This window comes from Sphingomonas floccifaciens (assembly GCF_042681125.1).
Lineage (GTDB): Bacteria > Pseudomonadota > Alphaproteobacteria > Sphingomonadales > Sphingomonadaceae > Sphingomonas > Sphingomonas floccifaciens.
This window is the reverse complement of sequence record NZ_JBHUFC010000003.1, coordinates 1187555-1300241: the sequence shown is the minus strand read 5'-3', so window position 1 is coordinate 1300241 and position 112687 is coordinate 1187555. Positions and strand designations below refer to the sequence as shown.

The following is a 112687-nucleotide window of genomic DNA, read 5'->3' as shown; positions in this document are numbered from 1 at the left end:
CAGGTAAGAATCAATTTAATGACGAGCTTTGAGTTGGAAGCCAACCGGATTTCGCACGTTCACAGTGACCAAAAACGGTCATTCCGGACGCAATTCTTCGTCCGTCAGCCGCTCGGCGACTAGCCCCGTAACGACCGTCTGGAGAATGTGTACTGCCCAGCGTTCGCTCGCCTTGCGCGCGCCCGCCGCTGTTTCGCCTTCGGTGATTCCGAGTATGGGCGCGATCCCGCCGATGTTCACCGCGTAAAGCGCAGTACCATAGGCCGCTGCGAGCAGCGGTACCGGCACGTCGGGAGCCAGACGCCGCAGTTGCGGCCACGCCGCCGCGAACGCCGCCGACGCACCGAGATGGTTGACGAACTCAACCGCCGTCGTACCTGCCTCGCCGATCACTGCCCGGCTGCCGGTCGTGTCGTCGATCCAGTCGACCGCATCGCGGTCCAGCGTCCTGCCGAGCACGCCACTCTTGCGCCCCGCCGTCATGACCAACGTAGTGACCACCCCGGCCACCAGTCCGCCTACGATCGCTGCCTTGTACGGTTTCATGCTTCTTCTCCGTTCCGGTCAGTGGCAAGCTCGGGCAGCAACCGGTTGATGACCGAGTAGTTGATCGCGCTCCACCATTCCGATCCCTCGCTGGCCAGCACGTTCTCGGACGCCTCGATCGCGGCATGGTCGGCGCTGACGAGATAGTCCTCGACGTCGTTCATCGATGCGAAGGCGAGGATCGAGACGGCATCGATCTTCGATCCCTCCGGATCTTCCTGTGTGGACCCGATATTGTGGAGCTGTGCATAGCGGCGCACGAATTCATGGGTCGCCGGAGCCTTCATCACCACTTCGGCATGCTCGTTCAGTAGACGGCGCTGGAGCACCTCCCGCGAGAGTTCGGGGCGGCGCATATGGATCTTGACCAGGCTGATCGGATCGCGGTGGCGCGCGGACGGAATAAGGATGAACTCACGCGTTATCTCGCGGGTTACCATGCGGAACGCGGTCTGCTCGTCGGCGATGATGCGCTCGGCGAACTTCTCTTGGCCCAGCACCCGCTCGATATCGGCTTCCTCGGCGTAGGTGATATAGGCGAGACCGTCCCAGCGCGGGCGGCGAAAGACGGGGACGCGGCGTTCGGGATCTTCCGGCAACCGACCGCTCTCGTCCACCATCGCGCGATAGGGCGGGCTAAAGAAGCAGGATGGCCCCGATGCGAGACGGTGCACCTGATCATAGCGTAGCACCCGTTCGGAGGAACTACCCGGCTCGTCCCACGCGAATTTTGGGCCATGGACCTTGCGCCAATATTCGTCCCAGTGCTCGAAGGCCAAGTTGGGATCAAGTTCGATTGCCAGTTCGTGCGGGTGGCGATCGGGGCTCGTCACCTCATCGCCCTGCCGGTCCTTCGACGACCCTTCGTCCTGCGGGCGTACGCCGCGCGACGTACCGTCAACCCGACTGACGAAGGTAGGCGTGACGATCAGCGGCTTCGTAGTCGCAGTGAACTCGCGACGGACGGGCGCACGGTGCGCATTGTCAGCGCGGGTGAAATCGGTGGACATGTGTCCCTTTCCGGTCAGCGGCTTGGCGCGCTAACGCACCAGCTGTGGTAGAGGGTGCAATGCACCGGCCCATCGGTAACGTGACCTGTAGCCGCTCGTATGTTCGTGCTTTTAACGACACCGCAATCCGTTGCACAGTAGACCCAATCCCGGACATTCAGGTGTCATCTTCGGAGCTCCAACTTCGGACCCCCATTAATGTCCGAAGCGGGGACTGCGTCATAGGCGCTCTCCCCGCCGAACCGCACGGCATCTTGCCGAGGAAAAATTTAGAGAAGCAGCGCCAATGGCAGCACTGTCGGCGCGGCGGCTGGACTTGCGATCGCCCCTGCGCCGACGGTGGCCACAACCCCGACCTCGCTCACCGACACCCGGAGGCCTCATCGCGATTAACCTGCGGTATGAGCTCGATCCTACGGCTGGCTCTGATGTGGGGCTGGCTCAGCCGCGATCCGGATTTCCGCGCATCGTCGGCCAGTCGGAATAGCCGACCGACCCGCCGCCATACCAATATTCTTTTGGCGCCTCTGCAAGCGGCGCACCTGTGCGCAGGCGATCAACGAGATCGGGGTTGGCAATGAAGGGCCGCCCCATGCTGAATAAATCGGCATCGCCACGCTCAAGAACCTCCTCGGCCAGCTTGAGCGTGTACTGGTTGTTCGCGATATAAGCCCCTTTGAAGCGCTTGCGCAGCGCACCAAAGTCGACGCCATCTGCGTCACGTGTCTGCTGCGTCACGCCCTCGATGTCGTGGACATAGAGCAGGCCGCGCTGAGACAGCGCATCAACATAGGTGCCGAAGGTTTCCATCACGGTGCTGTCGAGCGGCGTCTCGCCGGGCATTGTCGTTGCTGGCGACAACCGAATGCCGACACGCCCTGCGCCCCAAACGTCGACGACCGCGTCAACGACCTCGAGGGGGAAGCGCAGACGGTTTTCAATCGACCCGCCATAGCGGTCGGTTCGCCGGTTGGTGCTGTCGCGGACGAACTGCTCGAGCAGATAGTTGTTCGCCGAATGGACTTCGACCCCATCGAACCCTGCCGCCTTGGCGTTGGTGGCGGCGCGGCGATAATCCTCGACGATGCCAGGAATCTCGTCGGTTTCGAGTGCACGTGGCGTGACGTGGTCCTTCATCCCTTCCTTGGTGAACGCCTGTCCGACCGGCTTGATCGCAGATGGCGCGACCGGCGGCTTTCCGCCCTGTAGGTCCGGATGCGAGATGCGCCCAGTATGCCACAACTGAAGAAACATGACGCCGCCACGATCATGGACGGCCTGCACGATCGGGCGCCACGCCTCGATTTGCTGGTCGTTCCAGATGCCCGGTGTCAACGCATAGCCGACCGCCTGGGGAGATACGTTGGTTGCTTCGCTTATGATGATCCCGGCGTCAGCGCGCTGTGCGTAATAGTCTGCGGCGAAAGCGGGCGGGATCCCGTCTTCGTTCGAACGGCTGCGCGTCAATGGCGCCATGACGATGCGGTTGCGCAGCGACAGGTCACCGATCTGGACGGGCTGCAATATGGGCGATGTGGAATGGTCGGGCATGGTCGGCGATATCCATCAAGCAGTGCAAGATTAGGAACGCTGAACGGACAAGCTGCCGTTACGGTCCGGCGTTCGGCCAGATTCATCGGGACGAGCCGTGCTACGCTTCGCTGTTAACAGTCGCGGGCGCGATAACGACCTTCCCGCAATGACGCGCCGTCACGCGCTTCCCTGGCTCTTCAATCAAGTCGTCCGCGTCCGTGAGTTCGTCAATCACCTGGTCCTCGCCGCGATCGGCTTAACTGGGCAGTACCAGAGCTGGCTGCATCATTGCGCGGACCTCCGCTTTCCTGCCTGTTGCCGGGTTGATGGCGCCGCGAGTTGAACCATCGGTCTACTCGAGCGGCCTCAGGTCCAAAGCCAGTGCGCTCAGTTCGGCGATCTTAGTGTCGCTGCCTCTCGCCAGATGATTGACCAGATCCTCCTGGTTCGGCTGGCCGAGCGCGAGGCGATAAAGCAAACGCTGACGCTGGAGGTAGTCGAACCGTGCGATGTCACGGCTCCTCGACAATGCGAGCACGTGGCGATCGATGTCGGCATGCTTGAACGTCCACCAAGCGGGTTGTGCTCAGCTTGGGTGGCCGCAGGAGCTCAAGAAAGGCCTGGCCGGGGAAGTCCTTCGGCGCCCTTCTCATGCGCCGACGAGGTCCTGCAGCAGCATCTGCACCCGGTCTCAGCGGTAATGAAGCGGCGCACCCAGCGGATGGTGATCATTGTCCCAGTCCGCACGCTGATCGACGCCGAACTGGCTGCGTGAGAGCCGCGCTCGTCGCCCCTTTCGCGCCTCTTCGGCGTCACGGTACACGCGCTCCAACCGCATCGGATCGGTGTGTCCGGCGCGTATCCATGCGAGCGTGTCCTGAAGCGCAACAGAGACGACGGGAGCTAACTCGGTCCGGTCCGTCATATCGTCGAGAAAAGCTGGCCAGTCCAGGCGAGCAGCCTGGGCCTTCCAGCGCTGGACGATGCCGGTCAGTGCCGCGCGTTGCGTATCGGAGCGCTTGCTACGGTCCAGCTCCTCGCACAGCGTCTCCACTTGGGCGGCGTAAACGCCGCGGCCGATCGCGGCGAGAGCAGCGGCGTGGCCGGCCCGCTCAAGCGCTGGCCGTTCGGTTTCCGCAAGGTCCCGGACTTGTGGACCCCAAGCAGTACGGCTCGACGACACGTCGTGCCCGACCAACAGCGAGAAGATCGATCTCGCCCCGGGATTTCTGGGCGACGTCAGGCTTCGCAGTCGTTTGGCGAGGAACTTCCGCTCGCTACGAGTGAGATCGAAGCTCAGCGTTCCTTTGCCCTCGCTGTACCAATCGTCGGCCGGCTCCGGAACGACGAACGGCCAGGGTCCTCCTCCGAGCGACGTTCCTTCGTCGTCCTTCAGCAGCGCCCCCGGCTTGCCCGCGATCATCCGTTCGACCTGATAGCGGCTAAGCGGACCGCTGCCTTCCTGCTCGCGCACCAGGCCCCAGCGTTGCAGCGCACCCCAATAGACCTGGCTGGGACGCTGCTCGACCGGAGAGGGATAATTGCGGCTGCCGATCACGCCGCCCGGTTCGTTGATTAGGCGCCCGGTGAGCAGGTACTCGCGCCGCTTGACGCTTTCCTGTGCGCGCTGCCCCTTGGCTGGCTTGAGATGCTCATCGCGGTAGAGCCAGGGCACGAAGAGTACATAGCGCAAGCGGGTATGCAGGACCGACGTGCCGGGAAAGAACCGATCGGCGTAACGCTGGTGGACGATCAGGAACCCGATCTCGTCCCGAACCCCTTTCTGGTCCGAGTTCATGAATTTGCGCGCCTCGCGCATCGCGTCGGGCGACAGATAGGTCATTCCAAAAGACGCCAAACGCCACCCCCAAACTCTATAGCCGCCCACAAGGAGAGCCGCTGACAGACCGACGCGGTTAGGCTGTTTCCAGCACCCGCACTGCGCCGATCCCCTCATGTCGCGGCCGGACTCGAATCTTGACATCGTGGCCGAGTTTCCGGAGGCCATCGGCGATGTAAGCTTCGCTGATGCCGTCGAAACGGCCGCGGAGGATCTTGGAAAGCTTGGGCTGTGGCATGCCCATGCGAGCAGAGGCAGCGGTCTGCGTCAGCCCCAGTTCGCCAATCCTTCGCTGAAGAGCGGCGGCGAGCTTGGACTTCACCAAACGACCTTCCGGATCCGAAAGGCCGAGATCCGCAAAGACGTTGCCACTGGAGGTCACATGCTCGATTGCCATGTCGGGGTCCTTTATAAGGCTTGTTTGCGTTGCGCTCTCTTCTCGGCAGCCAATCTTTGAGCCGCTTTCAGTCGAGCTTCGATCGTTTCCTTCTGGTGCTTCGGAACGGCGATGCCGCTCGTCGATTTTTTCTGGAAGGCGTGGAGAACGTAGATATCGTCGTCGATCTTGACGTTGTAGACGCAGCGATAGGTGTCCCCGTCGTACCGTTCGATCAGTTCGATACTCGAGCCGTACGGCTTGGCGTTGACGTGTCTCATTCCAAGCTGGGCTAGGTAGAGGCCGTGTCCGAACTCGCTTCGGACATCCGGCGGGCGCTGCCTTGCAGTGGTCGGGTGGCGGATCGAGGATGTCCTTACAGCCGCACGTAAAGACGTCCGTACCGACTATGGCGCAGATGACGATAATGGCGGGGCCGGAGTGTCGGCGTCGGTGGAGCGATGAGCAGCGCGAGCGCATCCTGGTGGAGGCGTTTCGGTCCGGTGCGAGGGTTTGGGATGTGGCGCGGCGCCACGACGTTGCCCGCGGCCTGATCTACCATTGGCGTCGTGCGGCGCTCCGCCGGGCAGAGCCGGTGCTCGTGCCGGTGGTTGTGAACGAGCCGGCCGGGCAAGCGTCTGACCCTGGCGTACGGCCGATGACCTGTTGACCGCGTCGCTACGCATGCGCCCCGACCGTATCATCCTGGGCGAACTGCGGGGCTCTGAAGCCTTCAGCTTTCTCCGCGCGGTCAACACCGGCCACCCGGGATCGATGACGACGATCCATGCCGACAGCCCGTCAGGCACTGTTGAGCAACTCGCGCTTTTGGTCCTGCAATCTGGGGCGCGCCTGACTCATGGCGACGTCGTCCGCTACGTTCGCAACACCATCGATGTGTTCGTCCAGCTTGGTCGGACAGCCGGACGTCGTTTCGTGTCCGACGTCGTGCTGAAACAATCGGCCGGCTGAGAAATCAGCGGTTCCGCGGCACCGAGGCACCCGCATAGGGATCCGACAATGCCGGAACCGGTGGCGGTGGTTGCGTAGCGACAGGTGCCGCGACCGTGGCCGGCGGGGCGATTACCGCTGTCGCCGGCATCTCGTCTTGTGCCACCGATCGCAAGGCGGACGCGATGGTCGAGGCACCGAAAAGGATAAAACACCCAACGACGACGCTCGCCCCGCGGCGCAAGTCAATTCGCCCGGTCAGCATCAGAAATCCGATGGCCGCGACTGCCAGGATCGCGACAGCAGTTGCAAAGCTGCCAAGTAGAGCGCCCTCAAACCAACGCGCCGATGAGACAATCGCAGCGTCTTGTCCTGTGAGTTGCCCTCCGCTCAACATTCGTCGATCGTAAGCCATCTGGTCGCCGAAGTCACGGCGATCTAGCTTCGACAACTGCCTGCGGAGGGCTTTAACCCGCAGGCAGTTGTCGAATAAACGTCCTACACGGCGGGCAGCGTTGCCAGCGCCTGACGCACACGTTGCCAGTCTGCCGAGAAGGCTCGGTGCATCTCAGCAGGCGTGTCTGCGAACATTGAATGGACAGTACTGTAGCCGGACAAGTGATGGGTCAAAACAGGAGTCACCACGTGAAGGTGCGGCGCGCGATTCGATCGAATGTCCGAAGGCATGTGCTGCACGATCAGGCTGCTGAGCGCCTTCGGCTGCAGGCATAGCGCTACGTACATGTAGGCGGCGTGCATCATAGCATGACGGGGCAACGACGGCGGAAAGCGCAACGTCTGCATCACGGCCAATAGGTTCTGACCAGGCAATACCGCTGCGTCATAGCTTTCGAAGAACACCCGAGCGCCGCCAACATCAGCCACTCCATCGGCCAGAAGCAGCCGATGGTCAGCGGCGGTGACCGCCCACTCTGGTCCCGCAGCCTTGATTTCAGCTGCGGAGGGCTTCCGGGGCTGTAACTTTGCGCGGGCGAGGTCGGCAGTGCGATGACTGCCGCCCTTGCCATCACCCGACCAAAGCAGCGCGAAGCCAAAATCGGGGTCCGGGCCGATCCGTGCCGGGTCGTCGAATACCATGCTCATCGCGTTCGCTGGGCTGATCCAATCCATCGCTCAGCCCTCCAGAGCCTGATCGATCAGATCGCGCGCAGCGATCAGGCCACGACGGTGATCAATCTGATTGGTGAAAGGCGCTGAGCGCAGATCAAGCGCGTCGTCGCCGAGGCGAAACGAAGGCTGAGCATCAACGGGTGCGCGGTGATCGGGCACCACCCACACGGCGCCGTCAGCTGCCAGCCACGGCAAATGCGGCCCATGCCAATGGGTGCCGAGCATCGACCATTGGCAGATCGACACTGACATCTGCCGAATACCGTCGACGCCTTGGCCGAGCGACACGACCAGCGCGTCGCTACGCGCCGCGCAGACGCCGGCAGCGACCGATCCGCGCATCGTCCGTGGGTCTTCGATGGCCGGCACGAGCAGCAACGAAGCCTCCGGCACGTACAGATAATTCCAGAAGTCGAGAGGTAGCGCGGTCGTGGCATCTTTCTCTACCGTCCATCCGGCGGCTCTGACGAGCGCGAGGATCGCGCCGATGGCGTGCGCTTCTGCGACGCGGCGCGTGCGATTGTCGTTGGTCACTTGAGGGTCTTCTCGTTCGGCGCTGCCGCCGGCTGCGAGCGTGCGAGGCGCACAGGGAAATTTCACCTTACGGTACAGCCGCAGGCTCCTTTACGATCCTCCCCACGCCACCGATTGATCGATGGCGCCTTACCTTTGTGAGTGCCCGCGGCCCTGGTCGATTGATGCTGGCGTGGCGGCAGCCACGCCTGTCTGATCGATCACCGCCCACGCCTTCCCGGTCTGCGGTTCGGCCGGCATGGATTTCGCAGCATTGACCAGAAGCCAGTAACCGCAATCGGACACCGCCAAGACGCGAAGCCGATCGATAATCTCGTCATGCCGGCCTGCCGCCAGCAGCTTGCCGTTCTCGATCCTGAGCGAACTATGCCCGTCCACCAGATCGGTCATTGGGCCGACGAGCGCGGCTTCGAAGACTTCGCGCTCTGCCTTCGGAAGGCGCTGATAGAGTGTATGCTCTCTGAAGTCGCGGACAACTTGTCGGGCAAGCTCTAGCCGTTCGGCCTTGTGATCTGGAACGGACGGCGACGTGGTGGTCGGTGACGAAATCGTGGCGGCAGAGGACATCGGCGCACGCTGTCTTGCAAGACGGCGGGCTTGCTCCATCAGCGTCGGTCGAGAAGAAACTTCGTCGCTTTCTGGCGATAATTGCGGACGACTTCTCGGCGACGTCGTTGCCGTCGTACGCTTGGGAGCGATTTCAGCGGCGGCAGGAGCGCCGAGAGCTCTTCGCTCGGTAGCAACAGGGTTGTCCAGCGTTGCTGCCGCTGCGACAGGTTTGTGTTCCTTGTCCGCGGCGTCGGAAGGCGAGGAGAGCGGCGTCGGCACGGCTTCGCTCGTTAACGATGCCATCTGTGCTTGACGCTCACCGGGCATCTTCAGTGACGGCCGAGCAATCGTTTCAGCCCCGTCGCTTTGGGCTGTCTGCGGGCCAGCTGGCGATTGAGAACTGGCCTTGGTCGGCAATGACGAGGCATCTTCACGGCTCGGTTCAGCTTCGTCATCGCTCGCTTCCGGCAGCAGCGCATCCCGACCGGCCGGAAGGGGCATCGAGCCCCCTCCTCGATCCGGCTTGTCACCGCTTATGTCAGCATCGGCGGGTATCTGCGGTGGGATGTGCGCCGCCGACTGAATGGTAGTATTCATCGCGGCCTGCGATGCCGACGCGACGCAGCCATCCCGGGCATTTGCCTCGCTGAGATTTCGGGACGTCTTCGTCGAAACAACGGCCTTGATCACCACCGTGGTCACGGTAGCGGACAACTCAATCGGCCTCTCTTCCAAGACCGAGTCCGCAACAGCGGCAGGTTCAGCGGACAGCACGGCGGCGGGCTGCCCCGCCGCGGGTGGCGCATTTACCAAGGACCGCTGCGAAGCATCGAATCTGGCCTGTGCGCCAGGCAGCAGATCGCCGAACCTTGGGTGATGTCGGTATAGCCTATAGTGCCGGCGAACGGTCCGATGTGGCGCGCCGGAGTCCGAGCCGAGCAGCGACGCCTCACCGTGCGCCGCGATGTAGTCGATGACGCGCCCGATCTCCTTGTCCTGCAGCTTGCCGGCCTCTTGCAGCACGGCATCGAACCGCCGCTTGTAGGGCTGTTGCGCAACCAGCGTACGGTCAGCCGGACGTAGTCCAATAGCGGCATATTGTTTGCTGTCGCTATCCGATCGAACGATGAACACGAAGCGGTTTGCCGGGGTCGACCACTCGGCCGACCGCTGCCGCGTCAGATGCTCTAAAAGCGCATCGAAATGCGCTTCGCCATCAAGCGGCATTGGATAACGATCCGGCATCAGCACGGTGTCATCGGCCCACCGCCGAGTGGTCCGATCACGACTCTCGCAAACGCTCTGCCGCTCGATTGCCGCATCGATCTTCCGATCGAGCTGGGCGAGGTTTTGGCGGAGGTTCGCGACCTCGCGTCGCGCCGCGCGCACCGTATCGCCATGCGGCTCAATTGCTTCGTTCACGGCGTCTAGATGTGCACACGCGATATCGCTGCGGGCACGATAGGTCGCGACCGCCCGCGCCTCCGCTGCACTGGCCGAACCGTCCGCAATCGCAGCCAGGACGTCGGAGGTTTTCGCCGCTAAGCGTTCGGCTGCGGACCGGGCCATCTCGGTCGAAAGATCCCAATCTGCTACGGCGCGTAGGGTCTTGGCCAGACGGTCGCGAGCGTCCTCATAGGCCAGGCGCAGTCTGGCCAGTTCGTCCTCGTCGCCGGCCGGTGCGGCAGCATCAAGCTTGTGCAGAACGACGTCGTGCTGATCGAGCTCGGCGGCGATCTCCCGCTCTGCCTGCCGCTGTCGTGCAGACCAGGCTTTGACCGCATTCCGACGGTCGATCTCGACCGCAAAGCCGGCGTCGACCAACGCCGCTGCGGCGCTGCCCAGGTGCTCTCCGGGCGCCTGATCAATCCCCATTTCTACATAGGTCCGCGGATCGTAGCGACGACGGACACCGCAGGCGATCAGCCGGTCATTGACGATCTTTGCAAAGGCATGTCGAAGCGCCGCGACGTCGGCAGCGGATCGCTGCTTGAAACTCAAACGGAGGAGCTCTTCCCGGGTCGCCTCGCCCAATCGGGCGGCGAGATCGCCAGGCTGCAATTTGCCGCCGCGAAACTCCCACTGACCATCATACCCCTGTCGGCATGCGCCGGGATAGATCAGGATGTGCGGATGACGATTTCGTGGGTCGTTGCGGTGCGTCGACTCATGTGCAGCTATCGTGTACTTCAGTCCCAACTTATCGAGTAACGATCCGAAGGCATCGGCGATGGCACGATTGTCGTGGTCGCCGAGTTCATCCGGGAACTCGGCCTCGATTTGCCATTGCAGGACCCCGCCGCGCGGATGGACGAAGTGGATCAACCGCTCATCGCGCCGCGATCCATACCGGCTGATGTCCAGCGCCTCTGCCCAAGGAAGAGCGTGGTTGTCGAGTTCGATACGATGGACACGACGACACGTCGTTTTGTTCCCAGCGTTCGACGCATCGACGACTTCCCGTAGCGCTTCTCTAACAGACCGTGGCGTGGCCGCGTCTTCGGTCAGGCGGATCAGCTCCGACAGGTCGCCGCATGCCGGTCGGATCTTCAAGACTGGCGGCGATGGTGTCGAGGCGGCGGCACTCACCGCCGTCCAGAACCGCTCGCGCTCCGCCGCACCGCGCGAGATGTTGCTGACCACGAAGGCTGTTCGCGACTTACCTTCTACACCCTCGTCTCTATCGACGACGTAACGTTCGTTGACCGTCGCCCGGTCCTGTTCCGCTGTGATGTAACGCTCGAACGCCAGGGCACCATTCGGTGCCTTCCTGCCCGCCGGCCTGACGTTGCTCACGGAAGATAGCGAGAAGTGAAAGCTCGTCGCACCGGCCGTTGTCATCGGTCGCCAGCGTGGCGGCGCCGGAAAACTCAGGTCGATATTCCGGCGTGACAATCCCCCGCCCTGGCGATGCCGTTCCAGTCCCTTCTCAGCCTTGACCCGCCGCCCGGGCTTCGCTCCGCCGAGCTCCTCCAGCGCCTGCCGCGAGATCATCGCGCGGACGGCGGCACTGGCACGGAACAGGCGATCGGACAGGTTCACGGTGGCTCTCGAAGCTCAGGTCATGGCAATAGGATGACTCCGACACGCCGCGGCGGCCAGCCCACCTCAGAAATAAACCTTCTCGCCTTCCGGAGCGACAGCGGCGGACCCACGCGATGCCTGCCGGACCGCGGCCTCAACGACCGGCCGTTTTTCGGGGGATCGTTCGCCCACTGGGCCTGAGCAACATCCTGCTCCCCCCATCCATCGGTAGTCGTCGACGACTACCTTATTGCGCAAATACCTACCCCTTTCCTCCCTCACTCGCATGCGGGCGGCGCATGCGCGCGTACGTGGCACGCACGTGTGTATGCGCCACGCGCGCTTCCCGCGCGCATCGCGCGCGTTCCATATTCTGCAGGTCGGGTTACCCGGAAGCCCTTGCAAATCACAGGCAAAGCGGTCGGGCTTGGCACTCCGCCAAGTGAAGTTCGGAGGTTGGAGATGGACGGACTGAACACCAGCAAAGTGTCCGCCGAGGTAGCAAATGCCCTCAGCAGGTTGATGGCGGAACTCATCCTGACCGCGAAGGAAAATCCGCTCGCGATCGAGCGTATCGCCAAACTTGCGGATGCTCCCGCGCGCGACACTCGGTTGCTGTGCGGGATGCTTGAAATCCTGCCTGACGAGATCGACGCAGGGCAGTGGTTGGACTGGATTGAAGGTGGCGCGGCACCCGTCGCCGGTAAGCCCATGGTTGACCCGTCGCGCGGTCAGAAGAAGTCGGCCCGGGGGGCATGGCAGTCCGCCGTTCGACTGCGTGCCACCGCGGCACAGGACGTCGCGACCGCGCGCGAAAACCTCGCTATCGCCGAGGCGAGGCACGCGCTTTGCGAGCAGGCCGTGAAGGAAGCCGACGCTCATTTGCGAGCGGCGGTCTGTTACCGGCTTCTGATTGATGAGAGCAGGATCATGGCCGGCATGTTTGCCATGGGGCCGGCGTTCACGCTGCTGCGCGCGATCAGTGCGTATCAGCGGCGTGATCCGGTGTTCGAGGCGACGCTCGACGAGCACGGTCGCGCGTGGATCGAGGAGCAAATTGCCAAGCGCGAGGACACCGCGCGGACGATCATGGAACAGCTCGATTTCTTCGCCGGCGACGTGAAGGTTGAGATGAAGCTGCACCGGGCGATCCAGAAGGTCCTGGCGGAGGCGTATGCCGACGTCGAGGCCGAACGGGCCGAGGCGAGGGCGGTAGGCAAGCCGCTGAGCCCGCTTGGAAAGCGAACGTTCCGTAATCACGAACAGCGTCGCACCAGCGTACGCCGCACAGGTTTGCGAAACGACTATTCAGCCGTGCTCGGTGGCTTCCGAACCGGAGCGTCGAGTGAATCAAACGATGAGCCGTCCGACACTGACGAATGATCAAAATGAGCGGCTCAATGAAATAAGCCCGAGCATCCTGGAAGGGCGCTCGGGCTCCACGTGTTAAGATGTGACGCGTCCGTCAGGCAGCCTGCAATTCTGCCTCTCGTACGAAGCGTCGGGATACCTTCAATTTGAAGTCGGTATAGCCTTCACGCCGCGACCTTCCTGACGTGATCGCTGCACCGCCAACGACTGTGTCATCGCCCAGAAGCTGATGCGCCGGGTTGCCGACGACGCGCGCCAGAGCTTCGGCATTCAACGCTCTGTCGATACGCAGTTCGGAGCCGTGAATCAGTCCTGTCGGCGCGGTCTTACCAAGCCGAGCCGACAGAAAAATCCGCCCCTCCCACAGCACAACCGATACGGTGTTGCGGTCTCCCGGCAGGTCCTCGCTGATCAGATCGAGTTGCCGCCAACCGGTTCGCAATTGCGCGATGACTTGGCTGCAATCTCGGCCATGCGCGGCAATCGCCGCATCGGCAAGCGCATCGATCTCGAGCACGGCATGGTTGGCGTCGAGGCGCGCCTTCATACGGCGGCGGCGCCGCTGCGACCGAGCCATCATGGCAATGTCTCCGGCGAACGCACGCGGAGTCGTGCCGCCGATGACCATCGTCTCGTTTTGGAGCATCGGATTCAGCGTCTCGATCGCGGCATCGAATTGTACGCGACGCCAATTGAACGCCGCCCAGAACGGTAGCGGCTCCATCGCGAAGCTGATCAGTCGCATGCCCGCCTTGGCACGTTCGATCGAGCTTTCGACGCGGTTGCGAATGCGCGAAAGATGGTCGGCAAAGCGATCTCGCTGCGTCCTCATTTCAGCGATGCGGCTGCGCAGCGCGTCGACAATAAATGCGTCGTTTTGGCCTCTGCTGGATCCTTCATCGACCAGCAGGATCAAATCGACGCCATCAATCGCGAAGCTGACACGCACGCCGTCGTTGTCAACGCCGAGAATGTCTGCCGAAGCCGGCGTCACGGTAGCGACAGCGTCAGTCTCGGTGGCAATACGTGATGCAATTTCTCGCACCCGGCTCGTCAGACCCGTAGGCTCTTGGACATCATGTTCTGAGGTGTCGATGGTCACTATATCGATCCTTAAATTTCGTTCGAACGACATCGTTCGCTCACATAATCCTGATCAAACCTTGCCTAAATCTTAGGCCCGGACAGGACCGGGCTAAGCTGCCACAATGGGATCAAATACATCGGGCCGCATTGCGCTTCCGTCAGCGGAGTCGTTAGTCGGTTGACGACCCAGCTTTACCCGCGCCAGCGAAGTTCTAGACGGCAAGAGACAGCAAGAGTTTTGGTCGTTTTGGCAACGACGCCGATGCAGCTGTCTTTATGGTCACGATCGCGTCAAAATCGGTGACGAGAAGTATCAGTTCAACTCGACTACGGCCGCTTCGCAACTGAGCGTCACGCGATCAGTCTCGACCATCGGATCAGACAGCCGTGCGCTGGCCCATGCCCGCAATACGCTTCGCGCTCTCGCAGTAGTTGCCCGCGTCACGAACACGAAAGCGCTGGGCCGCTCGTCGCACGGCGGCACGCCAGCGCCGCGGTTGCGGCAGCGGAAGCCGATCATACCAGCACCGACGATGCGCCCATCGCGTGTCTGGACCACAGCAGCCTTGTCCTCGCAGTTATGCGGGCGACAGGTCGCGACGAAGTGGTCGCCACCGGGCAATCTCCGCTTATCCTCAATACCCCCGCTGATGCCCAGCGCGAACTGCCTCGCCAGCGTGTCGTCGAAGTAGATCGGCTGGCGGCGCTCGCCGAAGAAAGCCCGGATGGACTGTTTGGACGGCGGACGAGTCGACATAATTGTAGTACGGGCCATCGGCGGCGTGGTTGCCAACATGCCGCCTGCACAGCACGCGAACAAAACCTTGCGCCCGACCTTCATCATGAAGCCTCCATCGCGGCGTTTCGGGCGTCCCGCTCAATCCACCACCCCAGCGCGAAGCTGGTCGCCATCGCAGCGATGAGCAACGCCAACATTCGTTCATCCTGCGCCAGCGGCGACAGCGCGAACCCCGCCTCGAACAGCTTGAAGACCAGTCGCCCGGCGCACACGATCGCAACGATCCGGCTCCAGGCGAAGATGCCATCGAGCAGGGTCAATTTTATCCGGGACGCGGTCGGGCGGACGAGCGCCCAGACGAGCACGACGACCGGGACTGCAACCGTGGCAATTGTCCCCGCCGACTGGGATATGTTCGCGTCCGCCAGACGGCCGGCGATCAGTGGGATGGCGATCCAGATGGCCATGACAATCACCAATCGGGAAAGCATCACCCTGCCCGCAGCGTTGCCGATGAAATAGCCCGTCAACAGCGACATCGTGCCGGTCTCCGCCGATCAGAAAGCCGAGCGTCGGGCGGGTGGCATCTTCGCATCGACAGCCACCTTGACCGCCTGTCGCCGCTGTCGATCGGTGCCTTCACCGTATCGCAACCAGAGCGACTGCGTCGGAAAGGACACGGACAGGTTCGGCAACGATGGGGACGACATTATCGAGCAGTCGGCATCGCCGGCGGTACACCATCTCGGCTCATAGCCGCCCGGCTGAAGCGTGGCCTTGCCGTATCGCGCGGCGACCTGGGCGCGAAACGCTTCGCTCGGCTGACGATCCTGCGGCACACTAAGATAGACGACCGCTGCCAGCGAACCCGCCGGCCATTGCGCGAAGTCTATCGTCAGATACTCGCGGCCGGGGCCATGAGCCACAATCTTCGACACACCCCGGGACTTGCCTCGCAGGAGCCCGACGCCCTTCAGGCGGACGTTGACCTCTGATGCCACCTCCTGCTCGAAATCCTGTGTCTCGTCGGCGCGTTCGACCACATACCCAGCACGAGCCAATGCCGACCGCGCCTCTGCAGCGGACATACCCAACTTCACCCCGGCGACGTCCATCGTCGCTGGGCCCGTCCGTGGCAGATCTGGTCGCTCCATCGCGGCCGACGCCTGCACCGGACTTGTCGCCGCCGCGGTCAGCGCCATCAAAACGTGCATCACCATCGGATCCTGCCCCCTCTCGCGGGCGCCGCACCGGCGGCGTCGCCATCGTGATCGAGGCGACGCCGGCCCTGGTGGAACCGGGTGTTCGAAACCCGCAGCGCAGGCGCGGACGCCTTTGGGCCGGGTGGCCTTGGACATACGCGTCCGCCACCCGGTCGCCAGAGAGCAACCGGCCGGTCTTTCGACCGGGAATTCGCTGCGAGGTTTCGACGCCTCGGCCCGCCTGAATGGCGGGCGGCTGCACGGTAGAACTCGTGCCGAAAGATGCCAAGAAGTATTCCAGCGACACCTGCGGCCGGGGGGAAGCCAAAGTTTTAACCTCCGGCGGATAGGGTCAGCGGCGCACATCTGCCGATGGGCCGGGGCGTCGAAACCCTGCAGTCGAAGCGAAGCGCGGCTCAGTCGCGTGTCGTAATGCGTGCGGAGCGTCGCGCTCCACGCACGCGCTCGTCTGCGGTCCGTCGACAAGGGTTCGACCCACCCCGAAACGGGAAGGGGCACGAGCATGACGAAGACTATCATCACGCTGAGGACGACCACCGCTTTCCTTGGGGCCACCATGCTTGCCGCGTGCGGTGGCGGTGGCGGCGTCGCGTCGAACGGTTCGACGGCTCCCCCGGTTGCAGCGCCCGCCCCCACTCCGAGTCCCTCTCCCGCACCGGCCCCGGTACCATCGACCGGCTACACGCCGACCGCCGAGTACCTGTCGTCGAAGCCGCTCGTCGGTATGAAGGCGCAAACGGCCTACGGTAAAGGGCTGACCGGCAAGGGCGTAACCATCGCCGTGATCGACAGCGGCATCGATCTGCCCAACCCCGAATTCGCGGGCCGCATCTCTGCCGACAGCAAGTCGTTCGACGCTACCTATGCCCGCTGTGGCACGTGTGCGCCCGAGACGATCTCCTTCGGGCTGCAGGACGTCCAGGGCCATGGCACGGGAACGGCATCGGTGGCCGCGGCCGCCGCAAACAGCTCCGGTATTCAGGGCGTCGCGCCAGGCGCGACCATCCTCGCGCTCAAGGTCGCGGCTCCGAACCTCGACGCGGTCACAGCGACATCGACACTCACCGAGGGCGGTTTGAACGGGAGCGCCATCCCAGCCGCCCTGAACCATGCGGTCGACAAGGGGGCGTTCGTCATCACCATGTCGATCAACGGCAGCTTCGCCCCCGGAGCGGCAACTGAAGCTCGCGCCGCGATGGATCGCGTACGCTCCAGCAACATGCTGGTCATCGAGTCCGTCCGCAACTTCGCGGGCGACAGCCATAGAAGCCAGATCAGCGAGAGCCTCGTCGGCACGGACCTCGCCAACAAGGACTGGTTTCTCTTCGGCATCCGCGTCAATTCAAGCTTTCAGGCGCATCCCGACAACGGCAGCCCCGGCGCTCTCGCAGACCGCACCCTCGCCGTCGTCGCGGACGGCATCGAGGTGACCAGGATTGGCGGCGGTACAGAATTAGTGACCGGCAACAGCCTCGCCGCGCCGGCCATCGCGGGCGCCGCCGCAATCCTGAAGGAATACTGGCCGCAGCTGGGCGGCAAGGAAATCAGCCGCATCCTGCTCGATACCGCCAAGGATCTGGGTGCCCCCGGCGTGGATCAGATATACGGCGTCGGCCTGCTCGATCTGGAAAACGCCCTGAAGCCGAAGACCGCCTTGGTCCCAGATGCCACGTATGCCGCCGCCTCGACCGCTGCCCGCTCCCTGGTGTTCTCCGGTGCTTTCGGGTCGAGCGATGGCGCGGCCCGCTGGGCCGGGTTCGCGGGGCAGACCGTGGCGATCGACCAGTACGGACGCGACTTTGCCGTCGATATCGGCGCCGCGGGCCATGCTACTCCGGCACAATCCTTCTCGCTCTACGGCACATTGGCCGCTCCAACACCGGCATGGACGCCCATCCCGCTCAATCAAGCGGGCGCAATGAACTGGACCAATCGCAACGTCGGTCCACACGCCGCGACCGTTACCGGGCCGCGAGCTTTCGGCTTCAGGGCATCGGAGCATGTGGTCGTCAGCGGTCAGGTCGGCGGCGCCATTGAGACGAGCGGATTGGTTTCGGGATCGCTGCTGCGACCGCTCGGCATCGCTACGTACGGATCGACCTTTACGGTCCAATCAAGTCGTTGGACGCTGGCTACCTCCCACGCAACACAACAACGCCGCGGTGCAAGTTCTCGTACACAACGCACGGTGCTCACGACTCCCATCGGCGTGGCGCTGGGCGTCACGACCACCCGCGAGATCGGGTCGGCGCTTGGGCTGACCGGACTAGGTGACTACGCTATCCGTGGAGCGGACAGCACTTTCGCGTCGGTGGGCTGGAACGGCAAGCTCGCCGGGTTCCGGCTAACTGCAGAAGCGATTGCCGGGCGCACGATCGTGGACGCCCGCATTGCTCGGCTCTCATTCGAGCCGATCATTTCCACCGGCTTCCGGTTTCAAGCCGATCACCGGCTGCTGGGTGGATTTACCTCGTTAGGCCTCACGGCGCCTTTGCGTGTCGATCGTGCTCCCGTGTCATTCGCCGCCCCAAGTGGCTTCGACCTGTCGGCACGCGCAATCACCGACGTCATTCGCCGGTTCGACCTCGCCCCGAACGCGCGCGAGCTCGACCTGGAGTTGGGCTGGACCAAGGTCATGCACCAAACACGGGTAGCGGTAGGCGCTGCCTACGGCGCGAACGCCGGCAACCAGCGTGGAGCTACAAACGCGGCGGCGTGGATGCGGCTATCCACCGCATTCTAATGCTTCTGCATATCAGCCGTGGCTTCAACGGCCTTCCGCCTTAGCATTGAGGAACGCATTTTCTTCTGCAACAAGGGTATCGATCACGTCAAAGCGACAAGCAACTATTCAGCCGTGCACATCGACCTTCGCTACGCGAAGGTCGACAGTATCTTTCGTCCTCGGCTTAGACGTTGAAGATGCGCCGGCGCTGGCGGAGCGTACCGACGTCTGAGCAGACCCATTTGCCGACACTCGCTGGCGCTTTTCGACTTCCGAACTCCGGTCATTGGTTCATGCTGCGGGAGCGCTGGTCGAATGGCTCGATATGGGACAAAGCCGTCATTCCCAAGTTCTGGCCTGAATGTCAGGTCTTGCCGCGAGCAGACATTCGGCGTTTGCTAGACCTCCCTCGCGCGGCGGCCGCGACTGGGCCGATAGCGCACTGGCAGCCTATAAGTTTTGGATCGCTAAAGTCGACACACTTCCATCTAGCTAATGAACGGAGCAGACACGCGCGCGTGTCATTTGTCGAATGGAATGTTTTCCATCGATATGGCGACCGGAGTTGTTTCTCGTCTAGCCGGTCAGCGCGCTTAAACCAACGCTCGCGTCCGATCAACGAAAGAAAACGCGGAAGATAGGTTTGCGAGGTCCTCTGGTGCGGTGGGCCGCAGCAATTGCATTATTTAACCCCACCGCCGGCTTCATTTGAGTTTGAAACCGAGTCCGCCGCATTTGAAGGGATTGCGCCACTCGAATTGACGCGCGGGTCGACGCTTGCATTATCCGCTTGATCCGGCCCGGTTGACGAGGCGGCCAGAAGTTGCTGCAAGCCACCTTCGCGCACCCAATTTGTCACCATGGCACCGACGAATAGCATCAGAATTAGCGCGATGACCCTATAATAGGTTTGTTCGCGTTCGACTGCGTGGATGCGGCTGGTGAGGTCTTTATCAACATCCTTAATTTTCTTGTTGATCCCGGCAATTGATTGCAGTTCGCCGGAAATGCTAGGTATTAATTCTGCCGGGAATGAGAGTTGTGCCGCATTCTTTCGGCCCAATTTTGTCGGGCGATCAAGGCTCGAAAGCCAAAGTAGGAACATCGGCTGCCCCTGCCGAAGGTGGACCGGCACCGGCCCCGCATTGTAGACAGAGAAGATCAGACGCCCCTTGAAGCCAGGATCCACATGAAACCCCGAAACATTGATGAGGCCGCGCCACTTGATTTTCGCTTTGATCGATATGAAGCCCAGCGCATCATCGGGCACTTCTACGATTTCTTCGGTCAGTAGAAATGCAAACTGGCCCGGCGGAATCGTGAACGCATCACCATCAGCCAGCTTGCGGATCGTAACGCTTTCTGGATCTTCAGATTGATCGCTTGGAGAAACATAAACCTCGCGACCCATGCTCAAGGTATATGCTGAACAATCTATTCGGTCTTTGTCGAATGGCGCGATGAGCGCTGGCAAACGTGTAGATAGCGTTTCTCCGCTCCAGAACCCCGTCGCCACCATCATGCTCCTCCCGTTCGTCAAAATTCGCGACACCAGTCTGACAAGCCGTCTGAGAGATTTGTCAGAAATATGAACGAGCTGACAATATGATCATCGCGCACGGCATCGATTTGGTCGACATCGCCCACACCGCCCGTTTGCTCGCTGATCCGACCGATCAGCTTCTGACCAGATGCTTCACGCTACACGAACAGGAATCTGCCGGGACCGGCGCGGATCGCGTCGCGCGTCTGTCCGGGCGACTTGCCGTCAAGGAGGCCGTCATGAAAGCGCTCGGCACGGGCTTCTCGGGCGGGGTCGGTTTCCTCGGCATCGAGGTCATAACGCTGCCTTCCGGCGCTCCGACAATCGCCTTGCATGGCGAGGCACAGGCACGCGCCGAGGCGCTTGGCATCGTGTCTTGGCTGGTCAGCACCAGCCATGAAGGTGACATGGCCTTGGCGAGCGTGATCGCTCTGGGAACTCAGAGCGCGCCGAGGTAGCTGATCGTGCGGGCGTCGAGATCGACCGAAATCTCACCGCCGTTGTTGGTGAGGACCTGCCGCCAGACCGCAAAGCCTTCCAAGATCGCGCGCTCCCAATCGGCTGCGCTGGCGCCGCCGACCTCCAGATGCGACGTCATGCTCTGGATCGTGCGCAGCAGCCCGTAGTCGATCTCGCTGACGCCATCGAGGAAGCTATGCACGCGCGCATAGTCGAAGGCCAAGGCGGACACGCCTTCTTCGATGATCCGAGCCCGGCCGCCGTCCTCCACCTCGTCGAGCAGCGGGCGGCTCTTGCGCTTACGCTTGAGGAACGCCCGCAGGTTCGGCGACCAGCCCAGAACCGCCGCATAGGCCAGGTGGAAAACATCATGAAATCGGTAGCCGTCGGGATCATAGGCATTGTCGCCCAGCAGCGACCCGATACCCTCGCCATTGATCGTCATCCGCACTTTCGGCCTCGGCCCCGTCTCGTGCTCTTCGGCCAGGCGCACGATCATCTGGCGCGGCAAGCGCTCGAGGTCGGGAAATTCGGAATCGCGCTGGGGCGCCTGCGCACTGGAGGGCGCAAAACGCGCGCGAACCTTGTCTAGATTCTTCTCGGCGATCTGATCGAGGTCGAGGCCGAACTTGCTCGCGACATTGGCGATGTACCATAAGAGATCGCCAAGCTCTTCGCCGACCCGGTCCTTGAAGAGACGGTGCGCCGCGCCGTCCCGCAAATGCTTCTTGTATTCGCTCAGCAGCTGTCCAGTCTCGCCGGCCAGGCCCAGCATCGGCACGATTAACGCCGTCGCGGCTTCGTCTTCACTGGTTCTCGGCACCTTGTCGGTAAGCAGCGCCTGCGCTTGATAGGCTTTTAGATCCACCGCAATGCTCCCGACCTAGACGCTTTCATCTTGCGTATTTGCAGCGCCCGGCCGAGTTGCCTCAAACGCTTCGTTCGGCACCGCACCGGCGGCAATACGATCATTGATACCCCATTTAGGTGGATACCAGAATTCGATGGGCTGGGCCTGTGCGGCGAACTTCTGTTTGATTCGCGTGCGGCCAGTGAGACCTGCCGCTTCAGGATGCGCCACGCGGGCATATTTATCGACTTCGCAAAACAGGTTCTGGCAATCGATGAGCTGTAGTGGCCGCCCCCAGAGCGAGGGAAATTCCAGGCCCAGCCGCGCACATTCCTGCTCCTGCCGGTCGGCCATCAAGCGGATCAGTTCAGCATCGCTCAGGCCGCCCGTGTCGGCGAAACATTTGCGCAGGCCGTCGCGGGCGCCCGGTCCCGGGATCACGAAATCCATTTCGGAAAAGTTCGTCACCTCGCTGTAATTGACGTCGGTGACAAATTGATAGGCGAGAAAATCGCCGATCGTCGGATAGGCGCGCAGCAACTCGAAGCCGCGTTGCATCGTGTGCGCCGATGCAAGCTTCTGCGGGAGGGACTGCGCCATCATCATCTCAAGAAGCTTGAGGTGATTCTGGTGCTTGGCCTTGTGGCCGAACGCCGAGCTGCCCGGCGGCATGATGTAAGCGGCCGAGTAGATACGGTGCCCTTCGGCCATTGCCCGCGTCAGGACGGCGTCGTAATGCTCGAAGCGATAATCGGCGAAAGTGACCGATCCGAGCGCGCCTTCGAGCTTCTCCCAAGTCTCGATCTTGTTGAACAATTTGAACAGCAGGATGCGGAACACCACTTCGTCGATCGAAGTGGGAAGGTCCTCCCGGTAGATCACATGGCGGATCAGATACTGGCTCACGCGATCGGACGCCCGGTAGGCGTTGGTGAATTTGAAGACGCCCATCACCGGATTATCGGTCCACGGCCATGGGCTGCCGAGGGCGCGGCGATAGAATATCCGCTGCCGCTCAGCCGCGAAGCGCCAGTAGCTGTCGTAGACGGCTGTCGTCTTGGCTGGCGCCAGATGGCTCGAAATGATCATCGGCGCCGCCGGCGCCGCCGCGGCGGAATAGTCGAACTCAAAAGTCCGCGACGTCGCTGCGGGAATCTTGGCAGGGCGGCCGCGCTTGCGACCGCACGGGGTACCAGTCTTGGTCACAGCGCGTCAGGCCGGCTGCGCGGCGAGCTGGAGGGACGCAGACGGCCGCGGAGCCGGCGCCACGCAGGCGCGGGCTGCCTCGATCAGCGGCTTCATCGCGCTGTCCGTTTTGGTGATTCGCTCCAGCTTGGCCACCCCGATCGTCACGTTGAGACGCGCGAGCGGAATGCCCATTTCATGCGCCATGAAAGCGGCGAGCTGGGCGAGCCCGAGATAGTTGCCATAAGCTTTATCGAACAGCTGCTGGGTGGCGTAGAAGGCATTGGTGACCAGACCAGCCTTCGTGGGCACAAAGCTCACATGCTGAAGGCAGGGAAAACCAAGCTGGGCGGTCGCGCTATGGTCGCGGTCGGGGTCGAAAGTCGTTGCCTGCCACATCGACCGGCGCACGCCAGGGCGGCTATCATACTGACTCAAAATCCACTCCAACTGGTTTCCGTCGCAAGGGCCGCGGCCGTACATCATCAGCCGCTCGAAATAGAGGCCCTTGCCATTAGCTTTGGGATTCTGGGCGCGATAGAAGGGGAACGCCATTTTGTAGAATTCGAACAGCTTGGCGCGGTCGCCCTGTGCCATGGTCCAGAGCCGCTGCGGGAAGATCGTGTAGGCGACGTCTTCGACGTCCCGCTTCTTTTTCTTGCTCAAAAGGGCATCCAGTGCGGCGCGAACCTGGGTATTTTCCGGGATTTCATACCCGTCGCCGAACCCATCCATGGTAAGAACAAGCGGGGCAATCTCATTTCCCTGATGCTCAAGAACGTGGAGCAAGGTTCGGGCATAGGCCTCGGACACGCTCTTCGCCGCGATCATCAACGGCTCCGGATTCTCCGGTCGGGATGCCTTACTCATCTGCATCATCCTCCAAATGGCGGAATTCGGCACGCCCGACATAGGCCGTACGCGCAATACGCCCGAAGGCGGCCCAATCGGTTCCCGGGCGATCGATACGGACCAGGCCCGGGCGCTTCGCCTCGAACAGGCGTCCGCTCTCCAGATCAGCGACCGGCACCACGGCGTCGCCGTGCGCGACCGTGCCGGTCGGAAGCAGCAGGAGGTGCCCGACCTCAGCGTCGATCGCATGGCCGCCCCATGCCTCGTCGGCGACGATGAGCGGGTTCGGGGTGAGCGAACCGAGGATGTGGGCGCGTAGCGTGCGGGGCGTGAACTTGTGCAGCGCGTCCGCCCGAGCGCGGCTGATCATCGCCTCGCCCCACAGCAGGTGCGTGACGAGCGTCGAGTACCCCACGCCGAACAGGCAGGCGATGCGATAGATATCGATCGGGGTCGCGGTTTCCGGTTTCAGGCCGCGAACGGCGAAGGCATTGCGCAGCCCCAAGGTCGGCACGAGGGCATAGGCGGCGAAGGTGTCGGCGCTGTATTCCTCGGGCACATCCCACGGGCGGACCAGCTGGTTCTCGCGCAGCTCGTCGATTGACGATCCATGCCCGAGCAGATGGTGGCCCAGTTCGTGCGCGCAATTATAGGCGCGGCGCGGCAACGGGCGCTTGCTGGAGAGATGGATGCGCGGCGGCGAGCCGCGCTGGTACATCCCTTCCATGTTGATGTCGTTGAAGGTCACGCGAACCCCGTGCGCTTCTGCAATCGAATAGATGCAGACCGGGCTGACCAGATCCTTGCCGGCTTTCAGCCGCGCCGTAATCGCTGCCTTCATGGCCTTGTTTGCCAAGGCGCGGCGGTTGTGCATCATCGTCTTGGCAAGCGCTTTCATGGGTTAGGCTCCTTTCTCGTCATCGTCGGACTTCATGGCGGCGATGAGCTTCAGGAGGAGGTCGAGGTCATCGGGCTTGAGTTTGCTAAGCTCGCGAGCAGCGAGCTGCAGCTTGGGATCGTCGGTCGCGGCACGTTCGGGCGCGTCGCCCAGCAGCCACGACAATTTGGTGTCGTAGAGGTCGGCGAGCTTCGCGAGTTCGTCGGCGGTGATCCGGCGATTGCCGGCTTCCATTTCAGAAATTGTAGGGCGGTGCATGTTCATCAGCTTGGCGACCTGACCTTGCGAGAGGCCGGCAGCCTCACGCGCGGCACGAAGGCGCGTCGGAAGTGTCGCAGTCTTATCCGAGGGTGCGTCGGTCATCCCGCCACGGCCTCTTCGGCTTCCTTGGCGTCCTGCGCTTCAAAGATCATGAGAACGAGCGCGACGGTCTGGTCGATCGCGAGCGGCACTTTCGTGTCGTCATCGACAAAGATGTTCGCTTCGCACGGGATGGACTTGCCCAGCGCGATGCTGAGCATGCCGGCAGCGACCGGCCAAACCTTGCTGGTGAACTTCGGCAAGGCTTCGGCGGGCTTCGTCCCCCCGTCGATCGTGGGGCAGTCTTCGCCGCTCAGCGTCTGCACGGTCTGCAGCACTTCGATTAGCTTGGCCTTGATAATGTTAGCGTCCATCGCGACTCTCCGTCTCTTACGGTTGGTAAGATATGCTTACCACTCGTAATGTCAACGGTGCGGCGTTTCAGTTTGGGCATGGCAGCATCACGCGGTCGCGGTCACGTACGCCGCCATCGCCATTCCAATCTCAATATTCGCTACGATAATCGGAGGTGAAACGGCAGCTCTTTGCACAAGCTGTCGTTAATCGCTCAACCGGCGAACGTCGCGATCTGGTCCGTATCCGACTGGCAGCTCCGCGGCCGAGCCGCCGCTGCGCTAGGGTCAGGACCCATTGATGTGGGAGGCGCGATCTGATTCAGGCTCCGTGAGGAGAGAGTGGATGAGCGACCTGTACTGGCTGACGGATGAGCAGATGGCGCGTCTGCAACCGTTCTTTCCCAAGAGCCATGGCAAGCCTCGGGTCGATGATCGGCGGGTGCTCAGCGGCATCATTTTCGTCAATCGCAACGGGCTACGCTGGTGTGATGCACCGAAGGACTATGGGCCGCACAAGACGCTCTACAATCGCTGGAAGCGGTGGAGCGAGAGGGGTATTTTCCTGCGAATGATGGAAGGTCTCGCGGCAGCGGAGGCCGTGCCGAAGACCGTCATGATCGACGCGACCTACCTGAAGGCACACCGCACGGCATCGAGTCTGCGGGTAAAAAAGGGGATCTCGGCCGTCTGATCGGCCGCACGAAAGGCGGCATGAACACCAAACTGCACGCCGTCAGCGATGCGGACGGGCGGCCCTTGAGCTTCTTCATGACCGCCGGGCAGGTCAGCGACTACACCGGCGCGGCAGCCTTGCTCGACGATCTGCCGAAAGCACAGTGGCTGCTTGGCGACCGTGGTTATGATGCCGATTGGTTCAGAGACGCCCTGGAAGCCAAAGGCATCCAGCCCTGCATCCCGGGCCGCAGATCGCGCAACGAGCCGGTCAGATACGACAAGCGCCGCTACCGGCGCCGCAGCCGCATCGAGATCATGTTCGGCCGTCTGAAGGATTGGCGCCGCGTCGCAACTCGCTACGACCGCTGCCCAACCGTCTTCTTCTCTGCCGTCGCCCTCGCGGCCACCGTCATCTTCTGGCTATGACCAATGAGTCCTGACCCTAGGAGATAAAACGCCTCGATCGCGCGCATCAAGCTGGCGCGTCTGGCGCAACTGCCTTCGCCTTCTTCTTGCCGGCACCCACACCTGGCTTCTTGATCCACGCGAAAGCCACGCCGTAGCCGAGTTCGTTGGCAATCCGCCTCGCGGCATGACGAAACGAGATCAGGCTGAAGAATGGCAGCTTCAGCTCCTTGCCCGGTGCGGCGTTGACCAGCACGCCGAAAACTACCGTGAATTTAGAAGTATCGAACGGCTGGTCGGCCGCCGGGATAATGTCTTGGAAGACAGCCCCGCCTGGCTGAGCCGCTATCTTTGCTCGAACCGCGTCGCGAAATTTGCCGTCGCGCTTCAGCACGACACTTGACACCAAACCTTGGTTGAACAAGTGACTGAGCTTCGAAGACTCAGATTTGTCCTTGATATGAATAAGCGCGCCACCCTTAGAAAGGAAGTCGCACACCTCAATCGGCGAGGAAGCATCACTCGGCTTCACGAGTTGGACGTCCAGCGATAGCAAGTCACCGCCTGCTGCTCCCAGCGCGGCGTTATAAGTTTTCTCGTTATCCCCGGCGGCAGCCGCCGGCAAGTCGACCTTAGCGACATCATCGAAGTACGCCTCGACCTCCTCCGCGAGGGTGTTGTCGATCTTGTACCAGCGCCCTCCGGACAAGGTGTAAGTTGAGCCTTCCAGCTTCGTCTCGTAAACCAAGCAATCCCGCATCTTCCAAGATGAACCGGCGGAAGTCCCGTCCTCGTCAACTTCCTGCACAAAATGGCTGTCGAGCATATCCGCCGTGTAGGCGGCCTTGCCCTTGTCCTTCAGGCCCTGAAGGTAATGCGCCACCTCTAGATCAGGATAGACCAGACGCGAGCCGTAGCCACGAAAGGAGACCGATCCACCCTTGTCTGGATCGTACATGGCAGGAAAGGCCAGGCTGACCTCATCAACTTCGGATGCGTTTTTTATGAGCGCTCCCGTCATCGTATCGACAAGGCTTGCTTCGAGCTTGGCGAGCGTTCCTCGATCACGAACATGCCTGATGTGGTCGATCCAGCCGAACTCGGCTTTATACGCGTCCTCATTGTATAGCTCGAATGCCCGCGCGCAGATCGCTGGCAAGTCGCCCACCGTCGCCTTGCGGCGAATCGACAAGCTGTCGCTCCCGCTGATACGTGTCGCAAATGCCTTGTCCTTCGGTTCGCCGAGCAAGCCTCTAACGATGTCCCGTTCGGGGTCGATTTCGAAAACCGTTCGCTCGGCGCCACGACTCGCCTGCGATCGACGATTGAGCGTGTTTGCGTCCGGTGTGCGGACATCTGCACTCTTGAGCTTGCGATGGTCGACAGCATTAAGAACCACGCGGAGGCCGAAGTCCTGCTCGATGGCTGCGGCGTCAAGCTTCGCATGGCCAAGCCCAAAAGCAACAGCGAACCAGCGTTCCGCCGCCCTGACGAAGACCAGCCCATAGCTTGAATGCTGGAACAGGTCAGCCTTCTGCCCTTCAGTGAGCCCCAAGAATTCCGCCCAATTAGGCGTACCACCGCCAACTGGCCCAGTCGCGATCTTTGCTCCGGCCAGCGAAGGTAAGTCGTATAGGATAACGCCCGCACGCACAGCGTCCGCCGGCTCCACGCCCTGCCGTATCAGTCGCAGCGCCAGGTTTTGAATTCTTTCAGCCACACTGGAATTTGACGCTTTCGACCCGGCCGAGTCAACTCATCAAAGAACCATGAGTTTAAACCAATGCGGATCTTTCTCTTCGGCGAAACTTCGCAGTCGCTAGACTTCGCGCAATAGATTAAATGACATTGCTGCCATAAAGTCCTCGGCAGACAGCTGTTCATGGCTTCCGCTTGCAACGAGGCGGCAGTGGTCTGGCAGCCCTTTTCGATGTGGCCGTCTACCGGGTGGGAATGGGCGCTTTTGACCAGTAGCTGACGTTAGCCAGCAGGTCGGGCAAACGGCAGCTTTCGTGATCGCCGCCGATCAATTTAAAAGACGAAAGTCAAGACGCGTAGCTACCGTCTGACGGTTGGCGAACGAACGACTGGGAACGCAAACCTGACGGCCCAAACCGGCCGTTCCGCTATCCACCCATTATTGACGTCCGCGCCGTGTAAGGCGGCTCAAGTTCTGGCGATAAAATCAACACAGATCTCGGCAGACCTATTCTGCGCTTCAACTAAAGATCAATCAGGTAAGCGCCATGTGAGCTTAACGACGCTCCACCACCCGATACGCTCGGCGCCGGAACATAGGGAAGCAAGTGGGAAAGCCTCGGCTGGTTGGTAAAAATCCAGGCCGCCAGTTCGCGCCAGTGTTCGATCCCCGGGTGGGACGACTGCGTCGATCGCCACATTTGGGCAGCGAGCCAGGTCGAAATCACATCGGACTCGCAGTAGCGTTCGATCCGCCCATAATGGCCCTGTGCGGCGAGTTCGGCGACGCTGGTGCCAGCTAGATCCAGTTTCGCAGGAATGCCGAACCCGGCGCATACGTCGATCAGCCGAGGTCGAACGGCGGCACCCTGACAAGTGATTTCGTCCAGTAGATCGGTGTGGAAGCCGGCGTTTGATCGGCTCCCAGCGCGTAGCAGCATTGGGGTGTGCTCCCCAGTCATGGCAGCGCGAGCGAGAAGTACGGGGATGTCGAATCCACGCCCGTTGTATGTCAGAAGCGAGCGGCATCCCTCAAGGCGCCGCTCGACCTCTGCGACGATGGCGCGCTCGGACATCATGGAGCGAGAAAATGTCTCGATCCCAAATTTGTGCCGCTGGTCGCGGTCACGCTGAACGGTGAGCAGCGATACGCAAAGAAGCTGGTGCAGTGGCCACGCCGGGAAGCCGGCGGCGGGGTCAACGCCCGCATTCTCGCATGCGTTCAAGTCTGCGACTGTCTCGATATCGAGGACAATATTCATTTTTTTCGTCTCCTGTGTAACGACAGAAGACTTTCGCTCAAATCCTTCGGCGCTAGCCTCGCTTTCGTTTCACCAAACGTGCATCTTATCCGGAGCAGAGCGGTGCAGCGTTAGGCCGTTGTCTCGCGATAGATTTTCCGCTTTTGCGGCGGTCTGACGTGTGATATTCGCTGCTGCGTCGATCGCTTTGAAGGTGCGGGCCTTCGACAAGGGTCAGGTGGCGTGAACTGGGCGCCACAGGGAGAAGCAGCGGGGCGCGTCAACCCCCAGTCGGTCGAGATCGCCCCCGAGTGCGGTCAAACCCCTAGAAAGGGTAAACCCAATCCGATCGCTGCCAGGATGCGGTCCATAGCAGAGGCTATGGTCGTATGCGCTCCAGCCCGGTCCCATCTAATCGTCGATTGCTAACCTACAGTCAGGCAGCGAATGCGGTTGCGGAGAATGTGCGTGCTCTCGGCGGCGTCATTCCGGTCGCGACTCTGATTGCCAATAGGATCTGCGACGCCGGATACGGGCGCCGTGTCCAACCTGCAGAATTTCAGGCAGCGAAACAATCCCGCGACGCCATTCTGCGCAGCACATTAGCAACGAATACCGGGTTTGTGCCGGAACGCAATTTACAAGCGATCAAAGATCACCTTCTTGCGATCACATCACCCGAACGAAAGACAGCGGTCGAGGAATGGGTGCTTGCTGACTGGATACACAATCGACTGATTGGTCATGCAGACATGCTGTTCATGCTCAGTTCGACGCATCCCAAGGTCTATGAGGCTGCATTCGGCCCGTCTGTCAATCAGACCATTCAACTCGCCCGGCGAGATGACGTGAAACATGCGTGGGTGCGCGACCTGTGCATTAATCAGGCCCGGTTCGTCCTGGTCGCTTCCGCTCATTATCGGACTAGGCATGTCCGCCAGATTGCGACCAGCCCGAACGGCGGGCTCTTCTGCGGAGTCGAAGATTGGAAGTCGGCGGGCCACGCTCTGCTGACGACCATTGCTGAGCCGGCTCTGCGCATCCAGCGTATCTATGAATGCGCTCAGACCTTCTTGGGCACCGACAAAACGGTCCGAAAAGTGCTGGCAGAGAAAAAGCTACTGCTCAACAACGAGGCCGGCGACCTTGTTTACCTGATCGCACTTGAGGTCCGCGCCATCCTCCTGCGTCGCCAGATCGATCCGGCTAAGGTCCAGGCGTTTCTCGATCAGACTTGGGACCCACTCGTCGAAGCCGGCGCGATCACCCGCAAGACCGTCAGAGACGAGGGCCTGAACAACATCAGCCTGAGCAGTCTGTGGTATGGGCTCGAACCCTCCGAGCTTTCCGCGTACATCGCGATACAGTTGCTGAAGGCTCTGAACGCGGTCGATGACTTGGTTGATCGCGCATTGCTGGGGCGAAAAGGCAAACCCATCGATTGGGAGCCAACTAAGGCCGCAGCCTCCATAGCGACGACAATCCTGCGTTATGAAAGCAGGCCCGATCGCGAAACCGTCCAGATGGGTAAGAGCAGAAGCGGAGGCGATGGCGGCATCGATGCGGGATTTAACGGCTCGCGCAAACCATTGGCGACGATGCTCGAGAAAATAAGTGATCCCGCCATCGAAAAGGCGGTGTCGGACGTCTTCGGTATAGATCCGACGAGGCTGTTCCTGTGATGTCGGTTTTACACGTCGGGTTACCGGGGATGGCTCCGCGAATCGGGTCAAGGCTCGGGGATGAGCCCCACGCTGCCTTTCCCTCGAGTGATCGACCGGTTGCCGGAAAACCTTCCGATCGATCGCGCCGAATCCGAGTGGCTCCTCTCGCTCCTGAGTGCAGACGAGCTTCGCTACATCTTCGACGGGCACACTGCTCATGTCGAGGACTAAGCGCGTTTCGCCGAGCGTCGCGCACGCGGCATCCCGCGGCAATCTTCCTGCGGACGAGCTCTACGACCAGTATGACACGTCTGAGGACGTCGTGACGCTTTGTCTCGATATTCTCCGCGAGCATTGCAAGCTGGACGACATGTTGCTGTTCGATCCGAGTGCAGGCACCGGGCAATTCTTCAACCGCTTCCCCAGCGGCAGCCTGGGTTGTGAAATCGACCGTGAGTGCGATGGCGTGATCAAAGCAGACTTCTTCGACGTCACGCCGGAGAGTGATCGCCCGATCGCAGTAGTCGGCAATCCGCCGTTTGGCTCTAACGGAAACTTGGCCAAAGACTTTTTCAATCATGCCGCCAAGTGGGCCGACGTGATCTCGATGATTTTGCCGCGCTCATTCCGGAAGACTTCGGTCCAAAACAAACTCGACAGAAACTTCCGCCTTCTGAGAGATGTAGATATACCTCCCAACGCCTTTATCTTCCGAGGGGCGCCTTACGACGTTAAGACCGTCTTTCAGATCTGGGTACGCTGTCGCGAACCTCGGGAACTGCACCGCTTGGAGAGACAGCATCCGGACTTCGAGTTCGTGAGCGCCGACCGGGCCGACTTCGCCATCCGACGCAATGGCGCACGCGCAGGCGCGATCCACCACGATCCTCTCACCGCAAATCCTGAGTCGCATCATTTCATCAGGGGCGATGTCAAGGCTGCCATGTCGCTGATCAACTTCAAATCCGTCGCCGGCAATGTGGCAAGCATCCCCAGCCTGTCGCAGGCCGAAATCATCGCTCTCTACGATGAGTTCCTCCGTCAATCTCCGCCAACTCCGAAAGGGCCGGTCATGTCCAAACCTCGAGTCGAACGCGCGCTCGGTTACGTTCGCGTCTCCACGCCGCGTCAGGCCGACGGGGGTATCAGCCTCGAAAACCAGGAACAGCTGCTGGCTGCGCATTATGCTCAGCGCGGCATCGAACTGGTCGATATCTACCGAGACGGCGGATTCAGCGGCACGACCGAGAACCGGCCGGGCTTTCAGGCGCTGATCGAGCACGCGCTCCGTCCGGGCAGCGGCATCACCGAGATCGGCGTGTACAGCTTCTCCCGCCTATTTCGCGACCATTATCTGCTCGAACATTACCGCCGCAAGCTGAAGCGCGCCGGTGTTCGCATCGTCGCGATTACCCAGGAAGTCGGCCAGGATGCCGAAGGCGACCTCGTCCGCTCGGTTCTATCTAACTTCGACGAGTATCAGTCGCGTCAGACCGCCAAGTTTACGCGCGACACGATGAAGCGCAATGCCGAAGCTGGGTTCTGGAACGGGGCGGTCCCGCCGTTCGGCTATGTCGCCGAAGTCGCTGAGATGCGCGGTCCCAAGGCGAAGAAGCGGCTGGCGATCGAACCGTCCGAAGCACTGCAAGTCCAGCAGATCTACCGCATGAAGCGGATCGGGATCGGCCACGGCCCGATGGGCTACAAGAAGATCGTCTGCCATCTCAACGCGAGCGGCGCGACCCTGCGCGGGCGCAAGTGGCATGTGTCGAATGTCAAGGACATCCTCCAGCGCTCCACGTATCGCGGCAAGCACGTCTATGGGGTCAACGACACCCGGAACGGGATCAAGCGCCCGGAAGAGGAATGGCAGATCATCGACGTGCCCGCCATCATCCCGGAGGCCGAATGGCTCGAGGTCCAGGCAGGTATCGCCCGCAACGCTCGGCACATCACGGCGCCGACGTTCGTGGCCGGGCCGACGATGCTCGCCGGCATCGCCAAGTGCGGACACCCCGAGTGCGGGCATGCTCTTACGATCGCGACCGGTAAGGGGGGGCGCTATCGCTACTATCGGTGCTCGCGCAATCTGCGCCGCGGCGAGACTGCTTGTCAGGGCACGAGCATCCGCGACGAAAAGCTCGAGACGATCGTTATCGATGCCTTGGCCGAGCGAGTCCTGCGCCCAGAAAGGCTTCAGCAGCTTCTGGCCAATCTGCTTGACGACAGCTCTGCCGCCATGCGCGAGCGGCAGGCTCACCTCAAGGCACTGCGCACCGAGCGTACCCGCATCGAGGGTGCGATCCAGAATATGTTCGATTTCATCGAACAAGGGGTCGTGTCGCCCCGCGACGCCGATTTCACCGCGCGCCTTGCCGCGCAGCGCACCCGCCGCGCCGATCTTGAGCAGGAGATCCTGCTGGTCGAACGGCAACTGTCCTCTGCCGACCGACGCGTCACCCCCGAAGCCGTCGCCCGGCTCGGCGACGTCATCCTGACCAAGTTGCGCGATACCGATCCCGCCACGCGACAAGGCTATGCCCGCCGCTTCATCGCCAAGGTAGTCGTCGCACCGAAGACGATCACCATCACCGGGCCAATCAAGCCGCTAGAAATCGCTGCTGATGGCGGTCCGGACCAGCCGACACCGCTGGTGCCCTCTCTTGATCGGGAGTGGTGCCCCTGGCCGGACTCGAACCAGCATGCCTTGCGGCAACCGATTTTGAGTCGGTCGCGTCTACCAATTTCGCCACAGGGGCAGCGAGGGGCTGTCGCTAGACGATGCGGGCGACGGGGGCAAGCGCTTGCTCCGTCGCTGCGACGACGATAGCGGCGCAGGGGCGTCGTTCCCATATTCGTGTCGTGATCATGCGTATCCTGCCTGCCCTCCTCGCCCTCCCTATCCTTGCGCTCGCCAGCCCGGCGATCGCGGCCGAGCCGACCAATCGGCCGACGCCGGGCTATGTCCGCATCCGGCTGAACACCTCGGCAGGAGCGATCGTCGTCGCACTCGATGCGAAGCGGGCGCCGCGAACGACGGCGAATTTCCTCGCCTATGTCGACGACGGGCGGCTCGACGGGACGGTCTTCTATCGCGCGGCCCGCAAGAAGATCGCGCCGAAGTTCGGCTTCGTGCAGGGCGGCATCCGCCAGGATGCGCGGCGGATGCTGCCGCCCTTCCCGCTGGAGAAGACCAGCGTGACCGGCATCAAGCATCTGGACGCGACGATCAGCATGGCGCGCCCGGCCTATGGCGGGTCGGCGGGCGGCAATTTCTTCATCACCGTGGGCGCGGCGCCGAACATGGACGCGAACGGCGCCTATGAGGGTTATCCCGCCTTCGGTCGCGTCGTCGCCGGCATGGACGTGGTGAAGCGTATCCTGGCGATGCCGACCTGCTGCGGCACCGGCCCGATGAAGGGCCAGATGCTGCGGCAGGACGTCGTGATCGTCACCGCGCGCCGTATTGACGGGACGCCCCGACCGACCGGCGGCGTGAAGCCGTGGCTGATCGGGGTGCCGCGTCGCTGAGGATCAGTCGAACACGCCTTCGTACGTGACCGGATTTTTTGGGTCGTCGCCGAACCGGTTCGGGCCCTGCGTGCCGTCCTGACAGAAGAAGACGAGCAGGACGATGAAGCTGATCGCGCCGATGCCGATCGCCGCCGACGCCCCGCCGAATCCGCCGGACATGCCCAGCACGACCGCCGCGATAACCGCGACGATAATGACCCCGACCGGCATCAGCAGCCATCAGCCCGAGCGGTCGGTATCGTGCAACCGCCGCACCCCGACCGCCACGCTGGGGACAAATGTTGCGAGCGAGAAGATTGAACCAAGCACGCCGGTCTGCCGCGCCGACTCCGGGTTTCCGAGCGTCAGCCCCAGCGCTTCGTCAAGCACCCCCAGAATCGCGCTGACGATGACCGTGAACAGCACGAACATCCAATACTCCTTGCGCCGCGACCGGCCGGAAAAGTCGAAATACCGCTTCAGCGGCAGGATCATCCATTCCATCACTCACTCCCCCTCAAGACTCGCGTCCGTGACGCCGGCCGCACAGTCATATTCCGCCCATAGCCGCCCCGACACCAATAACGGCGCCCCAGTCGACGACTAGAAGAATGGCGGGCATGATCATGCGCGATATCCCCCGGTTCGCCGCCACCCCGAGCATGATGGGCAGTAGAACTATCCAGATCAGGTGCCACGGGCTCGGCTTCCCGATCATAGCCGATCCATAGGTTGCCATTCCGCTAAAGACGGCGACGCCCAAGATCTGAGCCGGCCGCGAAGGCCGCTCAATGACAAGGCCTTTCATTGTCAGGCGCCCCCTCACGCCCGCGGTGCCTGCCGACGATAGCTCAGCGCCTCCGCCACATGGATGCGCCCCACCCGCTCCGCACCCGCAAGATCGGCGATCGTCCGCGCGACACGTAGCACGCGGGTGTAGCTGCGCGCCGACAGCCGCATCGCCTCCGCCGCCTGCGCCAGCAGCGCGCGGCCCGCATCGTCCGGTGTCGCGTGGGCGTCGAGGACGGGGCCGTCGGCTTCCGCGTTCGTGCGTGCCGTGTCACCTGCGTACCGCGCGGTCTGGATGGCACGGGCTGCCGCCACGCGGGCGGCGACCGCGGCCGAGCCTTCGGACGGGGACGGCAGGATCAGGTCGGCGGCGCTGACCGCGGCGACCTCGACATGCAGGTCGATGCGGTCGAGCAGCGGGCCGGATACCTTTGCCTGATAGTCCGCGGCACAGCGCGGCGCCCGCGAACAGGCAAGCGCCGGATCGCCGAGGTGCCCGCAGCGGCACGGGTTCATCGCCGCGACCAGCTGAACATTGGCCGGGAAGGTGACATGCGCATTCGCCCGCGCCACGCTGACCGTGCCCGTCTCCAGCGGCTGGCGCAGCGAATCGAGCACGGCGCGCTGGAATTCCAGCATTATGGATCAGAGGGGACCAAGGCTTTAGCCAGTCTCCTTTCGCGTTGACCGCAAGCCGGTGATGTCTTGCATCAACGGCGTGAGGACAGCGCAGTTATAGAGTAACAGGCGGCCAGCGCAAACCACGCGCTTTCCGATCGCCCGACCCGTGTGGCCGCCTCCGAAAGGAGATGGTTGATGGAAAAATACGAATTGCAGAGGTCGTCGCTTCAAATCGGCTTGGCTACGAAACTATGCGCAGTGGTCTTCGCCATGTTTCCGGCGCAGGTACTTGCCGCTAGCCATCCGTTCGAAGATCGCCCAGCACCGCCACCGGCCGCCCAGCATGTCGGCATATTCGATAACAACGGCGATCGCCGGTTCATCGTCGAGATTCCGGCAGAAGTCCTTTTCGCCCGCGGCAAGGTAGACGCTGTCTGTGTCGAGCGTCACCGCCGCGATTTGCGAATCCGCAACAGCAACCGACGCCCCGGAGAACCACTTGTAGCCTACGACTTCGGCGGGACTCTCCCCGATGTTCTCGAGCCGACCCTGCACCCTGCGGGTGGACGCACTGCCAGTGGCCCTGACAATCGGGACAACCTGGCCGCGCACGACACGGTTCGCGGTGTCCATGGCTTGGGCAGCAAGTCGAGTCGCCTGCGCCGCGACGATCAGACCAATGGCGGTCATCGCCCCGACCAACAGGGTGACAATCAGGTTCAGCCATTGCAGGACAAGACCGGAACGACCGATGGCATTGGCCGAGGCAGCCTCTCGGGCGGCCAGCCACTGTGCGCAAAGGTCACTGTCGCCTTGGTTCTTTGGGCTCTGGCAATGGGGCTGATACCCTTCGGCCTGATATGGTTCGGCCTTGCCCGCACTTTCCGGGGACAAGTAATCGGAGCCGGAATTACGATTGGATGCTGCCTGACCGCGATCGCGTGCTTCAGTCTCTTTTGGCCGTATTACCCGTAATTCCGGCTTCTCGATCCATTGGTAACGCATCCGGATTATCTGGTCGCCCGCAGTGAGGTCGGCTATTCCGTCCGGCTGGCGCGGCGCCGGTTGGCGCATCGGATCGTAGGGAATATTACTGCTCGCATTTTTTGATTGCAGATTGACTTTCCAAGGAAACAACTCTCGCGGCGTGACATTTCGATCCAACTCGACACTGGCGGATGCAGCCATCCAAGCAAGCAGGGCCAGCAAAGCCACCAACACTCCGGCCAGCAGAAACAGGAAACCCCTGGTCACGCCCTGCCTTCTCAACTCTTCTATGATTCGCGCCATTTGGCGAGGATGACGCCAATTTGGTTTCCACCTCGTTTACGTTAACTGTGGTCGTACAATCACGGCGTAAACGACGGCAAGCCCACTGGCGTTTTCAGTTCCGACCACGGTTCTGGCCGCACGCTCGGTCTTTTCGGCGCGTAGGGCTTACGCGCCTTCCACTTACGCGACTTTGGCTTCTCGACCGGCCCGAACGCCTGCTCGGCATACTCCTCGCCGAACACGGTCGCCACGTCTTCGCGCGTCATACGCCCTTCGTCCGCAACGATCTCCTCGGCGACCGCGAGGGCGTCGGCATCGTCGATTTCAGCGCCCAAGCGATCGATCAAGCCCGGATCGGCCTCGATCCCTTCAAGGTGGCGCTGCCAATACCCTTTCATCGTCCTGGAGACGGTGTTGTTAAGCAACGCGCCGAGCAGGTTGTCAAACTTCTCCGCCTGCGTTTCGCGGCGATGGTCCTCTCGCCATACCGCGTCGCAGCCGTAGCCCCACAGGTAGGGCCCGGCGATGTGGTGGTGCGTTCCCATCTCCATTCGGTCCACCCGGGAGAAGAAGCTCTCCGCCTGGTTGGTGCACACGCCCTTGTCGAAGTAGCGCTGAGAATGGTTCACCTGATCAACATTCAGGGCGACGCGGAGCGTGTCCCAGTGGCTGCCATCGTCGGCATGCACGCTGGCCATGCGGTCGACGGTATCGAAGATGAACGGCCGCGAGTCAGCCTCGTGCGGCACGATCGTGCAGGCGCTCAGCCCCACGCGTTCACCACGACTGCGTTCGCGCGCGATCACCATCGTCATCTTCTTGCCGGTGATGTCGCCCAGCCGGCGCAGATCGACGCGGTCCTTTCGCTCGTTTACCTGGTGATAGTAGCCACCATAGACCGAGCCGTCGATCTCGACGATGCCGTGCAGCTGCCGCCCGAGCTGCGCTTTGATCTGCGACTCCCGGATCTTGTGCGACAGGACGAACGACGACTTGTAGGCCATGTCGGACAGGTTCGCGAGGGCGATGGCCGAAATGCCTTTCGCCCCCTCCGAGAACAGCTTCAACGCGATGAGGATAGTGCGCAGGTCGAGCTTGCGGCTGTGAAGAAGCGTCCCGCTGGTGACGGTGAACTTCTTTCGGCACGCCTTGCACCTGAACTGGCGCTTGTCCTTCTTGCCCTTGATGATCCGCTCGTTCTCCGCGTCCCACCACTCATGCTCGGGTTGATTATGGTTGCCGAGGGTCCAGCCCTCGCCGCCACAATGCGGGCAGATCGGCTCGCCGTCGGTCTTCGGCCAGCGCGCCATGCGGAACATCGCATACGCCTTGCTCTCGCTCATGCGCGCGATCTTCGCGACCGGCAGGTCACGATAATTCGCCGACAGGAGAACGTGCTGAGCCAATGACCACCGTGTGAGGTTATGATCACCATTATCTATGATGGTGTCGTCATTGCGTCAAGGCGACATCATCGTTAATAATGGTGCCCATAATCGCGCGCGCTTGCGGGAGTAGCGTTACAATCCTAGAACGACGGAATGGAAGAGGATGGCCAGATAGACGAGGCGGCCTGGGAGCGGCTGGTGAAGAACATGCTTCGCGCCGAGATGATGCTTCGCGGCATATCCTATGAGCAGCTCGTCGCCCGGCTTGCCGCTCTGGGGATCACCGAGAACGTCCCCAACCTTCGCAACAAGGTCGCCCGGGGGCGCTTCACCGCACCGTTCTTCGCCCAGTGCATGGTGGCGATCGGGGTCGACCGGCTGCAGTTCCCGACCATCGACGCGATCCGCACCGACCTCGCCGGGGATCACGCCGCGCAGGCCTTGGCAAAGAGGAACGGCCTGAAGGCGCGCCAGTAGAACGCGACACGCAGAACGGCCCGAACAAGCCATTTTGCATCACGCCCCCTCCATCCTAAAACCCTATTAGCCGCCCCTTCGAGGGCGTAACGACGAAGGCTGAAGTCCAACAACGGATAGAGACCATCCTCTCCCGATCGGCCCTTTGGTTTCGGGGAGCGGAAATAATGTCCGCGATGGCGACGACCACGAAGCCGTCCGCTTGCAACCCTGCATTCGTTAACTATGTTTACGAACAAATGCCGAACGATGGCGCCGGGGCTAAGCAAGGGGGCACGATGACAATCGGAGAAGGCGACCGCGCTCGCATAATCGACGAGGGGCGCAAGCTCGCGACCGACGTACTCTATTCCGAGAAGGCGCACTTCGCAGCCGCGGGTCGTTGGCGCTACTGGCAGTTCTGGCTGGGGAACAGCGCGGCGGTCCTGGCGGCTCTGGCGGGTGCCGGTTTCCTTTCCAAGGTCCTGAGCGTCGAGTTGCAGAGCTGGTTGCCGGCGGTTCTTGCCTTCGTCGCTTCGCTCATCACGATACTGGTCACCAACATGAAGCCTGACCAGATATGGGAGAAGCATCATGCTGCGGGCGTCGATTACGGCATCGTTCGTCGCAAGATCCGGCAGTTCGTGCAGATCACGGCCCGCGCCGAGGGTGCCGACGAAAAGAAGCTGGCGGAAACGCTGGATGAACTGACCGAGGAGGTCGGGGCCATCCAGAAGCGCGCGCGTCCGATCCCCGGCTACGCCCACGCGAAGGCCTACAAGAGCATCCACGCGGGACAATCGGATTACGAACAGAAGGAACTCGACGCCGCCACGGGGCCGATCGCGTGAAGCTCACCGGCTGCTTCACGTCGTTCTTGAAGGACACCGTCAATCTGAACCAGACGCGGATCGGCGATCTGGAGCGGTCGATAGAGGCGATCCAGCGTTTCATCCGTCAGAGTACCTGGGAGCCAGGCATCCGCGGCTTCGAGGAACAGGGGTCGTGGGCACACGACACCATCATCAAGCCGGTCGATCAGGGCGAATTCGACGCCGATCTGCTGGTGATGGTCGATCCAGTCGACGGCTGGACCGCCAAGGATTACGTCAAGGAACTGGGCAAGGTCTTCAAGGCCAGCCCGACCTACGGCGATAAGACGAAGACGTGGGATTATTGCGTCACGATCACCTATGCGAACGAGCGCAAGATCGACATCGCGCCCTGCATCGTCGATCGTGTCTATGTCGGCACCTACGAAGTGTGCAATGCGAAGACCGACGCGTTCGAGGACAGCGCGCCGATCGAATACACGCAGTGGATGAAGGACCAGAACGGCTATTCCGGATCGAACTCGTTTCGCAAGGTCACCCGCCTCGTCAAGTATCTGCGCGACATTAAGCTGACCTTCAGCTGTCAGTCGGTCCTGCTGACCACGCTACTGGGCAACCATATTTATAGCTGGGACAAGGGGACGGACGCCTTCGCGGACGTGCCGACCGCCCTGAAGACCATCATGGGACGTCTAGACGACTGGCTGCAGGACCGGCCGTTTAAGCCCGAGGTGCGCAACCCGAAGCTATGGACCGAGGACTTCGCCTCGTCCTGGGCGGACGAGAAGTATTCAAACTTCCGCGACAAAATCCATCGCTACCGTGGATGGATCGACGAGGCCTACGACGCGCTTACGCGTAGCGACAGCATAGTCGCCTGGCGTCGCGTCTTCGGATCGGATTTCGCGAAGGGCGAAACGGTCGACCTGAAGAAGAGCCTGAACGAGGCCTCCGCCATGGCGCGGGTGATGGTCGCTAGCGACTCGACGTACCAGCATGACCTGGTGCGCGACGTACTCATCTACGGCACCGGGGTCGTCCCCAATTCGGTGACGCATCCTGCGCACCAGACGCCATCCCCCTGGCCCATCAGTTCACGCCCTTGGATCGACATTTACATCACGGCGACACACCAGCGAAAGAGGAGCCGCGCGGGGAAGGTCATCGGCTCCGGTGACGTCATCGCCCCCACAGGCGGTCTCATGTTCCATGCTCTGCTGGCGGATGGGCAGCCCATTCCGCACGACTGCCATATCAGGTGGCGGATCACGAACACCGGGGCGGCGGCCATGTTCGCCGGTTGTGGTCGCGGCGACTTCTACTCGGCCGAAAAGGGCAACACCCGGTGGGAGCCGCTCCAGTATCACGGCGTCCATACGGCAGAGGCATTCCTGGTGTCGTCCGATGGAACTTTACGCGGTCAGAGCCTGCCGTTTCACGTCGTTCTCGATTAGATCGGGTGGCCCATGCCCATTGGAACGCAGCACCAGATCGTTGGCGTCCTTCGTCACGGCCGGGAGGGGCTCGTAGTCGAGGTGACCGAGGGCGGCACATGGCGGCTCGACGCGGGTTGGCGAGCGCGCAGACTGATCGGACATCGCGTGCGGATCGTAGGGATCCGCGACGGGTTCGACCTCTTGGCGGTGAAGAGCATCGAACGGCTCTGAGGCGGGAAGCATCGCCCAACTATGGATATTTTCGGATCTACACGCCGGACAGAGCCTCTGGACGATGCCCGACGCGCCGCTGACCGGGGAGGACGGCTCGAAAATCCAGATTTCGATCCCAAGCTGATCATCGAGGCGTAGGCAATCCTGGCGCCGGGGCGGTCCGAACACCGCCCCGACCACTCACCTGACCGGTTTCGCTCCCGTCGTCCCGCACTTGGCGAACTTCCCCTTGGCATCCTTGCAGTTCACCGGTTTGGCAGGCGCCGCGTCCGGGCACTTGACGAACTTGCCCTTGCTGCCCCGGCAGGGCGCGGCGTTGGCCGGCGTGACCGCAAGCGTCATCAACGCAGTCGCGGCGAAGATCGATCGGTACATCATGTTCTCCCTGGCGGTGGTCGGCGAACGGAGCGTAGCTCGTCATCCCCTTGGCTCCAAGAACCGATCGCCAGTCCTTCAGTCCGGCCCTAGGTGATCCAGCAGATCGCGCAGCATGGACCGCAATTCCCGCCGTGATCCGGCCTCTTTCGCAGCCGCCCCTTCGATGTTGCGATCAGCCATGTTTAGGACAGCAGCCGTCACAGCCTTCGAATGCCGCATCAACACGATGAGGCCGGCGCCGTTCGGCCCGTTGTCGGTCCGTAGCCAGTTCTTCACCGTCCGCGGATTGACGCCCATCAGCCTCGCCATCCGTTTTATCTGCAGCGGGCCGTCCCCGAAATCGCGACGAAGCGCATCGGCGACCTCGATCGCCAACGTCGCCTTGATCTCGGCGATCGGATCGACTGGAAAGGTCTTTCCATCCGACGGCTGAACTTTTCGGTCCCTTTTCGACAACGACATTCCATCCTCCTTGCAGTTACGAGGAATGAAGTTGATCAAAGCGGGCCCGGCCCGCGACAGAGTAGAGGGTCGCGGTGTCGCTGGAATCCTTGCAGTCTAATCCGAAACGCGCTGCCCAGTACGTGCGCATGTCCACGGATCATCAGCGATATTCGACTGATAATCAGGCGGATAAGATCGCCGAGTACGCCGCCGCGCGTGATTTCGTAATCGTCCGCACCTATGCGGACGAAGGCCGGAGCGGCCTAAACATCGCGGGACGCGACGCCCTCCGCCGCCTGATCGACGACGTGCAGAGCGGCAGTGCCGACTTCGAAGCCATCTTGGTCTACGACGTCAGCCGCTGGGGCAGGTTTCAGGACGCCGACGAAAGCGCATATTACGAATTCATCTGCCGCCAGCGCGGTATCCACGTCCATTACTGCGGCGAGCAATTCGAGAACGACGGCAGCCTCACGTCCGACATGATGAAGGTCATGAAGCGCGTGATGTCGGGCGCCTACAGCCAGGAGCTGTCGACCAAGGTGTTCGTCGGTCAGTGCCGGCTCATCACGCTCGGCTATCGACAGGGCGGCCCGGCGGGATACGGCCTGCGCCGTTTCCTCGTCAACGACAGGGACGAACCGAAGGCTCCGCTCGCTGCGGGCGAACACAAGAGCCTCCAGACGGATCGCGTGATCCTCGTTCCCGGCCCAGACGACGAGGTCGAGACGGTCCGACGGATCTATCGCCTCTTCGTCCTCGAACTGCGTTCGGAACGCGAGATCGCCACGATCCTCAACGCCGAAAGTCGAAAGACCGATCGCGGTCGGGCCTGGAACCGCTCCGTGGTTCGCCAGATTCTGGTCAATGAAAAGTACATAGGCAACAACGTCTACAACCGCGTCTCCTTCAAGCTGAAGAAGACGCGGGTCGTGAATCCGCCCGAGATGCTGGTGAGACGGGACGGCGCGTTCGAGGCGATCGTCGACCCCGGGCTTTTCGCCGCCGCTCAGAGCATCCTGGCTGAACGGGCGCGGCGCTTCACCGACGACCAGCTTCTCGATCTGCTTCGCTCGCTCCTGGCGTCACGCGGAGCGCTGTCAGGCATGATCATCGACGAGGTCGAGGATATGCCGTCGACGGCCGCATACCGGTCACGCTTCGGCAGCCTGCTGCGCGCCTATGAGCTCATCGACTACCAACCTGCCCGTGACTATCGGTACGTCGAGACGAATCGGCAGCTCCGGCTGATGCACCCCGACGTCCTGGCGAGCACGGTTGCCGGCATCGAAAGTATCGGCGGCGAGGTGGCCGTCGACGAACGGACCGATCTCCTCGTCGTCAATCGCGAACTGACCATAGCGATCGTCATTGCACGATGTCGACGGACGGAAGCAGGATCGTTGCGCTGGCGAATACGGCTCGACGCGGGCCTGCGCCCCGACATAACCGTCGTCGTGCGCCTCGAATCCGACAACGCAACCGTGCGGGACCATTATCTGCTGCCCTGGATCGATGTCGGAGCGAAACTGAACATCGGCATGGCCGAGGATAACGGCATCATGTTGGACGCCTATCGCGTCAATGATCTCGCACCCCTCTACCATATGCTTCGGCGCCATGCCGTGGAGCGCGCCGCGTGACGCCGGACATCATCAGCATCCCGATCGCCGAGATCGAAATACTCAACCCGCGTGCGCGCAACCGCCAGGTGTTCGACGAACTCGTCGACAGCATTCGCGCGGTCGGGCTGAAGCGACCGATCACGGTCCGCCGGGCCTCGGTCGGCAATGGATACGAACTGATCTGCGGCCAAGGCAGGATGGAGGCGTTCGCCAAGCTGGGGCAGACGGAGATTCCCGCCATGGTCATAGAGGCCAGCCGCGAGGAATGCTTCGTCATGAGCCTCGTCGAAAACCTGGCAAGACGCAATCAATCCCCCATCGAACTGATCCGGGAGGTGGGCTCGCTGCGTAAGCGGGGATACAGCCACGCGGAAATCGCCCGCAAGATCGGCTTCAGTCCGGAATACGTCTGGACCATCAACATGCTACTGGAGAAGGGGGAGGAACGCCTCATCGACGCGGTCGAACGCGGGATCGTTCCACACACGATCGCGGCGGAAATCGCCAGGGCCGACGATGTCGAGGTCCAGCGCGCCCTCACCGATGCGTACGAGCGCGGCGAACTTCCCGGATCCCAGATCCTCACGATCCGGCGTATCGTCGACGAACGAAATCTCATCGGCAAGCAGCTGAAGTCGGTCAATACAAGCCCGACCAAGAAGCGCGCCACCACCTCCGCCGCACTCGTCCGTGCGTATCAGAAGGAAGTGGAGCGCCAGAAGCTGCTGGTCAGGAAGGCGGAGCTCACCGAGAGCCGCCTGAACTTCGTCGTTGCCGCGATGGGGCGGCTGCTGGCCGAGGCGCATTTCGTCGACCTGCTCCGTGCAGAAGGACTCGCCCGGCTACCACAGCCCATCGCCCAGCGGCTCGGCCTCGCGGAGGCATGATATGACGCCACCCATCCGCATCTCCTTCGAGCCGACGGTCGTGGACGTTCCTCTCGACCGTCTGCTGCCACTCCGCCCGATGACCGCACCGATCATCAAGTCGAGGAAATATGCGAGGATCGCCAGTTCGATCGAACAGGTCGGCGTCATAGAGCCGCTGGTCGTCACGAAAGCGGATGGCGATGGTCGGCACATGCTCCTCGATGGCCATCTCAGACTTCATGCACTTCAGGCGAACGGCGCGCCCACCGCGCCCTGCATCGTCTCGGACGACGACGAGGCATTCACCTACAACAAGCGCGTCAATCGCCTGGCGACGGTCCAGGAGCACTACATGATAGCTCGCGCGATCAGTCGGGGCGTCCCGCCAGCGATGATCGCCGCCGCGCTTGGCATGGACGAGAAATCGCTAGGCCGACGGCGCTCGCTGCTTGACGGCATCTCACCGGAGGCGGTGGAGATATTGAAGGACAAGCAGGTGAACACCGCCGTGTTCGACGTCCTGCGGAAGCTGAAACCACACAAGCAGTTCGCCGCCGCCGAGATGATGACCGCGATGAACAACTTCACCGCAGCCTACGCCCGGGCGATCCTCGCGGCCACTCCGCAGGACCATCTCGCGAACCCGGACAAGCCGAAGAAGCTGGCTGGCGTCACACCGGAGCAGATGGCGCGCATGGAGCGGGAACTCGAGTCACTGAACACGACCTTCCGCGCACGGGAGACGACGTTCGGCGACGACGTGCTCCAGCTCGTCCTGTCGGCGAAGTACGTCGAGCGGCTCATCGCGAATGAGAACGTGGCGGGCTATCTGTCGGAACGCCATCCGGAAATACTGGCTCAGTTCCGCACGGTGTCGCAGGCGACATCGCTAGACGCGGGATGACCTATATGGTCCGCGGGCCGAGCGCATTCACACCTTTCAGCGACCAGAGCAGGAAGCCACCCTTAGCAGGCGCTTCCGATTGGACCATGCCACGGTCGCGCATGTTGCGAAGCGCAGCGCCCACACGCTTCTGGATTGTCTTGATCAACTTTTTGTCGGCGAGGTTGAGCTCGCGCTCCTCCATCAGCCGCTTCGTTATCGATGCGCCGTCCATCGGGGATCCGGACTTCCTCAGCATGTCGAGGATCGCCCGGGTCACTTGCCCTTTGAATGCATGATGGCGCGGCGGCATCGGCTTGGCCTTGATCTCGTCGAGTTCGGCGTCCGGGTCGAAGAGGAGGATCGTGCAGTCGACGTGATCAAGGTCGATCAGCGCTTGACGAAGCTGGTCCTGCAGCGCGTCGACGCGGCCGGCGATCTCGCCGCGCTTGTCTTTCAGGGCGGAGATGGCGTTGGGGCGTTCCATGGCCCCATTGAAGCATCAATCTAGCAGGTCGGGGAGGCTCCAGTTGGTCCCCTCTGCTCCACAATGCTGTGGAATTCGGGCAGTTCGTCGAGGAACAGGACGCCCAGATGCGCCAGGCTGACCTCGCCCGGCTTCACGCGCAGGCCGCCGCCGGTCAGCGCGGCCATCGAGGCGGAATGGTGCGGGCTGCGGAACGGTCGGGTGCGCGTCATCCGCCCGCCGCTCAACGTCCCCGCGACCGACTGGACCATCGACACCTCCAGCGCTTCGGCCGCGTCGAGCGGGGGCAGGATGCCGGGCAGGCAGGCCGCCATCAGCGACTTGCCCGACCCCGGCGGCCCGATCATCAGCAGGTTATGGCCGCCAGCCGCCGCGATCTCCAGCGCGCGCTTGGCGGTCTCCTGACCCTTCACCTGCGCGAGATCGGGGCCGAAGCCGGCCTCCTCCGCCTCGCCCGGTTGCGGCGGCGACAGCAGTTGCTGGCCCTTGAAATGGTTGAGCAGGCCGATCAGGTCAGTCGCGGCCAGCACCTCGACCGACCCGGCCCACGCCGCCTCCGACCCTTGCGCCGCCGGGCAGACCAGCCCCTTGCCCTCCGCCGACGCATGGAGCGCAGCGAGCAGCACTCCGGCCGACGGCTGGACGCGACCGTCGAGGCCGAGTTCACCGACGACGACATAATCCGCCAGTGCCTCGGCATCGACGACGCCCATCGCCGCCAGCAGAGCGCAGGCAATCGGCAGGTCGAAATGCGACCCTTCTTTCGGCAGATCGGCCGGCGACAGGTTGATGGTGATCCGCTTGGGCGGCAGCGCGAGGCCCATCGCCGCGATCGCGCCGCGCACCCGCTCGCGGCTTTCCGCCACCGCCTTGTCGGGAAGACCCACGACGACGAACGCCGGCAGGCCCGCGACCAGCGTGCATTGCACCTCCACGCCGCGCGCTTCCAGTCCAAGATATGCCACGGTCGACACGATCGCGACCAAATTCCGCCCCCTTCGCCCCTGATCTATGTTGGGAGCATAGCGAATCAAATGTACGGCGGAAGTGTCTTGCAAGGTCAATACGGCGAGCGCACATGCCGCCGGTGAGTCGTCCCCGAAACCCAGCCCTGCGCACCGCGGCCCTGTCGCTGGGCGTCGTGCTGATTCTGGTGACGCCGGTCGTGGCGCTGTTACCGGGGCCGGTCGGCATCTTCACCTTCGCCGGCGGCGCGGGACTGGTGTTGCAGAATTCGCGCTGGGCCAGGTATCAGTTCGTGCGCGGCAAGCGGCGGTTTCCGCGGACCGGGCGGCTGGCGGACCGGGCGCTCAGGCGCGCGTCGGCTCGGCGGCGGCAGGCGCGCGAACAGGCGGCGGCGGCCGTTGACTAATATCCGGCCTTTGCCTATGGGGACCGCCGACGTGGCCGTCCTCCGTAGGCGGCCTTTTGACATTTTGACGAATTGGGAATGAACGATGAAGCGGACCTTTCAGCCGAGCAACCTGGTGCGCGCACGCCGTCACGGCTTCCGCTCGCGGATGGCGACGGTGGGCGGTCGCAACGTGATTCGCGCCCGCCGCGCCCGCGGCCGCAAGAAGCTGTCGGCCTGAGTCACGGCATGCTCGCGCGGGTCACGGCCCGCGCGGATTATCTGAAGGCGAACGGCGGACGCCGGGCAGCGATGCCCGGCTTCGTGCTTTTGGTGCACCCGCGCAACGACGGCGATCCGACACCGCGGATCGGCATTACGGTTTCCAAGAAGGTCGATTCGCGTGCTGTCGTGCGCAATCGGATGAAGCGGCGGTTCCGCGCTTTGGCCCGGGAAGTGCTGGCGAGCGAGGGCATCGCCGGCGCGGATCATATCCTGATCGGGCGCGGTGGCGCGGGGGTCGAGCGGTCGTGGGACGACCTGCGGGCGGATCTGGTGAAGGCTCTACGCAAGGCGGCGCCGCGGTGACGCATCCTTTCTTCGTCATGCCGGACTTGATCCGGCATCCAGGGTCGCAAGCGACGTCGCCTGTGGCTCTGGATGCCGGATCAAGTCCGGCATGACGAAAAGAGCCACCCAATGATCGCCCGCCTCCTCATGGCCCTCGCCCGTGGCTGGCAGCTCGGCCCATCGCTGCTGCTGCCGTCATCGTGCCGCTACAGCCCGTCATGTTCGGCCTATGCAATCGAGGCGCTTCGCCGCTATGGCGCGGGCAAAGGTAGCTGGCTGGCGGCAAAGCGTATCGCGCGCTGCCATCCATGGGGCGGGCATGGCCATGATCCGGTCCCTTAAAGAACGCGTCGGGGAAGACTTTTGAGCAACGACAACAAGAACTTCGTGCTGTTCGCGGTGCTGGCGGCGCTGATCCTGTTCGGCTGGCCGGTCATCACCCGCACCTTCTTCCCCGCCGCCAACCCGCCGGTCACGAAGATCGAGGGCGGCAAGACCAAGCCGCTGGCCAACCCGTCGGCCGATCCGACCGCCGACAGCCCCGCCGCGATCCGCGACCGCAACGTCGTGCTGGCCGAGTCGCCGCGCGTCCGCATCGAGACGCCGACGCTGAAGGGTTCGATCAACCTGAAGGGCGCGCGGATCGACGACCTGATCCTGACCAAATACGACGAAACGATCGCGAAGAACTCGCCGCCGATCCGCCTGCTGTCACCGGCCGGCACGACCGACGCCTATTTCGCCGGCTTCGGCTGGCGCGGGGCGGAGGGCTTCGTGGCCCCGGCCGCCGACGCGGTGTGGCAGGCGTCGGGCCAGTTGCTCAGCCCCGGCCGGCCGGTCACGCTGACCGCCGCCAATGCCACGGGTCAGCGCTTCGCCATCCAGTTGTCGGTCGACGACAATTACATGTTCACCGTCCGCCAGACCGTGGCGAACGCCGGCGGCGCACCGATCTCCGTCGCGCCGTACAGCTATGTGACCCGCGTCGGCGTGTCGAAGGATGCGGACAGCTGGACCAACCACACCGGCCCGATGTCGGCGCACAACGGCAAGGCCGATTACGGCGTCAACTTCGAGGACGTCGACAAGGCGCCGGTCAGCTTCACGTCGAAGGGCGGCTGGTTCGGCTTCGTCGACAAATACTGGCTGACTGCGGCGATCCCCGACCAGGGCGCCGACGTCACCGCCCAGTTCCGGGGCGGTGCCAACAAGACCTATCAGGCCGATTACACCGCCGCGCCGAAGACGGTCGCGCCAGGCGCCGCGATGGTCACCACCGGCCGCTTCTTCGCGGGCGCGAAGGAAGTGAACCTGCTCGACCGCTATGAGGATACGCTGGGCATTCCGCACTTCGGCAAGGCGATCGACTGGGGCTGGTTCGAGGTCATCGAGAAGCCGATCTTTAAATATCTCGACTGGCTGTTCCGCATGATCGGCAACTTCGGCGTCGCGATCATCCTGCTGACGCTGACGGTGCGCGGGATCATGTTCCCGGTCGCGCAGCGCCAGTTCGCGTCGATGGCGGGCATGCGGGCATTGCAGCCCAAGCTGAAGGTGCTCCAGGAACGCTACAAGGACGACAAGCCACGCCTCCAGCAGGAGATGATGGCGCTGTACAAGACCGAGAAGGTCAATCCGTTGGCCGGCTGTCTGCCGACGCTGATCCAGATCCCGATCTTCTACGCGCTGTACAAGGTGCTGATGCTGACGATCGAAATGCGTCACCAGCCGTTCGTGCTGTGGATCAAGGATCTGTCGGCGCCGGACCCGCTGACGCCGGTCAATCTGTTCGGCCTGCTGAACTTCACGCCGCCGCACTTCATCGCGATCGGTGTTATCCCGATCCTGCTCGGCATTTCGATGTGGGCGCAGTTCCGCCTGAACCCGCAGCCGATGGACGAGATGCAGAAGCAGGTGTTCTCGCTGATGCCGTGGGTGCTGATGTTCGTGATGGCGCCGTTCGCTGTCGGCCTGCAGGTCTACTGGATCACGTCGAACCTGCTGACGATCGCGCAGCAGCAGTGGCTCTATTCGCGCCACCCGGGCCTTAAGGCGGCGCCCGCGAAATGACCGACGTCCCCACCCCCGCGCCGGAGGGCTTCGACCCCGAACTGGTCGAGGCCGCGCGCAAGACCTTCGCCGGGCCGATCACCTTCCTGAAGTCGGCGCCGGCGCTCCAGCATCTACCGCCGATGGATGTGCCGGAGGTTGCCTTCGCCGGCCGGTCGAACGTCGGCAAGTCGTCGCTGATCAACGCGCTGACCAACCGCAATTCGCTGGCCCGCACGTCGAACACACCCGGTCGGACGCAGGAGCTGAACTTCTTCGACGTCGGCGAACCCCTCAGGTTTCGCTTGGTCGACATGCCCGGCTATGGCTTTGCCGAGGCGCCAAAGGACCTCGTCAAGAAGTGGCGGTTCCTGGTGAACGACTATCTGCGCGGCCGGACCGTGCTGAAGCGCGCGCTGGTGCTGATCGACAGCCGTCACGGGATCAAGCCGGTCGACCGCGAGATCATGGACATGCTCGACGCCGCCGCGGTCAGCTACCGGGTGGTGCTGACCAAGGCCGACAAGATCAAGGCGTCGGCGCTCGCCGAAGTCTCCGCCAAGACCGCCGAGGAAGCCCGCAAGCGGCCGGCGGCGCATCCGGATATCATCGAGACGTCGAGCGAGAAGGGCATGGGGGTCGCGGATTTGCGGGCTGCGGTGCTGGAGGCGATCGGGTAAGATTCACCGACGTCGCCCATCCACTCCCTCGCTTCCCGCCGTCATCCCCGCGAAGGCGGGAATATATTCTGGCTGACCTTGCGGAAAGAGCCGAGAGTATAGCCAGAATATATTCCCGCCTTCGCAAGAATGACGATGGTTTGGGGGGGCATACCGCAGCGCCCTGTTCGGGCTGAGCCTGTCGAGGCCCTGTCCTTCTTCTTCGTGGCGCAAAGCCTGGAACGCGAAGAAGGGCAGCCCTTCGACAAGCTCAGGGCGAACGGAGGTGGGGTTCAGCCCACCCCCTCCCCGCTACTGCCCCGCCACCGGCGCGGCAGCTACCGCCTTCTTCGGCTTAACATAGCGATCGAGCCAGTCGGTCATCTGCCACAATGTCTCGTTGGTCGACTCCAGCGCCCGATACCCATGCGGCTCGTTCGGCAGCGAGACATAACGCACGGTCGCGCCATTGCCCTTCAGCGCCGCGTACATGCGGTCGGACTGGATCGGGAACGTGCCCGAATTGTCGTCCGCCGCGCCGTGGATCAGCAGGATCGGTTCCTTGATCCGGTCGGCGAAGGTGAAGGGGCTCATCTCGGTATAGGTCGACGTCGCCTGCCAATAGGTGCGCTGTTCGGTCTGGAAACCGAACGGCGTCAGCGTGCGGTTGTAGGCGCCCGAGCGGGCGATGCCGGCACGGAACAGGTCGGTGTGGGCGAGCAGGTTGGCGGTCATGAACGCGCCATAGCTGTGGCCGCCGACCGCCATCCGGTCGCGGTCCGCGACACCCATCTTCACCACCGCATCGACCGCCGCCTCGGCGTCCATCCGCAGTTGCTTGATATAGGTGTCGTTCGCCTCGGCCTTGCCTTCGCCGATGATCGGCATCGCCGGGTCGTCGAGCACGGCATAGCCCTGGGTCAGCAGGAACAGGTGGCTGATCCCGCGCGGGCGGGTGAAACGGTTGCCTTGGTCGACGGTCTGCCCGGCGACCTTCGCATCGGTGAATTCGGACGGATAGGCCCAGAGCAGGGTCGGCAGCGGGCCGTCGCGCTTCGCATCATAGCCCGCCGGCGTGTAGAGCGTGCCCGACAGCGGCACGCCGTCGGCGCGGGTATAGGTGATCGTCTGCTGCTTCACCCCGGCCAGCGACGGCGCAGGATCGGTGAAGGCAGTGATCGGCTTGGCCGCGCCGCCCTTCACCGTGCGGACGACATAGTTGGGCACGGCGCTCGCGCTCTCCCGCCGGGTCAGGATGCGCTTGCCGGCATCGTCGAGCAGCGCCACGACCGGCTCGTAATAGGGGGCTTTCGCGGTCCACAACCGGGTCTGCGGCGACCCGTCGAGCGGCATCGCGGCGAGGAAGGGATAGGCGCCGGCCTTGGTCGCCCCCTCCCCGCTGACGAACACGGCTTTCTTGTCGGGAGTGAAGCGCATCACCGGCTTGCCCGCGGCATTGTCCTCCATCATCGGATCGCCCGGGTCGCCATATTGGTCCTGATAGTTGCGGGTCAGCAGCAGCCGCGCCTCACCCGGCCGCGCGGGCGAGACGGCCAGGCGATGCTCGGTGCGGGTGCGCCATTCGGCGTCGCGGACGATGGCGAAGTCGTCGTTGCCCCACATGATGCCACGATAGCGCGCCGGGGTCCGCGCGAGCTCGACTGCGGCGGCGGTGAACGGCGCCGCCTGCATCATCACCTTGTCGTGATGCGGCATGGGCTTCTTGGGATCGCCGCCGTCCAGCGCCTCGGCCCAGACCAGCGTCGCTGGCGCGTCGGACCGCCATCCCGCGCTGCGCGGGCCGGTCACCACCGCGTCGAAATCGACCGGCAGGTCGTCGGCGAGCGGGCGATCGACGATGGTGCGCACCGGCGTTCCGTCGATCGTCGAAACCGCGATCTCGGTCGGGAAGAAGCTGGCGGGCAGCAGATAGGAATAGGGCTTCTTCAGCCGCGTCGTCAGCAGGTAGCGGCCGTCCGGCGACACGCTGAACCCGGTGATCACGCCCGGCTGTCCGATCGGTGTCGCCGCACCGGTCGCAGCATCGACCCGCATCAGCTGGCCGGTGAAATAATAGTCGAACAGCCGTTCGTCGTCGGCGTTCTTGATGAGGTCTTCATAGGTGCGCGCGGCCGAGCGGCGGCCGAGGCTTTCCTGGACGGTCGGACCGGTCGGCGTCGTGCTGACGACCGGCGCGGCCCCACGGTTGGCGACGACCTGGCGCACGATCATCGCGCTGCCGTCCGGCATCCAGTCGACCGCGCCGCCGGGCGCGGCGTTCACGCCCTTCGCGATCGGCTTCGCGGTGCCGGCGGCGACATCGGCGACCCACAGTGCCAGTCCGTCGTCCTCCTGCGCCACGAAGGCGACCCGCTTGCCGTCGGGCGACCAGCTCGGGCTGGAGAAGCGCGTGCCGGCGGGCAGTGCGACCTTCGTCTCGCGGCCGGTTGCCATGTCCTTGAAAGACAGCGCATTCAGCCACTGGACGCGTACCTCGGCAGGGCCGTTAGTCCGGGGATCGATGCGATAGCCGCCCAGCCGCAGGATCGGCTTGGACACATTGGCGATCGTCGGCAAATTCTCGCGCCCCAGGATGGCGAGCGTGCGGTGATCGGGGCTGACCGACACGCCGGGCGTCGGCGCGGCTTCCAGGATCTTCGCGATCGCATCGGGCGCGCGGTGATAGCCGCCATCGGCTTGTGCCAGCGCCGTCGTCGACATGAGAAGCGCGAGCGGCAGAAGAGCGAGACGCATGATGATTCCCCCGGATGTGCAGTTGCTGGGTGGAAGCTTAGCGATGACGACGCGCGAGGAAAGCCCGACTGCTGCGAGCGACCCGCCCCTGTCCCACGAACCGCACCGGCTGGACAGCGTCACGAGCGCCCCCTACCCCTGCCGCCCATGCTCAAGCTCATCATCGGCAACAAGGCCTATTCCTCCTGGTCGCTGCGCGGCTGGCTCGCGTGCAAGCAATCGGGCCTCCCCTTCGAGGAAATGGTCGTGCCGCTCTACGACCAGGAATGGGAAAAGCGGCGCGAGGGCGACGAGTTCGCCCCGTCGTCGGGCAAGGTGCCGATCCTGTGGGACGGCGACTGCGTCGTGTGGGATAGCCTGGCCATCATCGAATATCTGAACGAGGCGAGCGGCGGCGACAAATTCTGGCCGACCGACCCCGCCGCGCGTGCGATGGCGCGGTCGATGGCGGCGGAGATGCATTCGGGCTTCGCCGCGTTGCGCCGCAAGCACAGCATGAACATCCGTCAGGTCTATCCGGCGAAGCATCCCGACGACGACGTCATCGCCGACCTGCAGCGCATCATGGAGCTATGGGCGCAGGCCCGCGCCCGCTGGGGCGGCGACGGCCAGTTCCTGTTCGGTGAGTTCGGCGCGGCAGACATCATGTTCGCGCCGGTCGTCACCCGGATCATCACCTACTCGCTCCCCGTCGCCCGCTTCGCGCCGGCCTATATGAACGCAGTGCTGCAACACCCCTTCATGCAGGACTGGATCGCGGCGGCGCAGGAGGAGGATTGGGTGATCGAGAAGTTCGAGCAGCCGGCGGCGTAACACCCCGGCGTCGTTCCCGCGCAGGCGGGAACCCATCTCCCGGATGTGCCCGGTGGCGACCGCTGGAGATGGATCCCCGCCTGCGCGGGGATGACGGAAGGGAACGGGATTGCGCCATCGCCCCGCATCGGCGATGCCGCCTCCCATGTCCGAGAATACCGACGTCCTAGCGCTGGCGAAGGCGCTGATCGATTGCGAAAGCGTCACGCCGGCGCACGGGGCCGTGTTCGACGTGCTGGAGGCGGCGCTGACCCGCCTCGGCTTCGCGGTCGACCGGTTCGTCGCAGGCGAGGCGCCCGACGGGCCGGTCGAGAATTTGCTCGCCGTCCGGGCGGGTGAGGGCCGCCATGTCGCCTTCGCCGGCCATGTCGATGTCGTGCCGCCGGGCGCGGGGTGGACCGGCGATCCGTTCGTCGGCGCGGTGCGTGGCGACCTGCTCTACGGGCGCGGCGCGGTCGACATGAAGGGTGCGGTCGCCGCCTTCGTCGCGGCCTGCGCGGACCTGCCCGCGCACGGCACGGTGAGCCTCATCATCACCGGCGACGAGGAAGGCCCCGCCACCTACGGCACGCGCGCGCTGATCGATCGGATGGCGGCCCGCGGCATCGCGCCCGACCTGTGCCTGGTCGGCGAGCCTACGTCAGCCCAGCGGCTGGGCGACACGATCAAGATCGGCCGGCGCGGATCGGTCAACATCTGGATCGAGGTGCCGGGTCGTCAGGGGCATGTCGCCTACCCCCACCTCGCCGACAACCCCTGCCCGCGCCTGGTCGCGGCGCTGGCGGCGATCGACCGGCTCGTGCTTGACGACGGCACCGACTGGTTTCAGCCGTCGAACATCGAGATCACCGATATCGAGGTCGGCAATCCCGCGACTAACGTCATTCCGGCTGCGGCGCGCGCGCGGATCAGCATCCGCTTCAACGACCTCCACACCGGCGACGCGCTGGCCGAGCGGATCGCGGGGATCGTCGCGGATCATGCGCCCGGCGCGACGACGCGGGCGGTCGTCTCGGGCGAGGCGTTCCTGACCGAACCCGGCGCGCTGTCCACCCTGCTCGCCGAGGCGATCCGCGACGAATTGGGTGTGACGGCGGAGCTGTCGACCACCGGCGGCACCAGCGACGCCCGCTTCCTGTCGCGGCTCTGTCCCACGGTCGAGTTCGGCCTGCTCAACGCGACGATGCACAAGCTGGACGAGGCGGTGGCGGTCGACGACCTGCGCGCGCTGGAGCGGGTGTATCGACGGTTCCTGAAGGCGGCGCTGATCTGAGATCGCACCTCTTCGATAGCGTCAAACCTCGCCGTCGGACCCTCGACCCGTGTCTGCCCTTCCCGTCTCCGTCATTCCGGACTTGATCCGGAATCCAGGGTCAGACACCGTGTCGCTCTTGGCTCTGGATCCCAGATCAAGTCCGGGATGACGATCAGCTGAGAGCGCATATCCGACGCACAATGCCGAATATCGGCCGACCCTTATGCCCGCAACCGCTCCCGCCCGGCGTCCGACCAATCGAGGAACGCGTCCTCCGTCATCGGCCTGGCGACCGCATAGCCCTGGATCACGTCGCAGCCGATGACGCGCAGGACGTCCGCCTGGGTCGCGCTCTCGACGCCCTCGGCCACCGCTTCCAGGCCCAGCCCGTGGATCAGCCCGACCAGCGACTGGACGATCGACCGCGCCTCGCGATCGGTCGCCACGGCCTCGATCAGGCTGCGGTCGATCTTGACGCGGTCGATCGGCAGCGCGCGCAGGCGCAGGATGTTCGAATAGCCGGTGCCGAAATCGTCGATCGCGATGGTCGCACCGTCCGCGCGCAGCGCCGCGATCGCCGCGACCACCGCGTCCGAACAATGCATCGCCAGCGTCTCGGTGATCTCCAGCTCCAGCAGATGCGCCGGTGCGTCCGCCGCCTGCATCGCCGCGTGCAGGCGACGGAAGAATTCGGCATGGTCCAGCTCGCGGCGGCTGATGTTGACCGCCAGCCGGTGATCGACGCCGATCGCGCTCCAGCGATGGATTGTTTCCGCAACCGATGCGATCACCCAGTCGCCAATGTCGACGATCAGCCCGCTTTCTTCCGCACGCGGAAGGAACGCGCCGGGCAACCAGTCTTCGCCGGAGGGATGCCGCCAGCGCAGCAGCGCCTCGGCGGCGACGACCCGGCGCGTGCCGATCGCGACCTGCGGCTGGAACACCAGCGAGAACTGATCGCGATCGAGCGCGTCGCGCAGATCCGCCTCCAGCTGTGCGCGCTCGGCGATCTGGTCCGCCAGCGTGTCGCTGAAATATTCCGCGCGACCGCGGCCGGCGTTCTTGGCGTGATACATCGCCGTATCGGCCGACCGCATCAGGTCGCTGAGCATCGTCCCGTGATCGGGGTGAATCGCGATGCCGATCGATGCGCCGATGCGAACGTCCCGCCCGGCGAGGTCGAACGGCGCGCTGAGCGTCGCCAGGATCGCCTCCGCGATCGGCCCCGCATCCGTGCTTTGCATGAGGGTCGGAAAGAACAGGGTGAATTCGTCACCCGACAGCCGCCCGATCGTCGGCGCGGATCGTTCACCGCCCGGCGTGAAGCGGTCGCCGATCGCGCGCAGACGGCTGCCGACCATCGTCAGCAACTGGTCGCCGACGCCGTGACCCAGCGTATCGTTCACCGCCTTGAACCGGTCGAGATCGATGAACACCATCGCCGCGACCATATTTTCCGGCATGTCCGCCAGCTGGCGTTCGACCGACCGGCGGAAGCTGGTGCGGTTGGCCAGACCCGTGACCGGATCGAACATGGCGAGCCGCTGGATGCTGACGAACTGGCCGTGCAACTGGCGGAACAACCGCCGCATCGCGCGTGCCAATGTCGGCGTGCGGGCGCGGACGACCGGCGGGATCGGACTTTCGAGATCGCCATGCGCCGCTTCTTCGAGGCGATGGATCGCGGCATCGAGCGCCCCACCCATCGCCGCCACGCTCCAGCGAACGCACAGCCAGCACAGCAAGGCGCAGACCCCACCCGCAATCAGCGCCTGTCGAAAACCGGCCAGCGCGCGTTCGTCATAGCCCGCCAGCAGCAACGTCAGCACGAATGCCGCCAGCCCGGTCCCGGCGGCCTGCAAAGCAGCACGATTCTTAAGCAGAAGGCCGACCATCGCTATGGGTAACATCCCTTTTTCAGGCCGAACCGCCTTGACCGGGACTATCCTTGATGAGGGTTAAGAAACCTTCGACCGTCGCAAAATGATATAAATTGCACCTGTCCCGCCATGACGCGGATGGGCGCCCCGCACAGCCGCGATGCGGTCGCCATGACGCGACGCCGCCAGCCAGTCGCCGACCGCCGCCCGGATCGCGCCGCGTGCATGCGGCCGTTCGGATTCGCGCGGCGGCGGCTTGCCGGTCACGAGCAGGACGACGCGGTCGCCGGCCGCGATGGCGCGGTCGAGCGTCTGGTCGAGCAAACTATAGGCGCCCTGGAGACCCAGCCCGTGCAGGTCGACGCTGCGATCCGGCGAGACCAGGCCCCGCGTCAGCTTGCGGTCCCACGATGCGTCGAGCGTGGCGGCGTCGATCGGCCTCGGCGCGGGCTTGCGCGCGGGGGCGGGCTTGGCCGCTGCGGGAGCCCGGACCTTCTGTGGATGCGTCATCTGGGGCAGCGCGGGAAGCGACGGCACCGGGGCGGCCGGCACCGCCGGCGTCCGCCCGGCGATCGGCCGGACGCCGGCCATCACCCGCCGCCAGAGCGCGGCCTCGTCAGGGGAGAGGCGACGGTTCGACACGCGGCGCCCCCGCTTGCAACCGCGCCAGCGTGCCGACAGGCAGCAGCAGGAACGCAGTACCCCGCGCGGACATGCCGCCCGCCGTCGCCCGAGCCGCATCGCCAGCGCCCCAGAAGGTGTCGACGCGGTTGGCCCCCTTGATCGCGCCGCCGGTGTCCTGCGCGATCCACAGGCCGTTGGCATCAGCCCGATCCATCGACAGAAAGACGGGCGCGCCGAGCGGAATGAATTTCGGATCGGCCGCGACGCTCGCCCCGCCGACGACGGGCACGCCCATCGCGCCGAGCGGTCCGGGTCCGGTCAGCTCGCGGAAGAACACGAAGCTCTTGTTCTCGCGCATCAGGTCGGTGCCCGCCTGGCCGTTGCTGCGGATCCAGCCCATCAGCCCCTGCATCGACGCCTGCCCCGGCGTCAGCAGGCCGCGCTGGCGCATCAGCGATCCGATGCCGGTATATTCGCGCCCGTTCTGGCTGTCGTAGCCGATCCGCATCACCCCGCCGTCGGGCAGGCGCAGGCGACCCGACCCCTGGATTTGCAGGAAGAAGAATTCGACCGGGTCGGCGGCATAGGCGATCTCGAGCCCACGGCCGGCCAGCGCGCCCTGTTCGATCTGCGTCCGGTCGTAATAGGGTACGAAGCTTTGCCCATCGACCCGGCCGCGGATGCGTTTGCCCTTCAGATCGGTGGAGAACAGGCCCAGGTCGACCTCGACCAGATCCTTGGGCTTGGCATAGACCGGGGTCTGATACGCGCCGCCGCGGGTGCGTGAACCGGCGATCTCGGGCTCGTAATAGCCGGTCGCGAACGCCTTGCCGTCGGCGATCTGCACCGCCTCGAACCAGCGGGCAAAGAACGGAAGCGCGTCGCGATCGGACGCGCTGCGCGCGGCATCGCATGCCGGCTGCCAGTCGGCGCCGCGGGTCAGGCCCGACACGTCGGTACGGCGGATCAGTGCGTTGCACGACGTGCGGAATGCGGCGAGCGCGGCGGCGGCATCGTCGGCCGGGATCGGCAGCGACGCGATCGGCGGCCCGGCGACCAGTCCTGCCGCCGCCGCCGTCGTCACCCCCGCCGGCACCGGCAGGCCGGGCATCGCCGCCATCGGGGTCGACGGCGTCGGCTGGCGCACCGGCACGGTCGATTCGCGCGGGACAGGATAGGACGTCTGCGGCCTTGTGGCGGGCGGACGGGCGACGGGTGGCCGCTCCGCGGTCGGGCGTGGGGCAGGGATGACCGCGTTCGAGCAGGCGGACAGCAGGCTTGCCGCGACCCCCGCGACGATCAGACGCTTCATGCTTTTCCCCGTAACGCACACGGCCGGACTACCGCCCGGCCGCTGTAAAGGATTGAGGGAAGGATGGGAATCGCCGTTCCGAAATCCTCCCCTGCAAGGGGAGGTGGCAGGCCGCAGGCCTGACGGAGGGGTGTCCCGCTGCCCGGATAGGGTGACACCTCTCCGTCGCGCGTACCGCGCGCCACCTCCCCTTGCAGGGGAGGATCGAGAAAGCCTTACGCCTCGTCCGTATCCGCCAGCTTCCAGTTCGGATCGCCCGCCTTCAGATCACGGACGAAGGTCCATTCGTCGTGCGTTTCGACCGCATCGGTCATCGACCCGGCGATGACATTGCCGTCGCGGTCGCGCGTGACCGCCGCGATATCGGCATCGAACCGCACGGTGATGCGCGCGACCTTGCCGGTCAGCGACGCGTCGACGATCGCGGCCCGTTCGATCGAGACGAGGCGATTCTCCAGCGTCTCGCCGGCCGCTTCGCGCGCCTCGATCGCGCTGACGAACTCGCCACGGACAGCGTCATCGACCAGATAGGCCAGCGTCTCGCGATCGCCCTTCCAGAACGCTTCCAGCACCATACGATAGGCACTCTTCGCACCCTCGATGAACTGCGCGACGTCGAAGCCCGGATCCGCCTGAACGATCGAACGCAGACCACCTTCCGCGCTCGTCTCGACCGCGCGCGGGCCGCTTTCGCGGACCTCGGGCGTCACGTCGATCGTGCGGGGTACGGCCTGTGCGACCGGGCGATCCTCCGCCGCGCGGGGCAGCGGTTGCTGCTCGTGGCCCGTGCGCTTGCCGAGCACCGAATACAGACGGAGCGCCAGGAATGCCGCAACCATCGCGAGCAGGATGACGTAAACTAACACCGGACCTCCAGACACTGAACGCGTTACATAGTCGCGGACGCGCATCAGTTCAAACGCCTGCGCACCGCCGTTGAAACCCACGCTGCGCCCTGCTAGGCGCGGCAACGTTTTTCTCGCACGTCGCCCCCGCCAACGCGTCAGGCGCCGGTGCGTTGCCTAACAGGGATTTATAAGCACATGGCCGACGATTTCAGCGCCACCGGCGAACCGATGAGCAACGGTGCGGACACCACGCCCGTCGCGGGCATGATCTCGCAGTACGTCAAGGATTTCTCGTTCGAGAACCCGAACGCACCCGCCATCTACCAGTCGCAGGGCGCGCCGAAGATCGACATCGGCTTCAACATCGGTGCAGCGCAGGTCGGCGAGGACGTGCACGAAGTGCTACTGAAGATCGACGTGAAGGCCGAGAGCGACGACGGCACCGTCGCGTTCGTGGTCGACCTGACCTACGCCGGCCTGTTCGGCCTGCGCAACATCCCGGCCGAGCATGTCCAGCCCTTCCTGCTGGGCGAAGCACCGCGCCTGCTGTTCCCCTTCGCCCGCCGCGTCGTGGCGGATGCGGTCCGCGACGGCGGCTTCCCGCCGCTGCTGCTCGATCCGATCGATTTCGGCCAGCTCTACCTCCAGCAGCTCGCGCAGCAGGAACAGCTGGCCGAGGGTGAGCCGGCCGGTCAGGCGTAAGCGTTCTCCGCTCCCCTTCCGTCTTCTCCCACCGTTCGTTTCGAGTAGCCATCGAGCGAAGTCGAGGCGGCGTATCGAGAAATCTGTCTCGATACGGGCTCTCGACTTCGCTCGATCCCTACTCGACACGAACGGTAAGGGGTGGACATGCGGTTAGGAATGGAACGGGGACGGAAGATCATACGACAATGAACCTCGTCCGCGCTCTCGGCTCGATCGGCAGCCTGACGCTCGCCAGCCGCGTGCTGGCGCTGGTGCGCGACTCGCTTCAGGCGACCTATGTCGGCGCGAGCTTTGCCTCCGACGCGTTCCTGGTCGCCTTCCGCCTCCCCAACATGTTCCGTGCCTTCTTCGCCGAGGGTGCCTTTTCCGCCGCGTTCATCCCGATGTTCAACCGCAAGGTGAGCGAGGGCGGCGGCGAGATGGGAATGGCGCTGGCCTTCGCCGAACGCGCGCTGGCGGTGCTGTTCGCGATCCTCGTGCTCTTCACGGTCGCCATGCTGGCTGCCGCCTGGCCGATCACCTGGGCCTTGTCCGGCGGCTTCTCGCGCCAGGCGCCCAGCCCACAGCAGTTCGACTTCGCGGTCACCCTGTCGCGGATCACCATTCCCTATCTGATGCTGATCAGCCTCGCCTCACTACTGGGCGGCATCCTCAACTCGCTGCACAAATTCTGGGTCAACGCCGCCGCGCCCATCCTGCTCAACATCGCGATGGTGACCGCGCTGCTGGTCTTCCACGGCGACCCATACCAGACTGCGCAGGCGCAAGCCGTCGCGGTGCCGATCGGCGGCGTGATGCAGCTCGCCTGGCTCGCCTTCGCCTGCCACCGGGCCGGCGTGTCTCTGAAGCTCCGCGCCCCTCGGCTCGACCCCGAAGTGCGCGCGCTGCTCAAGCTGATCCTGCCCGCCGCGGCCGGCGCAGGTGCGGTGCAGATCAACCTGCTCGTCTCGACCGCGCTCGCCGGATATCTGCTCGACGAAGGTTCGATCTCGTACATCTATTATGCCGACCGGCTGAACCAGCTGCCGCTCGGCCTGATCGGCATCGGGCTGGGTACGATCCTGCTGCCGACCGTCTCGCGCCTGCTGACCTCGGGTCGCGAGGTAGAGGCGATGGCGACGCAGAACCGCGGGATCGAGCTGGCGCTGTTCCTCACCCTGCCCGCCACCGCGGCGCTGATGATCGCCGCCGAACCGATCGTCCGCGGCCTGTTCCAGCACGGCCAGTTCACCGCCGAAGACACGCAACGCTGCGCCTGGGCGCTGTCCGCCTTTTCCGCCGGCCTGCCGGCCTATGTGCTCATCAAGGTGCTGACGCCTGGCTTCTATGCGCGGGAGGATACGAAGACGCCGGTGCGCTATGCGACGATCTCGGTCGGCGTGAACCTGGTGCTCAACCTCGCGCTGATCCCGCTCATCAAGCATGTCGGGCCGCCGCTCGCCACCGCGATTTCGGCGAGCGTCAATCTTGCGCTCCTCTACCGCACGCTGCGTGCCCGCGGGCATTTCGCCGCCGATCCTCAGGTCAAGCGCCGCGTGCCGCGCCTGCTGGTCGCGGCGGTGCTGATGGGCGCCACGCTCTACGCCGGCCAGCGGCTGCTCGACCCCTGGTTGCTGGGCAGCATCTGGCAGCGCTTCCTGGGGCTCGGCCTACTGGTCGGCACCGGCGGCGTCATTTATGTGCTCGCCTGTTTCGCGACCGGCGCCTACCGCGTCGCCGACCTCAAGCAACTGACCGCGCGCCGCGCGACCAAGGAATGACGATGCGTATCCTCTCCGGCATCCAGACCACCGGCAACCTGCACCTCGGCAACTATCTCGGCGCGATCAAGCAGTGGGTGGCGATGCAGGATCAGGGGGAGTGTCTGTTCTTCCTCGCCGACCTCCATTCGCTGACCGGCAGCATCTCGCCCGCCGAACGCACCGCGACCACGCTGGAGATGGCGGCGACGCTGCTCGCCTCGGGCATCGACGACCGCTCGGTCCTGTTCAACCAGGCGCGCGTGCCCGAACATAGCGAGCTGTGCTGGATCCTTCAGGGCACCGCCCGCATGGGCTGGCTGAACCGCATGACGCAGTGGAAGGACAAGGCGGGCAAGAACCGCGACGGCGCGCCGGTCGGGCTCTTCACCTATCCCGTACTCCAGGCCGCCGACATCCTGGTCTATCAGGCGACGCACGTCCCGGTGGGCGAGGACCAGAAGCAGCATCTGGAGCTGACCCGCGACATTGCCGAAAAGTTCAACACCGACTTCGGCGTCGACCTGTTCCCGCTGCCCGAACCGTTGATCTCCAAGGCCGCGCCGCGGATCATGTCGCTACGCGACGGCACGGCCAAGATGTCCAAGTCCGACCCCAGCGACATGAGCCGCGTCAACCTGATCGACCCCGACGACGTGATCGCACAGAAGTTCAAGAAGGCACGGACCGATCCCGATCCCCTGCCCGACAGCTTCGACGCGCTGGCCGAGCGGGCGGAAGCGCGGAACCTCGTCACCATCTATGCGGCCCTCGCCGACATGAGCCCGCAGGCGGTGCTCGAGCAGTTCGCGGGCCAAGGCTTCGGCGCGTTCAAGCCCGCGCTCGCCGACCTCGCCATCGCCAAGCTCGGCCCGATCCGCGACCGGCTGGTCCGTCTGCTCGACGACAAGGCGGCGGTCGGACAGGCGCTGGCGGACGGTGCGGTCCGCGCGCGAGCGCTCGCCGCTCCGACCCTTCGAAAGGCGCAGGAGGCAGTCGGCCTTCAAGTTTGACATCGCTCGAACCCGGTAGTTTCGACAGCGCGGACTTAACCTGGATTTGCAATCTGTGGCCTAGCCGTTGATCCTCACACGAGGGTCAGATGCCACAGGTAACCGGCAGTATTGATGCAACTTGGGCAGCGATCAACCGGTCGCTGGCTGTCATCGAATTCTCGCCCGGCGGAATCGTCCTCGAAGCGAACGCGCTGTTCCACACGATCTTCGGCTATCCACGTGACGCGCTGATCGGCCGCCATCACCGCATGTTCTGCGATCCCGGCTATGTCACGACCGAGGCCTATGCCGCCTTCTGGCGCAAGCTCGGCCGCGGCGATTTCGATCAGGGGGAATATCGCCGGATCGATGCAAAGGGCGAGAATGTCTGGCTGCAGGCGACCTACAATCCCGTGTTCGGTCCCGACGGCCGCACCGATCGCATCTTGCAGATCGCCACCGACATTACCGCCGCCAAGCGAACCGCCTTCGCGCTGGAGGACGTCGTCGGCGAACTCGACGGCATCGTCCGCACTATCGGCGCGATCGCGCAACAAACCAATCTGCTCGCGCTAAACGCGACGATCGAGGCGGCCCGCGCCGGCGAGGCCGGACGCGGCTTCGCGGTGGTCGCGACGGAGGTGAAGAAATTGGCCAGCGACACGCGGCTGGCAACCGACCGCGCGTCGGAGATGATGGCGGGGCGGGTGCTTCAATACCACTGTGCTCCCGCGCAGGCCGGAGCCTAGGGCAAACAGGGCATCGCAAGCGATCATTTGCCGAAAGCACGTCAGGCCTTGGCCTGCGCCACGCCGTCAGACGTGCAAGCTATGCTTGCCCGCTGCCCGCCGTGGCGAGTCGGCGGTTTGCGTTCGCAAACCGCACGCGCCCGCTCAGCGCTCCAGCTGCCTCAGCAGCGCATTCACTGCGCTATCGACATCGCGGTCGGTCCCGCGCAGTTCCTCGATCCGCCGCACGGCATGGATCACCGTCGAATGATCGCGGTTGCCGAACTTGCGGCCGATTTCCGGCAGCGAGCGCGTCGTCAGGCGCTTGGCGAGATACATCGCGATCTGGCGCGGACGCGCGACGGCGACGGCGCGGCGCGCGGACAGCAGGTCGATCGTCTTCAGGTCGAAATGCGTCGACACCGCCTTTTGGATCTCGTCGATCGTGATCCGCCGCTGGCTGCCGCGCAGCTGGTCGCCGAGCACGCCGACTGCGAAGTCCATCGTGATCGCCTCGCCGTTCAGCTGGGCATAGGCGACGACGCGGTTCAGTGCGCCTTCGAGCTCCCGCACGCTACCGGTGATCCGCGCGGCGAGCAGCTCCATCACGTCACCCGGCACTTCGGCATCGGGCACGTCGGACAGCTTGGCGGTCAGGATCGCGCGGCGCAGCTCAAGCTCAGGCGCCTTGATGTCGGCGACGAGACCCGAGCCAAGGCGCGACAGCAGCCGTGGCTCGATCCCGTCGAGCGTCATCGGGCTGCGATCGGCCGCGATCACCAGCCGCTTGCCCGCGCCCATAAACTCGTTGACCGTGTGAAAGAATTCTTCCTGCGTCGAATCCTTGCCCGAGATGAATTGCAGGTCGTCGATCATCAACAGATCGACGCCGCGCAACCGCGCCTTGAACGCATGGGTATCGCGAGCACGGAGCGCCTGGACGAATTCGAACATGAAGCGTTCGGCCGGCATGTAGAGCGCGGTCGCGTCGGGGCAGGCGTCGAGGAACGCCTGGCCGATCGCGTGCATCAGGTGGGTCTTGCCCTGCCCCGTGCCCGAATGGAGGTAGAGCGGGCTGAACCGCGGGCGGCCCGGCTCGGCGAGCGCGCGGGCGGCGTTGAAGGCGACGCGGTTCGACGCATCGACGACGAACCGGTCGAAGGTGAAGCGCGAGTCGAAGTTCGCCCGCTCCACCGTCTTGATCGGCGCCTTGGCCGAATCAGGCATTGCCACTGGTGCCGGTGCCGGGGCCGGCTGTGCCGCCGGGCTCGCTGCCGGTGTTTCCACCGTCAGCGCGCGGGTCGCCTTGGCTTCGCTGACCGTCTCGATCGACACCGACCGCAGGTTCGGCAGGAAGGCGCGAAATTCGTAGAACAGCCGGTCGGCGTAATGGCTCTTCACCCACGTCGTCATGAACGCGCTGGGCAGGCCGATGCGGACCGATTCGGTATCGCTGCCGTCGATCAGCGTCGCGGGCTTCAGCCACTGGTCGAACAGGCGCTGCCCGGCCGAATGGCGCAGGTTCGTCCGAACGCGCGCCCAGGCCTTCGCCACGGCGTCGTCGGAGTCTGCCAGTCTCGCCATCCCAAATGCCACGCGCGCATTCCTTCCCGCCGAGACACACGCTGTCGGCGCGTGCCCCCTGTTTCCAACCGACAAATGTCCCCCAGAGCCGGAGCGATACTCCGGCTCGATGTGCCCCGAGACTGTCAAATGCCGATCAGCGAACGCCGACCGGAGGGCTGTTGTGGATCGACTGAACGAGTCGATCAACCCGCCGGTCCGTCAAGAATTTGAAATAAAGCGGATTGACTCACGCTTTTGCGTCGGAAAAATTTCTTCGCGTTTTATATCAGATACTTAGCCAAATCGAACCACGTCTTCGGCCGCGAATCGCGGCAAATGCGCGATTCGCGTTTCGGGAGCTTTTTGCGCGTTCTCACCCCGTTCCGAAGGACGTCGGCAGGCACGAAAATGGCCCCGCCGGGACATCCCGACGAGGCCATAATTCAGATCAGCAGCGTGCGGCGCGCGCGCGCGCCGACGACCTCAGCCCAGGGCGGCGAGGCGCTTGGTCAGGCGCGAGAACTTGCGCGACGCGGTGTTCTTGTGGAGCACGCCCTTGGCAACGCCACGCGCCAGTTCTGGCTGAACCTGCGCGATCGCGGCGGTCGCGGCATCCTTGTCGCCGGCGGCCAGCGCCGATTCGAGCTTCTTCACGAAGGTCCGGATACGGCCGAGACGGTTGCCGTTGACTTCCGCGCGACGCTCGTTGCGACGGATGCGCTTCTTCGCCTGAGGCGTATTCGCCATTACGTTCAAATCCTGCTGTTTTGATAGGCGCGCGGACAATCTCCACGAGCCGGGAAAGCGGCGCCCATAGCGAGCGGTGGTGATTCAGTCAACCGGGAAGGGTGTCTCCAACCCTTCCACCGTCATCCCCGCGAAAGCGGGGATCCAGGGCCAAACAACCAAGGTCTCGCGAAAGTAACACTGGATTCCGGCTTTCGCCGGAATGACAGAGGAGCAGCCGTCCCTACTTCTGACACTTCGGACACCAGAAGGTCGACCGCCCGCCCTCGACGTATCGCGCCACCACCCCGCCGCACTCGCACGGCAGCCCCTCGCGCCCGTACACCTTGAACTGCTTGGAGAAATAACCGAGCTCCCCGTCGGGCCGCGCATAGTCGCGCAAGGTCGACCCACCCGCCTCGATCGCCGCGTTCAGCACCAGATGCACGCACTCGACCAGCCGCGCGAGTTTGACCCTGGCGACCTGCCCCGCCGGCTTCGACGGTCGGATGCGCGCTTCGTACAGCGCCTCGCAGACATAGATATTGCCCAGCCCCGCGACGATCCGCTGGTCGAGCAGCATCTGCTTGATCGACGCGATTCGCCCGGCGAGTGCTTGTTCGAGATGCTTCGCGGTGAAATCCGGCCCCAATGGCTCCGGCCCCAGCGCGCGGAACGCCGGCCAGTCGGCGACCTCGACGGTCGGCACCAGATCGACCGAGCCGAACCGCCGCGCATCGTTCAGCGCCAGCCGCCGCCCGGCGTCGGTCTCGATCACCAGATGGTCGTGCGTCAGCAGTTCGTCCGGATCGACCCGCCACCGCCCCGACATGCCGAGGTGGAAGATCATCGTGTCGCCGCGATCGGTGTCGATCAGCCCGTATTTCGCGCGCCGCCGCAGCCCCGTGACCGTCGCCCCCGTCATCCGCTGGGCGAGTTCCGCCGGGAAGGGGCGCCTGAGGTCGCCACGGCGCGTCACGACCGACGACAGACGCTGACCGTCGAGCACAGGAGTCAGTCCGCGGACGGTGGTTTCGACTTCGGGAAGCTCTGGCACTCCAAACAGCTAGGTTGCGTTTGCGGGGGCCACAAGGCTTCGCTAGGGCCGTGTCCATGACTGACACCGTCTCCTTCGGCTATGAAGACGTCGCCCCAGAGGAAAAGACCCAGCGCGTCGGCGCGGTCTTCAAGAATGTGGCGAGCCGCTACGACCTGATGAACGACGCCATGTCGGGGGGCATGCATCGCCTATGGAAGGACCGGTTCGTCGCCCGGGTGAAGCCGCGCGCGGGCGAGCAGGTGCTCGACATGGCCGGCGGCACCGGCGACATCGCCTTCCGCCTCGCCAAGTCGGGCGCGAGCGTGACAGTCGCCGACATCAACCCGGCGATGCTCGAAGTCGGTATGGAACGCGCGCAGGAACGCGGGATCGACGGCCTCGTCTGGACCGAAGCCAATGCCGAGACGCTGCAATTCCCCGACCGTTTCTTTGACGCCTACACCATCGCGTTCGGCATCCGGAACGTGACCGACATCCCCAAGGCCTTGCGCGAGGCGCACCGGACCTTGCGGCGGGGCGGGCGGTTCTTCTGCCTGGAATTTTCGACGACCACCTGGCCGCTGTTCGGCGATGTGTACGATGCGTACTCGCACAAATTGGTCCCGAAGCTCGGCAAGCTGCTGGCGAACGACGAGGACAGCTATCGCTATCTGATCGAATCGATCCGGCGCTTCCCGGACATGCCGACGTTCGAGCGGATGATCGGCGAGGCGGGGTTCGTCCAGACGAAGGTCGAACCGCTGCTCGGCGGGCTGGTCGCGATCCATTCGGGTTGGAAGATTTGATGGCTGCTGCGCGTCTCCCCTCTCCCCGTGGGAGAGGGAGGGGCCCGCTCGGCGCAGCCGAGTGGGAGGGTGAGGGCAGCCGTCTGCGCTTGACCCTGCCCTCACCCTTCCGCCGCTACGCGGCTCCCTCCCTCTCCCACCGGGAGAGGGATTTCGTATGACCGCCTCCATCACCCACCTCTGGCGCCTGTTCAAATGGGGCCGCACGCTCGCGCGTCACGGGGCGCTGCGGGGGATCGAGCGCGATCCGAATACGCCGGCCGCGGTCCGCCGCCTCGCTCGCGTCGCCCGCGTCGGCGCACGCGTGCCGAAGGTGCCGCAGTACGCCGAAGCCTTCCAGGCGATCGGCCCGGCCGCGATCAAGCTCGGCCAGACGCTGGCGACGCGCCCCGACCTGGTCGGCGAGGACGCCGCGCACGACCTGCTGCGCCTCCAGGATTCGCTGCCCCCCGTCCCGTTCGACGCGATCCGCGCCCGCATAGAGGGGAGCTTCGGCCGCCCGCTGTCGGCACTGTTCGCCGAGTTCGAGGAGGAATCGATCGGCGCCGCCTCGATCGCGCAGGTCCACCGCGCGATCACGACCGACGGCCGCCGCGTCGCGGTGAAGGTGCTGCGTCCGGGCGTCGAGGCCGATTTCGCCCGCGCGATCGACACCTATGAATGGGCCGCCGCCCAGCTGGAGGGCATCGGCGGCGAGGCGATGCGGCTGCGTCCGCGTCTGGTCATCGAGACGTTCAAGCGCTGGACCGCCCGCGAACTCGACCTGCGGCGCGAAGGCGCATCGGCGTCCGAACTCGCCGAGGGGATGGAGGCGGAGCCCGATTTCGTCGTTCCCGCGATCGACTGGCAGCGCACCACCGGCAAGGTGCTGACGCTCGAATGGGTCGACGGCATCAAGCTGTCGAACCGCACCGGACTGATCGAGGCAGGCTACGACGTGTCCGTCCTGGCGTCGAAGCTGGTCCGTGCGTTTTTGCGCCAGGCGATCTCGGATGGCTTCTTCCACGCCGATATGCACCAGGGCAATTTGTTCGCGCTGCCCGGCGACCGGATCGCCGCGATCGATTTTGGCATCATGGGCCGCATCGACCGCCGCGCGCGGGTGTGGCTGGCGGAAATCCTCTACGGCCTGATCACCGGCGACTATAAGCGCGTCGCCGAAATCCATTTCGAAGCCGGCTATGTCCCCCCGCATCATAACGTCGCCGAATTCGCGACGGCACTGCGGGCGGTGGGCGAGCCGATGCGCGGCCTGCCGGTCAAGGACATGTCGGTCGGCGCGATGCTGGACGGACTGTTCGCGATCACCCGCGATTTCGACATGCAGACCCAGCCGCACCTGCTACTGCTGCAAAAGACGATGGTGATGGTGGAGGGCGTGGCGACCCGGCTCGATCCCGACATCAACATGTGGGACGTGTCCGGCCCGTTCATTCGCGAGTGGATCCGCACCGAACTGGGTCCGGAGGCATGGGCCGCCGACCGCATCGTCACCGACCTGAAGACCTTCGCCCGCCTGCCCGAGCTGATCCGCAATATCGAGGCGCGCTATCCCGCCCCGGGCGGCGCGCCCCCCGCCCCGCCGCTGCGCGAAATCGAGGTCGTCCGCGTCGGCGGCGGCTGGCGCTACGGCGCGGTCGCGATCCTGTCGGCGGCGCTGGCTGTTGCCATGACTTTGTGGGTGGCGTGAGCGACCCCGTTGCTCCGCCGCTTCCGCAACGTGGCCGCGCGTCGCTCTGGCTTGCCGCCCCGACCCGTTTCGCCGGGTTGAACACCGCCGGCGCGCGCCTCGCCGCCGCCTTTCTGGCGCTGCTGCTGGCGCTGGCGTTCACCGCACTCGCCGTGCCCGACCCGACCGTCAGCGCCGCCCAACCGACCAACGACGTCAGCGACCTGGGCATATATGAATCGGTCATCGCGGGCCTGCGCGGCGGCGGCGATTATTATGCGCTGCTCGCCGACGCGCTGCGCAGCGGCGGCTATCCGTTGAGGCCCTTCGTCACCTTCCGCCTGCCGGGGCATAGCGTCGTCCAGGCGATCCTGCCGCAGGGCGTCACCATCGCGATCCTCTACCTGCTGGCGGCGGGTGTCGTGGTCGCCTGGTGGCTGCGGCTGAGATCGCTGTTGTCGCGCCCGCTGACCCGTAGCATCCTCGCGCTGGTTCTCGCCGGCGGGCTGGTGCCGTTCGTCCAGACCGATTTGATCGCCTTCCACGAGATCTGGGCGGCGATGCTCGTCGCGCTGTCGCTCGCGATCTGGCGGCCCGACCGCTGGTTGCCCTCCGTCGCGCTGGCGCTGGTCGCGATGCTGGTGCGCGAGACGGCGGCGCTGTTGCCGATGGTGATGGCGGCCTATGCGCTGAAGGCGGGCGCACGGCGGGAAGCGCTCGGCTGGGCGCTCGCCCTGCTCGCTTTCGCCCTTGCGCTCGTCGCCCATGCCTGGGCGGTGGCGCAGGTCGTCGAGCCGCTCGATCCGACGTCGCCGGGCTGGTCCGGGCTGCACGGGCCTGGCTTCTTCGTCCGCTCGCTGGTCATCTCGACCGCGCTGTCCGCGCTTCCGCTGGCACTCGCCGCGCCGCTGGTCGCGCTGTCGCTGTTCGGCTGGAGCGCCTGGCGCGACCCGGTCGGTGCGCGCACGGCGACGCTGTTCTTCGGATACGCCGCGGTCATCGCGATCTTCGCGCGGACCAACACCTTCTACTGGGCGCTGATGCCGGCACCCGTCTTCCTGATCGGACTGATGTTCGTCCCCGACGCCGTCCGCGACATCGCCACGCGCCTGCTCGACAGGCGGCGCGTCCGGGTGCAGAGGATCACGCAATGAAGCGCATCCTGCTGATCGTCGGCGGCGGCATCGCCGCGTACAAGGCGTGCGAGCTGATCCGCCTGATCCGCAAGGCGGGCATGGCGGTGACGCCGGTCCTCACGCAGGGCGGCGCGCATTTCGTCACCCCGATGACGCTTGCGGCGCTCGCCGAAAGCCCGGTCTACACGACGCTGTGGGACCTGAAGGACGAGGCCGAGATGGGCCACATCCAGCTCAGCCGCGCCGCCGACCTGATCGTCGTCGCCCCCGCGACCGCCGACCTGATGGCGCGGATGGCGCACGGCCATGCCGACGACCTGGCGACCACGCTCCTCCTGGCGACCGACACGCCGGTCCTCGCCGCGCCGGCGATGAACGTGCGGATGTGGCAGCACGCCGCGACGCAGCGCAATGTCGCTCAGCTTCGGGCGGACGGTATCACCGTGATGGAGCCCGACGAGGGCGCGATGGCCTGCGGCGAATATGGCCCGGGCCGCCTGCCCGAGCCGACCGCGATCCTTGCCGCGATCGAGCGCCATTTCGCCGGCGACGGGCCGCTGACGGGCAAGCACATCCTGGTCACCGCCGGTCCGACGCATGAGCCGATCGACCCGGTGCGCTACATCGCCAACCGCTCGTCGGGGAAGCAGGGCTATGCCATCGCCGGCGCACTGGCCGAACTGGGCGCGCGGGTGACGCTCGTGTCCGGTCCCGTCGCCCTCGCCACGCCGCCGGGCGTGACCCGCATCGACGTGGAAACCGCGCGCGAGATGGCCGATGCGGTCGACCGCGCCCTCCCCGCCGACGCCGCCGTCATGGTCGCCGCGGTCGCCGACTGGTATGTCGAGGCTGCGGCACAGAAGCTGAAGAAGGGCGAAGGCGCGCCCCCGCTCGCACTCCACACCAATCCCGACATCCTCGCGACGCTGGCGAAAAGCCCGACCCGCCCCCGCCTGCTCGTCGGCTTCGCAGCGGAGACCGAACGCGTCGTCGAGCACGCCACCGCCAAGCGTGTGCGCAAGGGCGCCGACTGGATCGTCGCCAACGACGTTTCCGGTGACGTGATGGGCGGCGATGCCAACACCGTGCATCTGGTCACAGCGGACGGCGTCGAGGACTGGGAACCGCTGCCGAAGGACGCCGTCGCGCGCCGGCTGGCAGAGCGGATCGCGGCGGCGCTGGGCTGAGGGACGCGTTCCTAATCTGCCATGTCAGCAGATCGCGCGTCCGTTACTCACCGCGTTACCGCCAGCCCGAACAGCACCGCCCGCGTGTCCGTGACCCAATCGGTGTCGGTCGTCGTCACCGCGGTACGGATCACGGTCCGCACCCGGCTGTCCTGCACCAGTCCGCGCGCGGTCAGCGAGGCCGTCAGCCGCGGTGACAGCGTGTGGCGCCACACGACATTCACTCCGCTCGTGCCGCTCCGGCGCCCTTGGGGCAGCAGGTCCGGGCCGCGGCGGTCGGCGTCGATGTGCAGCTTGTCCCGCTTCGTCGCATCCCAGTCGATCGACGCCTGGAGCGAATAGCCGGTCAGTGCAGCCCGGGTCCGGCCGAACCCGTCGTCGGTGTCGATCCCGTCGCGGCGAAACGACGCGGCCAGGCCGTACTTGACCGCCTTGCCGATCGGCCCGCCGACCGTGACCTCCGCCCCGGCCGATCGCCGGGTGCCGGCATTCGCCGCCGTCCGCAACAGCACGCCGTCGCCCGCGATGTCGTAGAATTCGCCGATCAATCGGTCGGTCCGTCGCAGGAATATGGTCGCCGTCGCGCGCAGGCCCGACCGGTCGATGCCATATTCCACCTCCGCCGTCGTCACGTCCTGCGGCCGCAACAGCGGATTGCCGCGCGACAGCCGTTGGGGATCGACCGTCACGACGATCGGGCTGAGATCGCGCGGGTCTAGCCGCTCGCGGCTGCGCGAGAGACGCAACGCCCAATGATCGCGCGGCCTGTCTCGCATCACCGACAGCCGGTGTGCAAAGCCGCCCAGCCGCCGCTCGACCCGCGCGACGCCGGGCGAGGCCGCGACGGTGATCGCGATATCCTCGACCCGCGTGCCCGCCTCCGCCGACCGGTCGCCCTTACGCCAGGTCACCGCGCCGTCCAGCACCGCGATTCGCTGCATCCCGTCGAACTGCGCCAGCGCCGGGACCGGCAGCGAAGCCGACACGGCCGGATCGAACGAGACCGCTCCATTGCCGATCGCAGTTACCTCCCGCCGCCACTCGCCGCCGCTCCGCAACCGCCACCCGGTGGCGAGCGGCAGGTCATAGTCGGCCGCGATGCGATCGATCGCCGTCCGCGTGCGGTACAGCACCCGCCGCCCCCCAGCCGGTCGCTCCGGACGGATCCAGGTCGTGACGAACGGCCGGTCGGAGCGCAAGCTGGTCACGCTATGCTGCGCATCGACCGACAGGGCCGCGACGCCGTCATCCGCCTTTTCGCGATAGGACAGGCTGACGTCATGGTCGTCGTTGGCGTAGGTCCGGTCCGTACGCGACGATAGAGGGCCGGGAGCACATCGCCCGCCGCGACATCGCGATGATCCTCGAACAGTTGATTGATCGGAGCGGCGTGCGACACCGATGCCTCTAGGCTCACTTCGGCATCGGCAGGCAGCGCATAGGACAGGCTGCCGCCCAGACTGGCCGACCGGGTCAGCGTCGGCGTGTAGCGCGACAGGGTGTCGAACCGCGCCGTCACCCCGCCGTCTTGGTCCAGCAACCGACGCTCGTCCCTCACCGTCTGCAACCGGACATCCTGACGAAATCCGGCATCGAGCAACGCCTTCACCCGCCCGCGATTGAGCCCGGCATTGACCGACAGGGTGCGCCGGCCGCGGTCGCCGACCGTCACATTTGCCTTGCCGCTCGGCCCCGGCACCCGGGGCTTCTTCAGGACGATGTTCAGGATTGTGCCGCCATCGGCATCGTCGCGGACCGACGGATTGGTCAGCACCTCCACTGACGCGATGTTGCCGCCCGCGATCGCCTCCAGCGCCGCCCCGCGCCCCGCCCCATTCAGCCCCGCGGACGGTCGGCCGTTCACGAAGATGCGGACGCTGTCATTCCCCCGTACCCGAACGCTGCCGTCCGGCGCGACGCTGACCGACGGCAGCGCGTTGAGCACATCGACCGCACTCCCCGCCGCCCCCTGCGGCGAATCGGCAACGGGATAGGCGGTGCCCTGCAAGGTCGACTGCGCGCCCATCCGCCGGCCCTTCACGACGACTTCCGTCGGTGGCGGGTCGGCGGATGGTGGCATGACGACCTGCGCCGTGGCGCCGCTCGACAACATGGCGCCGATGGCCGGGCTGCGGGCGAGGATCAGGGACGCACGGGACAAGGCCCGGCAGCACGCAGGGCGCGAAGACGGCATGCAGCACCTGAATTTTGGGGTCGCCGCGAGGGCGTCGACGCTTGGTACGAGCGACGCGCCCAAACGACTATCGATCAATTGTCAGCCGAGCCCCCAATTAAATCGATGGCTCGGCCAACCGTCCGTCCCGCCAACTGGTCGCCCGCCCGAAATTCATTTTCCTACATGGGCGCAATCTGCTTCACCCGTTCGGATGATGCGTCGCCCGCCTCTGCTCCGCGCTTTCGGTCCAAAGGTGACAAAAGTGTTCGGTCCAAAGGTGACAAAAGTGACGAAGGCTGACCGATGGAGCGCGGTATCGCAACTTTTGGGGTCGCTGTCCCTTGCGGTACTCGCCTTCGACAGACCGGCGCGGGTCCGGTATTGGGGGCAATCATGACTGCGATCCGCATTGCCCTGAAACGCCTGCCGAACGGCGCCGACCTTCCCCTGCCCGCCTATGCCACCGCGGGAGCCGCGGGGATGGACGTGGTGTCGGCGGAGACCTGCGAGATCCGCGCCGGGGAGCGCCGCGCAGTCGCGACCGGCTTCGCGCTGGCGATTCCCGACGGCTATGAGGTGCAGGTGCGCCCGCGCTCGGGACTGGCGCTGAAGCACGGCGTCACCTGCCTCAACACGCCGGGCACGATCGACAGCGATTATCGCGGCGAGGTCAAGGTGATCCTCGCCAATCTCGGCGCCGAAACCTTCACCATCGCGCGCGGGGATCGCATCGCGCAGCTGGTCCCCGCCCCCGTTCTGCGCGCCGAACTGGCCGAAGTCGACGATCTCGATGCGACGGCGCGGGGGGACGGCGGCTTCGGATCGACCGGGCGATGATCGGGGTTCTCGCCATCGCCGCAACCTTGCAGGCCCAGTCCTTTGCGCCGTTGCCCCCGCCCGCCGAAGCGACGGCGCTGATCCCGCCCGCAGACTGGTCGATCCTCCCGCCGCTACCCTGGCGCGTGCCGCCGGAGGCGTCGCCGGAGCTGAGCGCCTTCGTTCGTCGCACGATCACACAGGAAAATTGTCCGGTCGCGGGTGAGCGGCTGATTGTGGAGGTTGCGATCTTCATTCGCGGCGATGGCGTACCGCGCCGGGTCGTGCCGCGGGCGATCGACTGCCCGACCGTCGAGCAATTCGCCGCCGGTTTCGTGTCCAGCCTGGCGCGGAACAACGTGCGCCTGCCCGCCGGCGGCTGGTATCGCACCACCATCACCTTCGACTGGGGCCGATGACCCTCACCGACGCGGAACTGGAGCGCTACGCGCGCCACATCGTGCTGCGCGAAATCGGCGGCGCGGGGCAGATGCGGTTGGGCGCGGCGCATGTCGTCGTCATCGGCGCAGGCGGGATCGGCTCGCCTGCCATCCAGTATCTCGCCGCAGCCGGCATCGGGCGGCTGACGCTGATCGACGACGACCGCGTCGACCTGTCCAATCTTCAGCGGCAGACGATCTTCACGACCGACGACATCGGCCGCGCAAAGGTCAAGGCGGCGGCAGAGGCCGCCCGGCGGATCAATCCCGGCGTGACGGTGACGGGCATAGCCGCGCGGATCGATACCACCAACGCGGCGGATCTGATCGCCGGGGCCGACGTCGTCCTGGACGGCTGCGACAATTTCGCCACCCGACTGGCGGTCGCCGACGCCGCGCTCGCGGTCCGCATCCCGCTCGTCTCCGCCGCGGTCGGCCAGTTTGAGGGGCAGCTTGCCGTCTATCGCGGATGGGAGGCGGATCGCCCCTGCTATCGCTGCCTCGTCGGCGACGATCCGGACCGGGCCGAAGCAAGCTGCGCGGAAGCCGGGGTGCTCGGCGCGATGACTGGCGTGATGGGCAGTCTCGCCGCGCTGGAGGTCATCCGCGCGATCGTGCCGTTCGGCGACGATCCGACGGGCAAGCTACTGCTCGCCGATGCGCTCGCCTTCCGCTTTCGGACCCTGACCGTTCCGAAGGACCCGGGGTGTCGATGCGCGGGCTGACGATCATCGTCGCGGATGCCGATCCCGCGCGGTTCGATGCCGCGCTGACGCTCGCCACCGCGCAGGCCGCGCTCGGCGCGCGCGCGCGGCTGTACCTGCACGACGCCGCGGTGACGCTGCCGCTGACCGGCGCGCTGGCCGACACGGCCCACGAGCTGGGGGTCGAGATCATCGCCTGCCAGACTGCGCTCGATGTCCACGGCATTGCGCCACAGCCCGGTGTCGACGGCGGTGGCATGGTCGGCCTACTCGGCACGATCGGCGAAGATCGGCTGCTATTTGTCTGATTTCCGGGCAATGGAAGCTATGGTAGCAAGCCTGTCTCGACAGGGAGATTTGACGATGCAGCGGGCCACCAGCGCACAGCTGGTCACGGCGTTCGATCCGAACAGCGAGCCGCTGATCGAAACCACGTTCGAACGCGCGATCATGCAATGGTCCTCGCTCGACCGCGTGACCCAGGCCGACGCCCTGCTGATCGTCTCCGGCGCGGGTGGCGAGCGTCGGGTCTATGGCCGCGCGGCCATTGCGGAGATGGCCGGAAAGGACTGACCGGTCCCCTCCGCCCGCCGCTGAGCAGCGGGCGAAGGGACCGATCGCTACCTCACTTGCGCAGTGCGGATTCCGCGAACGCGCGCACCGCCGGGCCGATGTCCGACCGCGCCAGTGCGAGCGCAAGATTGGCCTGGATATACCCCGCCTTGTCGCCGCAGTCGTAGCGCTGGCCGTCGAAGGTGAAGCCGTGGAACGGCTGCTTGCCGATCAGCTGCGCCATCGCGTCGGTCAGCTGGATCTCGCCACCCGCACCCGTTTGCGGATTGTCGAGGATGCGCATCACTTCGGGCTGGAGGATATAGCGGCCGGGCGTCATCAGGTTCGACTTGGCAGTGCCCGCGGCCGGCTTCTCGATGACTTCCAGCACTTCGGTCAGCGGTCCGTCGACCGCGCCCGGCGTGATGATGCCGTATTTGTCGGTTTCCTCGGGCGCGACTTCCAGCGCGCCGATGATGTTGCCGCCGACCCGCTCATACGCCGTCACCATCTGCTTCAGGAAGCCCGGCGTGCCGCACATCAGTTCGTCGGGCAGCAACACCGCGAAGGGTTCGTCGCCGACGATCTCACGCGCACACCATACGGCATGGCCCAGACCCAGCGGCTCCTGCTGGCGGATGTAGACCGGAGAGCCCGGCTTCTGGCGGATGCCGGCGATCAGGTCGAGGCTCTTGCCGCGCTCGCGCATCGTCGCTTCGAGCTCGTAGGAGATGTCGAAATGATCCTCCAGCGCGCCCTTGCCGCGGCCGGTGACGAAGATGATCTGCTCGATCCCCGCCTCCAGCGCTTCCTCGACGGCATATTGGATCAGCGGCTTGTCGACGACGGTCAGCATCTCCTTCGGCATTGCCTTGGTGGCGGGAAGGAAGCGCGTGCCGAGACCGGCGACGGGGAAGACAGCCTTGCGGACGGGTTTGAAAGTCATGGATGCTCCGTAAGCGCGCCCGGTGGCGCCCGCAATGTGCTTAGTTAGGCCGGGTTTAAGAACGGTGACGGTAAACCTCTGTTCGATGAAGAAACTTCTGGTGATCTTCGGCACGCGCCCGGAGGCGATCAAGCTGTTCCCCGTCGTCCGCGCGCTGGCAGATACCCCCGGCATCGCGGTCCGGACCTGCGTGACCGCGCAGCATCGCGGGCTGCTCGACCAGGTGCTGGCGATGGCGGACCTGACGCCCGGCATCGACCTCGACCTGATGGAGCCCGGCCAATCGCTCGACCGGCTGACCGCGCGGTTGCTGACCGGGCTGGGCGAGGTGATGGACTCCGAGCAGCCCGATCGTGTGCTGGTGCAGGGTGACACCGCGACCGCAATGGCCGGCGCGCTTGCGGCCTATTACCGCCGCATCCCGGTCAGCCATGTCGAGGCGGGGTTGCGCTCCAGCGACATCTGGGCGCCCTGGCCCGAAGAAGTGAACCGCCGGATCGTCGCGCCCATCGCAGATCAGCATTTCGCCCCGACACGGACCGCCGCCGACGCGCTGCTGCGTGAGAACATCGCGGCCGACACCATCCACGTCACCGGCAACAGCGTGATCGACGCGCTGCTGTGGACGCAAGACCGTGTCGCCGCCGATCCGGCGCTGGCCGCGGGACTGGACCCCGTCGCCGAACGCTTAGCCGGCAAGCGAATCATCCTCGTCACCACCCATCGTCGCGAGAATTTCGGCGACGGCATGGTGGAGATCGCGCACGGCCTCGGCCGGATCGCGCAGCGTGACGACGTCGGCATCCTCTTTCCCGTCCACCCCAATCCCAACGTCGCATCGGTCATGGACAGGATAGTCGGCGACCGGCCGAACGTCGCGCTCGTCGATCCCCTCGATTATCCGCAGTTCGTCCGCGCGCTGGGCATGGCCCATATCGTGCTCAGCGACTCGGGCGGCGTGCAGGAAGAGGCGCCCGCGCTCGGCAAGCCCCTGCTCGTCCTGCGCGACACGACCGAGCGCCCCGAAGGCATCGCCGCCGGCACCGCGAAGCTGGTCGGCACCTCGGCAGACCGCCTTGTTTCCGAAGTCTTCACTCTTCTCGACGATAGCCGGGCCTATTCGGCCATGGCCCGCGCCCACAATCCGTTCGGCGACGGCCAGGCTTCGGCACGGATGGCAAGGATCATCGCGGATGGTTTCGGGCTCTGAAATACTGGTCGCCGTCCGCGGCACGACCAACGGGCACGCGCAGACTCACATCCGACGCCGAACCCAACGGTTTTCGCGATCGTCGTTCCGCTCGACCCAAAGCCTTCAGGCGACTAATAGGATCAGGTTCGACACGCCGGCCGCCGAGCCGCGCACACGTTTCGTTCCGCTGAAGTTCGGGACTTGATCCACCGCCCGCCAATCGGCAAGGCTATCCGTCATCGTATAGAGTATCTGTTTCCCCCGATGCTTGGCTCTCTGTTCCGTACCAGCCGCGCGGCGGCCCCTACACCTCGGATTCCGGACGACGTTCGCGTCTATGCGATCGGCGACGTTCATGGCCGCGACGACCTGCTGCGCCAGTTGCTCGATCAGATCGACGCGGACGATGCCAGCCGCACGCCCAAGCCCAGCCAGCTGATCTTCCTCGGCGACCTGATCGATCGCGGCGAGCAGAGCGCGGCGGTGGTCGACCGCGTGCTGCGCCTGACCGCCGAGCGGCAGGTGCGCGTGCTGGGCGGCAATCACGAAGAACTGCTGCTGCGGACGCTGTCCGGCGACAAGGAGGCGGCGCGCATCTTCGTGCGGGCAGGCGGGCGCGAGACGATCCTGAGCTATGGTGTCACCGCGGCCAACTATGACCGCGCCGATTTCGACGAACTGCCCAATCTCATCCGCGCGCACATGCCGTCCGGCCACATCGCCTTTCTCGAAGGGCTGGAGGACATGATCGAGATCGGCGACTATGCCTTCGTCCATGCCGGCATTCGTCCCGGCGTGCCGCTGGCCGAGCAGAAGCCCGAACATCTGCGCTGGATCCGCTCCGGCTTCCTCGACCACAAGCAACCGCACCCGCGGATCATCGTCCACGGCCACACCATTACCGAGACGATCGACGAGCGCCCCAACCGCATCGGCATCGACACCGGCGCCTATGCGACCGGACGCCTGACGGCGATGGGCCTGGACGGCGACGAGCGGTGGTTCATCGCGACGGCGTGAACAGGTCGGCCGGCGGATCGACCGGCCGGCCGCTCGCCTTCAACGCCTTCAGCCGCGCCAGTTCGGCGTGCAGCGCCGCGACGCGCGTCTTCCACCCCGGATGCGTACGGTCGGACAGGATGCCCAGGTCGTTCGCGCGGAGGAACTTCGTCCAGAACGCGACCGCATCGTCCGGGCTGTAGCCGGCGCGGTCGAGCACATAGAGGCTCAGCCGGTCGGCGGCGATCTCGCTCGCCCGGATCGCTGCCCCGCCCTTTCCGAACCCCGGCAACAGCCCGCGATAGCTGCGCGCCAGCGTCTCCGGGTGCCGCAGGATGATGTGCGACAGTTCATGAGCCAGGACTGGCGCCAGATCCTCGCGCGCTCGCGACGGGTCGACGAGATCGCTCGACACTTGGACGCGACCGACGTCGGCGCTGGCGTTGGTGTCGCTGCCGGCGCGCACCTCGAACCGCGCGCGGCAGGCGGCGAGGCCGTCGATCGTACGCGCCAGCGTCTCCCCGCCGCGCTCGACGGTCAGCACGGCCCGCCCGTCACGCATCGCGGTGTCGAGCAGATCGGCGGCGCGTTCGCTATCAGTGACGGTCGCCGGTCCGGTCTGGTCGACGGTCGTGGTCGCAGTCCCGTCGATCGACAGGATGCGGTCGCCGGTCGCCAGTCCGGCGCGCGCGGCCGGCCCGCCGGGCACTACGGCGAACACGACTGGTCGCTCCCCCATGGCGTACAACCGCCGCGCCGCATCGCGATAGTCGCGACCATATTGCGAGATCGCCTGCACCGTCATGCCCGTCACCCAGCCGCGCTGCGGGCACCATTGCGCAACGGCCGTCTGCAACCGATTGCCGACGGCCGTCACCGCGCCGTCCTGCGCCGCCAGCGTCCGCAGCACGGCGTCACGATCGATCGGATCCGCCGACGCAGCAGGCAGGATCAGAAGCGTTAAGGTCATCGCAACCATTCGTCGCATTTTCCGTTTAACGCTTCCGTAACGATCGCCCGTCATAAGCCAGTGTGTTCCCGCGACTGCAAATCGTTGGGGCAATAAGGGCAGTATATTCAAATCGATCGTCCCGATGAAACCAACGGCACGATCGGGAGTTTGATCGGCCGGGGCTTGCACTGCACAATATGCTGTGACATAGCCTCACGAGATTATTAACCGAAGACCACGTAAAAGGGAGTAGTTTATGCGGTTGTCCAAGGTAGTGCTGGCGTATGCGGCAGCGTCGATGGCAGTGATGCCGGTTGCTGCGACTGCGGCCACCGCTAACCCGGCTGCGAAGCTCTCGCTGTCGAAGGCGGTTCCGGCTTCGGCGCGTGCGTCGTCGCACAGCGGCAAGTCGAAGGCAGCGGGTTCGGGGATCATCATCCTGATTGCAGCCGCTGCGGCTGTCGGTCTCGGCATCGCCGCCGCGACCAGCGGCGGTTCGTCGGCGGACAGCAACTAAGCTGTCGCGACACGCTAGGAATTGGGGCGGCTGGGCAACCAGCCGCCCTTTTCTTTTGTCTGTCGTTTGCGTGAGGTTTGCCGGGCTCGCCAGAGACGTCTGAAGGTCGACGCTGCGGCGCGTCGCCCCCTCCATACAGACGCGACGGACGTGATGCACAGCCGCCCCCGGCGCTGGTCGGAGCGTTGATCGGCGTCGGGCCTCGACCGCCGAGCTTTCACCTGCTCGAAACCTTTGCGAGACTCCATCTGTGCTCCCGCGCAGGCCGGATCCCAGGGTCGCAAGCGCCATCGCTCGTTGGATTGCCTAACCCTGGGTTCCCGCCTTCGCGGGAACACCGACGGGTCTCAATCAGGGGCAAGGGCTTTCGGAGAGCTTTGCTGGCGCAAAAACACTGTCGGCTGCGCGCGACACATTCGCCCCCTTCTGTCCTAGCCGTATCGCGCGCCGCATCACGGATACGCTGCAACCACGGCCGCCCCATCCCATCCCGCTTTCCAATTCCCGCGTTCGGCAATAAGGCGAATGCGACACGCGTCCGCTCACAATGTGAGCGCGCCGCTTGAGAATTGACCTGACACCGGTTACCAGCCTTTCGATTTTCTTCGGAGATACCCGACCCATGTTCGACCGCACCTATTACGCCACCCACCCCGACATGATGGAATGCGTCTCGAACGACGAGCTGCGCGACCGGTATCTGATCCAGGGCCTGTTCCGTGACGGCGAGTGCGTGCTGAATTACACCCACGCCGACCGTTTCGTGATCGGCGGCGTCGCGGTGGCGACCGGTTCGGTCAAGCTGCCCGATCAGGAGGAGCCGGCCTCGGCCAAGGGCCATCCTTTCCTCGAACGCCGCGAACTGGCGATCGTCAACGTCGGCAAGACCGCCGGCACCGTCACCGTGGACGGCGAGACGTTCGAGCTGGGCAACAAGGACTGCCTGTACGTCACGATGGGCGCGAAGGACGTGCAGTTCTCCGGCGACGGCGCGCGCTTCTACCTCGCCTCCTGCCCCGCGCATAAGGCGTTCGCGACCAAGAAGCTGAGCATCGCCGACGCGAACAGGCTCGACCGCGGGAGCCTCGAGGAATCGAACGAACGCAGCATCTATCAGCTCGTCATCCCGGGCGTCTGCGATTCGGCGCAGCTGGTGATGGGCCTGACCGTGCTGAAGCCGGGCAGCGTCTGGAACACCATGCCCCCGCACATTCACGAGCGCCGCAGCGAGATCTATTTCTACTTCGAACTCGACAATCTCGACACCGACCGCGTCATGCATTTCATGGGCGAAGGCGAGGCGACCCGTCACATCGTAATGGCGAACGAGGAGGCCGTCATCTCGCCGCCGTGGTCGATCCACATGGGTGCGGGCACCAAGAGCTATGCCTTCATCTGGGCGATGGCGGGCGAGAACCAGGATTATACCGACATGAACGTCCTGGACATCTGCCAGCTGGCGTAAGCCACGCGCGAAAGCCCCTCCCTGCCAGGGAGGGGTTAGGGTGGGTGGCGTGCTCGCGATATGAAGGCTCGCGCGAGACGGCCACAGTACCGCCCGGACTACCCACCCCCAGCCCCTCCCTAGAAGGGAGGGGGGAGTAGAATTGATGAACCCCTTCGACCTCTCGGGCCGCGTCGCGGTCGTCACCGGTGCGAATACCGGCATCGGCCAGGCGATCGCCCTGGCTCTCGCCGCGGCAGGCGCCGACATCGCCGCGGTCGGCCGTTCGGCGGCGACCGACACGGTCGACCAGGTTCGCGCGATGGGCCGCAAGGCGGAGATCGTTTCGGCAGACCTGTCGACCATCGAACCTGTTCAGCGCGTCGTCGACGAGACGGTCGAGAAGCTCGGCGGCCTGCACATCCTCGTCAACAATGCCGGCATCATCCGCCGCGCCGACGCGGTCGACTTCAGCGAGGAAGATTGGGACGCGGTCGTCGACACCAATCTGAAATCGGTGTTCTTCCTCTGCCAGGCGGCCGGGCGCCACATGATCGCGAACGGTGGCGGCAAGATCATCAACATCGCCTCGATGCTGACCTTTCAAGGCGGCATCCGCGTGCCGTCCTATGCCGCGTCCAAGTCGGGCATCGCCGGCGTGACCAAGCTGCTGGCCAACGAGTGGGCGACCAAGGGCGTGAACGTCAACGCGATCGCGCCGGGCTATATCGCGACCAACAACACCGCTGCGCTCCAGGCCGACGCAGCGCGCAACAAGTCGATCGTCGACCGCATTCCCGCCGGCCGCTGGGGCGACCCGAGCGACCTGGGCGGCGCGGCTGTCTTCCTCGCCTCCTCCGCGGCGGACTATGTCCAGGGGCATATCCTGGCGGTCGACGGCGGCTGGCTGGCGCGCTGAGGTTTTCTAACCGTCATGCCGGACTTGATCCGGCATCCAGAGTCACGAACGACACCGCGTGTGGCTCTGGATCCCGGGTCGAGCCCGGGATGACGAAATCAAGGATGGGATGAGGATGGGCACTTTCGTAGCATTCGGCGAAATCATGCTGCGGATGTCGCCGCCGGGCCGCGAGTTGCTGCTCCAGACGCCGCGGCTCGACGTGTGGGTCGCAGGCGCGGAAGCGAATGTCGTCACGCAGCTCGCCCGTCTCGGCCACGATACGCGGATCGTCACCGCCCTGCCCGCCAATGGCCTCGGCGACGCCGCGGTGACCAGCCTGCGCGGTCACGGCGTCGACACCCGCCACATCCAGCGCCGCGACGGGCGGATGGGCTTCTATTTCGTCACCAGCGGCGCCGGCTTCCGCCCGACCGACGTGCTCTACGATCGCGCGCATTCGGCCTTCGCCACTGCGCCGGCCGATGCATGGGACTGGGATACGCTGCTCGACGGCGCAGACCGGCTGCACCTCTCCGGCATCACCCCTGCGCTCGGCCCGGACGGCACCCGAGCCGCGATCGCGGCCGCCGAAGCTGCGACCCGGCTGGGCGTGCCCATCTCGTTCGACGGCAATTATCGCGCCCGGCTGTGGGAGGCGTGGGACAGCAATCCCCGCGAGACGCTCACCACACTCATCAGCCATGCCGACGTGCTGTTCGGCAACCACCGCGACGTGTCGCTGCTGCTCGGCGAGACCTTCCACGGTGACGGTTCGGAGCGCCGGCGCGAGGCGGCGGAGGCGGCGTTCGCGCACTTCCCCAAGCTACAAGTCATCGCGTCCACCGCGCGCCACGCCGACGACGCCGACCGCAACCGCGTGTCGGCGCGCATCGACACCCGCGAGCGCGGCTTCCAGACCGACGAAGCGCTGATCACCGGCATCGTCGACCGCATCGGCGCGGGTGATGCTTTCGCCAGCGGCATCCTCCACGGCCTGCGCACCGGCCTGCCACTGGAGGACATCGCCCGCACCGGCCTCGCGCTGACCGCGCTGAAACATTCGCTGCCGGGCGACGCCAGCCTGTTCGGGCAAGCCGATATCGATGGCTTCTTCGCTGGCGGGTTCGACGTTCGGCGATAATCTTCCGGAGCTCCCGCGCAGGCGGGAGCCCAGGGTCGCTAAGGACATCGCTAAATAACCCTAGGCTCCCGCCTGCGCGGGAGCACGGAGGGGCGGAAGGGAGAGGATAATGGATCGACGCACCTTCGTCGGCGCAGGCCTGGCATTCGCCGCTGCGCCCGTCCCCGCCCTCGCAGCCCCCCGCCGCTGGACCGGCACGGTCGAGAACGGCGTCCACGCGTTCAAGGGCATCCGCTACGGCACCGCCGAACGCTTCCAGGCGCCCAAGCCCTACCTCCCGACCGGCCCCGTCGCCGCGACCGCCTTCGCCCCGTCCTGCCCCCAGTCGAGCAAGGTCGGCCCGACGTCGGAGGACTGCCTCTACCTCAACGTCTGGACCGCAGACCCCGACGCGCGCGCCGGCAAGCCGGTGATGGTCTATATCCACGGCGGCGCCTATTCGAACGGCAGCGCGGTCGATCCGCTGCACGACGGCCAGCCGCTCGCGAGCACCGGCGACGTGGTGGTGGTGACGGTCAACCACCGCCTCAACGCGCTCGGTTACCTCTACCTCTCCCGCCTCGACCCGCGCTTCCCCGACAGCGGCAATGCCGGCCAGCTTGACCTCATCCTCGCGCTCAAATGGGTGCGCGACAATATCGCCGGGTTCGGCGGAGATCCGCGTCGCGTCACGGTGTTCGGGCAGTCGGGCGGCGGTGCCAAGATCGCGACGCTGCTCGGCATGCCGGCCGCGCGCGGCCTGTTCCACCGCGCCGCGACAATGAGCGGCCAGCAGGTCACCGTGTCCGGCCCGCTCAACGCCACCGCCCGCACGCGCGCCTATCTCGGCAAGCTCGGCGTGACGACGGACGACATCTCCCCGCTGTTGGCGATGCCGGTCGAGCGATTGATCGAGGGGCTGTCGGCGACCGACCCGATCCTCGGCGGCGGCGCCTATATGGGTCCGGTGCTCGACATGCGCTGGCTGGAGCGCCACCCCTTCTGGCCCGATGCCAACCCGATCGGCAATGCCGTGCCGCTGATGCTTGGCAACACGCGGCAGGAAACCGCAGCCTTCATCGATCCCGACGGTCCCAAGATGCGCGGGCTGACGTGGGACACCCTCCCCGCCCGCATGGCGCCTGAACTGCGGATCGACCTTCCCCCGGAATGGATCGTTGCCCACTACCGCGAACGGTTCCCCCGCTATTCGCCGATGGATGTCTTCTACGACGCGACCACCGCCGGCCGCAGCTGGCCCGGCCAGGTCATTGAGGCGGAGGCACGCGCCCGTGCCGGTGCGCCGGCCTGGGTCTATCAGGTCGATTTCGCCAGCCGCACCGACCCGCGTCGCGGCGCGTTCCACACGATGGACATCCCGCTGGTCCTCGGCACGCTGGACCGACCGGGATCGCAGACCGGCACCGGGACGGCCGCCCAGGCCGCCAGTGCCGCGATGCAGAGCCGGTTCATCGCCTTCGCCCAGACCGGCATTCCCGACCCCGCATGGCCGCGATACGACCTGAAGACGCGATCGACGATGATCTTCGACGTGATCAGCCGCGTGGAGAACGATCCCCGTCGCTGGCAACGCGAACTCTTCGCGCGGGCGCCCTATATCCAACCGGGGACATAGTCCTCACTTTGCGTCCGACGTGTCGCCGTCACCCGCGGCGCTATCGGCCGCTCCACTGCCGAGCTTAAGGATTTTGGCGATCGGACGCTTGGCGTCGATCGCCTCGACGACCCGCGTGAAGCGGTTCTTCTCCGCCGGGATGTGGGGATCATAGGCAAGCGGCAGCAACGTCGCTCGCGCCGCAGCCAGTTGCCCGTCGACGACATATTGCCGCGCCGTCATGATACGCAGCCCCGGGTCCTGCGGCGACAATTCCAGCGACCGATACAGGCCCAATGCCGCGTTCTTCGTCGGCTGCTGCCCTGCCGCTTCGAAGCTTTCGTAGAACAGCTGCAAGGGCTCGGCCGCATCGGGGTCGGCACGGTTCGCCTTGACGAACCAGCCGCGGGCTTCGCTCCACACCGCCGGATCGCGACTTCCGGCCGTTCGCGCGCGACGGATGCGTGCCCGGCCCTTGTACATTAACGCCTCGATATTCTTCGGATCTACCGCAAGCGCCCGGTCGGACGCCGCCTCCGCTTCGGCATCGTTGCCCGCATCATATTCCGCTTCGGCCAGCACCACCTGCGCTGCGGGATCGCTGGCGAACGGCGCGGATCGTTTTCGGGCTTCCGGTAGGATCTCCAGCGCCTGCTTGCGCGACACGCCGCGATCCGAACGCAACCTGACCGGCATCATCGCGGCTTCACCCGGACTCAAGGGGCGGAGACTGACCGGTCCGACCTTCACCATGTCGGCTGGCAAGCGGAGGCTGAGGATCGGCTTGCGGACATAGTCCTCCATCTGGCGACGCAGAGCATTGAGATCACCGAAGGCTTCGCGAGCGGCATCCAGGTTCGGCGGCCCCCTGTTGATCGCCTCAAGATACTTCGTGAGCTGGCCGCGGCGGTCCTTGCTGAACGTCAGCATGTGGGTCAGCACCCAGGCCCGGCCGTAGAATATGTCCTGGCTCATGTCGTCTCGCCGCCCGGTCGAATCGAGCAGCTGCTCGATCTTCATGTCGGCGTTCAGCACATTATACGCCCGATGCTTGGCCGGTCGGCCGATTTCGACGGTTCCGTCGGGTTGCGTTCGGATCGTCGAGAAGAATTCGGCGAACCCCTCATTGTACCAACGGGGCAGCGCTCCGTTGGACGAACTCAGCAGGAAGTGATGCGCATATTCGTGAAACAGGACTATGTCCGACGATATGCCCCATTCACTGGATGCCGGCGTCCGTGCCGTATAGGCGACCGAATGACCGACGCGGGGAATGTAGAAACCCGCGACCGAACCACATTTTCCGCAGAGTTTCTCAACGGCGCCGGTTCCGGAGATCGCATAGATCACGACCCGATTGGATTTGCTGGCGGTGCGGTCTTGCGACGGGTGCAACTTATCGAGTGCGGCTGCCGAGCGTTCGAGATTGTCGGCGAACGTCTTCAACCAGCGCTCCCCGGAATCGGCATAGATCAGGAAGTGATCGGTCGACGCCTCCCGCCACTCGGCGGCTGCGGGGGCGGTGATCGTCAGGGCGGCAACGGCCGCGAAACAACGCAGGATGCTGTGCATGAGCGGAAAGCTAATTCAGATCAGATAGCCTGAAAAGCGGCTATCCGCGGTGCGTGCGCCACCATTCGGCATAAGCCGTATTCTCGACCTTGTGACGGTTCACGTCCGCCGCGCCATCGTCCCACCAGACCGGTCCCCGCTCCCCGAGCGCGATCTTGGCGGCGTTGACGTCGGCCCGTGCGGCCTTTTCCTCCGCCGCGGTCTTCGCCTGTCCCACCGCGCGGCGGGCGGCCATCAGTTGCTTGACCAGCCGGTCGCGATCCGCCTCGCTCAGGTCGGGGCGGGTCGCGCGCCACAGCACGCCGTCGACCACGATATAGCGGCCATCAGGCGTCCGGGGTGGCGCGTCACGCATGCGGAGCCATCGCGCTACTTGCGCATCGCCGCGTCGCGCGCCGACAGATGTTCCTGCGGCACGTCGCGGGTCTGACCGGGATAGCGGCCCGATTTCGGCTCCATCGTATCGAGGTTCCAGTCAGCCTCGACGAACGCCGCGCGGGTCGGCTTCTGCACCGGATAGGCGCTGACGTCCTTCTCGTCGTTGATGATCGCGCCGCGGCCTTCGGCGACGAAGAAAAACACGCGGATATCGTCGGCGTCGCGATCCCACGGCCGCGCACCGGCGTTGGCGAGGACATGGGTCTCGACATCGCGCGCCGGCAGAACGGGCAGTCCGGGCACCCAGACGACCGGTTTGGCGACCTCGATCAGCCTGGCCTTGGTTTCCCCGTAGCGGCCGAACATCGGCAGCGGCTCGCCATGTTTGTCGACCGCGATGTTGTCGCGGCCATGATAGCGCAGGTCGCCATCACCACCGAGCATCAGGAAGGGCACGCGCCCGTCGGTCGACGGACCGCCGCGATAGACGTTGCCGACCGCGCTGATCTCGCCGGTCACATAGGGATGCCCCTCCCACTCGAGCGCCATCAGATTATAGTGAAGCGCTCGCTTGCCCGCGTCATAGATAAGGTTGTTGACGAACACGCCCTGCGCGCCGCCCTTGAACAGCGCGTTGCGCTCGACATTATGGGCGTAGAGGTTGCGCCAGATGGTGATGCCGGTCGCATTGTCGTGGATCAGCGAGCCCTTGGAATGCTCGCCCTTGGGATGCGAACTGTCCGCCAGTCCTTCGTAAGCGGCGTTGTACGAGAAGGTGATGTCGTGGCTGGTCCCGCGGCGCCAGTCCTCGACGGTCGTGCCGGTGAAACGCGGGCCGCTGGCGGACATGTTCTCGTCGACCGCCCAGCTGAAGGTGCAGTGATCGACGATGACGTTATAGGCGCCGACCGTGGAGAAGGCGTCGGCCTCCCAGCCCGATCTTTTGGCCTGGCCATCGGCGCCGGTGCGGACGCGGATATGGCGCATGATCACGTCGTGCGCCTTCACATCGAGCCCGCCCTTGATCAGCGTGATGCCGGGAGAGGGTGCGGTCTGGCCGGCGATGGTCACGAACGGTTCGGTGATCGTCCAGCTCTTCAGCCCCATGTCGATGACGCCGCCGACTTCGAACACGATGATCCGCGGCCCCTTGGCATCGAGCGCGGCTTTGAAGCTGCCGGGGCCGGAGGCATCGAGATTGGTGACGCGGATGATCCGCCCGCCGCGACCGCCGGGCGTCTTCGCGGCCGGTCCCACCGCACCGGGGAAGGCGATCCGGTCGCCGGTCGCGACACGCGCCGCCTGAGCCTGCGCCAACGTCGGTACGGTAGCGGCCAGCAATGTCGCGACTGCGCCCAGAATCATCGATTTCCGCATCACGCTCTCCTCACCCATCCCCGCGCCGTTGCGGCGTCGCACGACTGACTGACACCGGTTTCCACAAATGACAAGCGGTGATCGATTCACCCCCCTCTCCGCGCGTCCGTTGGCATTCCTTGTTTAATCAATTGCGGCTAGGGGCTGCACGACGAATTTTGAAAAGGTGGATAAGTTGCGGATCACGATGATCGGGACGGGGTACGTCGGGCTGGTTTCGGGCGCGTGCTTCTCGGACTTCGGGCATGAGGTCGTCTGCGTCGACAAGGACGCGGGCAAGATCGAACGGCTGCACCAGAACATCATGCCGATCTACGAGCCGGGGCTCGCCGATCTGGTCGCAGCGAACGTCAAGGCGGGCCGCCTGACCTTCACCACCGACCTGGCCGAGGGCGTGAAGAATGCCGACGCCGTCTTCATCGCGGTCGGCACGCCCGGGCGCCCGGGCGACGGCCATGCCGACATGAAGTATGTCTTCGCCGCGGTGCGCGAAGTGGCCGAGGCGCTGACCAAGCCGGCGGTCATCGTCACCAAGTCGACCGTGCCGGTCGGCACCGGCGACGAGATCGAGCGGATCATCGCCGACGTCGCGCCGGACAAGGGCATCACCGTCGCCAGCAATCCCGAATTCCTGCGCGAGGGCGCCGCGATCGGCGACTTCAAGCGTCCCGACCGCGTCGTCGTCGGTTGCGAGGACGACCGCAGCCGCGAGGTGCTGCGCGACATCTACCGCCCGCTGTCGCTCAACCAGTCGGCGCCGATCCTCTACACCGGGCGCCGCACGGCAGAGATCATCAAATATGCCGCCAACGCGTTCCTGGCGGTCAAGATCACCTTCATCAACGAGATCGCCGACCTGTGCGAAACGGTCGGCGGCGACGTGCAGGAGGTCGCGCGCGGCATCGGGCTCGACAACCGCATCGGCCGCAAGTTCCTGAACGCCGGACCGGGCTATGGCGGGTCGTGCTTCCCCAAGGACACGCTGGCGCTGCTCCAGACCGGTGCCGACAACGACGTGCCGCTGCGCATCGTCGAGGCGACCGTCCAGGTCAACGACGCCCGCAAGCGCGCGATGGGCCGCAAGGTCATCAAGGCGATGGGCGGCGAGGCGCGCGGCAAGACAGTCGGCGTGCTGGGCCTGACCTTCAAGCCCGATACCGACGACATGCGCGACGCCCCCAGCCTGGCGGTCATCCAAGCGCTGCAGGACGCCGGCGCGACGGTGAAGGCGTTCGATCCGGAAGGATTCGAACAGGCCCGCCCGCTGCTGAAGGACGTCGAATTCTCGGCATCGGCCTATGCGGCAGCCGAAGGCACCGACGCGCTGGTCATCGTGACCGAATGGGACGCCTTCCGCGCGCTCGACCTGCCGCGCATCGCCAAGTCGATGAACGACCCGGTACTGGTCGACCTGCGCAACATCTATCCGCCGGAAGAAGCGGCGCGCGCCGGCATGAAGCTGACGGGCGTCGGCAAGGGCTGAACGGCGGGGGCGCTCTTAATCAATCCTTGTGAGTGCGGCGCGTCACCGTCATCTACTCCGTGTTCCCGCGAAGGCGGGAACCCAGGGTTATTTAGGCCTCAAGTAGTTGTATTGCTTGGCCCTGGGCTCCCGCCTGCGCGGGAGCACGGATCGCTTTGTCGTCGAAGCTTACATTTGGCTTGGGCTTTTCGTCGGACTCTTGGGACGGAAGCCAGGTCGGATCGATCTGCAATTTCCTCCCCTGCAAGGGGAGGGGGACCGCCGCGAAGCGGTGGTGGAGGGGTGTCCCGCTAACGAGAGCGCGACACCCCTCCGTCAGCGCTGCGCGCTGCCACCTCCCCTTGCAGGGGAGGATTGGGGTCAAATGTCGGTCCGATCTAAGGTCGTTATCTACCCAATTCACCGCAAACCCTTGGTTTTCCGTGTCCTCATCCGATATCGGGGGCTTGGAATGACCGCAGCGCCCCCCGAACGCCCCGCCTGGCGGATGGCTTCGCAGCGCCTGTTCGCAGGCGTGCTGGCGCTTCTGTTCGCCTGGCATGCGCTCCCGACGGCGGCCCCCGTCGCGGCGAGCGCGCCCGCCGTTCACGTCGCACCTGCCACACCCGGCGTCTCAACATTGCGCGAGGCGGCGAAGCTCGGTCCCCCCAGCGCCCGCCTGACGGCGCAGCGCAGCCAGGCTGGGCTGGACGGCGCCCCGCCGCCCGCCCTTCCCGCGATCATCGCACAGGTCACCCCGCCCACTCGGATCGCGAGTGCCGGGTGGTCGACGACCGGCGCCTCGACATCGCAGCGCCGGACGGGCGACCTCTATTCGGCGCGCGCGCCACCGATGACGGTCTGACGGCGCCCGTCGCGCCGTTCCCTCACCCATCATCGAACCATCCGGCACCGCTTCGACGCGCGGTGCCGTTTGCGCGATTGCGCGCGAGAGGATCATCATGTCCGATATAACTGCCGACGCCGCAGACCTGCGGCTTCACGTCACCACGTTGCTGCGCCGCTACCCCGACCTGCGGCCGGGCGAAACCGACGAATTGCTCACCTTCTTCACCAGCGGGCCGCTGGTCGACCGCGGCATGCTGCGCGGTGAGAGCGGGTTGCGCCCGATCATCGAACAGATCGAACGCGATCACCCCGCGCGCTTCCGCGCCGGTGTCTCGCGGTCGCTGTTCGTCGCCTTCCTGCTGCTCGCGCCGATCGCGCTGTTCTGGTGGGTGGCGATGAAGTACGCCGCCTGACGCTCATGAAGCTTGGCTCCCCGAATGCACACAGACGCATCCGGGGAGCCGGTCCATCGCCGGCCTCACCCGTTCGCCTGCATCTCCGCCATCAGCGCATCGTCCTTCTCGCCGCCGCGGACATAGGCCGGACGGTCGGCCAGCCGGGCCATGTACGCGTCGAACGCATCCCGCTTGGGCAGCCAGCCGAACTGCGATCCCCACAGGATGTGCGAGCCGACATAGACATCGGCCGCGGTGAAGCGGTCGCCGGCGATATAGTCGTGCGCCGCCACCGCCTGCTCCAAAGTGTCGACCACGGTATCGAAGCTGCCATAGCCGACCATCCGCGACTGTTCGGGCGTGACGACGATGCCGCGCGCCCGCTCGGTCGCCGCTGCCTCCAGCGGGCCGGCCGCGAAGAACATCCAGCGGTAATAGTCCGCACGCTCGTCCGCAGTCGGGGCCAGCCCCGCCTCGGGAAAGGCATCGGCGAGATAGGCACAGATCGCCGCGCATTCGGTGACGGTGCGCCCGCGGTGGACGATCGCGGGGACCTTCCCCATCGGGTTGATCGCGCGATAGTCATCGCCCTTCATGCCCGCGGCATAGTCCAGGCCGACGGTTTCATAATCGGCGCCCGCCTCCTCCAGCATCCAGCGGGCGATCCGCCCGCGCGACTGGGGGTTGGTGTAGAAGGTCAGTTCGCTCATCATCCCGCCTCCCGTCACAGCATCTGCTTGAACAGCGCCAGCTGGCGCGCCCAGGCTTTCTCTGCCTGCGTCGCGTCATAGACCTTGCTGTCGGGCGGGCACCAGCCGTGCATCGCCGGATAGACCTCGATCTCCGCCGGCAGCTTGGCCGCGGCGAAGGCGGCGCGCAGCGTCTCCTTCTCCTGCGGGGTTCGCGCGTCGTCGTTCTGCGCGACTGCGATCAGGTAACCGCCCTTCATCTTGGGGATCAGCAGGTGCGGGCTGTCCGGCTTGTCGGTCGCCATTCCGCCGCCGTGGAAGCTGGCGCCGGCACGGATGCGGCCGGGCTGGGTTCCCGCTGTCAGCAGGACCATCGGCCCGCCCATGCAATATCCTGTAGTGGCCATGCCGCGCTTGGCGTCGGTCTGCGGCTGCCTGTCGATCCACGATACGAAGGCCGCGGCATCGCGCTTGGTGGCGTCTGGGGTCAGCAGCGCGCGCCACGGCATCACCTTCTCGCGCACGCCCGGCGTCTCCAGCGTCTCGCCCGGCTTGATGAACGGCGTCTTGGTCGAGCGGTAGAACTGGTTGACGACCAGGACCGCATAGCCCGCGCTCGCCAGCCGGTCGGCCATCTGGCGGAATGCGGGGCGCAGACCGTAGATGTCGGGCCACACCAGCACCGCCGGGTGCTTGCCCTTCGCGGGCGCGACCCAATAGGCGTCGCACGTCCCGTCCGGCGTGGTGATCGTCACGTCCTTACCGCGCGTCGCCTGCGCGTTCGCCTCGCTCGGAAGGACGGCGATAATGCCGGCCGCACCGGCGATTGCAGCGAAGTGGCGACGGCTGACGCCGCCATCGGACAGATAGGCCTCGTTATCGGCCTCAGTCAGGTCGTCGCACATACGCAAGCTCTCCTTCGCAAGCCCTTGAGTCGGGGCGCGTTGGGGAGAGGTTAGTGCGTTCGGGCGGGAGTTGAAACCGCTCGCGCCAAGCTTGAGCTAGTTCGATCAGCTTCACTCAACCCTTCGTGCCGAGCGCAGTCGAAGCACCTTGTGGAAGGCAGCCCTTCGACTTCGCTCAGGGCGAACGGGGGTGGGGATCGCTTCCAAACCTAATCCTCCCCTGCAAGGGGAGGTGGCCGGCGCAGCCGGTCGGAGGGGTGTCGCGCAATCGATAGCGCAATCGGCCTCATCCAACCTTCGCTAGGTCGCTTGCGCGACCAAGCTGCGGTATCCTTCTCCCTCCGGAGAAGGTTTGGGGCGGCTATTTCTTCGTGCCTTTGTGCCTTCGTGTGCGCAAATCGGCACTCTCACCAAGCCAAACACGCGAGACCTCACACCACGCCGTCAGACGGGACGGCTACGCCGCCCCGCTGCCCGCCGTGGCCAGTCCGCGATTTGCTCAGCGCAAATCGCTGGCCGCCCGCATCACACTTACCGCTTGAACAGCGTCTCCGCCGTATGCTCGACCGGCGCGGTGCTCGTCTCTTCGCCGTCCGCCTCGCGCGCCGCAGCGTCGCGTTCGGCGCGCAGCTGGCTCAGCAGCGCCTCGCGGTCGCCTTCCAGGCGGGTGTCGGTCGGCGCATCCTGGCCGCTCGCCTTCGCCGCCTTGGTGACGAGAGCGTCGAGCTCACGCTGGCTGGTCAGGCCCAGCGTCACCGGGTCCTTCGGCACGATGTTGGCGATGTTCCAGTGGCTGCGGTCGCGGATCGCGGCGATCGTCGTGCGGGTCGTGCCGATCAGCTTGCCGATCGCGCCATCCGAGATTTCCGGGTGATTCTTGATGATCCAGGCGATGCCGTCCGGCTTGTCCTGACGCTTGCTGACCGGCGTGTAGCGCGGCCCCTTGGTGCGGCGGACCTGCTCGGGGCCCTTTAGCATCTTCAGGCGATAGTCGGGATCGGCCTGGCCCTTCTCGATCTCCTCCATCGTCAGCTCGTGCGCACGGACGGGATCGCGCCCGGTCAGCTTGGTCGCTGCCGTGTCGTCGGCGATCGCCTGGACTTCGAGGATGTGCAGGCCGCAGAAGTCGGCGATCTGATCGAAGCCGAGGGCGGTATTATCGACCAGCCAGCTGGCGGTCGCGTGGGGCATGAGCGGCTGGGTCACGGCCGTAGTCTCCAGAAACGATAAGGGCCGCCCCAACGAAGGAGCGGCCACCTTTGCCGGCCTGATCTAATGCAGTCGCGGCGAGCGTGCAAGCTCAGGCCGCACGCGCCGTCGCGACCGGCACCAGCGCATCGAGAAATTGGCGCGCGCTGGCGGCCCAGGTGAAGCCGCGGGCATAGTCGGCGCATGCGGCGGGCTCGCGGGTCAGCGCTGCGGCGATCGCGCGGTCGAGGTCGTCGTCCATCGCGCCGACCGTGTCGGTCAGTACGTCGATCGGCCCGGTGACCGGATAGGCTGCGACCGGCGTTCCGCACGCCAGCGCCTCGATCATCACCAGTCCGAAGGTGTCGGTCCGGCTGGGAAAGACCAGCACGTCGGCCGCGGCATAGGCTCCGGCCAGCGCTTCGCCGAACAGAGCACCCATGAAGATCGCCTGCGGGAACTCCGCCTCAAGCCCGGCCCGCGCCGGCCCGTCGCCGACGATGATCCGGGTGCCGGGATGAGTGCCGGACAGGAAGGCGCGGACGTTTTTCTCGACCGCGACCCGCCCGACGTAGAGCTGGATCGGCCGCGGCAGATGGCCGAGCGCCGGATGCGGCGCGGCGCCAGGATGGAAGGCGGCCAGATCCACCCCCCGCCCCCAATGCCGCACCTGGGGCAGATCATGTGCCACCAACGTCGCCCGGATCGACGGCGTAGAGGCGAGGATCCCGCTCGCCGGCGCATGGAACCAGCGGATGTAGCGCCAGATCCACTCCGCCGGAATGCCGGTGCGGGCGGAGACATAGTCCGGGAACTGGGTATGATAGGCGGTGGTGAACGGCCGCGCCCGCGACAGGCACCATGCCCGCGCGGCCAGGCACAACGGCCCCTCCGTCGCCAGATGGATCGCATCCGCGCCGAACTGTGCGAGCATCCCGCCGACGGTCGAGCGTCGCGCGAAGGCCAGCCGGATCTCAGGATAGGTCGGGCACGGCACCGACGGGAAACGGTCGGGGGAGACGATCAGCACCTCATGGCCACCCGCGATGAGTTCGTCGCGCGTGGCGGTTAGCGTCCGCACGACGCCGTTCACCTGCGGCGCCCAGGCGTCGGTGACGATGGCGATCCTCATTACACCGTGCTCCCGCGCAGGCGGGAGGCCAGGGCGTCATGGGGTGTCGCTCGTGGCTCTGGGCTCCCGCCTGCACGGGAGCACTGAAGGCTATGATCGCTCACGCCGCCAACGCCACGACCGTCGCGCTCTCGCGCGCCGCCACTTCCGCCGCCCAATCGAGCAATTCCATCCGCCCGTCGAAATGCTCGACCAGCGCGGTGCAACCCTCCACCCAGTCGCCGTCGTTGTAATAGGCCACGCCGGCGATCTCGCGGATTTCGGCGGTATGGATGTGGCCCGCGACCACCCCGTCGACGCCGCGCGCGCCGGCTTCGTGGGCGACGATCTCCTCGAACTTCGAGATGAACTCGACCGATTTCTTGACGCGGTGCTTGGCGTGCTTGCTCAGCGACCAATAGGGCAGCCCCATCCGCCGCCGGTACGCATTGACCCAGCTGTTGGCCCACATCGCGAAGTGATAGGCCGCGTCGCCCAGATAGGCGAGCCAGCGGTGCGACAGCATGATCGCATCGAATTCGTCACCGTGGAGCACCAGCAGCCGGCGGCCATCGGCGGTTTCGTGCACCGCCTGGCGCTTGATCGTCACGCCCCCGAAGTGCAGGCCGGAGAATTGCCGGAACATCTCGTCATGGTTGCCGGGGATATAGACGATCCGCGTGCCGCGCTTGGCCCGCTTCAGGATGCGCCAGACGATGTCGTTATGTGCGTCGGGCCAGTAGAATTTCTTCTTCAGCCGCCAGCCATCGATGATGTCGCCAACCAGATACATGGTGTCGCTGTCGACATGGTCGAGGAAGTCGATCAGCAGGTGGGCGTTGCACCCGCGCGTGCCGAGGTGAACGTCGGAAATCCACACCGTCCGATAGCGCTGCCGCTCGACGATCCGTTCGGGGATCGCGGGCCGCGAATGAACGAAGTCGGCCAGATCGGCGACATCTGCGAGCTTGCGAATATACGTCATGCCACTCCCCCGAGGCTTCGGCTGTCGGGAGGGTGCAATGCCTGCGGTTTGTTACGCTTTCAGGCGACGGGCGTCATGGAGGTGTCACCAAGGCTTGTGCGCAAGAAAGCCTCCCGTCGCCCCCGCCTGCGCGGGGGCGACGGGGTTTGCTCAATCCACCTTCGGCTTGGCCACGGGTTTCGCCGTGACCGGGGGCGTGAAGGTTGCGGTGACGGGTCGTGGCGGCGCGACGCCCGTTGCTCCGGCGACCAGCCCGTCGAGCGATGCGCCGTCCAGACCCAACTCACGCATCAGCCCGTCGATCACCGGGGCCTGCGCGCGATAGCGGAGTGCGGCATCGACCGCCGACGCAGCGAGGTTGCGGTCGCCGCCGCCCGCATCGGCGACTCCGGCCGCCCCGCCCTGCCCGGTGATGCCATCGACCTGCACGATCTTGATGCTGTCGATCGCTTCCATCGGCTTGGCCGCCTCGCGCACCAGTTCGGGCAGCACCTTCAGCAGCGCGAGCTTCGTCTGGAGCGACATCTGGTCCGACGACAGCAGGTTCGCCGCCTCGTTGACCGCGCGCTGGCCGGCAGCCTCGACCTCGAAGCGGACGCGGTCGGCCTCCGCCTTCAGCTTGGCGGCTTCCGCCTCGCCCTCGGCCTGCAGTCGGGCCGCCTCGGCGCGGTCGGCAGCGGCCTGCTTCTCCGCCTCCGCCTTGACGCGGATGCCGATCGCGGCGCGTTCCGCCTCGCGCGCGGCGTCGATCAGTTCGATCCGCTTGGTGCGCTCGGCAACTTCCGCGTCGCGCGCGGTGATGACCTGTTCCTGCGCGACGACGGCCGCGGCACGAGCCTTGTCGGCCTCGGCCTTCGCCTGGCTTTCCTCGCGGCTCTTGTTCTGGACCGCGATCTGCTGCTCCTGCCGCGCGAGTTCGAGCGCCTGGGTCTGCGCGATCTGCGCTTCCTTGACCGCGCGGTCGGCCTCGATCTGCTGGCTGTCGACCAGCTTCTTTGCCTCGATCCGCGCCTGATCGGCCTCTTGGCTGCGCAGCGATTGTTCGCGCGCGACCTCGGCGGATTGCGCCGCGCGGCGCATCTCGACCTCGCGCTCCTGCTCCAGCCGGGCGAATTCGGTGTCGCGGCTGATGAGGAAGGACTGGCGCTGCGCCTCCAGGTTCTTGGTCTCGATCTGGACACGGGTGTCCTGTTCGATGTCGTTGCGCGCCTTCTTACGCAGCTCGATCTGCTCGGTCAGCTTGGTTAGACCCTCGGCGTCGAACGCATTGTTGGCGTTGAAATGCTCGATCGACGTCTGGTCGAGCCCGGTCAGCGACACGCTCTCCAGCTCCAGACCGTTCATCGCCAGGTCGACCGACGACACCTGCTGCACCTTCTGAACGAAATCGGCGCGCTGCTCGTGCAGTTGCGCCATCGTCATGCCCGCGGCGACCGAACGGAGCGCGTCGACAAACTTGCCCTCGACCAGCTCCTTCAGCGCATCCGGGTTCATCGTGCGCATGCCGAGCGTCTGCGCCGCCGTCGCGATCGCGCCGGCATCGGGGCGGACACGGACGTAGAATTCCGCCTTCACGTCGATCCGCAAGCGATCGAGCGTGATGAGCGCATCCATGTTCTTGCGCTCGACCGCCAGGCGCACCGTGTTCATGTTGACCGGCATCGTCTCGTGAAACACCGGCAGCACCAGCGCACCGCCGTTCATCACTACGCGCTCGCCGCCGAGCCCGGTGCGAACGAAGCCGATCTCCTTCGACGCGCGCCGGTACAGCCGTGCGAGGATGAGGCCGAGCACGAGCAACGTCGCCAAACCGATGCCGGCATAGATCAGATACGGTACCATCGAACTCCCCTGAGTGGTGATGTCGGTCATCGGTCGAGCCCCGGCAGCAGATGATCGCCCCGCGCGATGGCGCGGAAGCTGTCGCCCTCGCGGCGGACGAGCAGCACGGTTTCCCCCTCGACGAAGGCCTGACCGGAATTGTCGGGCTCGACCATCACATGATGGGCCTGACCAAAGCGATCGACGACGCGCGCGCGGGCGGGCGATCCGGGCATCGCGCGGCCGATCTGGATCGTGGCGGGTCGGCCGACCAGGTCCTCGATCGCAATGGCGGTCGTGTGATCCTGCGGCACCAGCCCGCCGACCATCCGCGCGACGAGCCCCGTCGCCGGCAACGCCGCCACCGCCGCTATCGGAGCCGCGATCCATAGCGGCTGCAACCCGCCGAGCAGGTCGTGCGACAGTTGCTGGCCGATCAATCCGATCAGTCCGAAGCTGGCGAGATAGAGGACCAGCAGCACGAGCAGCGGCACCCGACCGACACCAAGCCATCCTAACAGGTCGCTATCGAAATCGGCGTCGAATCCGGTATCGACCGGCGCGAAGCCGATCGCCTGCACGATCCCGATCAGCAGCATCAATACGATGGCCGCCGAAAAGAGCACGTTCTGCGACGCGCCCAAAAACTCGAACACCCCCGCCTCCCTGATTCGCTTCGAAAGGTATCGGGTAGAGGGGCGATTCTCTAGCGAAATCGGGCCGTGCTCTCCGCATCTCGGGAGGGGCGCCGGCATACGGCGCGGCGTTCTTGCGGTTGGACAGGATGTAAAAGTAACCGCCGCCTATTCTTGTGGCTCCTGCAGGAGATGGGTCCCCGCCTTCGCGGGCGCGAGGGTAAGACCTGAAATTCGTCGCCCCCGCGAAGGCGGGGGCCCATCTCGTGCAGATGCCAGCAGAGTCAGCGGTTGAGATCGAAGAACAGGTCACGCCAGTCGGGATTGGTCGCCTCGATCAGTCGCACCTTCCACGGTCTGCGCCATTTCTTGACCGTCTTCTCGCGGGCGATTGCATCGAGGATAGTGGGAGCTTCTTCGACATAGACCAGCCGATAAATGTCGTACTTCTTCGCATGCGTACTGCCGGCGCGTTTGCGATGTTGCACGATGCGGTGGCGGATGTCCTTCGTTACGCCGGCGTAAAGCGCGCCGTTCTTGCGGTTGGCGAGAATATAGAAGTAACCACCACCCATCCTTGTGGCTCCGTCAGGAGTTGCCCCCCCCCCCCGCCTTCGCGGGCGCGAGGGTAAGACCTGAAATTCGTCGCCCCCGTGCAGGCGGCGGCCCATCCCCCCAACTCTCCCGTGAACCGCCAAGCTAAGGAACGAGCACGATCTTCCCAACATGATCCCCCGCCTCCATCCGGCGGTGCGCCTCGGCGGCTTCGGCCAGGGGAAAGCTCCGGTCCATCACGGGCTTCAGCCGCCCGGCCTCGACGTGCGGCCATACGGTGCGGGACAGTTCGTCCGCGACCAACGACTTGAAGGCGACGTCGCGGTTGCGCAGTGTCGATCCGGTCAGCGTCAGGCGGCGACGCATGATGTCGAACAGGGGGACGGTCGCGGTGGGGCCGCCCTGGACCGCGATCGAGACGTGGCGACCGTCCTCGGCCAGGCATTTCAGGTTGCGCGGCACATAGTCGCCGCCGACCATGTCGAGCACCACCTGCACGCCCCTGCCCCCGGTGATCTCGGCGACGCGCGCGACGAAATCCTCGCGCTTGTAGTCGATGGCATGGGTCGCCCCCAGCGCCGTCGCCGCCGCGACCTTCTCCGCCGATCCCGCGGTCACGATGATGTCGACGCCGAACAGCTTGCACAAAGCGATCGCCATCGTCCCGATGCCGCTGGTTCCGCCATGAACCAGCACCGTATCGCCTTCGCTTGCGAAGCCGCGCTCGAACAAATTGGTCCAGACCGTGAAGAGCGTCTCGGGCAGCGCCGCGGCTTCGGTCATGGTCAGCAGCTCGGGCACCCACAGGCACTGGCCCGCCGGCGCGACGCAATATTCGGCATAGCCCCCGCCTGCGACCAGCGCGCACGTCGGCTGGCCGATCATCTCGGGCGGCACGTCGTCACCGACCGCGACGATTTCACCCGCCACTTCCAGGCCCGGAATGCTGGAGGCGCCCGGCGGCGGCGCATAGCCGCCCATCCGCTGGAGCACATCGGGCCGGTTCACTCCGGCGGCAGCGACCTTGATCAGCACCTCGCCCGGCCCCGGCTGCGGCACGGGACGGGTTACCGGTACCAGCACCTCCGGCCCGCCCGGCGCCTCGGGATCGATGGCGGTCATCGTTGCCGGTATCGTCATGCCGCCCATCCTGTGCTTCGTCGCAAGGCTTATTGACAGCCGCCTCCGTCAGGTCAACGATTGGTGACATGGAAGCAGACGATCTTCCCCGCCGCGCCCGCGATCTAGTCGCCGAACTCGCCCGCCAGGATCTCGATCCGCTGTCGGTCGACGAGCTTCACGCCCGCATTGCCGGGCTGGAGACGGAAATTTCCCGCGTTCGTCAAAGGATTGAACGCGCCGTTAACCATCGGTCAAGCGCCGACGCCCTATTCAAGTCATGAGCGTAGGCACCGGCCCTTCGCCCGACATGCGAAACCGGTGCGAAAACCGCCTGCGCTTGATGAGTGGCACATGGCTTCCGACATATTGGAGGTCCGGGCCGCCCGTCCTCCCAAGCGGCTCGCTGGAGTAAGTACATGCCGTCTTTCGCTTCCGCGCTAGAGAACACCCTGCATGAGGCCCTGAAGGCCGCCTCGTCGCGCCGTCACGAATATGCGACGCTGGAGCATCTGCTGCTGGCCCTGATCGCCGACGAACATGCGTCGAAGGTGATGGCGTCGTGCGGCGTCGACCTCGGCGAATTGCAGACCACGGTCGCGCATTATCTCGATACCGAGCTTGATGCGCTCAAGGTCGCGCAGGCGACCGATCCGTCGCCGACCAGCGGTTTCAGCCGCGTCATCCAGCGCGCGATCCTGCACGTCCAGTCGTCGGGCCGCGATGAAGTGACGGGTGCGAACGTGCTCGTCGCGCTGTTTTCCGAACGCGAGAGCTATGCCGTCTATTTCCTGCAGCAGCAGGACATGAGCCGCCTGGATGCCGTCAGCTTCATCAGCCACGGCGTCGGCAAGGGCTCGGCCCCGACCGAAGCGACTCCGCCCAAGGGGGCCGAAGAAGAGAAGCCCGCCAAGGGTGACGGCAAGGGCAAGAGCGAAAGCGCGCTCAAGCAGTTCACCGTCGACCTCAATGAAAAGGCGAAGACCGGCAAGATCGATCCGCTGATCGGTCGTGGCCCCGAAGTTGACCGCACCGTCCAGATCCTGTGCCGCCGCAGCAAGAACAACCCGCTGTATGTCGGCGATCCGGGCGTCGGCAAGACCGCGATCGCGGAGGGCTTGGCGCGCAAGATCATCGAGGGCGACGTGCCCGAGGTGCTGAAGGACGCCGTCATCTACTCGCTCGACATGGGCGCGCTGCTGGCGGGTACCCGCTATCGCGGCGACTTCGAGGAGCGGCTGAAGCAGGTCGTCAACGAGCTGGAAAAGCTGCCCCACGCGGTGTTGTTTATCGACGAGATTCACACCGTCATCGGTGCGGGTGCCACGTCGGGCGGTGCGATGGATGCGTCGAACCTGCTCAAGCCTGCGCTGTCGGGCGGGACGATCCGCTGCATCGGGTCGACCACCTACAAGGAGTTCCGCAACCACTTCGAAAAGGACCGTGCGCTGCTGCGCCGGTTCCAGAAGATCGACGTGAACGAACCGACGATCGAGGATACGATCAAAATCCTCGCCGGTCTGCGTACCGCGTTCGAGGGGCATCACGGCGTCAAGTACACTCCCGACGCGATCAAGTCGGCGGTCGAGCTGTCGGCCCGCTACATCAACGACCGCAAGCTGCCGGACAAAGCGATCGACGTGATCGACGAAGTCGGCGCGATGCAGATGCTGGTGCCGCCGAACAAGCGCAAGAAGACGATCACGCCCAAGGAGATCGAACAGGTCATCGCGACGATGGCGCGCATCCCGCCGAAGACGGTGTCGACCGACGACACCAAGGCGCTCGCGAGCCTCGACACCGACCTGAAGCGCGTCGTGTTCGGTCAGGACAAGGCGATCGAGGTACTGTCCTCCGCGATCAAGCTGAGCCGTGCGGGTCTGCGCGATCCGGACAAGCCGATCGGCAACTATCTGTTCAGCGGCCCAACCGGCGTCGGCAAGACCGAAGTCGCGCGGCGGCTGGCCGATATCCTCGGTATCCCGCTCCAGCGGTTCGACATGTCCGAATATATGGAGCGCCATTCGATCAGCCGGCTGATCGGTGCGCCTCCGGGCTATGTCGGCTATGATCAGGGCGGCTTGCTGACCGATGCGGTCGACCAGAACCCGCATTCGGTGCTGCTGCTCGACGAGATCGAGAAGGCGCATCCGGACCTGTTCAACATCCTGTTGCAGGTGATGGATAACGGCAAGCTGACCGACCACCACGGCAAGACCGTCGATTTCCGCAACACCATCCTGATCCTGACCACCAACGCCGGTGCGTCGGACATGGCCAAGGAGTCGCTGGGCTTCGGCAATATCGGCCGCGAGGACGTGCAGGAGGAGGCGGTGAAGAACCTCTTCACCCCCGAATTCCGCAACCGCCTCGATGCGATCGTGCCGTTCGGCTACCTGCCGCCGGAAGTCGTCAGCCGGGTGGTCGAGAAGTTCATTCTTCAGCTCGAACTCCAGCTGGCCGACCGCGGCGTCCACATCAACCTGGACGACGAGTCGAAGGCGTGGCTGACCGAACGCGGCTATGACAAGCTCTACGGCGCGCGGCCGATGGGTCGCCTGATCCAGGAGAAGATCAAGCAGCCGCTGGCCGAGGAACTGCTGTTCGGCAAGCTGGTCCATGGTGGCGAAGTGACGGTCAAGCTGAAGGACAACGCGCTGTCCTTTACCATCGAACCGGCCGCGCCGAAGAAGTCCAAGCCGAAGGGCGGCAAGCAGGCGGCGGTGAAGGCGGACTGATCCGTCCCGCGTGATCTCATGGAACGAAAAGCGGCCCCGTACCGATGGTGCGGGGCCGCTGTCGTTTCGAGGGGGCTACCGACCGAAAGGCGATTGATCCGCCTGGAGCCACCTATAGCATCGCGCCTTGAACGACCCGTTCGCCCCGAGCGAAGTCGATGCCCCCCCATTCCCCTAGGTACAAACGCTACGGCAAGGCTGATCGAACCCGACTCCCACCGTCACGCCGCGACGGAGGGTCCCGACATCACAGTCCCTAGAGGCGCTTTCCGGCGAGACATCGCTTTCGATCGCCGTGTTATCCGGCGATCTCGGATTAGCGCCGCGATAACGGCGATGTTGAGCACGGCGAGAGCCTGGATGGCATAGGTATGCGTCGCGAATTCAAGCGTGTTATGAATCAGGTTCGCCGATAAGGCGACCGCACTGCCGAGCGCTGCTTCCCCACGCGGATCTCTCCTGTCGGCGAAGGCGAAGACCAGTCCCGCCACTGTCGGCACCGACAGCAGACAAATGAAGGCAATCAGCCCCCATAATCCGGTCTCTGCGCGAGCCAGGAGATACGCATTGTGCACTGGCACCGCCCGGCTCGTGAACTGCCAGCCGACCCCGGCGAGCGCCGCATATCCCTCGGCATTCGAAACCGACACATACATGTTCGATCCGACGCCGAACGGATGGTCACGCGCCATCGCCTTCGCCGCCCGTTCGAACGCGTCGCGCTCCCCCTCCTCGGTCACGAAGTCGGAGCCGTTGAACCTCTTCTCAAGTGTATAAATAGCGAAAGGGACCGCAGCCATAAGCACCGCAGCGGTCAGGCCGGCCATCATCATTTTTCGCGCAGTGACGCGGCGTATGATCGACAGCAGCAGCAGAACCAGGATGGCGCCGCCCGCGATTCCCATGGTTCCGCGCGATCCGGAACCGGCAATACAGATCAGCCCCGCGACCACGCCGAGAAAAATGATCTTTCGGCGCTCACCACCAAGCAATGCCGCAATCAGCGGCAATATCGACAATTCGATCATCAAGCCGAGAATATTCTGGTGCGTCAAGGTTCCAGAGGCTTGGACCACGCCCGTAAGCTTCTGAAATATGACGTATCCAGACTGGTAGATCAGACCCAGCGAGATACCGAACAGCAGTGACGAATATAGTTTCTCGCGATTGACCTCGCCGGCGACGGCGGCGAAGAGCAGGACGATTCTGCCATACTGCCACCAGGCAAATGTCGTCGCCATCCACACGCTTGAGAAGAATATCGAAACAAACACCGCCCCGCCATAAAATGCGAAAAGGCCCCAGAACGGCAAAGTGCCTTTCTGGGGCTTGCGCGTCAGGATCAACGCGAGCGCAATGACGTCGCCCAGAGAAACGGTCATGCCCCGGACCGTTCCGAACCATGTCCACCAACCATAGATGTTGCCGATAACAGGCAAATTATTCAAAAATATCAGCAGGACCAGCGCCGAAAACGCTATGTGACGCTTGGCTGGACGCGATCGAAGCAAATGAACGATCACCGGTATCAGAAGCAGAAAAACGCCAGCCAGCAACTGCGTCATGTCAGAGCTCTCGGGGAGTGCGGCATACGTCTCGCTTAACTCGGATGGGCTGTGGCGCCCAAATTTTTAAATTCACGTGCGTCGTAAACCGCAAGATACTGCAATGTGACAAGTGGCCAGCGGAAACCTTGGCTTTTTCGAAGCGCTGACGAAAGCACGCTCCGACAGGGTCGCCGCTCGCTGTCACGTGCAGACCCGATCACTCCCCCGATCGGATCAGATACAATCGGTCACCCCTCACCTGTCCGGATCGGCATGGATAGTCCCGCACCGAATGGCAATGAAATTCCGTGACGGCCTACACGCTACGAGCCATATCGGCCGCACCGGCAGCCGACATGCGTCGACGCATGACACCGCCGATGACACCGAAACCGAGGATCATCGTCAGCCATGTCGCCGGCTCGGGGACGCCCGACGGCGGCGCGAACGCGGTGATCGATGCCAGTTTGAAGCCGTCGTCGCGATCGGACGGCGACCGTGCCGCACCGACCAGCCAAACTGTACCGACCTTGTTGCTCGACAGATTCGTGCCGCTGGCGACGTCGATGCCGCGATTGAGATAGCCCTGCCAGTCGTCGTTTGTCGCGAAGCCGCTCGATCCGTAGGACACCCAGGCGTCGGTATCGATCGGCGTGTAGCGCGATCCATCGACGTCGTAACCGGAAAGCGTCATGCCGGTCAGTTGCACCGCGGTCGAAAAGGTCAGCTTGATGAAGTCGTAGCTGCCGATGTTATCGACGGTGTGGCTGTTGTTCGTCTGGCCATTGCCTTCGCTGACATTGGTCACGCCCAGACCGTTGACGTAACGCCCCAGATAAGCCTCCTTCGGCGCCGACGACAAGGAGTCGGTCGACCAGGCAGTCGCCGTCACCGTGATCCCGCCGACCGTGACCGGCCCTAGGCTGTTACCGACCGCACCCGACAGCGCGCTGTTGCTGTTGCTCGTCAGCACGAACGTCCCGGCGTTGGCCGGTGCCGATACCGACGCGGCCGCGGCAACCGCGATCAGCCCGCCCGCGAGCATCTTCATCTTCCCCACTGCAATTCTCCCCGACGATGGCCCTTCGACCATCGCCCCCATTCCCATTCCCGTCTTCTACCCTATCGCCCCCGTTCCAGCGAATCGAAAAAGGAGCCGTTAACCAGCGGATTGAACGCGACCTGTAACAATATGATACGCCATCGCCATGACAGGGCCATCGCGCGGACGGTTGGGCGCACCCGATACCGCTGATGCCGAGTGACGTAGAAGTCCTCTCTCCTCGACTTTGCTCACGGCGGGTTTCGACTTGGATCGGGTCGAACGCTTGATGCCTTATGGCACGCGGACGAGCCGCGGGGTCGCCGTGTAGCCGAACCCGGCCGGCCGCTTCATGCCGGTGCCGTCACCCAATACGCCATCCGAACAGTTGAGCTTGCGGTTGATGCAATGCGCCGTCCAGGTCGCCATCGTCTCGTCATCCCAGGCACCCCACCAGTCGGAATGGAGCGACGTCCCGTCCTCCATCGGCGCCATGCCGGGCATCCGGTCGGATGACAGATGCCATTTCGGCAGCGAGGCGTCGGATGTGTACCAGGCGCCCAGCGTGAACTGCGGGATGACGAAGGGGTGGCTTGCCGGACACCGCAGGACGCCGGTGTCGCCATAGCCGGCATAGGAAATGTGGCTCCGGTGGTCGGGACTGTCCAGGTTCGCGCCGTCCCAGCAATCGGGCGCGACGATGATCGCGCCGATCTGCGAACCGGCCGCGCAGTGGCGACGCGCCTCCGCCAACGAGGGGTAATGACCCGGCGTCGCGCCCGCGCCCTGACAGTTCCAATAGGCATTGCCGGTCGGCGCATTGCGCATGTCGAGCATGTCGTGCCCGAATATGAACCGCAGTCCGCGCGGCAGCGGGACGCAGGCGCGGCCCTGGCGGCGGCACGCCGGATCGCTTTCGGGCAATCGCTTGTAATAAATGCTGACATAATCAGGACGAACCACCTGCCCCATCCCGTTGAGCATCGCCGGCATCCAATAGGCCGAGCGATTGAGCGGCCCCATACAGGTGCTGTCACCGGTCGTGCGCAGGCTTTCGTAGCTGCTGTCGGCATTGGTCAGCGTGTTGCCGAAGAACTGGTGGAGATGCGATCTGCCCCTCTGCCCCGGATAGACGATCGGATCGTCGGCGGAGATATGCCCGGCCTGACAGATGAAGCGAAAGGCGCCGACGACATCCGGCGAAGCACTGGCCGGCACATCGGCACGTTGAAGCTCGCGGCGGCGGTCGAAATTGCTGGCGATCGGCGCATGCTGGTCAAGCCGGACCTCGTCCGCGATCAGTTGCGTCGAGGCTGGCGCGAGCAGACCGCCGCTCGCGGCCCCGGCGAGCCCGAGCAGGCACGCGAACAGCATCGCCAGCCCGCCAAGGCGCATCCGTCGTCCCGCAGCGCGTGGAGCCGTCATACCGTGTCTTCCCTAAGCCGACCGCACCCGGGTTCAGGCGATCCGCCGGTCGACGAACCTATCGCCGACCCGTCGTCCATGATCTTAACCGAAATTTGGGGCATCGCGCCATAAGTGTCCCTAAAGACAACGTATCTACAGGAAAGCGTCGCGAATTGCCTCTCGCTTAAACCGCAGACTTTAGTATAGATTGCAACGGCTGTACCCCTTCGATACATATCGCGCGATGGGGATTACGCGAATTTTTCGGAAAAACGTAAAGTCATGACCCCCGATATCGCGCCGACAGGCGCCCCCAGATTCGGACGGTCGCTGGATCAGGTCAGGGACCGGCTACGCCACGTCCCCCTGCCGCTGGCGATCCTGCTGATCGGTGTCGCCATTCTTGCGACGCCGACCATGCTGTTCGTCGCGTCGGCCACCTGGACTACCGAACAGGGCGGACACGGCCCGATCGTGATGGCGACGGGGTTCTGGCTGCTCTGGCGATTGTTCCCGGATGCGCGCCCCTATTTCCGGGTGCCGCCGACGTGGCGTCCGGCCTTGCTTTTCGCGCTGCTCGTCCCGGTCTATTTCATCGCCCGCATCTCGCAGATCGTCGAGGTCGAGGGGTTTGCGATGTACGGCCTGCTGCTGATCGCGCTCTACAGCGTCATCGGCGGTCGGGCGATGCGTAAGCTCTGGTTTCCGCTGGTCTATATCTCGTTCATGTTCCCGCCGCCCGATACGGTCGTCGCGTTCGTCACGCTGCCGATGAAGACGCTGGTTTCGCAGAGCGCGATCGGCCTTCTGTCCGCGCTCGGCTATCCGATCGGCGGGGCGGGCGTCACGATCCTGATCGGCCAGTATGAACTGCTGGTCGCCGCCGCCTGCTCGGGTCTGAATTCGATCATCTCGCTGTCGGCGATCTCGCTGTTCTACGTCTATGTGCGGCACCAGGCCGACCCGGTCTATTCGCTGCTGCTGACGCTGACCGTCGTGCCGATCGCCTTGCTCGCCAATTTCGTCCGCGTGCTGGTGCTGATCCTGTTGACCTATTATATGGGCGATGCCCCGGCGCAGGGCTTTCTTCATGATTTTGCGGGATTGCTGACCTTCGCGGTGGCGCTCGGTACGATCATCCTGGTCGATGCGATCGGGCATCGGCTGTGGGTACGCTTCGCGCGTCGTGGGCGAGAGAACGCCTTGTCGCCCGCCCTGTCGAACCAGAAGGAGCGTTCCGTTGGCTGACGACGCACCCAAATCGCCTCTGTTCCGCCGCCGGCACATCGTGTTCGGCGGGCTGATCGCGGCCGCCTCCGGCGCGGCATATGCCCGCATGCCGAACCAGACACGTACGCGCATGGCACCGGGAACCGTCGACAAGATGGTGCCGGCCAAGGTCGGCGAATGGACATTCGCGCAGTCGAGCGGCGTCGTCCTGCCGCCGTCCGATGCAATGTCGGACCGGCTGTACGACAATCTCGTGACGCGTGTGTACACCGCCCCCAACCTGCCGACGGTCATGCTGTTGATCGCCTACAGCAACTTGCAGGACGGGATGCTCCAGGTCCATCGGCCGGAGTTCTGCTATACCGCAGGTGGCTATGCTCTGACGCCGACCGTGCCGATCACCGTCTCCGATGGCGACGGCACCAGCTTCGGTGCGAATCAATTCGTTGCGAATAATCCGAACCGGACCGAACAGGTCCTCTACTGGACCCGCATCGGCCAGTCCTTCCCGCAAAGCTGGATGGAACAGCGCTTCGACGTGCTGCGCGCCAATCTGGCGCAGACGGTGCCGGACGGCTTGCTCGCCCGCGTGTCGCTGGTCGACGGCGACAATGTCACCGGGTTCGATACCGCGCGCAAGTTCGTCGCGATGCTCGATCGCGCCGCGCCGCCGAAGTTGAAGACAATCCTGTTTGGGGACGAAGCGACCAGGGCGCGCGCCGCGACGGCCTGATCTTTCTAGTGGGGAAACGACAGTGAAGAAGTTTATTCTGCTCGCCAGCGCCGTGGCCGTGATGGCGCCGCTCGCCGCCTGCAACAAGAAGGCGGAGGGCCAGGTCGCCGCCGTCGTCAACGGCGACGAGATCACGGTGCAGGAAGTGAACGCCGAGATCGGCACCACCGAACTGCCCAAGGGCGCCGACAAGGAACTGATCCGCAAGCAGGCATTGCAGCGGATCATCGATCGCCGCCTGCTGGCGCAGGTCGCCAAGGAGGACGGCATCGACAAGAGCGCGGAATATCTGATTCGCCGCCGTACGCTCGACGACACGCTGCTGATCCAGCTGCTGGCAAAGAAGATCGGCTCGACGATCCGCATCCCGACCGCGACCAAGGTCGACGAATTCATGAAGAACCGTCCGTTCGCGTTCGGCGACCGCGCGATCCTGTCGCTCGATCGCATCCAGTTCGCGATGCCGCAGGACCCCAAGCAGCTCGACGCGCTGAAGAACGCGCACAGCATGGACCAGGTGGCGGCGGCGCTGCAGCAGCTGGGCATCAAGTTCGAGCGGGGCCAGGGCGAACTGGACACCGCGCGGATCGACCCGAACGTGCTGCAGCAGATCTACAAGCTGCCGAACGGCGAGCCCTTCATCGTGCCGGCCGGCAACGTCGTGACCGCCGCGGTCATTACCGGCCGTCGCCCGCTGCCGATGCTGGGCGACACCGCCAAGCCGGTCGCCGCCAATGCGCTGCGTGACGAGGAACTGGGCGAGGCCGTCCAGCGTCGCCTGAAGGCCGCGACCAGCACCGCCAAGATCGAGTATCAGCAGGGCTTCGCACCCCCGCCGAAGGGCGCGCCGACGCCCAAGGCGGCGGCGACGCCGGCTGCGCAGTAAGTCGCCGACCGACCGATCGACTGACATACTGATGCGGATCCTCTTCGCGCTCCCCGGCTTCCATCGGTTCGACCGGGGGGCCGAAGTCGCCCTGCTTGCCGTCGCCAACGAACTGGCGCTGGCGGGCAATGCCGTTCGCGTGATGGGCTCCGGCCCGCCACGCGACGGCGTCGCCTATGATTTCGAGCAGGTCGGGTCGATCCGACGCGAACGCTTCGAATCGCTACCGTCCATCCCCCCTTTGCGCAGCGAAGTGAATTGGGAAGACGCCACCTTCGCCGCCGCGTTGCTGAGGCGCTATCGCCCGGCGGACTATGACGCGGTCGTCACCTGTTCCTTCCCGTTCACGCACTGGGCCTTGCGACGCCCGGCCGCGCGCAAGCCGGCGCAAATCTTTGTCACGCAAAACGGCGACTGGTCGGCTTTCGCGACATCAGGCGAATATCGCACCTTTCGATGCGATGGCTTGGTCTGCACCAACCCCGATTATTTCGAGCGCAACCAGCCGCGCTGGACCTGCGCGCTGATCCCCAACGGCATCTCCGCCGCCGCCTATCAGGGCAAGGCGTCCGATCGCGCCCGCTTCGGACTGCCGCAGGATCGCCCGGTCGTGCTGATGGTCAGCGCGCTGATCGATACCAAGCGAGTGATCGACGGCATCCGGGCGGTCGGACGGCATCCTACCGCACATCTGGTCGTCGCGGGCGATGGCCCCTTGCGCGATCAAGTGAAGGCGGAGGCTGAACGCCACCTGCCCGGCCGCTTCTCGAACATCACGGTCGCCGCCCCCGACATGCCGGTACTTTATCACAGCGCCGACACCTTCCTGCACATGTCGCTGCTCGAATCCTTCGGCAACGTCTTCGTCGAGGCGATGGCTTGCGGCCTGCCGATCGTCGGCCATGACACGTCGCGGCTGCGCTGGATCGTCGGCGACGACCAGCCCTTGTGCGATACGCAGGACGACGGCGCGCTCGATGCAGCGCTGGCGACCGCCCTCGCCCGCGGCAAGGGCGCGCCCAACCCGCGCGTCGAGAATTTCTACTGGCCGACGATCGCGCGCCAGTATCAGGACTTCCTGTCCGGCATCGTCGCCGCACGCCAGGCAGGCACGCCGTGATCACCGTGCTGCTGTGGGCGGTGGCCGCGCTGATCGCGATCCCGTTCCTGATCTATACGATCGAAGTGCTGGTCGGACTGCCCGCGCCATCCGCCGGACCGCTGCCGTCCGGCGACGCCCGCGCCGCCGTGCTGATCCCCGCGCATGACGAACAGGCCGGCATCGG

General features: G+C 64.9%; 110 protein-coding genes, 1 tRNA gene and 4 pseudogenes (1 of these 115 only partly in view). 55 read left to right on the top strand and 60 right to left on the bottom strand.

What is annotated here, in order from left to right; translation table 11 throughout:
- Positions 1–78 precede the first annotated feature (78 nt).
- The 7 genes from ACFSC3_RS13090 to ACFSC3_RS13060 form a co-directional block, all read right to left on the bottom strand.
- Positions 79–546, bottom strand: a complete 468-nt coding sequence (locus tag ACFSC3_RS13090; RefSeq protein WP_205498100.1) for a hypothetical protein — start codon at positions 544–546, stop codon at positions 79–81.
- On the bottom strand, positions 543–1556 hold the full coding sequence (locus tag ACFSC3_RS13085; protein WP_205498101.1) for an EthD domain-containing protein: 1014 nt from the start codon (positions 1554–1556) through the stop codon (positions 543–545). Before ACFSC3_RS13085 ends, ACFSC3_RS13090 begins: the two co-directional genes overlap by 4 nt.
- 441 nt (positions 1557–1997) lie before the next feature.
- A complete protein-coding gene (locus tag ACFSC3_RS13080) occupies positions 1998–3107 on the bottom strand; it encodes an alkene reductase (protein WP_205498102.1) in 1110 nt (369 codons plus the stop codon).
- Between the two features lie 334 nt (positions 3108–3441).
- The gene (locus ACFSC3_RS13075; protein WP_205498103.1) at positions 3442–3627 is read right to left on the bottom strand and encodes a hypothetical protein; all 186 of its coding nucleotides are present in this window, start codon (positions 3625–3627) and stop codon (positions 3442–3444) included.
- 153 nt (positions 3628–3780) lie between these two features.
- A complete protein-coding gene (locus tag ACFSC3_RS13070; RefSeq protein ID WP_380940857.1) occupies positions 3781–4932 on the bottom strand; it encodes a DUF6361 family protein in 1152 nt (383 codons plus the stop codon).
- Positions 4933–5005: 73 nt separating this feature from the next.
- On the bottom strand, positions 5006–5326 hold the full coding sequence (locus ACFSC3_RS13065) for a helix-turn-helix domain-containing protein (protein ID WP_205498105.1): 321 nt from the start codon (positions 5324–5326) through the stop codon (positions 5006–5008).
- 11 nt (positions 5327–5337) lie between these two features.
- On the bottom strand, positions 5338–5670 hold the full coding sequence (locus ACFSC3_RS13060; protein ID WP_205499110.1) for a type II toxin-antitoxin system RelE/ParE family toxin: 333 nt from the start codon (positions 5668–5670) through the stop codon (positions 5338–5340).
- A 5-nt stretch (positions 5671–5675) separates the two neighbouring features.
- On the opposite strand from ACFSC3_RS13060, the gene ACFSC3_RS13055 reads away from it, so the two are divergent.
- Both ACFSC3_RS13055 and ACFSC3_RS13050 read left to right on the top strand, forming a co-directional pair.
- Positions 5676–5975: a transposase gene (locus tag ACFSC3_RS13055; protein WP_380940856.1), complete on the top strand. Its 300-nt coding sequence runs from the start codon at positions 5676–5678 to the stop codon at positions 5973–5975.
- A complete protein-coding gene (locus ACFSC3_RS13050) occupies positions 5969–6277 on the top strand; it encodes an ATPase, T2SS/T4P/T4SS family (RefSeq protein ID WP_318285690.1) in 309 nt (102 codons plus the stop codon). The genes ACFSC3_RS13055 and ACFSC3_RS13050 overlap by 7 nt, the downstream gene beginning before the upstream one ends.
- Before the next feature lie 4 nt (positions 6278–6281).
- On the opposite strand, the gene ACFSC3_RS13045 is transcribed toward ACFSC3_RS13050, so the two are convergent.
- From ACFSC3_RS13045 to ACFSC3_RS13030, 4 genes are all read right to left on the bottom strand, one after another.
- Entirely contained in the window at positions 6282–6653 is a 372-nt protein-coding gene (locus ACFSC3_RS13045) for a TrbC/VirB2 family protein (protein ID WP_380940927.1), read from the bottom strand.
- 101 nt (positions 6654–6754) lie between these two features.
- A complete protein-coding gene (locus tag ACFSC3_RS13040) occupies positions 6755–7387 on the bottom strand; it encodes a hypothetical protein (protein ID WP_205498108.1) in 633 nt (210 codons plus the stop codon).
- A 3-nt stretch (positions 7388–7390) separates the two neighbouring features.
- Positions 7391–7921, bottom strand: a complete 531-nt coding sequence (locus ACFSC3_RS13035; RefSeq protein ID WP_205498109.1) for a hypothetical protein — start codon at positions 7919–7921, stop codon at positions 7391–7393.
- A gap of 129 nt (positions 7922–8050) precedes the next feature.
- The gene (locus ACFSC3_RS13030) at positions 8051–11512 is read right to left on the bottom strand and encodes a MobA/MobL family protein (protein ID WP_205498110.1); all 3462 of its coding nucleotides are present in this window, start codon (positions 11510–11512) and stop codon (positions 8051–8053) included.
- 444 nt (positions 11513–11956) lie between these two features.
- Between ACFSC3_RS13030 and ACFSC3_RS13025 the strand changes: the two genes are divergently transcribed.
- Positions 11957–12877 carry a hypothetical protein gene (locus ACFSC3_RS13025; RefSeq protein ID WP_205498111.1) on the top strand — a complete coding sequence of 307 codons (921 nt, stop codon included), beginning with the start codon at positions 11957–11959 and terminating at the stop codon, positions 12875–12877.
- An 82-nt stretch (positions 12878–12959) separates the two neighbouring features.
- Here ACFSC3_RS13025 and ACFSC3_RS13020 read toward each other — a convergent pair whose 3' ends face one another.
- The 4 genes from ACFSC3_RS13020 to ACFSC3_RS13005 form a co-directional block, all read right to left on the bottom strand.
- Positions 12960–13967: a hypothetical protein gene (locus ACFSC3_RS13020; protein WP_205498112.1), complete on the bottom strand. Its 1008-nt coding sequence runs from the start codon at positions 13965–13967 to the stop codon at positions 12960–12962.
- 297 nt (positions 13968–14264) lie between these two features.
- The gene (locus tag ACFSC3_RS13015) at positions 14265–14795 is read right to left on the bottom strand and encodes a hypothetical protein (protein ID WP_205498113.1); all 531 of its coding nucleotides are present in this window, start codon (positions 14793–14795) and stop codon (positions 14265–14267) included.
- Positions 14792–15229 carry a hypothetical protein gene (locus ACFSC3_RS13010; RefSeq protein ID WP_205498114.1) on the bottom strand — a complete coding sequence of 146 codons (438 nt, stop codon included), beginning with the start codon at positions 15227–15229 and terminating at the stop codon, positions 14792–14794. Before ACFSC3_RS13010 ends, ACFSC3_RS13015 begins: the two co-directional genes overlap by 4 nt.
- Positions 15230–15247: 18 nt before the next feature.
- On the bottom strand, positions 15248–15904 hold the full coding sequence (locus tag ACFSC3_RS13005) for a hypothetical protein (RefSeq protein ID WP_380940855.1): 657 nt from the start codon (positions 15902–15904) through the stop codon (positions 15248–15250).
- A 511-nt stretch (positions 15905–16415) separates the two neighbouring features.
- On the opposite strand from ACFSC3_RS13005, the gene ACFSC3_RS13000 reads away from it, so the two are divergent.
- Positions 16416–18656 carry a S8 family peptidase gene (locus ACFSC3_RS13000; RefSeq protein ID WP_380940854.1) on the top strand — a complete coding sequence of 747 codons (2241 nt, stop codon included), beginning with the start codon at positions 16416–16418 and terminating at the stop codon, positions 18654–18656.
- 664 nt (positions 18657–19320) lie between these two features.
- On the opposite strand, the gene ACFSC3_RS12995 is transcribed toward ACFSC3_RS13000, so the two are convergent.
- Complete coding sequence (locus ACFSC3_RS12995) at positions 19321–20160, bottom strand: dCTP deaminase domain-containing protein (RefSeq protein ID WP_380940853.1); 840 nt, start codon at positions 20158–20160, stop codon at positions 19321–19323.
- Between the two features lie 83 nt (positions 20161–20243).
- Here ACFSC3_RS12995 and acpS point away from each other — a divergent pair, with 83 nt between their 5' ends.
- Entirely contained in the window at positions 20244–20639 is a 396-nt protein-coding gene (gene acpS, locus ACFSC3_RS12990; protein WP_380940852.1) for a holo-ACP synthase, read from the top strand.
- On the opposite strand, the gene ACFSC3_RS12985 is transcribed toward acpS, so the two are convergent.
- Genes ACFSC3_RS12985 through ACFSC3_RS12960 form a run of 6 tightly spaced genes read right to left on the bottom strand, consistent with a single transcriptional unit; the run spans position 20621 to position 25063 of the window.
- Positions 20621–21508, bottom strand: coding sequence for a nucleoside triphosphate pyrophosphohydrolase family protein (locus ACFSC3_RS12985; protein WP_380940851.1), 888 nt, complete (start codon positions 21506–21508; stop codon positions 20621–20623). The two genes, acpS and ACFSC3_RS12985, sit on opposite strands and share 19 nt — an antisense overlap.
- A gap of 15 nt (positions 21509–21523) precedes the next feature.
- A complete protein-coding gene (locus ACFSC3_RS12980) occupies positions 21524–22696 on the bottom strand; it encodes a nucleotide kinase domain-containing protein (protein WP_380940850.1) in 1173 nt (390 codons plus the stop codon).
- A gap of 6 nt (positions 22697–22702) precedes the next feature.
- Positions 22703–23545 (bottom strand): thymidylate synthase family protein, encoded by an 843-nt coding sequence (locus ACFSC3_RS12975; protein WP_380940849.1) that lies wholly within the window; start codon positions 23543–23545, stop codon positions 22703–22705.
- A complete protein-coding gene (locus tag ACFSC3_RS12970) occupies positions 23538–24425 on the bottom strand; it encodes an ImmA/IrrE family metallo-endopeptidase (RefSeq protein ID WP_380940848.1) in 888 nt (295 codons plus the stop codon). The genes ACFSC3_RS12975 and ACFSC3_RS12970 overlap by 8 nt, the downstream gene beginning before the upstream one ends.
- 3 nt (positions 24426–24428) lie before the next feature.
- Positions 24429–24788 carry a helix-turn-helix domain-containing protein gene (locus ACFSC3_RS12965; protein ID WP_125658626.1) on the bottom strand — a complete coding sequence of 120 codons (360 nt, stop codon included), beginning with the start codon at positions 24786–24788 and terminating at the stop codon, positions 24429–24431.
- The gene (locus ACFSC3_RS12960; protein ID WP_380940847.1) at positions 24785–25063 is read right to left on the bottom strand and encodes a hypothetical protein; all 279 of its coding nucleotides are present in this window, start codon (positions 25061–25063) and stop codon (positions 24785–24787) included. Before ACFSC3_RS12960 ends, ACFSC3_RS12965 begins: the two co-directional genes overlap by 4 nt.
- A 361-nt stretch (positions 25064–25424) precedes the next feature.
- Between ACFSC3_RS12960 and ACFSC3_RS12955 the strand changes: the two genes are divergently transcribed.
- Positions 25425–26182 (top strand): IS5 family transposase gene (locus ACFSC3_RS12955; protein WP_096614366.1). Its coding sequence is split into 2 segments (ribosomal slippage): positions 25425–25746 and positions 25746–26182, totalling 759 coding nucleotides; the frame shifts between segments, so codons are not numbered across the junction.
- A gap of 46 nt (positions 26183–26228) precedes the next feature.
- On the opposite strand, the gene ACFSC3_RS12950 is transcribed toward ACFSC3_RS12955, so the two are convergent.
- Together ACFSC3_RS12950 and ACFSC3_RS12945 are read right to left on the bottom strand one after the other, a co-directional pair.
- On the bottom strand, positions 26229–27833 hold the full coding sequence (locus ACFSC3_RS12950; protein WP_380940846.1) for a DUF6119 family protein: 1605 nt from the start codon (positions 27831–27833) through the stop codon (positions 26229–26231).
- Positions 27834–28383: 550 nt separating this feature from the next.
- Positions 28384–29121: a ribonuclease H-like domain-containing protein gene (locus ACFSC3_RS12945; protein WP_380940845.1), complete on the bottom strand. Its 738-nt coding sequence runs from the start codon at positions 29119–29121 to the stop codon at positions 28384–28386.
- A 368-nt stretch (positions 29122–29489) separates the two neighbouring features.
- On the opposite strand from ACFSC3_RS12945, the gene ACFSC3_RS12940 reads away from it, so the two are divergent.
- The 3 genes and pseudogenes from ACFSC3_RS12940 to ACFSC3_RS12930 form a co-directional block, all read left to right on the top strand.
- Entirely contained in the window at positions 29490–30782 is a 1293-nt protein-coding gene (locus ACFSC3_RS12940; RefSeq protein ID WP_380940844.1) for a hypothetical protein, read from the top strand.
- Between the two features lie 60 nt (positions 30783–30842).
- On the top strand, positions 30843–30995 hold the full coding sequence (locus ACFSC3_RS12935) for a hypothetical protein (protein ID WP_380940843.1): 153 nt from the start codon (positions 30843–30845) through the stop codon (positions 30993–30995).
- Positions 30982–32871 (top strand): annotated as a pseudogene (locus tag ACFSC3_RS12930) (recombinase family protein); the annotation flags it as partial. The gene ACFSC3_RS12935 and the pseudogene ACFSC3_RS12930, both read left to right, overlap by 14 nt.
- A 567-nt stretch (positions 32872–33438) precedes the next feature.
- On the opposite strand, the gene ACFSC3_RS12925 reads toward ACFSC3_RS12930, so the two are convergent.
- Positions 33439–33523, bottom strand: a tRNA-Leu gene (locus ACFSC3_RS12925).
- 109 nt (positions 33524–33632) lie between these two features.
- Between ACFSC3_RS12925 and ACFSC3_RS12920 the strand changes: the two genes are divergently transcribed.
- A complete protein-coding gene (locus ACFSC3_RS12920; protein ID WP_380940926.1) occupies positions 33633–34295 on the top strand; it encodes a peptidylprolyl isomerase in 663 nt (220 codons plus the stop codon).
- Positions 34296–34298: 3 nt separating this feature from the next.
- On the opposite strand, the pseudogene ACFSC3_RS12915 reads toward ACFSC3_RS12920, so the two are convergent.
- The 4 genes and pseudogenes from ACFSC3_RS12915 to ACFSC3_RS12900 all read right to left on the bottom strand — a co-directional run bounded on the left by ACFSC3_RS12915 (position 34299) and on the right by ACFSC3_RS12900 (position 38302).
- Positions 34299–34781, bottom strand: a pseudogene (locus tag ACFSC3_RS12915) (DUF805 domain-containing protein).
- Positions 34782–35099: 318 nt separating this feature from the next.
- A pseudogene (locus ACFSC3_RS12910) lies at positions 35100–35699 on the bottom strand (ATP-binding protein); the annotation flags it as partial.
- A 237-nt stretch (positions 35700–35936) separates the two neighbouring features.
- A complete protein-coding gene (locus ACFSC3_RS12905; protein ID WP_380940842.1) occupies positions 35937–36941 on the bottom strand; it encodes a hypothetical protein in 1005 nt (334 codons plus the stop codon).
- A 95-nt stretch (positions 36942–37036) separates the two neighbouring features.
- Positions 37037–38302: an IS1595 family transposase gene (locus ACFSC3_RS12900; RefSeq protein WP_380940841.1), complete on the bottom strand. Its 1266-nt coding sequence runs from the start codon at positions 38300–38302 to the stop codon at positions 37037–37039.
- A gap of 198 nt (positions 38303–38500) precedes the next feature.
- Here ACFSC3_RS12900 and ACFSC3_RS12895 point away from each other — a divergent pair, with 198 nt between their 5' ends.
- The 4 genes from ACFSC3_RS12895 (at position 38501) to ACFSC3_RS12880 (ending at position 41303) form a co-directional block, all read left to right on the top strand.
- Positions 38501–38824: a DUF6471 domain-containing protein gene (locus tag ACFSC3_RS12895; RefSeq protein ID WP_380940840.1), complete on the top strand. Its 324-nt coding sequence runs from the start codon at positions 38501–38503 to the stop codon at positions 38822–38824.
- Between the two features lie 176 nt (positions 38825–39000).
- The gene (locus tag ACFSC3_RS12890; RefSeq protein WP_380940839.1) at positions 39001–39654 is read left to right on the top strand and encodes an SLATT domain-containing protein; all 654 of its coding nucleotides are present in this window, start codon (positions 39001–39003) and stop codon (positions 39652–39654) included.
- Positions 39651–41090 (top strand): SMODS domain-containing nucleotidyltransferase, encoded by a 1440-nt coding sequence (locus ACFSC3_RS12885; protein WP_380940838.1) that lies wholly within the window; start codon positions 39651–39653, stop codon positions 41088–41090. Before ACFSC3_RS12890 ends, ACFSC3_RS12885 begins: the two co-directional genes overlap by 4 nt.
- Positions 41091–41102: 12 nt before the next feature.
- Positions 41103–41303, top strand: a complete 201-nt coding sequence (locus tag ACFSC3_RS12880; protein ID WP_380940837.1) for a DUF5818 domain-containing protein — start codon at positions 41103–41105, stop codon at positions 41301–41303.
- A gap of 183 nt (positions 41304–41486) precedes the next feature.
- On the opposite strand, the gene ACFSC3_RS12875 is transcribed toward ACFSC3_RS12880, so the two are convergent.
- Positions 41487–41684, bottom strand: a complete 198-nt coding sequence (locus ACFSC3_RS12875; protein ID WP_380940836.1) for a hypothetical protein — start codon at positions 41682–41684, stop codon at positions 41487–41489.
- Positions 41685–41759: 75 nt separating this feature from the next.
- The gene (locus ACFSC3_RS12870) at positions 41760–42146 is read right to left on the bottom strand and encodes a hypothetical protein (protein WP_380940835.1); all 387 of its coding nucleotides are present in this window, start codon (positions 42144–42146) and stop codon (positions 41760–41762) included.
- Positions 42147–42220: 74 nt separating this feature from the next.
- Between ACFSC3_RS12870 and ACFSC3_RS12865 the strand changes: the two genes are divergently transcribed.
- From ACFSC3_RS12865 to ACFSC3_RS12855, 3 genes are read left to right on the top strand one after another with little or no spacing between them, the layout of a single operon-like run.
- Entirely contained in the window at positions 42221–43771 is a 1551-nt protein-coding gene (locus tag ACFSC3_RS12865) for a recombinase family protein (protein ID WP_380940834.1), read from the top strand.
- On the top strand, positions 43768–44640 hold the full coding sequence (locus tag ACFSC3_RS12860; RefSeq protein WP_380940833.1) for a plasmid partitioning protein RepB C-terminal domain-containing protein: 873 nt from the start codon (positions 43768–43770) through the stop codon (positions 44638–44640). The genes ACFSC3_RS12865 and ACFSC3_RS12860 overlap by 4 nt, the downstream gene beginning before the upstream one ends.
- A gap of 1 nt (position 44641) precedes the next feature.
- Positions 44642–45526, top strand: a complete 885-nt coding sequence (locus ACFSC3_RS12855) for a plasmid partitioning protein RepB C-terminal domain-containing protein (protein ID WP_380940832.1) — start codon at positions 44642–44644, stop codon at positions 45524–45526.
- Position 45527: 1 nt separating this feature from the next.
- On the opposite strand, the gene ACFSC3_RS12850 is transcribed toward ACFSC3_RS12855, so the two are convergent.
- On the bottom strand, positions 45528–45992 hold the full coding sequence (locus ACFSC3_RS12850) for a hypothetical protein (protein WP_380940831.1): 465 nt from the start codon (positions 45990–45992) through the stop codon (positions 45528–45530).
- Positions 45993–46051: 59 nt separating this feature from the next.
- Positions 46052–46978, bottom strand: a pseudogene (locus ACFSC3_RS12845) (YifB family Mg chelatase-like AAA ATPase); the annotation flags it as partial.
- A 101-nt stretch (positions 46979–47079) separates the two neighbouring features.
- Between ACFSC3_RS12845 and ACFSC3_RS12840 the strand changes: the two are divergent.
- The 6 genes from ACFSC3_RS12840 (at position 47080) to yihA (ending at position 50642) form a co-directional block, all read left to right on the top strand.
- Positions 47080–47364, top strand: a complete 285-nt coding sequence (locus tag ACFSC3_RS12840; RefSeq protein WP_380940830.1) for a hypothetical protein — start codon at positions 47080–47082, stop codon at positions 47362–47364.
- Between the two features lie 85 nt (positions 47365–47449).
- Positions 47450–47584, top strand: a complete 135-nt coding sequence (gene rpmH / locus ACFSC3_RS12835; protein ID WP_029724273.1) for a 50S ribosomal protein L34 — start codon at positions 47450–47452, stop codon at positions 47582–47584.
- Positions 47585–47592: 8 nt separating this feature from the next.
- Positions 47593–47931 (top strand): ribonuclease P protein component, encoded by a 339-nt coding sequence (gene rnpA, locus ACFSC3_RS12830; RefSeq protein ID WP_380940829.1) that lies wholly within the window; start codon positions 47593–47595, stop codon positions 47929–47931.
- Positions 47932–48042: 111 nt separating this feature from the next.
- Positions 48043–48255, top strand: coding sequence for a membrane protein insertion efficiency factor YidD (gene yidD / locus ACFSC3_RS12825; RefSeq protein WP_380940828.1), 213 nt, complete (start codon positions 48043–48045; stop codon positions 48253–48255).
- Positions 48256–48276: 21 nt separating this feature from the next.
- Positions 48277–49983: a membrane protein insertase YidC gene (gene yidC / locus ACFSC3_RS12820; RefSeq protein ID WP_380940827.1), complete on the top strand. Its 1707-nt coding sequence runs from the start codon at positions 48277–48279 to the stop codon at positions 49981–49983.
- On the top strand, positions 49980–50642 hold the full coding sequence (yihA, locus tag ACFSC3_RS12815) for a ribosome biogenesis GTP-binding protein YihA/YsxC (protein ID WP_380940826.1): 663 nt from the start codon (positions 49980–49982) through the stop codon (positions 50640–50642). The genes yidC and yihA overlap by 4 nt, the downstream gene beginning before the upstream one ends.
- A 291-nt stretch (positions 50643–50933) precedes the next feature.
- Here the strand turns inward: yihA and ACFSC3_RS12810 are convergent, their stop codons facing one another.
- Positions 50934–53375, bottom strand: a complete 2442-nt coding sequence (locus ACFSC3_RS12810; protein ID WP_380940825.1) for a S9 family peptidase — start codon at positions 53373–53375, stop codon at positions 50934–50936.
- A 147-nt stretch (positions 53376–53522) separates the two neighbouring features.
- Here ACFSC3_RS12810 and ACFSC3_RS12805 point away from each other — a divergent pair, with 147 nt between their 5' ends.
- Both ACFSC3_RS12805 and dapE read left to right on the top strand, forming a co-directional pair.
- Entirely contained in the window at positions 53523–54188 is a 666-nt protein-coding gene (locus tag ACFSC3_RS12805) for a glutathione S-transferase family protein (protein ID WP_380940824.1), read from the top strand.
- Positions 54189–54333: 145 nt separating this feature from the next.
- Positions 54334–55461, top strand: coding sequence for a succinyl-diaminopimelate desuccinylase (dapE, locus tag ACFSC3_RS12800; RefSeq protein WP_380940823.1), 1128 nt, complete (start codon positions 54334–54336; stop codon positions 55459–55461).
- 203 nt (positions 55462–55664) lie between these two features.
- On the opposite strand, the gene ACFSC3_RS12795 is transcribed toward dapE, so the two are convergent.
- The 4 genes from ACFSC3_RS12795 to ACFSC3_RS12780 form a co-directional block, all read right to left on the bottom strand.
- Positions 55665–57338: a putative bifunctional diguanylate cyclase/phosphodiesterase gene (locus tag ACFSC3_RS12795; protein WP_380940822.1), complete on the bottom strand. Its 1674-nt coding sequence runs from the start codon at positions 57336–57338 to the stop codon at positions 55665–55667.
- A gap of 63 nt (positions 57339–57401) precedes the next feature.
- Positions 57402–57965, bottom strand: a complete 564-nt coding sequence (locus tag ACFSC3_RS12790) for a Smr/MutS family protein (protein WP_380940821.1) — start codon at positions 57963–57965, stop codon at positions 57402–57404.
- Positions 57940–59259 (bottom strand): MltA domain-containing protein, encoded by a 1320-nt coding sequence (gene mltA / locus ACFSC3_RS12785; RefSeq protein WP_380940820.1) that lies wholly within the window; start codon positions 59257–59259, stop codon positions 57940–57942. Before mltA ends, ACFSC3_RS12790 begins: the two co-directional genes overlap by 26 nt.
- Before the next feature lie 215 nt (positions 59260–59474).
- A complete protein-coding gene (locus ACFSC3_RS12780) occupies positions 59475–60170 on the bottom strand; it encodes a Tim44/TimA family putative adaptor protein (RefSeq protein WP_380940925.1) in 696 nt (231 codons plus the stop codon).
- 132 nt (positions 60171–60302) lie between these two features.
- Between ACFSC3_RS12780 and secB the strand changes: the two genes are divergently transcribed.
- The 4 genes from secB (at position 60303) to ACFSC3_RS12760 (ending at position 64295) form a co-directional block, all read left to right on the top strand.
- Positions 60303–60809: a protein-export chaperone SecB gene (secB, locus tag ACFSC3_RS12775; protein ID WP_380940819.1), complete on the top strand. Its 507-nt coding sequence runs from the start codon at positions 60303–60305 to the stop codon at positions 60807–60809.
- Between the two features lie 188 nt (positions 60810–60997).
- The gene (gene murJ, locus ACFSC3_RS12770) at positions 60998–62572 is read left to right on the top strand and encodes a murein biosynthesis integral membrane protein MurJ (RefSeq protein ID WP_380940818.1); all 1575 of its coding nucleotides are present in this window, start codon (positions 60998–61000) and stop codon (positions 62570–62572) included.
- A gap of 2 nt (positions 62573–62574) precedes the next feature.
- Positions 62575–63564, top strand: a complete 990-nt coding sequence (gene trpS / locus ACFSC3_RS12765) for a tryptophan--tRNA ligase (protein WP_380940817.1) — start codon at positions 62575–62577, stop codon at positions 63562–63564.
- Positions 63565–63653: 89 nt separating this feature from the next.
- A complete protein-coding gene (locus tag ACFSC3_RS12760) occupies positions 63654–64295 on the top strand; it encodes a methyl-accepting chemotaxis protein (RefSeq protein WP_380940816.1) in 642 nt (213 codons plus the stop codon).
- Positions 64296–64439: 144 nt separating this feature from the next.
- Here the strand turns inward: ACFSC3_RS12760 and dnaA are convergent, their stop codons facing one another.
- From dnaA to mutM, 3 genes are all read right to left on the bottom strand, one after another.
- Positions 64440–65858 (bottom strand): chromosomal replication initiator protein DnaA, encoded by a 1419-nt coding sequence (gene dnaA / locus ACFSC3_RS12755; RefSeq protein ID WP_380940924.1) that lies wholly within the window; start codon positions 65856–65858, stop codon positions 64440–64442.
- A gap of 465 nt (positions 65859–66323) precedes the next feature.
- Entirely contained in the window at positions 66324–66587 is a 264-nt protein-coding gene (gene rpsT, locus ACFSC3_RS12750) for a 30S ribosomal protein S20 (protein ID WP_294289159.1), read from the bottom strand.
- A 223-nt stretch (positions 66588–66810) separates the two neighbouring features.
- Entirely contained in the window at positions 66811–67623 is an 813-nt protein-coding gene (mutM, locus tag ACFSC3_RS12745) for a bifunctional DNA-formamidopyrimidine glycosylase/DNA-(apurinic or apyrimidinic site) lyase (protein ID WP_380940815.1), read from the bottom strand.
- A gap of 56 nt (positions 67624–67679) precedes the next feature.
- Here mutM and ACFSC3_RS12740 point away from each other — a divergent pair, with 56 nt between their 5' ends.
- The 4 genes from ACFSC3_RS12740 to coaBC all read left to right on the top strand — a co-directional run bounded on the left by ACFSC3_RS12740 (position 67680) and on the right by coaBC (position 72403).
- Positions 67680–68411 carry a class I SAM-dependent methyltransferase gene (locus ACFSC3_RS12740; RefSeq protein ID WP_380940814.1) on the top strand — a complete coding sequence of 244 codons (732 nt, stop codon included), beginning with the start codon at positions 67680–67682 and terminating at the stop codon, positions 68409–68411.
- 157 nt (positions 68412–68568) lie between these two features.
- Complete coding sequence (ubiB, locus tag ACFSC3_RS12735; protein ID WP_380940813.1) at positions 68569–70101, top strand: 2-polyprenylphenol 6-hydroxylase; 1533 nt, start codon at positions 68569–68571, stop codon at positions 70099–70101.
- The gene (locus tag ACFSC3_RS12730; RefSeq protein ID WP_380940812.1) at positions 70098–71234 is read left to right on the top strand and encodes a hypothetical protein; all 1137 of its coding nucleotides are present in this window, start codon (positions 70098–70100) and stop codon (positions 71232–71234) included. Before ubiB ends, ACFSC3_RS12730 begins: the two co-directional genes overlap by 4 nt.
- The gene (gene coaBC, locus ACFSC3_RS12725) at positions 71231–72403 is read left to right on the top strand and encodes a bifunctional phosphopantothenoylcysteine decarboxylase/phosphopantothenate--cysteine ligase CoaBC (protein WP_380940811.1); all 1173 of its coding nucleotides are present in this window, start codon (positions 71231–71233) and stop codon (positions 72401–72403) included. The genes ACFSC3_RS12730 and coaBC overlap by 4 nt, the downstream gene beginning before the upstream one ends.
- A gap of 47 nt (positions 72404–72450) precedes the next feature.
- Here coaBC and ACFSC3_RS12720 read toward each other — a convergent pair whose 3' ends face one another.
- On the bottom strand, positions 72451–73674 hold the full coding sequence (locus ACFSC3_RS12720; RefSeq protein ID WP_380940923.1) for a TonB-dependent receptor domain-containing protein: 1224 nt from the start codon (positions 73672–73674) through the stop codon (positions 72451–72453).
- Positions 73608–74564 carry a TonB-dependent receptor gene (locus tag ACFSC3_RS12715; protein WP_380940810.1) on the bottom strand — a complete coding sequence of 319 codons (957 nt, stop codon included), beginning with the start codon at positions 74562–74564 and terminating at the stop codon, positions 73608–73610. Before ACFSC3_RS12715 ends, ACFSC3_RS12720 begins: the two co-directional genes overlap by 67 nt.
- A 408-nt stretch (positions 74565–74972) precedes the next feature.
- On the opposite strand from ACFSC3_RS12715, the gene dut reads away from it, so the two are divergent.
- From dut to ACFSC3_RS12690, 5 genes are read left to right on the top strand one after another with little or no spacing between them, the layout of a single operon-like run.
- Positions 74973–75416: a dUTP diphosphatase gene (gene dut / locus ACFSC3_RS12710; RefSeq protein ID WP_380940809.1), complete on the top strand. Its 444-nt coding sequence runs from the start codon at positions 74973–74975 to the stop codon at positions 75414–75416.
- Positions 75413–75814, top strand: coding sequence for a hypothetical protein (locus ACFSC3_RS12705; RefSeq protein ID WP_380940808.1), 402 nt, complete (start codon positions 75413–75415; stop codon positions 75812–75814). Before dut ends, ACFSC3_RS12705 begins: the two co-directional genes overlap by 4 nt.
- Complete coding sequence (locus ACFSC3_RS12700) at positions 75811–76560, top strand: HesA/MoeB/ThiF family protein (protein WP_380940807.1); 750 nt, start codon at positions 75811–75813, stop codon at positions 76558–76560. Before ACFSC3_RS12705 ends, ACFSC3_RS12700 begins: the two co-directional genes overlap by 4 nt.
- Positions 76548–76847, top strand: coding sequence for a peroxiredoxin (locus tag ACFSC3_RS12695; protein ID WP_380940806.1), 300 nt, complete (start codon positions 76548–76550; stop codon positions 76845–76847). Before ACFSC3_RS12700 ends, ACFSC3_RS12695 begins: the two co-directional genes overlap by 13 nt.
- A gap of 55 nt (positions 76848–76902) precedes the next feature.
- Complete coding sequence (locus tag ACFSC3_RS12690; RefSeq protein ID WP_380940805.1) at positions 76903–77112, top strand: hypothetical protein; 210 nt, start codon at positions 76903–76905, stop codon at positions 77110–77112.
- 52 nt (positions 77113–77164) lie between these two features.
- On the opposite strand, the gene galU is transcribed toward ACFSC3_RS12690, so the two are convergent.
- Positions 77165–78037 (bottom strand): UTP--glucose-1-phosphate uridylyltransferase GalU, encoded by an 873-nt coding sequence (gene galU / locus ACFSC3_RS12685; RefSeq protein ID WP_380940804.1) that lies wholly within the window; start codon positions 78035–78037, stop codon positions 77165–77167.
- 85 nt (positions 78038–78122) lie between these two features.
- Here galU and wecB point away from each other — a divergent pair, with 85 nt between their 5' ends.
- The gene (wecB, locus tag ACFSC3_RS12680; RefSeq protein ID WP_380940803.1) at positions 78123–79247 is read left to right on the top strand and encodes a non-hydrolyzing UDP-N-acetylglucosamine 2-epimerase; all 1125 of its coding nucleotides are present in this window, start codon (positions 78123–78125) and stop codon (positions 79245–79247) included.
- 246 nt (positions 79248–79493) lie between these two features.
- Positions 79494–80249: a metallophosphoesterase family protein gene (locus tag ACFSC3_RS12675; protein ID WP_380940802.1), complete on the top strand. Its 756-nt coding sequence runs from the start codon at positions 79494–79496 to the stop codon at positions 80247–80249.
- On the opposite strand, the gene ACFSC3_RS12670 is transcribed toward ACFSC3_RS12675, so the two are convergent.
- Positions 80233–81198 carry a M48 family metalloprotease gene (locus tag ACFSC3_RS12670; RefSeq protein ID WP_380940801.1) on the bottom strand — a complete coding sequence of 322 codons (966 nt, stop codon included), beginning with the start codon at positions 81196–81198 and terminating at the stop codon, positions 80233–80235. The two genes, ACFSC3_RS12675 and ACFSC3_RS12670, sit on opposite strands and share 17 nt — an antisense overlap.
- A gap of 238 nt (positions 81199–81436) precedes the next feature.
- Here ACFSC3_RS12670 and ACFSC3_RS12665 point away from each other — a divergent pair, with 238 nt between their 5' ends.
- From ACFSC3_RS12665 to ACFSC3_RS12645, 5 genes are all read left to right on the top strand, one after another.
- A complete protein-coding gene (locus tag ACFSC3_RS12665) occupies positions 81437–81697 on the top strand; it encodes a hypothetical protein (RefSeq protein ID WP_380940800.1) in 261 nt (86 codons plus the stop codon).
- 622 nt (positions 81698–82319) lie between these two features.
- Positions 82320–83162, top strand: a complete 843-nt coding sequence (gene kduI, locus ACFSC3_RS12660) for a 5-dehydro-4-deoxy-D-glucuronate isomerase (protein WP_380940799.1) — start codon at positions 82320–82322, stop codon at positions 83160–83162.
- Between the two features lie 145 nt (positions 83163–83307).
- Positions 83308–84060 (top strand): 2-dehydro-3-deoxy-D-gluconate 5-dehydrogenase KduD, encoded by a 753-nt coding sequence (kduD, locus tag ACFSC3_RS12655; protein WP_380940798.1) that lies wholly within the window; start codon positions 83308–83310, stop codon positions 84058–84060.
- 115 nt (positions 84061–84175) lie between these two features.
- A complete protein-coding gene (locus ACFSC3_RS12650; RefSeq protein WP_380940797.1) occupies positions 84176–85183 on the top strand; it encodes a sugar kinase in 1008 nt (335 codons plus the stop codon).
- Between the two features lie 109 nt (positions 85184–85292).
- Positions 85293–86798, top strand: coding sequence for a carboxylesterase/lipase family protein (locus tag ACFSC3_RS12645; RefSeq protein WP_380940796.1), 1506 nt, complete (start codon positions 85293–85295; stop codon positions 86796–86798).
- A 3-nt stretch (positions 86799–86801) separates the two neighbouring features.
- Here ACFSC3_RS12645 and ACFSC3_RS12640 read toward each other — a convergent pair whose 3' ends face one another.
- Genes ACFSC3_RS12640 through ACFSC3_RS12630 form a run of 3 tightly spaced genes read right to left on the bottom strand, consistent with a single transcriptional unit; the run spans position 86802 to position 90104 of the window.
- Entirely contained in the window at positions 86802–88349 is a 1548-nt protein-coding gene (locus tag ACFSC3_RS12640) for a hypothetical protein (RefSeq protein ID WP_380940795.1), read from the bottom strand.
- 40 nt (positions 88350–88389) lie between these two features.
- The gene (locus ACFSC3_RS12635) at positions 88390–88704 is read right to left on the bottom strand and encodes a hypothetical protein (RefSeq protein ID WP_380940794.1); all 315 of its coding nucleotides are present in this window, start codon (positions 88702–88704) and stop codon (positions 88390–88392) included.
- Positions 88705–88718: 14 nt separating this feature from the next.
- On the bottom strand, positions 88719–90104 hold the full coding sequence (locus ACFSC3_RS12630) for a pectate lyase family protein (protein ID WP_380940793.1): 1386 nt from the start codon (positions 90102–90104) through the stop codon (positions 88719–88721).
- A gap of 175 nt (positions 90105–90279) precedes the next feature.
- On the opposite strand from ACFSC3_RS12630, the gene ACFSC3_RS12625 reads away from it, so the two are divergent.
- The 3 genes from ACFSC3_RS12625 to ACFSC3_RS12615 all read left to right on the top strand — a co-directional run bounded on the left by ACFSC3_RS12625 (position 90280) and on the right by ACFSC3_RS12615 (position 92828).
- Positions 90280–91587, top strand: a complete 1308-nt coding sequence (locus ACFSC3_RS12625; protein WP_380940922.1) for a UDP-glucose dehydrogenase family protein — start codon at positions 90280–90282, stop codon at positions 91585–91587.
- A gap of 451 nt (positions 91588–92038) precedes the next feature.
- Positions 92039–92431: a hypothetical protein gene (locus ACFSC3_RS12620; protein WP_380940792.1), complete on the top strand. Its 393-nt coding sequence runs from the start codon at positions 92039–92041 to the stop codon at positions 92429–92431.
- 97 nt (positions 92432–92528) lie between these two features.
- Positions 92529–92828 carry a hypothetical protein gene (locus ACFSC3_RS12615; protein ID WP_380940791.1) on the top strand — a complete coding sequence of 100 codons (300 nt, stop codon included), beginning with the start codon at positions 92529–92531 and terminating at the stop codon, positions 92826–92828.
- Positions 92829–92893: 65 nt separating this feature from the next.
- Here ACFSC3_RS12615 and ACFSC3_RS12610 read toward each other — a convergent pair whose 3' ends face one another.
- From ACFSC3_RS12610 to ACFSC3_RS12570, 9 genes are all read right to left on the bottom strand, one after another.
- The gene (locus ACFSC3_RS12610) at positions 92894–93523 is read right to left on the bottom strand and encodes a glutathione S-transferase family protein (protein ID WP_380940790.1); all 630 of its coding nucleotides are present in this window, start codon (positions 93521–93523) and stop codon (positions 92894–92896) included.
- Positions 93524–93534: 11 nt separating this feature from the next.
- Positions 93535–94404, bottom strand: a complete 870-nt coding sequence (locus ACFSC3_RS12605; RefSeq protein ID WP_380940789.1) for a dienelactone hydrolase family protein — start codon at positions 94402–94404, stop codon at positions 93535–93537.
- 531 nt (positions 94405–94935) lie between these two features.
- Positions 94936–95610, bottom strand: coding sequence for a DUF1013 domain-containing protein (locus ACFSC3_RS12600; protein ID WP_380940788.1), 675 nt, complete (start codon positions 95608–95610; stop codon positions 94936–94938).
- A 94-nt stretch (positions 95611–95704) separates the two neighbouring features.
- Positions 95705–96724, bottom strand: coding sequence for a glycosyltransferase family 4 protein (locus tag ACFSC3_RS12595; protein WP_380940787.1), 1020 nt, complete (start codon positions 96722–96724; stop codon positions 95705–95707).
- Positions 96725–96824: 100 nt separating this feature from the next.
- Positions 96825–97688 (bottom strand): UDP-2,3-diacylglucosamine diphosphatase, encoded by an 864-nt coding sequence (locus ACFSC3_RS12590; protein ID WP_380940786.1) that lies wholly within the window; start codon positions 97686–97688, stop codon positions 96825–96827.
- Between the two features lie 150 nt (positions 97689–97838).
- Positions 97839–99560, bottom strand: a complete 1722-nt coding sequence (locus tag ACFSC3_RS12585) for a flotillin family protein (protein ID WP_380940785.1) — start codon at positions 99558–99560, stop codon at positions 97839–97841.
- Positions 99557–100165 (bottom strand): OB-fold-containig protein, encoded by a 609-nt coding sequence (locus ACFSC3_RS12580; protein WP_380940784.1) that lies wholly within the window; start codon positions 100163–100165, stop codon positions 99557–99559. The genes ACFSC3_RS12585 and ACFSC3_RS12580 overlap by 4 nt, the downstream gene beginning before the upstream one ends.
- A gap of 263 nt (positions 100166–100428) precedes the next feature.
- Positions 100429–100719, bottom strand: coding sequence for a GIY-YIG nuclease family protein (locus ACFSC3_RS12575; RefSeq protein WP_380940783.1), 291 nt, complete (start codon positions 100717–100719; stop codon positions 100429–100431).
- A gap of 124 nt (positions 100720–100843) precedes the next feature.
- Positions 100844–101821, bottom strand: coding sequence for an NAD(P)H-quinone oxidoreductase (locus ACFSC3_RS12570; RefSeq protein WP_380940782.1), 978 nt, complete (start codon positions 101819–101821; stop codon positions 100844–100846).
- Positions 101822–101907: 86 nt separating this feature from the next.
- On the opposite strand from ACFSC3_RS12570, the gene ACFSC3_RS12565 reads away from it, so the two are divergent.
- Both ACFSC3_RS12565 and clpA read left to right on the top strand, forming a co-directional pair.
- A complete protein-coding gene (locus ACFSC3_RS12565; RefSeq protein ID WP_380940781.1) occupies positions 101908–102102 on the top strand; it encodes a DUF1192 domain-containing protein in 195 nt (64 codons plus the stop codon).
- A gap of 135 nt (positions 102103–102237) precedes the next feature.
- Positions 102238–104556: an ATP-dependent Clp protease ATP-binding subunit ClpA gene (gene clpA / locus ACFSC3_RS12560; protein ID WP_380940780.1), complete on the top strand. Its 2319-nt coding sequence runs from the start codon at positions 102238–102240 to the stop codon at positions 104554–104556.
- 221 nt (positions 104557–104777) lie between these two features.
- On the opposite strand, the gene ACFSC3_RS12555 is transcribed toward clpA, so the two are convergent.
- The 3 genes from ACFSC3_RS12555 to ACFSC3_RS12545 all read right to left on the bottom strand — a co-directional run bounded on the left by ACFSC3_RS12555 (position 104778) and on the right by ACFSC3_RS12545 (position 108570).
- Positions 104778–106121 carry an O-antigen ligase family protein gene (locus ACFSC3_RS12555; protein WP_380940779.1) on the bottom strand — a complete coding sequence of 448 codons (1344 nt, stop codon included), beginning with the start codon at positions 106119–106121 and terminating at the stop codon, positions 104778–104780.
- Between the two features lie 298 nt (positions 106122–106419).
- Positions 106420–107154, bottom strand: coding sequence for a PEPxxWA-CTERM sorting domain-containing protein (locus tag ACFSC3_RS12550; RefSeq protein WP_380940921.1), 735 nt, complete (start codon positions 107152–107154; stop codon positions 106420–106422).
- A 285-nt stretch (positions 107155–107439) separates the two neighbouring features.
- Positions 107440–108570, bottom strand: a complete 1131-nt coding sequence (locus tag ACFSC3_RS12545; RefSeq protein WP_380940778.1) for a DUF1996 domain-containing protein — start codon at positions 108568–108570, stop codon at positions 107440–107442.
- 264 nt (positions 108571–108834) lie between these two features.
- Here ACFSC3_RS12545 and xrtV point away from each other — a divergent pair, with 264 nt between their 5' ends.
- The 5 genes in view from xrtV to ACFSC3_RS12520 are tightly spaced (at most 31 nt apart) and all read left to right on the top strand, a layout consistent with a single transcriptional unit that may run on beyond the window.
- Entirely contained in the window at positions 108835–109800 is a 966-nt protein-coding gene (xrtV, locus tag ACFSC3_RS12540; RefSeq protein WP_380940777.1) for an exosortase V, read from the top strand.
- A complete protein-coding gene (gene epsI, locus ACFSC3_RS12535; protein WP_380940776.1) occupies positions 109793–110515 on the top strand; it encodes an exosortase-associated protein EpsI, V-type in 723 nt (240 codons plus the stop codon). Before xrtV ends, epsI begins: the two co-directional genes overlap by 8 nt.
- 22 nt (positions 110516–110537) lie before the next feature.
- Positions 110538–111401: a SurA N-terminal domain-containing protein gene (locus tag ACFSC3_RS12530; protein ID WP_380940775.1), complete on the top strand. Its 864-nt coding sequence runs from the start codon at positions 110538–110540 to the stop codon at positions 111399–111401.
- Positions 111402–111432: 31 nt separating this feature from the next.
- A complete protein-coding gene (locus ACFSC3_RS12525) occupies positions 111433–112521 on the top strand; it encodes a glycosyltransferase family 4 protein (RefSeq protein WP_380940774.1) in 1089 nt (362 codons plus the stop codon).
- Positions 112518–112687, top strand: the beginning of a protein-coding gene (locus ACFSC3_RS12520; RefSeq protein WP_380940773.1) for a glycosyltransferase family 2 protein. 988 nt of this gene lie beyond the right edge of the window; the window shows 170 of its 1158 coding nt (coding positions 1–170); it begins with the start codon at positions 112518–112520; the stop codon falls past the right edge of the window. The genes ACFSC3_RS12525 and ACFSC3_RS12520 overlap by 4 nt, the downstream gene beginning before the upstream one ends.

Coding starts and splice junctions, on each gene's coding strand:
- ACFSC3_RS13090 (WP_205498100.1), bottom strand. CDS start 546: ATGAAACCGTACAAGGCAGCGATCGTAGGCGGACTGGTGGCCGGGGTG.
- ACFSC3_RS13085 (WP_205498101.1), bottom strand. CDS start 1,556: ATGTCCACCGATTTCACCCGCGCTGACAATGCGCACCGTGCGCCCGTC.
- ACFSC3_RS13080 (WP_205498102.1), bottom strand. CDS start 3,107: ATGCCCGACCATTCCACATCGCCCATATTGCAGCCCGTCCAGATCGGT.
- ACFSC3_RS13070 (WP_380940857.1), bottom strand. CDS start 4,932: ATGACCTATCTGTCGCCCGACGCGATGCGCGAGGCGCGCAAATTCATG.
- ACFSC3_RS13065 (WP_205498105.1), bottom strand. CDS start 5,326: ATGGCAATCGAGCATGTGACCTCCAGTGGCAACGTCTTTGCGGATCTC.
- ACFSC3_RS13055 (WP_380940856.1), top strand. CDS start 5,676: ATGTCCTTACAGCCGCACGTAAAGACGTCCGTACCGACTATGGCGCAG.
- ACFSC3_RS13045 (WP_380940927.1), bottom strand. CDS start 6,653: ATGTTGAGCGGAGGGCAACTCACAGGACAAGACGCTGCGATTGTCTCA.
- ACFSC3_RS13040 (WP_205498108.1), bottom strand. CDS start 7,387: ATGGATTGGATCAGCCCAGCGAACGCGATGAGCATGGTATTCGACGAC.
- ACFSC3_RS13025 (WP_205498111.1), top strand. CDS start 11,957: ATGGACGGACTGAACACCAGCAAAGTGTCCGCCGAGGTAGCAAATGCC.
- ACFSC3_RS13015 (WP_205498113.1), bottom strand. CDS start 14,795: ATGATGAAGGTCGGGCGCAAGGTTTTGTTCGCGTGCTGTGCAGGCGGC.
- ACFSC3_RS13010 (WP_205498114.1), bottom strand. CDS start 15,229: ATGTCGCTGTTGACGGGCTATTTCATCGGCAACGCTGCGGGCAGGGTG.
- ACFSC3_RS13005 (WP_380940855.1), bottom strand. CDS start 15,904: ATGCACGTTTTGATGGCGCTGACCGCGGCGGCGACAAGTCCGGTGCAG.
- ACFSC3_RS13000 (WP_380940854.1), top strand. CDS start 16,416: ATGACGAAGACTATCATCACGCTGAGGACGACCACCGCTTTCCTTGGG.
- ACFSC3_RS12995 (WP_380940853.1), bottom strand. CDS start 20,160: ATGATGGTGGCGACGGGGTTCTGGAGCGGAGAAACGCTATCTACACGT.
- acpS (WP_380940852.1), top strand. CDS start 20,244: ATGATCATCGCGCACGGCATCGATTTGGTCGACATCGCCCACACCGCC.
- ACFSC3_RS12975 (WP_380940849.1), bottom strand. CDS start 23,545: ATGAGTAAGGCATCCCGACCGGAGAATCCGGAGCCGTTGATGATCGCG.
- ACFSC3_RS12970 (WP_380940848.1), bottom strand. CDS start 24,425: ATGAAAGCGCTTGCCAAGACGATGATGCACAACCGCCGCGCCTTGGCA.
- ACFSC3_RS12965 (WP_125658626.1), bottom strand. CDS start 24,788: ATGACCGACGCACCCTCGGATAAGACTGCGACACTTCCGACGCGCCTT.
- ACFSC3_RS12945 (WP_380940845.1), bottom strand. CDS start 29,121: ATGAATATTGTCCTCGATATCGAGACAGTCGCAGACTTGAACGCATGC.
- ACFSC3_RS12940 (WP_380940844.1), top strand. CDS start 29,490: ATGCGCTCCAGCCCGGTCCCATCTAATCGTCGATTGCTAACCTACAGT.
- ACFSC3_RS12935 (WP_380940843.1), top strand. CDS start 30,843: ATGAGCCCCACGCTGCCTTTCCCTCGAGTGATCGACCGGTTGCCGGAA.
- ACFSC3_RS12920 (WP_380940926.1), top strand. CDS start 33,633: ATGCGTATCCTGCCTGCCCTCCTCGCCCTCCCTATCCTTGCGCTCGCC.
- ACFSC3_RS12900 (WP_380940841.1), bottom strand. CDS start 38,302: ATGAGCGAGAGCAAGGCGTATGCGATGTTCCGCATGGCGCGCTGGCCG.
- ACFSC3_RS12895 (WP_380940840.1), top strand. CDS start 38,501: ATGGAAGAGGATGGCCAGATAGACGAGGCGGCCTGGGAGCGGCTGGTG.
- ACFSC3_RS12890 (WP_380940839.1), top strand. CDS start 39,001: ATGGCGACGACCACGAAGCCGTCCGCTTGCAACCCTGCATTCGTTAAC.
- ACFSC3_RS12880 (WP_380940837.1), top strand. CDS start 41,103: ATGCCCATTGGAACGCAGCACCAGATCGTTGGCGTCCTTCGTCACGGC.
- ACFSC3_RS12875 (WP_380940836.1), bottom strand. CDS start 41,684: ATGATGTACCGATCGATCTTCGCCGCGACTGCGTTGATGACGCTTGCG.
- ACFSC3_RS12870 (WP_380940835.1), bottom strand. CDS start 42,146: ATGTCGTTGTCGAAAAGGGACCGAAAAGTTCAGCCGTCGGATGGAAAG.
- ACFSC3_RS12855 (WP_380940832.1), top strand. CDS start 44,642: ATGACGCCACCCATCCGCATCTCCTTCGAGCCGACGGTCGTGGACGTT.
- ACFSC3_RS12850 (WP_380940831.1), bottom strand. CDS start 45,992: ATGGAACGCCCCAACGCCATCTCCGCCCTGAAAGACAAGCGCGGCGAG.
- rpmH (WP_029724273.1), top strand. CDS start 47,450: ATGAAGCGGACCTTTCAGCCGAGCAACCTGGTGCGCGCACGCCGTCAC.
- rnpA (WP_380940829.1), top strand. CDS start 47,593: ATGCTCGCGCGGGTCACGGCCCGCGCGGATTATCTGAAGGCGAACGGC.
- yidD (WP_380940828.1), top strand. CDS start 48,043: ATGATCGCCCGCCTCCTCATGGCCCTCGCCCGTGGCTGGCAGCTCGGC.
- yihA (WP_380940826.1), top strand. CDS start 49,980: ATGACCGACGTCCCCACCCCCGCGCCGGAGGGCTTCGACCCCGAACTG.
- ACFSC3_RS12810 (WP_380940825.1), bottom strand. CDS start 53,375: ATGCGTCTCGCTCTTCTGCCGCTCGCGCTTCTCATGTCGACGACGGCG.
- ACFSC3_RS12805 (WP_380940824.1), top strand. CDS start 53,523: ATGCTCAAGCTCATCATCGGCAACAAGGCCTATTCCTCCTGGTCGCTG.
- dapE (WP_380940823.1), top strand. CDS start 54,334: ATGTCCGAGAATACCGACGTCCTAGCGCTGGCGAAGGCGCTGATCGAT.
- ACFSC3_RS12795 (WP_380940822.1), bottom strand. CDS start 57,338: ATGGTCGGCCTTCTGCTTAAGAATCGTGCTGCTTTGCAGGCCGCCGGG.
- mltA (WP_380940820.1), bottom strand. CDS start 59,259: ATGAAGCGTCTGATCGTCGCGGGGGTCGCGGCAAGCCTGCTGTCCGCC.
- ACFSC3_RS12780 (WP_380940925.1), bottom strand. CDS start 60,170: ATGCGCGTCCGCGACTATGTAACGCGTTCAGTGTCTGGAGGTCCGGTG.
- secB (WP_380940819.1), top strand. CDS start 60,303: ATGGCCGACGATTTCAGCGCCACCGGCGAACCGATGAGCAACGGTGCG.
- murJ (WP_380940818.1), top strand. CDS start 60,998: ATGAACCTCGTCCGCGCTCTCGGCTCGATCGGCAGCCTGACGCTCGCC.
- trpS (WP_380940817.1), top strand. CDS start 62,575: ATGCGTATCCTCTCCGGCATCCAGACCACCGGCAACCTGCACCTCGGC.
- ACFSC3_RS12760 (WP_380940816.1), top strand. CDS start 63,654: ATGCCACAGGTAACCGGCAGTATTGATGCAACTTGGGCAGCGATCAAC.
- dnaA (WP_380940924.1), bottom strand. CDS start 65,858: ATGGCGAGACTGGCAGACTCCGACGACGCCGTGGCGAAGGCCTGGGCG.
- rpsT (WP_294289159.1), bottom strand. CDS start 66,587: ATGGCGAATACGCCTCAGGCGAAGAAGCGCATCCGTCGCAACGAGCGT.
- ACFSC3_RS12740 (WP_380940814.1), top strand. CDS start 67,680: ATGACTGACACCGTCTCCTTCGGCTATGAAGACGTCGCCCCAGAGGAA.
- ubiB (WP_380940813.1), top strand. CDS start 68,569: ATGACCGCCTCCATCACCCACCTCTGGCGCCTGTTCAAATGGGGCCGC.
- coaBC (WP_380940811.1), top strand. CDS start 71,231: ATGAAGCGCATCCTGCTGATCGTCGGCGGCGGCATCGCCGCGTACAAG.
- dut (WP_380940809.1), top strand. CDS start 74,973: ATGACTGCGATCCGCATTGCCCTGAAACGCCTGCCGAACGGCGCCGAC.
- ACFSC3_RS12705 (WP_380940808.1), top strand. CDS start 75,413: ATGATCGGGGTTCTCGCCATCGCCGCAACCTTGCAGGCCCAGTCCTTT.
- ACFSC3_RS12700 (WP_380940807.1), top strand. CDS start 75,811: ATGACCCTCACCGACGCGGAACTGGAGCGCTACGCGCGCCACATCGTG.
- ACFSC3_RS12695 (WP_380940806.1), top strand. CDS start 76,548: ATGCGCGGGCTGACGATCATCGTCGCGGATGCCGATCCCGCGCGGTTC.
- ACFSC3_RS12690 (WP_380940805.1), top strand. CDS start 76,903: ATGCAGCGGGCCACCAGCGCACAGCTGGTCACGGCGTTCGATCCGAAC.
- galU (WP_380940804.1), bottom strand. CDS start 78,037: ATGACTTTCAAACCCGTCCGCAAGGCTGTCTTCCCCGTCGCCGGTCTC.
- wecB (WP_380940803.1), top strand. CDS start 78,123: ATGAAGAAACTTCTGGTGATCTTCGGCACGCGCCCGGAGGCGATCAAG.
- ACFSC3_RS12675 (WP_380940802.1), top strand. CDS start 79,494: ATGCTTGGCTCTCTGTTCCGTACCAGCCGCGCGGCGGCCCCTACACCT.
- ACFSC3_RS12670 (WP_380940801.1), bottom strand. CDS start 81,198: ATGACCTTAACGCTTCTGATCCTGCCTGCTGCGTCGGCGGATCCGATC.
- ACFSC3_RS12665 (WP_380940800.1), top strand. CDS start 81,437: ATGCGGTTGTCCAAGGTAGTGCTGGCGTATGCGGCAGCGTCGATGGCA.
- kduI (WP_380940799.1), top strand. CDS start 82,320: ATGTTCGACCGCACCTATTACGCCACCCACCCCGACATGATGGAATGC.
- kduD (WP_380940798.1), top strand. CDS start 83,308: ATGAACCCCTTCGACCTCTCGGGCCGCGTCGCGGTCGTCACCGGTGCG.
- ACFSC3_RS12650 (WP_380940797.1), top strand. CDS start 84,176: ATGGGCACTTTCGTAGCATTCGGCGAAATCATGCTGCGGATGTCGCCG.
- ACFSC3_RS12645 (WP_380940796.1), top strand. CDS start 85,293: ATGGATCGACGCACCTTCGTCGGCGCAGGCCTGGCATTCGCCGCTGCG.
- ACFSC3_RS12640 (WP_380940795.1), bottom strand. CDS start 88,349: ATGCACAGCATCCTGCGTTGTTTCGCGGCCGTTGCCGCCCTGACGATC.
- ACFSC3_RS12635 (WP_380940794.1), bottom strand. CDS start 88,704: ATGCGTGACGCGCCACCCCGGACGCCTGATGGCCGCTATATCGTGGTC.
- ACFSC3_RS12630 (WP_380940793.1), bottom strand. CDS start 90,104: ATGCGGAAATCGATGATTCTGGGCGCAGTCGCGACATTGCTGGCCGCT.
- ACFSC3_RS12620 (WP_380940792.1), top strand. CDS start 92,039: ATGACCGCAGCGCCCCCCGAACGCCCCGCCTGGCGGATGGCTTCGCAG.
- ACFSC3_RS12615 (WP_380940791.1), top strand. CDS start 92,529: ATGTCCGATATAACTGCCGACGCCGCAGACCTGCGGCTTCACGTCACC.
- ACFSC3_RS12610 (WP_380940790.1), bottom strand. CDS start 93,523: ATGATGAGCGAACTGACCTTCTACACCAACCCCCAGTCGCGCGGGCGG.
- ACFSC3_RS12605 (WP_380940789.1), bottom strand. CDS start 94,404: ATGTGCGACGACCTGACTGAGGCCGATAACGAGGCCTATCTGTCCGAT.
- ACFSC3_RS12595 (WP_380940787.1), bottom strand. CDS start 96,724: ATGAGGATCGCCATCGTCACCGACGCCTGGGCGCCGCAGGTGAACGGC.
- ACFSC3_RS12590 (WP_380940786.1), bottom strand. CDS start 97,688: ATGACGTATATTCGCAAGCTCGCAGATGTCGCCGATCTGGCCGACTTC.
- ACFSC3_RS12585 (WP_380940785.1), bottom strand. CDS start 99,560: ATGACCGACATCACCACTCAGGGGAGTTCGATGGTACCGTATCTGATC.
- ACFSC3_RS12575 (WP_380940783.1), bottom strand. CDS start 100,719: ATGGGTGGTGGTTACTTCTATATTCTCGCCAACCGCAAGAACGGCGCG.
- ACFSC3_RS12570 (WP_380940782.1), bottom strand. CDS start 101,821: ATGACCGCCATCGATCCCGAGGCGCCGGGCGGGCCGGAGGTGCTGGTA.
- ACFSC3_RS12565 (WP_380940781.1), top strand. CDS start 101,908: ATGGAAGCAGACGATCTTCCCCGCCGCGCCCGCGATCTAGTCGCCGAA.
- clpA (WP_380940780.1), top strand. CDS start 102,238: ATGCCGTCTTTCGCTTCCGCGCTAGAGAACACCCTGCATGAGGCCCTG.
- ACFSC3_RS12555 (WP_380940779.1), bottom strand. CDS start 106,121: ATGACGCAGTTGCTGGCTGGCGTTTTTCTGCTTCTGATACCGGTGATC.
- ACFSC3_RS12550 (WP_380940921.1), bottom strand. CDS start 107,154: ATGAAGATGCTCGCGGGCGGGCTGATCGCGGTTGCCGCGGCCGCGTCG.
- ACFSC3_RS12545 (WP_380940778.1), bottom strand. CDS start 108,570: ATGACGGCTCCACGCGCTGCGGGACGACGGATGCGCCTTGGCGGGCTG.
- xrtV (WP_380940777.1), top strand. CDS start 108,835: ATGACCCCCGATATCGCGCCGACAGGCGCCCCCAGATTCGGACGGTCG.
- ACFSC3_RS12525 (WP_380940774.1), top strand. CDS start 111,433: ATGCGGATCCTCTTCGCGCTCCCCGGCTTCCATCGGTTCGACCGGGGG.